The sequence below is a fragment of the Brevundimonas sp. SH203 genome, from assembly GCF_002157625.1.
Taxonomy (GTDB): domain Bacteria; phylum Pseudomonadota; class Alphaproteobacteria; order Caulobacterales; family Caulobacteraceae; genus Brevundimonas.
Map to the genome: position 1 here is coordinate 495,829 of NZ_BDMM01000002.1, position 115,343 is coordinate 611,171.

The following is a 115,343-nucleotide window of genomic DNA, read 5'->3' on the forward strand; positions in this document are numbered from 1 at the left end:
CGGCGCCGTCGCCGTCGCCACGCCCTTCGCCGCCGCAACGGCCAGACCGCCCGCGCCCTCGATATTGGACAGCACCAGCGCGACCTCATAGCCGCTGTCCGTCTGCTGCGCCGCATCGATCAGGGCGGCCATGTTCGATCCGGTCCCGGAAATCAGGACGGCGACGCGGACGGGTGTGACGGCTTGGGACGACATGGCCCCGCATTGGCCGGGCGGGCGACGCTTGGCAAGGCGAAACGCGAATGGCCCTTGTCGTCGGCTGCGCCGGGACGTTAGCGTGTAACGTCGATCGCGCGGCGAGGGGTTGCGGGTCGGCGCGTACAGGGGAGTATCGCATGAACAGACTGATCTGCCTCGCGGCCATCGCCGCGATGCTGGGTGCGCCCGTGGCGGCGCTGGCTCAGGACAGCGGCGCCAACAGCAGCAGCACCAACGGCGGGGGCGCGTCCATGCGCTCGGCGGCCGACCGTTTCCGCAACGCCAACGCCGAGGTCATCGAGAAGGACTGGGCCCGCGCCCCGGTGCAGGAAACCGAGGTCGTCACCGCCCATTCGGTCAACGCCCACGGCAAGACCCTGCGCTATCATGCGACGGCGGGGACGCTGACCATTCGCGACGATGCGGGAATGCCGACCGCCAGCCTGTTCTACACCGCCTATACGCTGGATGGTCAGCCCGTGGGGACGCGGCCTGTGACCTATTTGTACAACGGCGGGCCGGGCTCTCCGACCGTGTGGCTGCACATGGGGTCGTTCGGGCCGATGCGGGTCCAGACCGACGAGCCGACCGTGGTGCGGCCCGCCCCCTTCGCCTTCGGTCCCAACGACCAGACCTTGCTGGACCAGACGGACCTGGTCTTCATCGACATGGTGGGGGCGGGCTTCTCGCGCCCGCTGGGCGAGACGCCGGGTTCGACCTTCTGGGGCGTGGACGGCGACGCCGACGCCTTCGCCCGCGCCATCATGCGCTACACGACCAAGTTCAGCCGCTGGTCCAGCCCGAAATACATCATCGGCGAATCCTACGGCACCCTGCGGACCGGCGCTGTGGCCTTCCAGCTGGAAGACCGGGGGATGTCGCTGAACGGGGTGGTGCTGCTGTCCTCGATCATGAACTACGGCGTGCGCCAGCCGGGCTATCCTCAGAACTATGTGACCCTGCTGCCGACCTATGCGGCGACCGCCTGGTATCACCGCAAGCTGGCCAATCCCGCCGCGACCGTGGAGGAGCAGGTCCAGCGGGCGCGCGACTTCGCCCTGGGCCCCTACGCCTCGGCACTGGCCAAGGGGCATATGATCTCGGACGCCGAACGCGCCCAGATCGTGCGCCAGATGAGTGAGCTGACCGGCCTGTCGACCACCTTCATCGACAACGCCAATATGCGGGTGGACCTGAGCGCCTTCCGCAAGGAGCTTCTGCGCGACCGGCGCCAGACCATCGGCCGTCTGGACACCCGCTATCTGGGTCTGGACGAGGACGCCTCGGGCGGCGAGCCGGAGGACGATCCGTCCAGCTCGGCGGTCACGGGGGCCTATTTCGGCATCTTCCGCGACTATGTGGCCAATCAGCTGAACTACAAGACCGACGTGGAATATCGGATGTCGGCGCGGGGCCTGCCCGGTTTCAACTGGAACTGGAGCCACCGTCCGCCGGTCGGCGGGCCGCAGACGACGCCGAACACGGCCATCGATCTGGCCACGGCGATGCGGCGGAATCCGTATCTGAAAGTGATGTCGCTGAACGGCTATTACGACGCCGCCACGCCCTTCTTCTCGACCGAGTTCGACCTGGCGCAGATGATGCTGGAGCCCAGCCTGCGGCCGAATCTGGCGTTCACCTACTACGAGGGCGGGCACATGATGTACCTGAGCCACGACGCCCTGGTGAAGCTGCACACGGACCTGTCCCGCTTCTACGCCGAGACGGCGAACGGCGGGGTTCGGTAAGGCAACCCAACCTTCCGTCACCCTCGGGCTTGTCCCGAGGGCCCACGGTGGATGCAGATAATAGCCTTTGGAGTGTCTGACAGTTGCTTGCCCCATTACCCATCGTTCCGCAGGAACGGTGGGCCCTCGGGACAAGCCCGAGGGTGACGAGGTGATGTTTAGGCCGCTTCCAGCTGGCCGCAGACGAAGGCGACTTCGCCGGCGTTGAGGAGGGCGGCGAGGACCGGCTCTGCGTTTTCGGGCGCGACGATCAGGATGAAGCCGACGCCGCAGTTGAAGGTGCGGCGCATCTCGTGGTCGCTGATGCCGCCGGTTTCCGCCAGCCACTGGAAGACGGCCGGCATGGGCCAGGCGTTCCAGTCGAAGCGGGCCTGAAGCCCCTCGGCGATGCAGCGGGGCGGGTTCTCGATCAGGCCGCCGCCGGTGATGTGGGCCGCGCCCTTGACCAGACCCGCCTTCATGATCGGCAGGACCGGCTTCACATAGATGCGGGTCGGCTCCATCAGGGCCTGGGCCAGCGAGCGGTCCTTGGCGAACGGCGCGTCATCGCCCCAGGCCAGGCCGGACTTCTCGACCACCTTGCGGACCAGCGAATAGCCGTTCGAGTGCGGGCCGGTGGAGGCCAGGCCGATGATCACGTCGCCCGCCGCCTGACGATCCAGATAGGGCAGGGCGTGGCCGCGCTCGACCGCGCCCAGGCTGAACCCGGCCAGATCATAGTCGCCTTCGGTGTACATGCCCGGCATTTCGGCGGTCTCGCCGCCGACCAGGGCGCAGCCGGCCTGACGGCAGCCCTCGGCGATGCCGGCGACGACGCGGCGGGCGGCGTCGATCTCAAGCCGGCCGGTCGCGTAATAGTCGAGGAACAGCAGCGGCTCGGCCCCTTGGGCCAGCAGGTCGTTGACGCACATGGCGACCAGATCGACGCCGACGCCGTCGTGGCGGCCGGTCTCGATGGCGATCTTCAGCTTGGTGCCCACGCCGTCGGTGGTGGTGACGATCAGCGGGTCCTCGAACCCGGCGGCCTTCAGGTCGAACAGGGCGCCGAAACCGCCCAGCGACGGCTCCGATCCCGGACGCGCCGTGGACTTCGCCAGGGGCTTGATATGTTCGACCAGCATTTCGCCGGCGTCGATGTCCACGCCCGCATCGGCGTAGGTCAGGCCGTTTTCGAGAGGCTTTTGGGTGTCGCTCATGGGTCTTGGGCCTGGAATCGGGGCGGAAATGCAGCGCGGGTCTTGCCACACATGGGTTGCGGGGGGCTATAGCATCGGAATGACGCCGATCACCACCACCGAGGCGCTGGCCGCGTTCTGCGCCCGCGTATCCTCCGCGCCCTTCATCACGGTCGATACCGAATTCATGCGGGAAACGACCTATTGGCCCCGGCTGTGCCTGATCCAGGCCGCCTCGGCCGATCACGCCGCCATCATCGATCCGATGGCCGAGGGACTGGACCTGACGCCGTTCCTGGACCTGCTGCGCGACGAGACGATCATCAAGGTCTTCCATGCCTGCCGACAGGACGTGGAGATCTTCGTGCGGCTGGGCGCCATGCCCAAACCCCTGTTCGACACCCAGGTCGCGGCTATGGCGGCGGGCTTCGGCGAGCAGGTGGCCTATGATTCGCTGGTCCGGCAGACGCTGCGGATCGAGGTGGACAAGGGCAGCCGCTTCACCGACTGGGCCCGCCGGCCGTTGTCGGAGAACCAACTGGTCTATGCGCTCGGCGACGTGACCCATCTGGCGGCGCTTTATCCCAAGCTGCGCGATCGGCTGCAGAAGGAAGGCCGTCTGGACTGGGTGATGTCGGAAATGGAGGGGCTGACTGATCCGGCCCTTTACGACACCAATCCAGAAAACGCCTGGAAGCGGCTGAAACCCAAGAAGTTCTCGGCCAAATACCTGGCCGCCTTCAAGGCCGTCGCCGTCTGGCGCGAGCGCGCGGCGCAGGAGCGCGACCAGCCGCGGGGTCGCATCCTGAAAGACGAGGGCGTGGACGAGATCGCCCAGCAGACCCCGACCGACCCGGACGCCTTCAACCGCCTGCGCTCCGTGCCCAAGGGCTTCGGCGGCTCGCGCCTGGGGTTGGAGCTGTCCGAGGAGCTGAAGCGCGTTCTGGCCGATCCCGAGGCGCATGCGCCGGAGATGGAACGCCCCGCCCATCGCCAGCCCGCCCCGCCGTCGGTGGTCGAACTGCTGAAGGTGCTGCTGAAGGCCAAGAGCGACAACGCCGGCGTGGCCTCCAAACTGATCGCCACGGTCGCCGATCTGGAGAAGATCGCCATCAGCGACGACGCCGACATCGACGCCATGAAGGGCTGGCGCCGCCAGATCTTCGGCGAAGATGCGCTGAAGCTGAAACGCGGCGAGATCGCCCTGGTCCTGAACGGCGCGCGCGTCGAGGTCGTCGAGATCGAATAGGGTCGTCCGTCTCCTCCCCATGTAATGGGGAGGGGGACCGCGAAGCGGTGGAGGGGCTTCTGAAGTCCCACGCGCGCCTGCGATGCGTTGAAGAACCCCTCCGTCACGGCGCTGAAGAAGCGCCGAGCCACCTCCCCGCGAAGCGGGGAGGAGACGGATTGTCTTATATTTTGAGCCCCAACTCCATCGCCTCGGCCAGGGCCTTGGCGCGCTTCTTCGTCTGTTCGCCCAAGAGGACGTCGGCATAGCCTTCGGCGGCGGTCAGGCGCAGGTCGCCGCCCTTCACCCTGGCCGTCGCATTGGCCAGCAGTTGGGGCGAGCGGCCGGACAGGTCGCAGGCCAGGCGGATGGCCAGGCCCAGGGCGCGGGCGCGTCGGGCCGCGTCGCCGCCCAGCAGCCGGTCGATCACCTCGGGCTGGGGTGTGGCGGGGCCGCCGCCGTAACGGGCGTTCAGGGCGCTGGCCAGGAAGGCGCGCTCGACGTGGCTGATGCCGGCGACCGGCGCGCGCAACACCTGGTCGAACACCAGTTCCAGCCGGTGATCGGGATGCAGGCGCGCACCCAGGTCGGCTAACCGGCAGGCGGCGGAGGTCAGAACCGCGTCGCGGTCCTGCCCGAAGGCCGGAGGCAGGGCGGCGACGATCTCGGAAATCCAGCCGTTCAGCGCGCCGGGCAGGGCCGGGGCCACGCCCTGGCGTCCGCCCAGCGCCTTGCAGCCCGCCAGCAGCGGATCGGCCGTGCGCGTCGCCTCGTCCAGCGTCTCGAACAGCAGGCCCTCGCGCACGCCCCAGGCCGACATCTCGATCTGTTTCAGGCCCAGGTGCCTGATCAGCGCCTCCAGCACCAGTCCGGCGTAAGGCAGGGTCTCGGCCCGCTTCTTTGACACGCCCGGCAGCTTGGCCAGACCCGCCGCCGACTGTTGCGCCACCAGCCGCGCGGTCTCCAGCGCGTCCTCGGCCGACATCTGATACTGATGCACGACCCGCAGCGGATAGGATTTCAGCGCCATCTGCACCTGGGCCAGGGTGCGCCAGGCGCCGCCCACGGCATAGAGGCGCTCGCTCTTGAACTGGGCCGCGACGGGTTTCAGGGCCTGGTCGATGCGGGCCTTGATACGGTCGGCGTCGAACCCCTTGCCGTCGGCCAGGGCGAACGGCCCCAGCGGCAGGGTCAGCCCATGTTCGACCCCGTCGCCGTTCAGCCGGGTCAGCTCCAGACTGGCGCCGCCCATGTCGGCCGAGACGCCTTGGGCCTGGGGGGCGCCGGCCAATACCCCCATGGCGGCGTATTTGGCCTCTTCCTCGCCCGACAGGACGCGGATGTTCAGCCCGGTCTCGGCGGCGACCCGCTCGCAGAACTCCGGCCCGTCCAGGGCCTCGCGCACGGCCGCGGTGGCGGCGATCAGGGTGGCGTCCGGGCGCACGCCCTCCAGCACGGCGGCGAAGCGGCGCAGCGCCGTCATCGCCATGACAACCCCCTCGGGCGACAGTTTGCGCGTCGTCGGCAGGTCGCGGCCCAGGCCGGCCAGCACCTTCTCGTTATAGACGGTCCAGATCGCCCGGCCCTCCAGCCGGTACAGCACCAGCCGCACCGAGTTGGAGCCGATGTCGATGGCCGCGATGTCGCGGTCGGTCAGCACGGGGTCGGGCATCAGCGGCCGGGACGCTCATAACGCAGGACGGCGGGCAGGCTCTTGGCCTTGCGGCCGCGCCCGGACAGGCTGGGGTTGGTCATGAAGTATTTGTGGGCCGAGAAGGGCCGTTCGGGATCGGCGGGCGGGACGCGGGTATAGCGCCCTTCGGCGTCCAGAACCCAGCTTTGCGCGTCGTCTTTCAGATTGGCGACCATGATCTGGTCCAGCACCTGGTCGTGGACGGTGGCGTTGCGGATCGGCGTCATCAGCTCGACCCGGCGATCCAGATTGCGCGTCATCCAGTCGGCCGAGGAGATGAAGACCTTGGCCTTGTCGTGCGGCAGGTCCTTGCCGTTGGCGAAACAGACGATGCGGCTGTGTTCCAGGAAGCGGCCGACGATGGACTTGACCCGGATATTCTCCGACAGGCCCGTCACGCCGGGCCGCAGGCAGCAGATGCCGCGCACCACCAGGTCGATCCGCACGCCCCACTGGCTGGCCCGGTAGAGGGCGTCGATGATCTCCACGTCCACCAGCGAGTTCAGCTTGACCCAGATGGCGGCGGGCTTGCCCATGGCGGCGGCCGACATCTCTTTGCCGATCAGTTCGATCAGGGTGGACTTCATGTTCAGCGGCGAGACCACCAGCGCCTCCAGATGGTCAGGCGTCGCATAGCCGGTGATGTAGTTGAACACCTTGGTCGCGTCGCGCCCCAGGACGGGATCGCAGCTGAACAGCGACAGGTCTGTGTAGATCTTGGCCGTGACCGGGTGATAGTTGCCGGTGCCGAAGTGGCAATAGGTGCGCAGGCCCTCGCCCTCGCGACGCACCACCACGCTCAGCTTGGCGTGGGTCTTGTATTCAACGAAGCCGAAGACGACGTGGACGCCCGCCCGCTCCATCGCCCGCGCCCAGCGCAGATTGGCCTCCTCGTCGAACCGCGCCTTCAGCTCGACCAAGGCGGTGACGTTCTTGCCGTTCTCGGCCGCCTCGATCAGGGCGGCGACGATGGGGCTGTCCTTGGAGGTGCGGTACAGCGTCTGTTTGATCGCGATGACGTTGGGGTCGCGCGCGGCCTGACGCAGGAACTGCACCACCACGTCGAAGCTCTCGAACGGGTGGTGGATCAGCATGTCCTTTTCGCGGATCGCCGCGAAGACGTCGCCGCCGTTATCGCGCACCCGCTCGGGATAGCGCGGCTCATAGCCCTTGAACTTCAGGTCGGGATGGCCGCCGCCGATCAGGTCCGACAGCTGGGCCAGACCCAGCATTCCGTCCACCAGAACCACGTCCTGGGGCGCGGCCTCCAGCTCGCCGACGATGAAGTCGCGCAGGTCGTCGGGCATGGCGGCCTCGATCTTGACCCGCACGACCGAGCCCAGGCGACGCTGCTTCAGCGCCTCCTCGAACTCCAGCACCAGGTCTTCGGCCTCTTCCTCGATCTCGATGTCGCTGTCGCGGATCAGGCGCAGCACGCCCTTTTCCTGGACCTCGCAGCCGGGGAACAGGTGGTCGATGAACAGCAGCAGCACGTTTTCCAGCGTGATGAACCGCTTGTGCCCCGGCGTCGACCGGCCGTCGGTCGGCAGGACCCAGAACCGGCGCACCTGGGTCGGCACGGGCACCAGGGCGTAGAAGGTCTTGGTCTCGCCCTTCCGCTTCAGCTTCAGCGCCAGGGAGAAGCCCAGGTTCGGCAGGAAGGGGAAGGGGTGCGCCGGGTCGATGGCCAGCGGCGTCAGCACCGCGAACAGCTGGTTCAGGAACTCGGGTTCCAGCCGGTCGCGCTCGGTCTTGGTGATCTTCTGACGATCGACGACCTCGATGCCGGCGACGGTCAGCTCCTTCTTCAGCTGACGCCAGCGCAGCTGCTGTTCGGCCATCAGCTCGCCGGCGGCGATGTTGATCCGCTCCAGCTGTTCGGCGGGCGTCAGGCCGTCGGCCGACAGCACCCGCACCCGCTCGCGCAACTGCCCCTTCAGGCCGGCCACGCGGGTCATGAAGAACTCGTCCAGATTGTTGGCCGAGATGGACAGGAACCGCAGGCGTTCCAGCAGCGGATGGTTCGGATTGGCCGCTTCTTCCAGCACCCGCTCGTTGAAGGCCAGCCAGGACGTCTCGCGATTGAAGAACCGGCTGGGCGAGGCCATCAACTCCTCGCTGAGGGCCAGCTGCGGGGCGCGAGAGGCGGGAACCTCCTCGCCTCGGGTGTCGTCATGGATCGCGGCGTCGGTCATGGTCCGGTTCTCGCGCGCGTCTGTGACGGCCGCAAGCGGGCGCGGCGAAAAACGTGAAGGGCCGGGACCACCCGCAGGGCGCCCCGGCCGTCCCGCTTATTGGACGATGGTGTTCGGCGCCGTGCCGGCCGGGCAGTCGCCCAGGCGTTTGGCGTCGACGGTCATCTTCATGTCGGCCATGGCGGCCGGCACATTGGGGCCGGTGGTCTTGGTGGTGATGTCCACCTTGTAGGCGGTGCGCATGTCGCCCGACACCTTGCCGTCGGACGTCACCGTCATGCCCTGAGCGTTGCAGACGGCGTGGAATTCGGCGCCGCCGGGGACCGACTTGACTGAGTTCTCGCTGCAGGTGACGCCGGCCTGCTGGGTGTTGAAGGGGTTGGAGCCGGGCGTCGCTTCGCCAATGCAGATCTTCATGGTCGTCGGTTGCGGCATATTGGCGCTGGACACCGTCTGTTGCCACAGACCGGGCTGCGGGGCCGGCATCGACGCCGGGGTCGGAGCCGCCGCCGTCTCTTCCTTCTTGGTCTTGGCCTCATTGCCGTTGGAACAGGCCGCGAGCAGGGCGACGGCGGAAATCATGACAAGCTGAACACGCATTTGGACGTTTCCCGTTTGTAGGAGCGCAAGACGGCTCCACGGTGCCTAACGAAAAGGCCAAGCTAAGCGTTCAAAATTAAGCTTCGCTTTTGTTCGGGAAGCTGTGGGTATCCCCGAACGGCGGCCGGTCAGGGGGCATCCATGCCGTCCAGCACCTGGCGGGCCAGAACCCGCGTCACCGGTCGGTGCAGGGCGTCCAGCCGTTCGACCACCTGGGCCGCCGCGTCCCCGGATCGGTCCAGCCGGCGCACCAGATAGTCGATCACCTCGTCGGCGGGGGCGATGCTGCGTTCCGAGAACCGGGCGCGCAATATGGCCGACAGCACGGCGTCGTCGGGCGGCTGGACCGCCGTCGTCCGCACCGCATCCAGCCGCGAACGCAGGTCGGGCAGGGCGACCGACCACTGGCGCGGCGCCAGGCGCGACACCAGCAGCAGCGCCCCGCCGCCGGAGCTGGCCAGGTTGATCAGGTGAAACAGGCTCTCGTCGTCGGCCCGGTCGGCGTCGTCCAGCAGGACCGGCCGGCCCTCCAGCTCCTGCGGATCGATCAGGGCCGCTTCCGCGCCGGTCAGGGGCGAGGCCCCGACCCGTTCGGCCCAGTCGGCGCCCAGACGGCTCTTGCCCGACCCCGCCGGGCCATGCAGCGCCAGCACCGCCCCGACCCCGTCGGGCCAGCGGGCCAGGGCGGCGGCGGCCTCGGCGTTGCTGTCCGACACGACGAAGGCCTCGCCCACGGCGTGGCGCTCCAGCGGCAGACGCAGCTGTTCGGTGGTCGGACGGGACGGGGCGCCGAGCGCGGTCATGCCCTCGTCTTAGCAGAGGTCGACATTAACCGCGTCGGCGCCCCTCTGTTGGTTCCGGGGAGGGAAGCTGCGTCGTTGTGGATGAAATCAGGCGAACGGGACCATGGCGGGGTTCAGCTTGCCCGCCTTGAACTCGGTGATCTTATAGTCGGCCAGATCGTGAACCATGAAGGGATCGTCCTTCAGCAGCGTCGCGAGTTCGTCCTTACTGATCCGGCTGGCGACCACCAGAATGCCGCCGGTGCGCGGAACCATGGGGCCGGCCGCCACGATCAGCCCGCTGGCCACGTGCTGGTCCAGCCATTCGCGATGTTCGACCGTCCGCGCCTCGATCGCTTCGATCGGCTGGGTGTAGGTGATGGTGACGATGAACATGGCGGCCTCGTATGGGAGATGCGGGTGGGTATGATGCGCGACACAGGCCTTTGCAACGGCTGAAACCTTGACTTTCCGGGGCGATGATGCGCCCTACGCCGCTTCGATTTCCGGCGCCGACGGCGACGGATTCCACCGCCAGAGTCTCCAGACGGTTCGTTCCATGCACGCCTATCGCTCTCACACCTGCGGCGCGCTTCGCGCCTCCGACGCCGGTTCCGCCGTCCGCCTGTCCGGCTGGGTGCATAGGAAGCGCGATCACGGCGGCCTGTTGTTCATCGACCTGCGCGACCACTACGGCCTGACGCAACTGGTGCTGCACCCCGAGACGCCGGGCTTCGCCGCCGTGGAGCGCCTGCGCGCCGAGAGCGTCATCAAGGTCGACGGCGAGGTCGTGGCCCGCGACGCCTCGGTGGTGAACCCGAACCTGCCGACCGGCGAGATCGAGGTCCGCGTCCAGGGCGTCGAGGTGCTGTCGGAAGCCGCCGAACTGCCGATGCCGGTCTTCGGCGATCAGGAATATCCCGAGGACATCCGCCTGGCCAACCGTTTCCTGGACCTGCGCCGCGAGCGTCTGCACAAGAACATCGTCCTGCGTTCGCGCGTGATCTCCTCGATCCGCCGCCGCATGGTCGATCAGGGCTTCCTGGAATATCAGACCCCGATCCTGACGGCCTCGTCGCCGGAAGGCGCGCGCGACTTCCTGGTGCCGTCGCGCCTGCATCCGGGCAAGTTCTATGCGCTGCCCCAGGCGCCGCAGCAGTTCAAACAGCTGCTGATGGTCTCGGGCTTCGACCGCTATTTCCAGATCGCGCCCTGCTTCCGCGACGAAGACCTGCGCGCCGACCGTTCGCTGGAGTTCTACCAGCTGGACGTCGAGATGAGCTTCGTGACCCAGGAAGACGTCTTCGCCGCCATCGAACCCCTGATGCACGGCGTGTTCGAGGAGTTCGGCGAGGGCAAGCCCGTCTCGGCCATCGACGGAACCCACGTCTTCACCAACGACTTCGGCGAGACGTTCGAACATAAGGGCTTCGAGCGCCTGACCTACGCCCAGTCGATGGCCTGGTACGGTTCGGACAAGCCGGACCTGCGTAACCCGATCAAGATGCAGGTGGTGTCCGACCATTTCCGCGACGGCGGTTTCGGCCTGTTCGCCAAGATTCTGGGCGCGGACGACAAGAACGCCGTCTGGGCCATCCCGGCCCCCACGGGCGGTTCGCGCGCCTTCTGCGACCGCATGAACAGCTGGGCGCAGGGCGAGGGCCAGCCGGGTCTGGGCTATATCTTCTGGTCCGAGGATCAGGGCGCCTGGGGCGGTCCCATCGCCAAGAATCTGGGGCAGGAGCCGACCGAGGCCCTGATGTCCTCGCTGGGCCTGGGGCAGGGCGACGCCGCCTTCTTCGTCGCCGGTCTGCCCGCCACCTTCGCCAAGTTCGCCGGCCTGGCCCGCACCCGCGTCGGGACCGAGCTGAAGCTGGTCGACGAAAACCAGTTCAAATTCTGCTGGATCGTCGACTTCCCCATGTTCGAATGGTCGGAGGAGGAGAAGAAGGTCGACTTCTCGCACAACCCCTTCTCGATGCCGCAGGGCGGTCTGGAGGCCCTGGAGGGCCAGGACCCGCTGACCATCCGCGCCTATCAGTACGACATCGTCTGCAATGGCTATGAGCTGTGCTCGGGCGCCATTCGGAACCACAAGGCCGAGATCATGCTGAAGGCCTTCCAGATCGCCGGCTACGACGCCTCGGTGGTCGAGGAGCAGTTCGGCGGGATGCTGAACGCCTTCCGCTTCGGCGCCCCGCCGCACGGCGGCCTGGCCCCCGGCATCGACCGGATCGTCATGCTGCTGGCGGGCGAGACGGCCATCCGCGAGGTCATCGCCTTCCCGCTGAACCAGCAGGGCGAGGACCTTCTGATGAACGCCCCGACCGAAGCCGAGGAGCGCCAGCTGAAGGACGTCCACATCCGCACCGCGCCGCCGATCAAGGTCTGATCGGCGCGGTCATCGCCAATATGAAGAAGGGGACGCCGCCGGGCGTCCCCTTTTTGCTGTTCAGTTCTCGCCGGGCGAGACGAGGTTCCTGATCCGGGGCGGCGTGGGCGGCGTCGGCGTTCGGATCACGCGGATCGAACTGCTGCGGCAGGCCTGGGCTGTCAGGCCGCCGGGCAGCCGGGTCGAGCCGTCGCCGCAGGCCGTTCGGATCTGCTCCTGCGTCAGGCCGCGCGCGCCCGACAGGTCGGCCCCGCGAATGTCGGTGCGGTGCATCGAGGCTTCGGAGAAGTCGGCCCTGTTGAAGCGGGCGCCGGTCAGGCGCGCCCCGTCCAGGGTGGCGGAGTTGAAGCGGGCGTTGCTGAAATCGCCGGACGACAGGTTGGAGGCCTGAACCTCGGCGCCGGTAAAGTCCGCGCCCACCGCCACCACATTGGCAAGGGTCGCGCCGAACAGCTCCGAGCCGACGAATTTGGTCCCCGACAGGGTGGCGCCGTTGAAGTTGACGCCGTGCATTTCCGCGCCCGACAGGTCCGCGCGGCCCAGATTGGCGCGCACGAAGCCCGCGCCCTGCGCCTCGGCCCCCGTCAGGACGGCGTTGGTGAAGTTGGTCGAACCGAAGTTGGCGCCCACGATCTGGACGCCCGTCAGATTGGCGCGGCTGAAGTCGCTGCCCGAGAAGTTGGAGCCCATCATCTCGGCCCCGCGCAGATTGGCGCCGACCAGGGTGGCGTTCATGAAGCTGGCGCCGGTGAAGGTGGCGCCGGTCAGGTTCCGGCCCGACAGCTCGCAGCGGTTGCACGATCCGCCCAGGGATACGGTGCGGGCCACGTCGCGGTCCTGCATCGACATCTCGACGCCGGCGCTGGCGGGGGCCGCGGTCAGCAGCGCGCCGGCCCCCAGGCCGAGGGCCAGAAGGATCAGGGGGCGTCGGGACCGGATATGTTCTGCGATCTGTTTCACGAGACTTGAATGCCCCGAAACCCCCGCGCCACCTACTTAAATCGAGGTAACTTCGTTAAATCGCGGCAAGGTCGGCGGCTGTCAGCAGGCGGGAATGCGAAGACCGCGCGGCAGGACGGTGGAGGCGTCGCCGCAGGCCCGGTTCAGCTGGCCCTGCGTCAGGCCGGTGGCCCGCGCCAGCTGGGCGCCCGACAGGTTCAGGCCCGACAGGGTTGCGCCCGAGAAGTTGGCCCCTTCCAGATAGGCGCCCACGAAACTGGCGTTGGTCAGGTTGGCGCGCGAGAAGTTGGAGCCGGAGAAGACCCCGCCATATCCCTCCACGTCGCGCATGTCGGCGCCCGAGAACCGGGTGCGGTTCATCACGCTCAGGCTCATGTCCGACTGGCGCAGGCGCGACCCGGCCAGGTTTAGCCCGCGCGCCTCAAGACCCGAGAAATCGCCCTGGAACAGGTTGCAGCCGGGGCAGGACGCGCCGCGCTTCACGCTGGCGATCTGGCCGGCGTTCTGGGCCAGGGCGGGCGCGGCGACGGCCAGCAGGGCCGTGGCGATCAGGCCGAGTGAGAGTGTGCGTTTCATGGACCGGGCTCCGACGTTTGATCGTCCTGAAGCAAACCCTAGGCCATAACCCTTAACCTAGCCCTGATCGCCGCCCTTCGATGCGGGGGCGGGGACGGGCGCCGCCCCGCAGGTGTCGCAGGTCCAGCCGCCGCCGCGCTGTTGCAGGGTGAAGTCGCCGCAGGCGGGGCAGGCGACCGCCTCGCCCCCCGTCGCCGCGCGGGCCTCCGGCTCGGCCTTCTTGCCGAACGGCAGGACCACCAGATTGTCGGGCGCCGAGCCCCGCGCGAACCCCTTGGAGATGAAGCGGGCGGCGGGCACGGCCTCGCCCTGCGGCGCGGCGCCCTCCAGCCCGTCGCCGTCCAGCGTCTCGGCCTCGCCATTGGCCAGTTCGTGCCGGTCCAGATAGGAGACGCCCAGCTCCCGGAAGATATAGTCCAGGATCGAGGTGGCCGAACGGATGGAGTCGTTGCCGGTCACGCGGCCCGCCGGCTCGAACCGGGTGAAGACGAAGGCGTCCACGAACTCGTCCAGCGGCACACCGTATTGCAGGCCGATGGAGATGGCGATGGCGAAATTGTTCATCAGGCTGCGGAAGGCGGCGCCTTCCTTGTGCATGTCGATGAAGATCTCGCCCAGTTCGCCGTCTTCGTATTCGCCGGTGTGGATATAGACCTTGTGGCCGCCCACCGCCGCCTTCTGGATATAGCCCTTGCGGCGGTCTGGCAGTTTGCGGCGGGCGCGTTCGCGCTCGACCACCCGCTCCACCACCCGTTCGGTCGGACGCGGCGCCTCGCGCGCGGCCGCGGGTTCCGGCCGCGCGGCCGTCTCGACGGCGGGCAGGGTCAGCAGGGGCCGGGCGGGCGGCTCGGCGCGTTGCAGGCGGACGGCGCGGCGGCCGTCAAGCGCCGCCTGACCCATCAGCCGCGCGGCCTGAGCCGCCGTGGTGCGCCAATGGGTGATCTCGGGGGCGATGTCGGCCAGGTCGCTGAACGGCGCGACGGCGCGGCGCAGATCGGCGGCGGCCCCCTCCGGGTCGGCCAGCAGGAGGGCGACGGCGGGGGGCGCGTCAGGCCAGGTCGCCAGTTCGCCGTGACCGAAGACCCAGCGCGCGGCGGCGGCCTCGGCCTCGTCCGACACGCCCAGCAGGGTCAGCAACAGGCCGTCGCCGTCCTCGATCCCCAGCACGTCGCGGATGAAGCCGGGGTCCAGCACGGGGGCGGAGAAGACCGCGTCGAAATCCTCGGCCCAGGCCAGGGCCTGTTCGATGGCCGCCAGTTCGATGTCGGTGAAGCCCAGGGCGCGCAACGCCGCATGATCCAGCCCCGGCGCCTCCGCCAGGGTGCGACGGCCGAAGACATGGCGTTCGGCCGCCTCGACGTCGCCGCCCGCCGCGCCCAGCGCCGCCGCCAGCGCGGGATGCAGCCGCCGCCCGATCTCCCCGTCCGCCGTCTGGAACACGTCGACGGCGGCGATCCGCCCCCGGCCCAGCCGCAGCCGCGCCTCCGCATCGTCCACGAACAGGCCGATGGCCGAATGCCGACGCGGCCGGGGCTTGGCGGTCAAGACCTTGAGAGCGGCGACCGCGACCGGGTCGGCGCTGTCCTTCAGCGCCGCGCGCCGTGCGGCCTGGGTGTCCTGCGCCGCGGCCCGAACGTCGTCCCAGTCGGGCGCCGCGCCTCGGACAGCCGCCAGATCGGCCGAGGTCTCGCCCGCCGTCGCCGCGACCAGCGCCGCCAGGGCTTGCGCCCGCGCCGTTCCCGCCTCGCCCAGCGGCGCTGCGGCCTCCAGCAGACCCTCAAGCCCCAGCGCCAGCACGCCGGGCGTCGGGCGTGTCAGGTCCAGCGCCGTGGTCAGCAGCCGCGTCAGGGCGGCCAGATCGTCCGCCGTCTCGCCGTCCAGCGCGCTCACGGCGGCCAGGTCGATGACCATGCGCGCGGTCGCCGGGGCCGTCGCCGCCTCCGCATCGCGCGGGTCGAAGGTCAGGATCAGCCCGCCGTCCAGCGCCGCCCTGGCCGCCAGCAGGGCCTCGGGCGCGCCCGCCGCGATCTGCGTTCGGTTCGCCAGGGCGACCAGAGGCGCGCTTTCGACGGCGGGGGCCAGGTCGGGCAGGGGACGTTCGCCGTCCACCGCCCTCAGAATATCGGCGTCCGAGGCGCCGCAGCGTCTGGCCAGCGCCGCCGCCCGCCCCAGCGCCGGATTGCGCGAAGGATCGCCGCAGTCGCCGCGCGGCCCCTCGCAGCGATCCATCGCATCGGCGACCCCGGCCAGGGCCTCGGCCAGGGCCTGGGCCGACTGGGCTCCCAGGCGCGCGGCGGAACGGCGTCCGCCGTGATCGGCCAGGATGGCGGCCGCGCCCGGATCGTTCAGATCGACCACCCCCGCCGCCGCCGCGCCCGACCGCGCGGGCGCCGCCAAACCCAGGATGACGACGGCCGACAGTTCTTCGGCGAACCGTGCGGCCTCGGCCGGGTCGAACACGCCCTCGGACACGCCGGTTTGCGCCAGCCCGGCGGCCCAGGCGTCCACGCCCCCGTCCAGTCCGTCGCCCGACGCCGCGTCCGACAGCCCCTCAGCCGCGATCCAGTCCAGCCAGGCCTCGATCTGGGCGTCCGACCAGCCGACGGGCGCCAGCACCGGCCGCACGCCGGCGGGCCGTTCCACGACACGATGCTCCATCGCGACTCGTTCGGCGCGAGGGGCGAAGCCGGATTGAAGGCGCATGGCGGTCCCTCCGATGGGTTGGCTTCAGCCTAGGTCGAACGCCGCCCTTCGCCAATACATCTGGTGTCGCAGCGGCGGTTTGCCCACAAGATATCGATTCGCCCTTCCGCCGCTTCGTCGCCGCCTGGACGCTGGACGAAGCGGGTCCGTGTTTCTATGATCCGCGCCAACCGTCGGACCTTCAGTCCGGCGACCCTTTACGGTTGGATTTCACGACGTGTTGAGCAAGATTTTCGGCTGGTGGGAGGGCGCCACGATCGGCACCCGTTTCACCATCGCCAAACGTGGTCGCTTTGTCGGTCAGGACGAGAACGGCAATCGCTATTACGAGAGCCGCGACAACGTCAGCTATGACGGCCGCAAGCGTCGCTGGGTGATCTACGACGGATACGCCGAGGCGTCCAAGGTCACGCCCGACTGGCACGGCTGGCTGCACTACACCTTCGAACAGCCGCCGACCGAGCAGCCGCTACCGCGTCGCGCCTGGGAGAAGGACCATCTGCCCAATCTGACCGGCACGCCTCTGGCCTGGCGTCCGCCCGGCTCGCTGGCCGCCGACGCCAAACGTCCGGCCGCGACCGGCGACTATCAGGCCTGGACGCCCGAGTGAAAATCCGCCGGACCCTGATGGGCGCCGGCGCCCTGATCGGCGTGCTGAGCGCGGGGGCCGTGACGGCCAGCGTGCTTCAGGATTCGCCGCGCGACGCGCGCCCGGTCCAGGACCCCATCGGCGACATCCTGCGCAAGACCCCGGCCCAGCCGGCCAACGCCGTGCCCACCGAAACCCCGCCCGCCGGCGCGCCCGCGCCGCGCGCGCCCGTCGCGGTGACGCCGCCCCCGGCCGTCATCGTCGCCGAGGACGCCGCCGTCGAGGAAAAGGCCGAGGACGAGGTCAAGGCTGAACGTCCCGTCGCCGAAAAGGCCATCGACCAGCCCGCCACGCCCGGCCGTCGCCAGCGGCGCAAGTTCGCGGTCATTCAGGCCATCGACAAGGTCACGGCCGAGACGATGAAGTTCGAGGTCGAGGTCGGCGGCCGCCCCGTGCGCTTCAACCGCAATCTGGTCTTCGCCGCCCGCGCCTGCGAGGTCACGACGCCCGACGAACTGACCGAGGACGCCATCGCCTATATGGACGTTTCGCTGCAGCCGCGCGGCCAGACCGCGTCGCGCCAGATCTTCCGGGGCTGGATGTTCGCCTCGTCCCCGGCGGTCAGCGGCGTTCAGAATCCCTATTACGACGCCTGGGTGGTCGGCTGTAAGAACTGACCGACGCGAGGAGGCCGGCATGGATCGCAACAGACCGTTGAAGAAGGACGAGACGGTGGAAGTCCGTCTGTCCCACGCCGCCAAGACCGCCTTCATGGCTCGGTGTCAGGCCGAGGGCCGCACGGCCAGCGAGGCCATCCGCCGCTTCATCGACGCCGAACTGAACCAGACGACCGCCGCGCGCCGCTCCGTCCCCGCCGGCTGGCGCCAACTGGCCGCCGCCGCCTTGGCCGGCCTGGCCCTGGGCGCCGTGGCCGTTCCGGCCCTGGCCCAATCCCATGCGGCCCCGCCCAGCCGCGCCGCCTTCGACCGCCTGGACCGCAATCACGACGGCGTGGTCAGCTTCGACGAATATCGGGCAGGCTAGGCCCAGCCTCCAACCCGCCGTCATTCCGGGGCCGCGCCCCGCGCGGAACCGGGACCCGGAGGACCGCTTCTATCGCACCCGCACCAGAAACCGATCCCATTGCAGGTTCAGCCAGGTCCAGGGCTTGAACAGGCCCGCGCCGGGCTTCCACGACGCCAGCACCATCTCGGCCCGCCCCACGATGTTCTCGGCCGGCAGCAGGCCCACCCCGATCTCGCGCGGCCAGCGGCTGTCCAGCGAGTTGTCGCGGTTGTCGCCCATCATCAGATACTGTCCCGCCGGCACGCGGCGCGGCGGCGTGTCGTCGCCCGGCAGGTTCGGCCCGCCGTCATAGGTGACATAGCTGCGGCCGTCGGCCAGGGTCTCGCGCACCCGCTGCACGGTGCGGCCCGGCGCATCGTGATCGGCGACGACGTCCAGCCGCGTCTGGCGGACGGCCGCGCCGTTGACGAAGACCGCCCCGCCGCGCACCTGAACCGTGTCGCCGGGCAGGCCCACGACCCGTTTGATCCACACCTGTTTCGGATCGCTGGGGCGGCGGAACACCACCACGTCCCCGCGTCGCGGCTGGCCCCCCATCAGCCGCCCCGGCCGGATCGGCGGGCTGAGCGGCAGGGACGCCGTACTCCAGCCATAAGCGAACTTGGACACGACGATATAGTCGCCGACCACCAGCCCCGGCTCCATCGACGACGAGGGGATGGTGAAGGGCTGGAACAGGACGATGCGGATCGCGAGCGCCAGGATCACGGCGAAGACCAGCGTCAGGGCGATCTCTCGCAACTCGCGAAGAACGGAAGGGTGGGACGGGGCTCTGGGCGGGGTCTGGGTCATGCCGCCATTGACCGTCAGGCCGAGCGAAGACGCCAATCCGAACGTGTCGGGACAGGCCCCAAATCGTGTCCGGACAAACTTGACGTCATTCCGGGGCGTCCGAAGGACGAACCCGGAACCCAGGAGAAGCGCATCAGTCGTCGAGTAGGGCCGGCATCGGACATGTAGCCCTGGGTTCCGGGTTCTTCGCTCCGCTCAGCCCCGGAATGACGAACTGAGAGACCTATGTTCTCGACTGTCGATTGGACCTAGGCGCTGGCTAAAGCGACCGCCTCGGCGCCGGTCAGGGGCGCGGTCAGGGCCGTCTGGTCGGGCGCGACCTTCAGGGCGGGCGCCAGGCGCTGCAGATAGGCCGCCTGGGGCGTCTCGACCGCCCCGAACTGGCTGAGATGTTCGGTCAGGAACTGGGCGTCAAGCAGCGTCCAGCCGCCCTTCCTCAACCGCGCGACCAGATGCACCAGCGCCACCTTGGAGGCGTCGCGTTCGCGGCTGAACATGCTCTCGCCGAAGAAGGCGCCGCCCAGCGACACCCCGTACAGCCCGCCGACCAGCCGCTCGTCCCGCCAGCATTCGATGGAGTGGACGAACCCCTGCGCGGACAGGGCCGCATACAGCCGCCGGATCGGCGCATTGATCCAGGTGTCCTCGCGATCCGGCCCCTGCGCCGCCGCACAGCCGTCCAGCACCGCCTCGAAGGCGGTGTCGACGCGGATGTCGAACGGCTCGCCCCGCACGGTGCGGCGCAGGCGGCCGGGAATGTGGAAGGCGTCCAGCGGTATGACGCCCCGCTGGTCCGGTTCGATGATGAAGACGCGCGGATCGTCGCGCGCCTCGGCCATCGGAAACACGCCCCGGGCGTAACAGGCCAGCAGATCCTCGGGGCCGAAACCGCCGAAAGGACCGCTGGCGCTGAAATCGGGGTCGGTCATCGCCAAAACCTCAAGTCCGTCATCCTCGCCCTTTTGGCGAGGACCCATATGCCCGGTGTCGAGCGTGATGCGCTCCACTGACGACGGTGTTCACGGATTCTCGGCACAAGGCCGAGAATGACGAAAAGAGGGTCAGGCGTCGCCCTTCTGACGGGCCGCCCACTTCTCCAGCCAGTGGATGTCGTAGTCGCCCGACAGGATGTCCGGTTCGGCCAGCAGCTTCTGGAACAGGGGGATGGTCGTGTCGACGCCGCCGATGACGACCTCGTTCAACGACCGCTTCAGGCGCGCGATGGCTTCTTCGCGGTCGCGGCCGTGGACGATCAGTTTGCCGATCAGGCTGTCGTAATAGGGCGGGATCGAATAGCCGGCGTAGATGGCGCTATCCAGACGCACGCCCAGGCCGCCCGGCGCGTGGAAGTCGGTGATCTTGCCCGGCGAGGGGGTGAAGGTTTCGGGGTTCTCGGCGTTGATCCGCACCTCGATGGCGTGGCCCTTGAACGCGATGTCGTCCTGGGTGAACGACAGCGGCAGACCGGCCGCGATCCGCACCTGTTCGCGCACCAGATCGACGCCCGTGATCATTTCCGTGACCGGGTGTTCGACCTGCAGGCGGGTGTTCATCTCGATGAAGAAGAACTCGCCGTCCTCCCACAGGAACTCGATGGTGCCGACGCCCAGATAGCCGATGGCGGCGATGGCCTTGTTGACCGTCTCGCCGATCTTGGCGCGTCCCTCGGCCGACAGGGCGGGCGAGGGGGCCTCTTCCAGCACCTTCTGGTGACGGCGTTGCAGCGAGCAGTCGCGTTCGCCCAGGTGGACGACATTGCCGTGGCTGTCGGCGATGACCTGAATCTCGATGTGGCGCGGCTTCTGGAGATAGCGCTCCATATAGACCGCGCCGTTGCCGAAGGCGGCCAGAGCTTCCGACTGAGCGGTCTGCACCGCCTCGACAAGATCGTCGGGCGTCAGGGCGACCTTCATGCCGCGTCCGCCGCCGCCCGCCGCCGCCTTGACGATCAGGGGGAAGCCGATGGATTTCGACGCTTCGATGGCGGCCTCGACCGTCTCGACCTCGCCGTCCGAGCCGGGAACCACGGGGATGCCCGCATCCTTGACCGTCTGTTTGGCGCTGATCTTGTCGCCCATGACCCGGATATGTTCGGGCTTTGGACCGATGAAGGTCATGCCGTGGGCTTCGACGATCTCTGCGAAGCGGGCGTTCTCGGACAGGAAGCCGTAGCCGGGGTGGATCGCCTGGGCGCCGGTGATTTCGGCCGCCGCGATGATCGAGGGGATGTTCAGATACGACTTGGCGGCCGAGGCGGGGCCGATGCAGACGCTCTCGTCCGCCAGCCGCACCCACATGGCGCCGCGGTCGGCCTCGGAATGCACGGCGACGGTGGAGATGCCCATCTCCTTGCAGGCCCGGTGGACCCGCAGCGCGATCTCGCCCCGGTTGGCGATCAGGACCTTGGTGAACATCAGGGCGCCTTAGGCTTCCAGCAGGACGAGGGCTTCGCCGAACTCGACCGGCTGGGCGTCGCCGACCAGGACGTCGGCCACCACGCCGTCGCGCGGCGCCTGGATCGGGTTCATCGTCTTCATCGCCTCGACGATCAGCAGGGTCTGGCCCTTCTTGACCTTGTCGCCCGGCTGGACGAACGGCGCGGCCTCGGGCGAGGGCTGCAGATAGGCGGTGCCGACCATCGGCGACTTCACCTCTTCACCGGCGCGGGCGACGATGGTGGCGGGATCGGACGGCATCGAAACCGGCGCGGCGGCCGCAGCGGCAGGGGCCGCGACCGGCGCCGGGGCGGCGGCGTACTGCACCGGGGCGGCGTTGACGGTGACTTCGCGAGCGACGCGGATACGCAGTTCGCCGCGCTCGACCTCGACCTCGGTCAGGTCGGTCTCGTTCAGGATTTCGGCCAGCTGGCGGACCAGGGCGGCGTCGATCTCGGCGTGTTTCTTGTCATCGGCCATTGGAATGCGCCTTGTCTTTCGTGTGTGTAAGCGAACGGGCGGCCTTCAGGGCCGTTCCCGGATCAGGTTGAGGGCCGCCTGGACGGCCAGTTCATAGCCGTTTGCGCCGAAACCGGCGATCACGCCGGTCGCCGCGGACGACACATAGGAGTGATGGCGAAACGCCTCGCGCGCCGCCGGATTGGACAGATGCAGCTCGATCACCGGGATCGACAGCGTCTTCAGCGCATCGTGCAGGGCCACCGACGTATGGCCATAGGCCGCCGGATTGAGGATCAGGGCATGGGCGCCTTCGCGGGCTTCCTGAATCCAGTCCACCAGAACGCCCTCGTGGTTGGTCTGGCGGAACACGATCTTGGCCCCGCCGCCCGCCTTCACGCACCGCTGCTCGATGTCCGCCAGCGTCTCGTGGCCATAGATGTGCGGCTCCCGAACCCCGAGCAGGTTCAGATTGGGGCCGTTCAGCACATGAATGACGGGCGTTTCAGCCATGGGTCCAGGAATCGTTCCGGCGCAGCGCAGCGCAAGAGGGGCCTTTTAGCGGACCCGGCTCGCGGGTCAAACGGTCGCCGTGTCGAAGTTTACGCGGGGGCAGTCGGCCCGGAAGCTCCGGCGCTCTGGCGAAGCGGCCCGTCGCCGTCTATCTGCCCCTTCAGGCCAGACGGAGACGTGCGATGACCCAGATCCAATTGAACGGCGAACCGCGCCTGGTCCAGGCCGTCACCATCCTGGCCCTGGTCGAGGAACTGGCGCTGGACCCGCGCAAGGTGGCGGTCGAGCGCAATCTGGAGATCGTGCCCCGTTCGCTGCACGCCTCCACCCCCGTCGCGCCCGGCGACCGGATCGAACTGGTCCAGTTCGTCGGCGGGGGCTGATCGCGATCAAATCCCGCAACGACGCCTTTCCCTGACGCGCCGGGGTGTTTAGGTCAGGCCCATGACCGATACAGCCTCCGAAACCTGGTCCGTCGCCGGCCGCACCTTCACCTCGCGCCTGATCGTGGGCACCGGCAAATACGCCGACTACGCCCAGAACGCCGCCGCCGCCGAGGCCGCGGGGGCCGAGATCGTGACCGTGGCCGTGCGCCGCGTGAACCTGTCGGACCCGACCCAGCCGATGTTGGTGGACTATGTGAAGCCCGACCGCTTCACCTTCCTGCCCAACACCGCCGGCTGTTTCACCGGCGAGGACGCGGTGCGGACCCTGCGCCTGGCGCGCGAGGCGGGGGGCTGGAGCCTGGTCAAGCTGGAGGTGCTGTCCAACACCGCCCACCTCTATCCCGACATGATCGAGACGCTGCGGGCGCTGGACCTGCTGATCAAGGACGGGTTCGACGTCATGGTCTATTGCACCGACGACGTGGTCATGGCCAAGCGGCTGGAGGACGCCGGCGCCGCCGCCATCATGCCCGCCGCGGCCCCCATCGGCTCGGGGCTGGGCTTGCAGAACCCCATCAACGTCCGTCTGATCGTGGAACAGGCCAAGGTGCCGGTTCTGGTGGATGCGGGCGTCGGCACGGCCTCGGACGCGACCTTGGCGATGGAGCTGGGCTGCGACGCCGTCCTGATGAACACCGCCATCGCCGGCGCCAAAGACCCCATCCGCATGGCCCGCGCCATGAAACACGCCGTCATCGCCGGCCGCGACGCCTATCTGGCCGGCCGGATGCCGAAACGGATGTACGCCGACCCGTCGTCGCCGCTGGCGGGACTGATCTGATTTCATTTCTTCTCCCCTCGCGGGAGAAGGATCGCGCGCCATCGTCTCGTTCCCACGTGTGGGGGAGGGGGACCGCGAAGCGGTGGAGGGGTTTTTGAAGCCCCACAGGCGCCCCCCTCTTTCGTCATTCTCCGGCGAGCGCAGCGAGACCGGGGAACCCAGCGGCGCGCGTGAGCGCGAACCTGTCGCGGAGTGGCTGGCGACGCATGCGGCGGAGACATCGCCTTCGGCGCCGCTGGGTCCCCCGGTCTGCGCCGCAAGCGGCTTGCCGGAGGATGACGAAAGAAAGGTGATCGGAACGTGCCCCTTTTGAAACCCGGAGAATTCCGGGTCGGGGATGTCTTCGCTAATCGTCCAGCAGGGCCTGCAGCAGCGGATGGGCCAGCACCGGCGCCGCCAGGCGCACCACGGCCTGTGGGTCTTCCAGACGAACCGCCGCCGTGGCGTCGGCGACGATGAAGTCGGCGTGGGTGCGCGACGGTTCGGTCAGCCGCTCGTGGCCCGGCCGGACGGTGGCCAGATATTGCGACACGACCGAATCCGCCGACCGGCCGCGCTCGGTCTGGTCGCGCAGCAGGCGGCGGATGAAGCGGATGTCGGCCGGCGTGTCCACGAACACCCGGATGTCGAACAAGGCGGTCAGGTCGGGGGTGCAAAGGACATGGGTGCCCTCCACGATCACCACCGGCGAGGCCGGGATCGGCTCGCCGCCCGGCTCGCGCCCGTGGTGGATGAAGGAATAGACCGGCGCCGTCACCGCGCGCCCGGCCTTCAGCGCCCTCAGGTCCGCGATCATCAGCGCATGGTCGCGCGCCGACACGTCGTCGAAGTCGAAGGTCGCCGCGTCGAAGCCGGGCAGGGCGGCCGCGTCCTTGTAATAGCTGTCCTCGCGCACCAGCACGGCAGCGCCCTCGGGCAGGGCCGAAACCAGCGCCTCCGCCAGGGTGCTCTTGCCCGAACCGGACCCGCCGGTAATCGCGATCAATATGGTCATGGGCCGCCTTCTAGAGCGGTCGCGCGGCCTGCGCCACGGGGGACGATCCGTCGCGCCGGGCTTACGTCGCGTCACGTTGCTTATCGGCGATAACCAATGTTAGCGTCGGGCCAAGCGTCGGATCAATCAGACGCACCCAAGGGACAGGAAACGATATGCTGGGCTTGATGCAGGACTGGCCGCTGACGGTCGACAAGATCATCGATCACGCCAAAAACTGGCACGGCGACCGCGAGGTCGTGACCCGTTCGGTCGAGGGGCCCGTGGTCCGCACGACCTATGGCCAGATCCACGAGCGTGCCAGGCGCGTCTCCAACGCCCTGAAGGACTGGGGGATCAAGCCGGGCGACCGCGTGGCCACCCTGGCCTGGAACACCGCCAACCATATCGAGGCCTGGTACGGCATCATGGGCATCGGGGCGGTCTGCCACACCCTGAACCCGCGCCTGTTCCCCGAACAGCTGATCTACATCATCAACCACGCCGAAGACCGGATCATCTTCGTCGACCTGACCTTCGTGCCGCTGCTGGACGCCATCCTGCCGCATATGCCCAAGGTGGAGCGCGTCGTGATCATGACCGACGCCGCCCATATGCCCCAGACCAAACTGCCCCGGGCCGTGGCCTATGAGGACGCCATCGCGGGCCAGTCCACGGACGTCGTCTGGGGCGACTTCGACGAACAGACCGCCTGCGGCCTGTGCTACACCTCGGGCACGACGGGCAATCCCAAGGGCGTGCTGTATTCGCACCGCTCCAACTTCCTGCACACCTTCATGGGGCTTCAGGCCACCGTCATGGGCGCGACGCCCAAGGAGGTGATCCTGCCGGTCGTGCCGATGTTCCACGCCAATGCCTGGGGCATCGCCTTCGCCGGCCCCGCCGCCGGGACCAAGCTGGTCATGCCGGGCGCCAGGATGGACGGCGCCGCGATCTACGAATTGATCGAGCAGGAGGGCGTCACCTTCTCGGCCGCCGTGCCGACCGTCTGGCAGGGGCTGTTCGCCCATATGAAACAGAACGGCCTGGGCTTCTCGACCCTGAAACGGGTTCTGATCGGCGGTTCGGCCTGTCCCGAAAGCCTGATCCGGGGCTTCCAGGAGGACTTCGGCGTGGAGGTCACGCACGCCTGGGGCATGACCGAGACCTCGCCCATCGGCACCATCGCCAACCTGCCGCCCGAAATCCTGAAGCTGCCCTATGACGAGCAGATGAAATACCGCCTGAAACAGGGCGTGCCGCCGCTGGGCATCGAGCTGAAGCTGAAGGACGAGGCCGGGACCGAACTGCCGCACGACGGCGAGACCTTCGGGCGGCTGATGGTCAAGGGGCCGACGATCAGCAAGGGCTATTTCAAGGAGGAAGGCTCCATCCTGGACGACGAGGGCTTCTTCGACACCGGCGACGTGGCCACGGTGGACGAGATCGGCTTCATGCAGATCACCGACCGCGCCAAGGACGTCATCAAGTCGGGCGGCGAATGGATCAGCTCCATCGAGATCGAGAACATCGCCGTCGGCCATCCCAAGGTCGAGATCGCCGCCGTGATCGGCGCGGCCCACCCCAAATGGGACGAACGCCCCGTGCTGATCCTGAAGCTGAAGCCGGACCAGACGTTGGACCGTCAGGAGCATCTGGACTTCCTGCAGGGCAAGATCGCCAAATGGTGGATGCCCGACGACGTGGTCGCGGTGGACGAAATCCCCCTGGGCGCCACGGGCAAGATCGACAAGAAGCTGTTGCGCGAACGGTTCAAGGACTACCGTCTGCCGACCGCCGCCTGAATCTCGCCCGGAGCCTGAATGCCGATTCGAAAGCCTGTCCCCGCCGTCCTGCCCTGGCTGACGGCGCTCGCGGCGGCGCCGGCGGTCCTGATGGTCGCGGCCGTCGCGGCGACCCGGTTCGGCGGCGTCGATCTGTCGGTCAGCTATGATCTGTTGACCTGGACCGTGGCGCGTATGCTGGGCTGGATCGGCCTGGCGGGCGCCTTGGTCGCGATGGTGCTGGCGCTGCGCGACATTCGGGGCAGGGGGCTTTACGCCCTGGCGGCCCTCGTGCTGGCGGGCGCCACGGTCGCGGGCTTCGTGGAGCGGCAGGGGCGGGACGCCGCGCCGACGCCGCGCGATGTCGCCACCAATGTCGAGGAGCCGCCGGCCTTCTCGCGCTCGGTCGCCGCCCTGCATCGCGGATCGATCCCCGCCGCCTGCGATGCGGTGGTCGCCATCCCCAGCCAGGTCCTGGCCCAGCAGGCGACGTCCGCCCTGGTCGACGCCGGATTCGTCGTCACTCGCGCCACGACCTTCGAGGTCGAGGCCGTGCATGAGGGCGCCTGGTTCGGCTTCGTCACCGACGCGGTCGTCCGCATCCGCCCCGGCCGCACCGACATTCGCGTCGCCGCCCGCGACCCTCGCCCCGACGGCGGCGCCACGTGCCGTCTCGCCGCCCGCATCGCGGGGGAACTGGCCGCCGCCCGCTGAAACTCAGATCAGAGAGGCTGGAACCGCGCCGCCAGACCGGGCGCCCCATCGCAACTCGCCCGCCCGTCCTCGACCAGCTTGATCAGATGGGCCAGCACCGACAGCGACGCCGCCGGCCACAGGCGCGGATCGACCGCGGCGTAAAGCGCCGGAACCATCTCGGCGATGGTCCGATCCCCCGCCGCCAGCCGCGCCGCGATCTGCGCCTCTCGATCCAGCCGGTGGGCGCGATAGGTCTCCAGAAACGGCCGAACCCTGGTGATCGGCGCCCCGTGCGTCGGCCACAGCACGTCGAAGTTCCGCTCGATCACCGCGTCCAGACTGGCCATATACTGGCGCATATTCCCGTCCGGCGGCGCCACGACGGTCGTGGACCAGCCCATGACATGATCGCCGCAGAACAGGCCGTTCTCCTCGCGCAGGACGAAGGCCATATGGTTCGACGCATGGCCGGGCGTGAACATCGCCTCCAGCGTCCAGCCGTCGCCGGCGATGATTTCGCCGCCGTCCAGAACGCCATCGGGCGCGAAATCGCCGTCCTCCTCCTCGTCCAGCGCGCCGGACGCATGGGTTTCGCGCAGCGGAGGACGCGCCGCCAGAATCGGCGCCCCCGTCGCCTCCGCGAACGGCCGCGCCAGCGGCGCATGATCCCGATGCGTATGCGTCACCAGCACATGGCTGACCCGCCGCCCCGCCGTCGCCGCCTTCAGCGCCTCCAGATGCGCCAGGTCCATCGGCCCCGGATCGATCACCGCCACCGCCGATCCCGCCTCGGCCCGCCCGACGATATAGGTCCCCGTGCCGGTGAAGGTGAACGGCCCCGGATTGTCCGCCACCACCCGCTGCACCAGGGGCGAGACCTGGTCCCGCCGCCCATAGGCGAAGTCGAACGCCCGAACGAAGGGGATCATGCGGGCGCCCCTTCACCGCTCTGGCGCGCCCCTTGCGTCCGCATTTCGGTCATCATTGCCGGAGCGCTCGCCATGGCCCGTTCGATCCTCGCCGCTGTATCAAATCGGCCCGCCCTCGTCGTCGCCGCCGTGCTGTGTCTCGCCGCGATCCAACTCGCCGCCTCCTGCACGCCAGAGCCTGCGCCGTATGCGTCGCGCGTGGCGATACAGCGATAAGGCCTATTCGCGTTTGACGCGGAATGCCGGGGTGTCCCCGACTTTCATCATATAACTGCCCAAGGCGGCGCGACGCACCGTCACAGGATACTGACGCCGCGCCGAGAACAAGACATCGACGCTATCGGTCTTACGCCATACCGACCCGTCGTCCAGCGTGATCAGCCACTCGCCCCGACCCAGATCGCGCGCGCTGGTCATCGTCGCCGAAATGGATTGAAGACTGTTTCCGCTGTCCGCTCCATCGAAGGGATTCAGCGCGGAAACGTTGAATCCAAACAGGCGGCGCTGATTCTGTTCAACGTCGCGCCGACTAACGACCGCTACCTCTCCTGCGGCCGCAAGCGATGCTGCAGCGGCGTCGAAACACGCTAGCCGGGCGGTGTCGTTTTGCACCTCCCTGCATTGTATCACGGGGCGGATCAGATCATCTGGACGTGGTGTGGAACTCTGCTGCGCGTAAGCGGTATGGCTTGAAAAAATGGTCGCCAGAATGACCGAAAGGCCCATTTTCGATCTCCTGAAATGCACGATATTGGTCATTCTGTTCTCGCAATGAAAAAGGCCGATTGCGAGTATATCACTAGATTTCGTGACTGACCCAATGTCGCGGTCGCGACTGTGGTGTGTCGTCTTTGCGACAGGCGTGTCTTCATTGTGTCGGAGGATCGCCTTCGCGCTAGACATGAGGACGGGCTTGGTATGGTCTCCCGGCCAACCGATCAGATGGTCGGTAAATGGCTATTGGACCGTGTCATCATTTCTTGACGACAGTGATCCAATCTCGGGAGAACAAGCTTTGAACAACATCAGATATCGCCGCAGCCTTCTGGCGACCACGATCATTGGCGGCGCTGCCCTGGCTATGGCCGCCACGCCGTCCTTCGCTCAGTCGACTGATCAGGCGACAGAAGTGGGCGAGATCGTCGTCACCGGTTCGCGCATCGCACGTCAGGACTATCGCTCCACCAGCCCGATAGTCACCGTCAGCGCGCAAGATTTCCAGGCGACCGGCGCCGTCACGATCGACAGCCTGATCAATGATCTGCCGCAGTTCACGCCTTCGATCTCCTCGACTTCGAACAACCCGTCGAACGGCGGCCAGGCTAACATCAACCTGCGCAACCTGGGTTCGAACCGCACGCTGGTTCTGATGAACGGCCGTCGCGTCGTTCCGTCGAACTCGGACGGCACCGTCGACGTCAACCTGATCCCGACCGCCCTGATCAAGAACATCGAAGTGATTTCGGGCGGCGCCTCGGCCGCCTATGGCTCCGACGCTCTGGCGGGCGTAGCCAACTTCATTCTGGACGAGAACTTCTCGGGCGTTCAGTTCGACGCCCAATACGGCGAAACCGATCGTAGCGACGGCAAGACCGAAAGCTATTCGATCACTGTCGGCGGCAACTTCGACGACGACCGCGGCAACATGGTGCTGTCGCTAGGCCGTTCCACGCGCGGAACGATCTACAATGCGGCTCGCGACTTTTCGAAGGTGTCGGGACCGTCGGGCACCTCGCCGCTTGGTTCGACGATTTTCGACAGCAACAACCTGCCCAGCCTCGCGGTCGTTCGCTCCTATTTCAACAACCAGACCCTGTCCAACACGGACGCCTTCGGTTTCAACGACGACAACACCCTGTTTGCCTATCCGGGCAAGCTGAACGTCAAGAACCCGGCTGGTGCTGGTCCTGAATATACTGCACCGGGCGCCAACTACACGTTCAATACTGGCCCGCTGAACTACCTTCAGTTGCCGCTTGATCGCTATAACGTCTATGGGGGCGGTCGCTACAAGATCAACGAGAACGCCGAAGTCTATGCCAACGCTCTGTTTACGCAGTATGTCGGCGATACCGAATTGGCGGCTAGCCCCGCGGCTAACGGTACCGGTTTCCGCGTTCCTGCGACCAACCCGTTCATCCCGGCGGATCTGCGCACCTTCCTGAACGCACGCGCCAATCCGAACGGCTCGTTCCTGTTGAACAAGCGCTTTACGTCGCTCGGCGGCCGCCACTCGACCGAAGAGTATAACATCTATCAGATCACGGCTGGCGTTCGTGGTCAGGTGCCGCAAAGCACTTGGACCTATGACGTGTACGGCACGTATGGCCGTGTCTCGAATACGACGACGCAAACCGGCAACGTGTCTCGTTCATCGGTGCAGCGCTTGCTCGACGCGGCCGACGGTGGTCGTAGCCTGTGCTCAGGCGGTTTCGATCCGTTCGGCGTCACTGATCTGTCTGCCGATTGCATCAGCTATATCGGTCGCTCGGCTCGTAACTCCACTGTCACCGAGCAGCGGGTTATCGAAGCCAGCCTTCAAGGCAAGGCCTTCGATCTGCCCGCTGGCGAAGTGCGCGTAGCTCTGGGCGCCCAGTACCGCCAGGATGACTTCGCCTTCGGCGCTGACTCGTCGTTGGCGCAATCGAACGCGGTCACGCCTCACTTGGGCGCCAACGGTCAACCTGACGGCGGTAACATCGGCGGATCCGAGATCGCTGGCTTCAATCCGACGCCTTCGCTAGCTGGCGGCACTCAGGCCTATCGTGCCGAACTGGACTGGACCATCGCGGGCGGTTTGCGCGCGCGCGGCGGTTACAGCCGGTCGGTCAGGGCGCCTTCGATCGGCGAACTGTTCGCCACGGCGAGTTCTGACTTCCCCAATATCGGCGCGCCTTCGGCTGGCGGTACGGGCGGTGATCCCTGCGACGTGCGCGGCAGCTTCCGTACGGGCGCCAATGCGGCGGCCGTTAAGGCGCTCTGCTTGGCTCAAGGCATCTCGCCGTTGGCCATCGACAACTATCAATATTCGAACAATCAGGTTGAGAGCCGTACGGGCGGCAACCCCAATCTGAAGGAAGAGACGTCGGACAGCTGGTCTGTCGGTTTGGTCTATCAATCGCAGCTTCAGTCGCCTTGGTTGTCTGGTTTCTCGGCTTCGATCGACTACTACAATATCGAAATCACCGATGCGATCGGCTCCATCAAGGCTGGTGACTCGTTGAAGGGTTGTTTCAACGTCACGGGCGAAAATCCGAACTTCGATGCCGGAAACGCTTATTGCCAGCTGTTCCGTCGGGACTCGCTGTCTGGCAACATCGTCGGCGCTATTGAAAACAAAGCCAATTTGGGCATGGTCAAGACTTCGGGCATCGACCTTCAAGCCGATTGGACCTTGAGCATGGCTGACATCGGTGCGGGCGACTGGGGCAGGTTGAAGTTCAATACTGTCATCAGCTGGCTGGAGAACTATGAAGACAACGTCGTCGCTGGCGGCGCCTTCACGGATCGCACGGGCACGATCGACAGCTCGTTCGGCAACACCTTCCCCGAATGGAAGGCGTTGACTTCGGTCACTTGGTCTGATGGCCCGTTCTCGATCGGCGCACGTTGGCGCCGGATCGGTGAAATCACGGTGATCAACACCACCGAGGTTCTGCCGTCGATCGACTATTTCGACCTCAACGGCTCGTGGGCGATCAACGATACTGTGTCTCTGCGCGGTGGCGTGAACAACCTGACCGACGAACAGCCGAACGTCTTTGTGCCGGGCGTTCAAGCCAACACTGACCCGTCGACCTATGACGTCCTGGGTCGTCGTTACTACGTCGGTCTGACCGCCAAGTTCTAAGGCCGGTCTTCGACACCAGAACTGAGGCGGCGGAGCAACGCTCCGCCGCCTTTTTCGTTTGAGCGTCGCCGTAGAAAAACCATCGGGGCGGGCGAGCGTTGGTGATCGGCGCTCGTGCGCGTCGCCTTGAAGGAAGATCATGCTGAAACTGCTCGCTCCCGCTCTCTCCATTCTGTCCGTGCTGGCCGTTGGGCCGGTCATGGCGCAATCGCAGGACGGTCCGATCGTCACGGGCAATCGCTCGGTGGAAAGCGCGGATGCGCTGAAGACGCGCGAGGCGATCGCCTATGCGCGTCCGCTGCCGCGTGGCGCGCCGAACGGGGACTATCCGCTGGTGGCGTGGTGCGACGCGCTGGTCAGCGGTCATGCCGATCTGGGCGACACCCTGCCGGCGCATGCGCCGGAGGACGTCGAACTGGTGCGGCTGGGACGGCTGGAGGCGCAGGACTTCCGCACGGCCCTGGCCGCTGCGGCTCCCCGTCAATCGGCCGCCAGCAAGGCCGAGGCGGATCGCGCCGTCGCTGCGGTCAAGGCCCAATGGGCTACGCTGATCGAAAACCCGGATGCGGAGGCGCGCAGCCAGTCGTTCGGTCTGTTCTTCGGTCTGCCGGGCCGTTGCGAACACGCCGCGCGCCGTATTCGCGAGAACATCACGACGCCGCCCGCCACTCTGGAAAGCGTCGGCATCAACTAAGCTGCGTCAACTCGGTCGAGTTGACGGCGGACGGCGAACGGCGGTCTGGCCTCGGTCAGGCCGCCGTTTCGCGTTTCAGGGCGTAGGGATCGTAGTTCAGGATCGGGGCCAGCCAGCGTTCGGCCTCGGCGACCGACATGGCCTTACGACGGGCGTAGTCCTCGACCTGATCGCGGTCGATCTTGCCGACGCCGAAATAGTGGCTGCCCGGATGGCCGAAATAGAGGCCCGAGACCGAGGCCGGAGGCGTCATGGCGTAGCTTTCGGTCAGGGCCATGCCGGCGTTTTCGCCCGCGTTCAGCAGGCGGAACAGCATGGCCTTTTCCGTGTGATCGGGCTGGGCCGGATAGCCGGGGGCAGGGCGGATGCCCTGATACTGTTCGGCGATCAGGTCGTCGACGCTGGTGGCCTCGTCCGGCGTGTAGCCCCAGAGCTGGGTGCGGACTTCCTTATGCAAGCGTTCGGCGAAGGCCTCGGCCAGGCGGTCGGCCAGGGCCGTGGCCATGATGGAGGAATAGTCGTCGCCCGAGTCCTTGAACCGTTTGGCGATCTCCAGTTCGCCATGACCGGCGGTGACGGCGAAGGCGCCGATATAGTCGTCGCCGTCCTCGGCGATGAAGTCGGACAGGGCCAGGTTCGGCTTGCCGTTCGACTTCTTGATCTGCTGGCGCAGGGTGTGGAAACGGGCGATTTCCTGAGCGCGGCTTTCGTCGCTGAAGACGGCGATGTCGTCGCCGACGGCGCGGGCAGGCCAGAAACCGACAACGCCTTTCGCCGTGAACCATTTTTCCTCGACGATGCGCTTCAGCATGGCCTGGGCGTCCTTGAACAGGTCGCGGGCGGCCTCGCCGACGATCTCGTCGTCCAGGATCAGCGGATAGCGGCCGATCAACTCCCAACTGGCGAAGAAGGGCGTCCAGTCGATGTGGTCAGCCAGATCCTGCAGATCCCAGGCGTCGAACGCCCTGACCCCGATGAAGGACGGGGCGCCGGACAGGGGCTGGGCGGGATCGGGCCGGAAGCGGTTGTCGCGCGCCTGTTGCAGGGTGGCGCGGACCTTGACCTCCTGGCCCCGGGCGTACTGTTCGCGGATGCGGATGTATTCGTCGCGGGTGGCGGCCTCGTTCCGGGCCTTTTCCGTGGGCGAAAGCAGACCGGACACCACGCCGACGGCGCGGCTGGCGTCGATGACATAGGTGGTCGAGCCGCGATGGTAGGCGGGTTCGATCTTCACCGCCGTGTGGGTGCGGCTGGTCGTGGCGCCCCCGATCAGCAGGGGAATGTCGAAGCCGCGCCGCTCCATCTCGGCGGCGACGAAGACCATTTCGTCCAGCGACGGGGTGATCAGGCCGGACAGGCCGATGATGTCGCAGTTGTTCGCCTTGGCCTCGTCCAGGATGCGGTCGGCCGGGACCATGACGCCCAGGTCAATGACCTCGTAATTGTTGCACTGGAGAACGACGCCGACGATGTTCTTGCCGATGTCGTGGACGTCGCCCTTGACCGTCGCCATCAGGATACGGCCGTTGGAGGTGCGTTCCTGACCGGCCTTTTCGGCCTCCATGAAGGGCTCCAGATAGGCGACGGCCTGTTTCATCACGCGGGCGGATTTCACCACCTGCGGCAGGAACATCTTGCCCGAACCGAACAGGTCGCCGACGACGTTCATCCCGTCCATCAGCGGGCCTTCGATGACGTGCAGCGGGCGTTCGGACTGGCTGCGGGCCTCTTCTGTGTCGGCCTCGATGAACTCGGTCACGCCGTTGACCAGGGCGTGGGTGATGCGTTCGCCGACCGTGCCCTGGCGCCAGGTCAGGTCGACCACCTTCGCCGCGCCCTTCTCGCCCTTGTAGGACGGGGCCATGTCCACCAGCCGCTCGGTGTTGGACACGTTCGTCCGCTGAGGCCGGTTCAGGATGACGTCCTCGACGGCTTCCCTCAACACCGGATCGATGTCGTCATAGACGGGCAGGTCGCCCGCGTTGACGATGCCCATGTCCATGCCGGCGTTGATGGCGTGGTACAGGAAGACGCTGTGGATCGCCCGGCGCACCGGTTCGTTGCCGCGGAAGCTGAACGAGACGTTGGACACCCCGCCCGAAATGCGGGCGTGGGGCAGGGTGGCCTTGATGACCCTGACCGCCTCGATGAAGTCGACGGCGTAGTTGTCATGCTCCTCGATCCCCGTCGCCACGGCGAAGATGTTGGGGTCGAAGATGATGTCCTCGGGCGGGAAGCCGACCTCGTTGACCAGGATGTCGTAGGCGCGGGTGCAGATTTCGATCTTGCGGGCGGCGGTGTCCGCCTGACCCGCCTCGTCAAAGGCCATGACCACGACGGCGGCGCCGTAACGCAGGCATTTGATCGCATGGTCGCGGAAGGCCCGTTCGCCCTCCTTCATGCTGATCGAGTTCACGATGGGCTTGCCCTGGACGCACTTCAGCCCCGCCTCGATCACCTCCCATTTGGAGCTGTCGATCATGATCGGGACGCGGGCGATGTCGGGTTCCGCCGCGATCAGGTTCAGGAAGGTCCGCATGGCGACGACGCCGTCCAGCAGGCCCTCGTCCATATTGATGTCGATGATCTGGGCGCCCGCCTCGACCTGCTGGCGGGCGACGTCCAAAGCGGCGGAATAGTTGCCCTCGACCACGAGTTTGCGGAATTTGGCCGAGCCGGTGACGTTGGTGCGTTCGCCGACGTTGATGAAGACGGGTCTCACGCAAAAACTCCGTTCATCCCGGCGAAAGCCGGGACCCAGTGCTTTTGTGAGGCACGGTGACTGGGATGACGGGCGACCACCACGCATCGGCGGCTATCGCTCAAAGAACTGGGTCCCGACTTTCGCCGGGATGAGCGGGGTAAGGGAGTCATCACGAAGCCAACTCGAAGGGTTCCAACCCGCTTAGGCGCAAGGCCACCGGTCGTTCCGGGATCGCGCGCGGCTTCAGCGGCGCGACTTCTTCCGCGACGTGGCGAATGTGGTCGGGCGTCGTGCCGCAGCAGCCGCCGACGATGTTGACCAGGCCGGATGCGGCCCATTCCTCGATGAAGTGGGCGGTTTCGTGCGGCTGTTCGTCGTACTGACCCATGGCGTTGGGCAGGCCGGCGTTGGGATAGGCGGCGACCAGGGTGTCGGCGACGCGGCTCAGTTCGGCGATGAAGGGGCGCATCAGGTCGGCGCCCAGGGCGCAGTTGAAGCCGACGGCGAAGGGTTTGGCGTGGCGCACGCTGTTCCAGAAACCCTCGGCCGTCTGGCCCGACAGGGTGCGGCCCGAACGGTCGGTGATGGTGCCGGAAATCCAGATGGGCAGCGGCTCCAGCCCCTCGTCTTCCAGATCCTTGATCGCCTTGATGCAGGCCTTGCAGTTCAGCGTGTCGGTGATGGTTTCGATCAGATACAGGTCCACGCCGCCTTCGTTCAGCGCCTTCACCTGATGCCGATAGGCCTCATAGACCTGATCGAAGGTCACGCTGCGGGCGCCGGGGTCGTTCACGTCGGACGACATGGACAGCATCTTGTTCAGCGGGCCGATGGAGCCGGCGGCGAAACGGGGCTTGTGCGGCTCCTTTTCCGTCCAGCTGTCGGCGGCGGCGCGGGCCAGTCTGGCGCCTTCCAGATTAATGTCCCGCACGGCCTGGGCGTCCAGGGCGTAGTCTTCCTGGGCGATGGTGGTGCCGGAGAAGGTGTTGGTCTCGGAGATGTCGGCGCCTGCCGCGTAATACTGGTTGTGCAGGTCGGCGATGACGTCGGGACGGGTGATGCAGAGGATGTCGTTATTCCCCTTCATCTGATGCTTTTCGTCATAGCCGTTGGCGGCGACGAAGCGGTCGGCGCGGAAATCGGCCTCGTCCAGCCCGCGACGCTGGATCATGACGCCCCACGATCCGTCGAGGACCAGGATGCGCTCCTTGGCCGCCTGATGCAGGGCGGCGATTCGTTCCGCGCGGGTCATTGCGCCGCCGCCGTTTCACGCACGCCCAGTACGCGACAGATCGCATAGACCAGATCGGCCCGGTTGAGGGTGTAGAAATGGAAGTCCGAGAACCCTTCTTCCTGAAGACGGGCGCAGGTCTCGGCGGCGACGGAGGCGGCCAACAGCTTGCGGGTTTCCGGGTCGTCGTCCAGCCCGTCGAAATGGGCCTTCAACCAGTCGGGGATGCTGGTCCCGCAGGCGCCGCACATCCGCTTCAGGCCGGCGAAGTTCGACACCGGCATGACGCCGGGGATCAGGGGAATGGTCACGCCCGCCGCCCGCACCCGGTCGCGGAACCGCAGGAAGGCGTCGATGTCGAAGAAGAACTGGCTGACGGCGCGGGTGGCGCCCGCATCCACCTTGGCTTTCAGCACCTCGATGTCGTGATCGATGGAGGGGCTTTCGGGGTGGCGTTCGGGATAGGCGCCGACCGTGACGTCGAAGCCGCCGATCCGCTTGATGGCGGCGGTCAATTCGGTGGCGTTGGCGTATCCGTCTGCGCGGGGGCGATAGGCGCCGCCGATGCCGGACGCGCCGGGCGGATCGCCGCGCAGGGCCACGATGTGATCGACGCCGATGGCCTTGTAGCCTTCGATGACCTCATCCACCTCTTCCCGGCTGGCCTCGACGCAGGTCAGGTGGGCGGCGGGGCGGAGCGAAGTTTCCGTGATGATGCGCTGAACGGTGCGGTGGGTCCGCTCGCGGGTCGAACCGCCGGCGCCGTAAGTGACGGAGACGAAGGCGGGATTCAGCGGCTCCAGACGGCGGATCGCCTTCCACAGATTGGCCTCGGCCTCATCCGTTTTAGGCGGGAAGAATTCGAATGACACGCGCACGTCGTCGCGGTTGGACCCGGCGCGGGCCACGGGGCCGAGCGGCGACAGCAGGAGGGCGCGAGCATCGGCCAGGTTCAGGGAGGCGGGGGAGGCCATCAGGCGGTCTTTCTGTTCTGGAGACGGCGCTCGCCGGTCCAGATGGTCACGGTCAGGCCCTCGGCGTCGTGCGGCAGGGCGATGGGGGCGGAGGGCGTCAGGCCGCCGTCCAGCAGCCAGCCGGTGATCTCGCTGTCGGCGAAGCCCAGGCGGCGATGCTGATGCGCCTCGCGCATATGTTCGAAGTCGTGCGGCGCGAAGTCGATGATGACCAGACGACCGTTCGGGCTGACCAGACGGGCGGCCTCGGCGACGGCGGCGGCCGGGTCGGACAGGTAGTGCAGCACCTGATGCACGATCACCAGATCGGCGCTGGCGGCGGGCAGGCGGGTGGCGAAGATGTCGCCGTGGCGCAGCTCGACCTGCTCCACGCCCGCCTTGGTGACGTTGGTGCGGGCGATGTTGAGCATGTTCTGGCTGAGATCCAGCCCGACTGACATCTTGGCCTTCTTGCCGAACAGGGTCAGCATCCGGCCCGAGCCGGTGCCCAGATCGACCACGCGCTCGAACGGGCCGGGGCCGACGGCCCGTTCGAGCGCGGCCTCGACGGCGCTTTCGCTGACATAGAGCGAACGCAGGCGGTCCCACTGGGGCGCGACCTGTTCGAAATAGCTGGCGGCGGCTTCCTCGCGATCCTTGCGGACCTCGTCCAGGCGGCGGTGATCGGCCTCGCCCGCATCCTCGGCCAGGATGTCCAGCACCGTGTCGATCAGGCGGCGGGCCTGGGCGTCATGCGACAGGCGGTAATAGACGCGGGCGCCGTCGGGGAAACGCTCGATCAGCCCGGCGTCGGTCATCAGCTTCAGATGGCGCGAGACGCGCGGCTGGCTCTGGTCCAGAATCCGCGACATCTCCATGACCGACAGTTCTTCCCCCGCCAGCAGCGACAGGATGCGCAGGCGCGTGGGTTCGCCAGCGGCGCGCAGGGCTTCGACGGTTTGATCAGCGGACAGGCTCATATAATCACATAAGGATATCCTTATGTGATTTGGCAAGCAAAATCCGACTAAGAAACCGGGGTCTTCAAGGCCTCTCCCGCGAAATGCGCCTGAAGGTTCTCGATCAGAAGCACCAACATGCCCTGAACCCCGGCGGTCGTGGCGCCGCCGGTGTGGGGCGTCAGCAGGGTGTTGGGCACGTCGGCCCAGCGCGCCGGATCGGTCGGCTCCTCGGTGAAGACATCCAGCGCAGCCTGACCCAGCGTCCCTGACTTCAGGGCGGCGATCAGGGCGTCCTCGTCCACCACCTGTCCGCGCGAGACATTGACCAAGAGGCCGTCCGGGCCGAGCGCGTCGAGAACCTCGCGCGAGATCAGGCCGCGATTGGTCTCGTCCGCCTTGCAGGCGACCACCAGAATATCGCTGGCCTTGGCGAGAGACAGAAGCGTATCCGCCCGCGGCCATTCGGCCTCATGCGGGCGCGGACCCCACCAGCTGACGGCCATGCGGAAGGCTTCGGCTCGCCGGGCGACGGCCTTGCCGATATGACCCAGACCGACGACGCCCAGCTTCTGGCCTCCGATGGAGGCGGTGATGGTGCGGGTCTCGATGGTCCAGTCGCCTGAGCGGACCTGACGGTCGCCGGTGACGATCTGGCGGCGGGCGGCCAGGATCAGACCCAGGGCGTGATCGGCGACGTCCTCGTGATTGACGCCGGGCGCATGGGTGACGGGCAGGCCGCGCGCGCGGCACCATTCGATGTCGATGCCGTCATAGCCGGAGGTGAAACAGGCGATCAGGCCGAGATTGGGCAGTTTCTCGATCAAGGCCTTGTCGAGCGGATATTCCCCGGCGACGACCAGAGCCCGGATGTCGTGGGCGGCCTCGACCGGCGGACCTTCCCACAAGCGATAGACATCATAGGCGCTCTCCAGAAAGTCGGAGAGCGGCGCCAGATGCCGCTGCATGATGAGAACGGCGGGGCGTTGGGTCATGCGCGCACCTCGATCAGATGAACGCCCTCGTTCAGACGATCCTGAATCAAGGGCCATTTGGGCGTGAGCCAGATCAACAGGGAACGGGTCGTCGCATTGCCGATGCGAAGCCAGACGACCTGCGGTCCCTCGCGCCGATCCGAGGCCCACAGGGCGAAATCACGGTCCTTGGTGACGATGATGCGGCGCTCCGTCCTGGCCAGCCGCCAGATGTCGTCGTCGGACGCATCCAGTGAAAGCAGGCTGGAGACATGGTCTGCGTCGAACCCTTGCGTCTTCAGCCAGTCGGCGAGCGATGGCGGCAACTGGGCGTCGACGACGAACTTCATGCGGCGATGACGGCCGTGTCGCCAATCGATGCGGCCGCATAGGCCAGGCTGGCGCGGATGTCGTCCGGCTCAAGATAGGGAAAGTCGGTCAGGATGTCTTCGTGACTGGCCCCGCCCGCAAGCATGTCCAGCACGTCCTGAACCCGGATGCGCATGCCGCGAATGCAGGGGCGGCCCCCGCACTGGTTCGTGTCGATAGTGATGCGGGACAGAAGATCGCTCATGTCCCGCATCCTATCATGGTTTGATCAGCGACCGAACTTCTGGTGCTGGATGCGTTTGGGGATGATGCTGTCGGCCCCCAGGCGGCGCATCTTGTCCTGTTCGTAGGCTTCGAAGTTGCCCTCGAACCATTCCACATGGCCGTCGCCTTCGAAGGCGAGGATGTGGGTGGCCAGACGGTCCAGGAACCAGCGGTCGTGGGAGATGACCACGGCGCAGCCCGCGAACTCCTCCAGCGCCTCTTCGAGGTTCTGCAAGGTCTCGATGTCCAGGTCGTTGGTCGGTTCGTCGAGCAGGATCAGATTGCCGCCCGAGGCCAGGGTCTTGGCCAGGTGGACGCGGTTGCGCTCACCGCCCGACAGCTGGCCGACCTTCTTCTGCTGGTCGCCGCCCTTGAAGTTGAAGCTGCCGACATAGGCGCGGGTGTTGATCTCGCGCTTGCCGACCATCATCACGTCGGTTCCGCCGCTGATGGCCTGCCAGATGGTTTCGTCCGGCTTCAGGTCGTCGCGCGACTGGTCGACATAGGCCAGTTTGACGGTTTCGCCGACGCGGATCGTGCCGCCGTCGGGCGTCTCCTGGCCGGTGATCAGCTTGAACATGGTCGACTTGCCGGCGCCGTTGGGGCCGATGACGCCGACGATGCCGTTGGGCGGAAGTTTGAAGGTCAGGTTGTCGAACAGAACCTTGTCGCCATAGGTCTTCTGCAGGCCCTCGACCTCCAGCACGACATTGCCCAGGCGCGGGCCGGGCGGGATCTGGATATGGGCGTGCGTCTGGGCGCCCCGCATCGATTCCTGTTCCTCGACCATCCGCTCGTAGGCGGCCAGACGGGCCTTGGACTTGGCCTGACGGGCCTTGGCGCCCGAACGGACCCATTCCAGTTCGCGGGTGAGGGCGCGCTGGCGGGCTTCGGATTCCGACTGCTCCTGCACGACGCGCTTGGTCTTGGCTTCCAGCCACGAGGAATAGTTGCCCTCGTGCGGGTGGCCCTTGCCGCGGTCCAGCTCCAGCGTCCACTTGGTGACGAGGTCCAGGAAGTAGCGGTCGTGGGTCACGAGGATGACGCAGCCGGGGAAATTCTCCAGGTGGTGCTGCAGCCAGGCGACGGATTCGGCGTCCAGGTGGTTGGTCGGTTCGTCGAGCAGCAGCATGTCGGGCTTGGACAGCAGCAGGCGGGCCAGGGCCACGCGGCGCTTCTCACCGCCGGACAGGTTGGTGACTTCCCAGTCGTCGGGCGGGCAGCGCAGGGCGCCCATGGCCTGATCGATGCGGCTGTCGATGTCCCAGACGTCGCCGGCGTCGATCTTTTCCTGAAGGGCGGTCATCTCCTCCATCAGTTCGTCGGTGTAGTTTTCGCCCAGTTCGGCGGCGACTTCGTTGAAGCGGTTGACCCACTGCTTCTCTTCGCACCAGGCCTCGACGTTCTGGCGGACGTTCAGGGCGGGATCGAGCTGGGGCTCCTGCTCCAGATAGCCGCGCTTGACGCCGTCGGCGGCGCGGGCCTCGCCGGAGAACTCGTTGTCCAGGCCGGCCATGATCTTCAGCAGGGTGGACTTACCCGAGCCGTTGACGCCGACGACGCCGATCTTGGCGTCGTTGTAGAAGCTGAGCCAGATGTTTTCGAAGATCTTGCGGCCGCCGGGGAAGGTCTTGGTCAGACCCTGCATCTGGAAAATATATTGCTGCGCCATGAGGTGCGGTTTCGCCCTTCGGGTTCGTCTTGACGTGGGAGGTTCGGGCGGATGTAGCGACCCAAAGCGCGAAGGGCAAATAGGGCGACGGTCGGGCAGGGCGCGGGCGGCCGCAATCGGCCCTGTGCGAAACCCGGGCGCGCGGGTAATGAGCCTGATCGAGACAGCCGGGACGCCGCCATGACCGCGATTTCAGACCGACGATTGAAGGCGGCCATCGGCTTCATCTTCGTGACGGCGGTGCTGGACATCGTGGCGATGGGCATCATCATTCCCGTCCTGCCGCAGCTGATCAAGGATTTCGTCGGCTCGAACGCCCAGGCCGGGATCATCAACGGCGTGTTCGTGGCCCTGTGGGCGGGAATGCAGTTCGTCGCCTCGCCGGTCATCGGATCGCTGTCGGACCAGTATGGGCGGCGGCCGGTCATCCTGCTCAGCTGCGCGGGTCTGGCCATCGACTATGTGCTTATGGCGGTGGCGCCGAACCTGTGGTGGTTGGCGGTCGGGCGGATCATAGCCGGCGTCACCTCGTCCAGCTTCACCACCATCTACGCCTATATGGCCGACGTCACCCCGGTCGAGGGGCGGGCCAAGGCCTATGGGCTTATCGGCGCGGCCTTTTCCGGCGGTTTCGTGCTGGGGCCGGTGATCGGCGGTTTCCTGGGCGAGATCAGCCCGCACGCGCCCTTTTGGGCCGCCGCCCTGATGTCGGGGATCGCCTTCCTCTATGGCCTGATCATCCTGCCTGAAAGCCTGGCGGTCGAGAAACGGATGAGGTTCAGCTGGCGGCGCGCAAATCCGGTCGGGGCGATGGTGCTTCTGGGCCGTCACCCGGAGTTGACGGGCTTGGCCGGCGTGACCTTCCTGCTGCACTTCGCCCATCACGTCTTCTCGGCCGTGTTCGTGCTGTACGCCCAGTATCGGTACGGCTGGGGGCCGCGCGAGGTGGGTCTGCTGCTGGCCATGGTCGGCGCGCTGGACATGACGGTGCAAGGGCTGGTCGTCGGACCCGTCACCAAGGCGCTGGGCGACCGCAAGACCATGCTGCTGGGGCTGGTCGGCGGAACCTGCGGCATCGCCATGATGGGCTGGGCGCCGACCGGCTGGATGTTCGTGGCGGCCATGCTGCCCAATGCGCTCTGGGGCCTGGCCATGCCGACGCTTCAGTCGCTGATGACCCGGCAGGTGTCCGAAAGCGAACAGGGCCAGCTTCAGGGCGCGACGATGAGCGTGGCCTCCATCGCGGGCGTCGCCTCGCCCCTGTTCTTCGGCTGGATCTATTCGCTGTCGGTCGGGGGCGGGTTCGCGCCCCTGACCACATGGCTGGACCGGCATGGGCTGGGCGTCATCGACGCGGTCGTCCATGCGCCGGGGCTCAGCTTCTATATCTCGGCCCTGGTCCTGGCGCTGGCCGGCGTGATCGCTTGGATCACCGCCCGCCGCGCCGAACGCGCCGAACGGGTTTCGGCCGGAGACGCCAGCCTGAGCTGATTCAAAGGGGCCGAGTTCGCCTTTCCGTCACGGCGCGACGGAAAGGCGATGACGGATCAGTCCTCGGTCTTGGGCTTGGCGGCCTTCTTCGCCGGCGTCTTCTTGGCGGCAGGCTTCTTCGCCGCGGCCTTTTTCGGGGCGGCGGTCTTCCTGGCCGCCGGAGCCTTCTTCTTGGGCGCGGCCCCGGCCTTGGCTGCCAGCAGGGGCAGGGCATCCTCCAGCGTCAGGTCTTCGGGCGCCGTTCCCTTGGGCAGGGTGGCGTTGATCTTGCCGGACTTGACGTAGGGGCCGAAGCGGCCGGCCATGACGTGGATCGGCTCGCCCGTTTTCGGGTGGGCGCCCAGGTCCTTCAGCGGGGCGGCGGCGGAACCGCGCCCGGCGCGCCCGGCGCGTTTTTCGGCTAGCAGGGCGACCGCGCGGTTCAGACCGACCTCGAACACCTCGTCGATGTCCGACACATTGGCGTAGGTGCCCGCGTGCAGGACGAAGGGTCCGTAACGGCCCAGACCCGCCGTGATCATCTTGCCGTCCTCGGGGTGGACCCCGACCTCGCGCGGCAGGGCCAGAAGGCGCAACGCCTGGTCCAGACTGAGCGAGGCGGGCGACCAGCCCTTGGGCAGGGACGAGCGTTTCGGCTTCTCCCCATCCGGCGGCGTGATTTCGACATAGGGACCGAACCGGCCGATCTTCAGCTGCACCGGCTGGCCGGTCGCCGGGTCGGTTCCCAGTTCGCGGTCGCCGCTTTCCGCCGATCCGTCCTCGGCCGAGGGGCTGGCGACGGGGCGGGTGTATTTACAGTCGGGATAGCGCGAGCAGCCAATGAAGGCGCCGAAGCGGCTGGTCTTCAGGCTGAGCTGGCCCTGATGGCACAGGGGGCATTCGCGCGGGTCGGAGCCGTCGCCCTTGTCCGGGAAGATGTGGGCGCCCAGGCTTTCGTTCAGGGCGTCCAGAATGGCGGTGGTGCGCAGTTCCCCGGCGGCCTGGGTCGCGGCGTGGAAATCCTGCCAGAATTCGCGCAGCAGCACCTTCCAGTTCAAATCGCCGGCCGACACCTCGTCCAGGCGCGTCTCCAGCGCGGCGGTGAAGTCGTATTCGACCCATTTGGCGAAGAACTGCTCCAGGAAGGCCGTGACCAGCCGTCCCTTGTCCTCGGGATAGAAGCGGTTCTTGTCGACGCGGACATATTCGCGGTCGCGCAGGGTCGACAGGGTCGAGGCGTAGGTCGACGGGCGGCCAATGCCCAGTTCTTCCAGCTTCTTGACCAGGGTGGCTTCCGAATAGCGCGGGGGCGGTTCAGTGAAATGCTGGTCGGTGCGGATGGCGTCGACCTTGGCCCTGGCGCCTTCCTTCAGGGCGGGCAGGCGGCTGGTGTCGTCCTCGCCCTCGTCGCCCTCAGCGCCCTTCTGCTTCTCGTCGCGGCCTTCCTCATAGACGGCCAGGAAGCCGTCGAAGGTGACGACCTGGCCGGTGGCGCGCAGGCCGGTCAGGCCGTCGGAGGTCTCGATCTCGACCGTGGTGCGGTCCAGACGCGCGGCCTCCATCTGGGAGGCGACCATCCGCTTCCAGATCAGTTCGTACAGACGCTGCAGATCGGAATCGAGGCGCACGGAATCGGGATGGCGCGCGATGTTGGTCGGGCGGATCGCTTCGTGCGCTTCCTGGGCGTTCTTGGCCTTGACCTTGTAGAAGCGTGGCTCGGACGGGACATAGGCGGGGCCGTATTCCTTGCCGATCACCTCGCGCGCCTGGGCCAGACCCTCGGGGCTGACCGAAACGCCGTCGGTCCGCATATAGGTGATCAGGCCGCCGGTCTCGTCGACGCCTTCATACAGTTTCTGGGCCGCCTGCATGGTGCGCTGGGCGGTGAAGCCCAGTTTGCGCGAGGCTTCCTGTTGCAGGGTCGAGGTGGTGAAGGGCGGCGCCGGATTCCGCCGAACCGGCTTCTTCTCGACCGAGTTGATGGTGAAGTCGCCGGCCTTGATCGCGGCGCGGGCGGCGTCGGCGGTCGCCTCGTCCTTGATGTCCAGACGCTGCACGCGCTTTCCGGCGTGCTTGACCAGACGGGCGGTGAAAGGCGGGCTATCGGCGTTCAGGTCGGCCTCGATGGACCAGTATTCCTGAGGCTTGAACTTCTCGATCTCCATTTCGCGATCAACGACGATGCGAAGGGCGACCGACTGCACACGTCCGGCCGAACGCGCGCCCGGCAGCTTGCGCCACAGGACCGGCGACAGGGTGAAGCCCACCAGATAGTCCAGCGCGCGGCGGGCCAGATAGGCCTCGACCAGCTCCATGTCGATCTGGCGCGGGTTGGCCATGGCGTCCAGCACGGCGGACTTGGTGATGGCGTTGAAGGTGACGCGCTCGACGTGCGCGGCCTTCAGCGCCTTCTTCTTGTTCAGGACTTCCAGAACGTGCCAGCTGATCGCTTCCCCTTCGCGGTCGGGGTCGGTCGCCAGGATGACGCGGTCGGCGCGCTTGGCGGCCTCGGCGATTTCGGACAGGCGTTTGGTGCCCTTGGCGTCGGCCTCCCAGTGCATGGAGAAGTCGTCGTCGGGCAGGACCGAGCCGTCCTTGGACGGCAGGTCGCGGACGTGGCCATACGAGGCCAGAACCTCATAGTCCGAGCCCAGATACTTATTGATGGTCTTGGCCTTTGCGGGGCTCTCGACGATGACGAGCTTCATATCGGTCCGGTCTCGGGAAGGGGCGCGAACGTGGTTGGAGCGGAGCCGGGAGTCAATCGGCCTCTTGGTCTTACACCTACAGGTAGTTGTGTTTTGTATCGGCTCGGTTAGATTGTGAGCGCTGCAGCGGAGACGATCATGGCCAGCGCAACGAACTCGGCGGCTGCGCCGAGCGATCAGAACGACATCGAGGCGGGGGCCTTTCCGACGCGAGAATATATCGGGGCCATGGCGCTGGAAATGGCGCGGATGGCGCGCGAGGAGGGCGACGGCCGCCTCGCGGGGCTGCTGGAGGATGCGGCGGGCGCGGCGGCGCTGCCGCCTCGTTAGGATTGCTGCGGCTTTAAATCGACGCCAGGCCGCCGGGCAGAAGTTCGGCGCGGCCGACGAGGCTGAGTTCCAGAAGAGCGGCGGCGACCTGGGCGGCCGGGGCGTTCAGGGCGCGGGCGATCTCGTCGCGCGGCGCGGGCGTGGGTGACAGCAGGGCGGCGACCCGCTCCAGGAAGGCCTGATCCAGTTCGTCGTCGAAGCGCAGGGGTTCGGCCGGCGGCTCGCGCAGGGTGCGCAGGGTGTTGAAGGCGCGCTCGATGTCTTCGATTCCCTCGCAAAGGATGGCGCCCTGACGCAGCAGTTCGTTGGGACCGCGTGCGCGCGGGTCGAGCGGCGAGCCGGGCACGGCGAAGACGTCGCGGCCCTGTTCGGCGGCCAGACGCGCGGTGATCAGGGAGCCGGAGCGGACTTCGGCCTCCACCACCACGACGCCGCGCGAGAGGCCCGAGATGATGCGGTTGCGACGCGGGAAGTCGCGTGCCTGGGCGCGGGCGCCGACCGGACTTTCGGAGACGATGCAGCCGTTTTCCGTCAGCCGGGCGTAAAGGTCGGCGTGTTCCGGCGGATAGATGTCGTTCACCCCGCCGCCCAGGACGGCGACGGTCCCGGTCGGCATGGCGCCTTCGTGAGCGGCCGCGTCGATGCCGCGCGCCATGCCGGAGATGACGACATAGCCGCTTTGTCCCAGCTGCTGGGCCAGGCCGCGCGCAATTCGCTGACCGCCCGCCGAGGCGATGCGAGCGCCGACGATGGCGACGGACGGGCGGTTCAGCAGTCCGGCGTCGCCGCGCGTCCACAGGATCGGCGGCGGCGGGTCGAGCGCGGCCAACATTTCGGGATAGTCGGCGTCGCCCAGCACCAGCAGGCGCGCGCCGAGGGCCTCGCCTGCGGTCAGTTCGCGCTCGACCGCCTCGACGGGCGGCGGCGTGGAAGTCGCGCCGGACTTGCGGACCAGACCGGGCAGGGCGTCGAGGGCGGCGACGGCCGAACCGTAACGTCCGACCAACTGGGTGAAGGCGACGGGGCCGATGCGGTCTGTGCGGGCGAGCCGCAGCCGGGCGAACCGTTCGGCCGGGGCCAGGCTCACGCCTTCTTGGCCCCGATGCGCGGTTCCTCGCCTTTCAGCAGCCGGGCGATGTTCTGATGGTGGCGCACCCAGATCAGCACGGCGGCGAAGACGGTGAGGATCAGGACGGGCGCACCGACCGGCAGGCCCACCGCCGTCAGGGGCAGCAGCGCCAGCAGCGGCGCGGTCGCCGAAGAGATGAGCGCCGCCAGCGAGGAGTATCGGAACAGGAAGGCCGACAGCAGCCAGACGGCGCCGGCCATCAAACCCAGCGGCCAGGCGGCGGCGAGCAGCAGCCCATAGAAGGTCGCGACGCCCTTTCCGCCCTTGAAGCCCAGCCAGACGGGAAACAGATGGCCCAGGAAGGCCGCGCCGCCGGCGATGGCGCCGGCCAGCTCGCTGTCGAACAGATGCCGCGCGATCAGCAGGGCGGCGGCGCCCTTTCCGGCGTCCAGCAACAGGGTGGCCAGGGCCAGATCCTTGCGGCCGGTGCGCAGCACGTTCGTCGCGCCGATGTTGCCCGAACCGATGTTTCGCACGTCGCCGGCCCCCGCCGCGCGGGTGATGACCACCCCGAACGGAATCGAGCCGAGCAGATAGCCGCCCAGGGCGACCAGCGCCAAGGTTCCCACCGCCGGGCCCGCCAGATCCTGCACTTTGATTCGCTCCCCGCGTGTCGTTGCGGCAAAATGCGTCGGCGGACGACGCGGAGCAAGGGCGATCCGACCTCTTGACCCGGCGATCTGCGCCGCGTCTGGTCCGCACCCTTGCCGGAGAGTTCGATGCGCCAAATCCCGACTGTCGCCGCCGTCGCCCTGCTGATGTCCACGGCCGCCTGCGTCGGGGCGCCCGCGCCGACTGCGCCGTCGACCGCAGAGCCGGCCATGGCCGCCTATTTCGACTGCGTGCGCGACGGCGGCGTGGCGATCTCGGCTCACCGTGCAGTCTCGGCGCCCGACCAGCCGGAGAACTCCATCGCCGCCATCGAGGCGACGGGACGGGCCATCCCCGATGCGATCCTGGAACTGGATGCGGTTCTGACGAAGGACGGCCATCTGGTGCTGATGCATGACGAGACCATGGATCGGACGACGACCGGGCGGGGACGGGTGGCGGACCTGACCCTGGCCCAGGTGAAACGCGCGCGGCTGAGGGCGTCGAACGGCGCCCTGACGCGCGCGGCGCCGCCGACCCTGGGCGAGGCGCTGGACGCCGCCGGTCGCGTGGGCGCCATCGCCAGCATCGACCTGAAACCGGCGGAGGGCGGCACGACGGTCGATCTGGCGCGGGCGGTGATCGATCAGGTGCGGCGGTCGGGCGCCGGCGCCCGCGTCATCCTGATCACCTATAACGACGCCGACGCGCGGGCCGTGGCGGCGATGGCGCCGGAGATGATGATTTCGGCGGGTCTGAGCAGCGTGGCGGACCTGAGCGGGCTTAACGCGCCGCAAATCCTGGCCTGGACCGGCACGCGGGAGGAGCGACCGGCGCTGTGGCGCGCCTTGCGTCAGGCCGGGGTGGAGGTTCAGTTCGGCACCCTGGGCGCCGAAGGCGTGCGGCGCGACGACCGTTATGCGGCCGACGGCGACGTGTCGGAATATCGCGACTTGGTGCGTCAGGGCGTGACGGTGATCGCCACCGACACCCCGCTGGCGGTCAAGTCAGTGCTGGGCGCCGAGGTCGCCAAGGCCGCGACCTGTCCGCGTCCGCGCTGACGTCGGCTGGGTTTGCGCTGAATCAAGGGCGGCGGCCATGAGATCGGGCAGGAGCGCACGCATGAGCCAGGAACTGACGTTCGATATCGCCGTCGTGGGCGCGGGGCCGGCGGGCCTGGCCTTCGTCCGGTCGCTGGCGGGGGCCGGTCTGTCCGTCGCCCTGATCGAGGGGCAGGCCGAGGCTGACCTGCGCGATCCGGCGTTCGACGGGCGAGAGATCGCCCTGACGCATCATTCGATGCGCCTGTTGAAGACGATGGGTGTCTGGGACCGGATACCGGCGGATCACATCTCGGACCTGCGTCAGGCGCGGGTGCTGGACGGCGGCTCGCCCTTCGCCCTGACCTTCGGCGCGGAGGATGCGGATCGGCTGGGCGTTCTGATCCCCAATCACCTGATCCGCCGCGCCCTGTTCGATGTGGTCGAGGGGCAGGCGGGCGTCGAACTGATGGCCGGACGACGGGTGGCCGACTGTCGGATTGCGCCTGAAAAGCTGCGCGGGCGGCTGACGCTGGATGACGGGACGACGATCCGGGCGGATCTGATCGTGGCGGCCGATTCCCGCTTCTCCCTCATGCGCGACCGACTGGGCGTGGGGGCCGAGGTCAATCGGCTGGGGCGCTCCATGATGGTGTGCCGGATGCGGCACGATCAGGCGCACGGTCATGTTGCGACCGAATGGTTCGACCACGGCCAGACTATCGCCCTGTTGCCCGTCTCGGACCCTGACGAGCGGATGTCCTCGGTGGTCATGACCCTGGCGACGCCGGCCATCGCGGACCTGATGGCGCTGTCGCCGTCGGCCTTTGCGACGGCCATGGCGCGACGGTTGAAGGGGCGGCTGAGCGGATTGGAGCTGGTCGGGACGCGCCATGCCTATCCGCTGGCGACGACGTGGAGCCATCGGTTCGCAGGCGAGGGCTTCGCCCTGATCGGCGATGCGGCGGTGGGGATGCACCCGGTCACCGCCCACGGCTTCAACCTGGGTCTGCGCGGGCAGGATACCCTGGCCGGGGTGGTGCGCGGGGCGCGAGGCGCGGATATTGGGTCGGAACGGCTTCTGGCGCGCTATCAGCACACACACCGACTGGCCTGCTGGCCGCTGTATCAGGGTACGAACGCTCTCGTGCGGCTGTTCACCCAGGAAACTCCGCCAGCGCGGTTGGCGCGTGGCGCCATGCTGCGCGCCGGTCAGGCCACGGTCCCGTTCAAGGCGGTGGTGAAGCGGATGCTGACGGCCTGACGGTTGAAGGTCAGTGAACCTTGCGGCCCGCGACCCATGTGCCGACGACCTTGCCCTGCAAGCGGCGACCGTCGAAGGGTGAGTTCTTCGATTTGGAGTGCAGGGCGTCGGCGTCGATGACGACGGGCGCGCCGGGATCGAACAGGATCAGGTCGGCGGGCGCGCCCTCGCTCAGCACGCCGGCGTCCAGCCCCAGCAGGGCGGCGGGGCCCTGGGTCAGGGGACGCAGCACGTCCAGCAGGTCCAGACCATAGTCGTGGTGCAGGGTCAGGGCGGCGGGCAGCAGGGTTTCCAGACCGACGGCGCCGGGCGCGGCCTCGGCGAACGGACGGCGCTTGTCCTCGGCGGGGGCGGGGGCGTGGGCCGAGGTGATGACGTCGATCAGGCCGTCGCGCACGGCCTCGATCAGGGCCTGACGGTCGGCCTCTGAACGCAGCGGCGGGTCCAGCCGGTAGAAGGTGCGGTAGTCGCCGATGTCCACCTCGTTGAAGCACAGGTGGTTGATCGAGACGCTGGCGGCGACCTCCAGCCCCTTGGCGCGGGCGCGGGCCAGGGTCTCCAGCGCGCCTTCGGTCGAAATCTGATCGACCAGGAAACGGGCGCCCGTCTGTTCGACCAGGGCCAGGTCGCGCTCCAGCCCGATGCGCTCGGCGATGGCCGGACTGCCCGACAGACCCAGGCGGGTGGCCAGTTCGCCGGAGGCGGCGACGGCGCCCTCGGTCAGCCAGGGATCGGACGGACGGCAGGCGATCAGGGCGTTGAAGGCGGCGGCGTAGCTCATCACCCGTTGCAGGGTGCGGCTGTTGACGATGACCTTGTCGACGTCGGTGAAATAGAGGGCGCCCGCCTCGTCCATCAGGCCGATCTCGGCCATGCGTTCGCCGCCCAGACCCTTGGTCGCCGCGCCCGCCGCGCGCACGTTGACGAGGTTCAGGGCTGCGCCGCGTCGCTGGACGAATTCGATCACCGCCGGGTCGTCGACGGCGGGGTCGGTGTCGGGCTGGACGACGATGGTTGTCACGCCCCCGGCGGCGGCGGCCAGACTGGCGGACTTCAACGTCTCGCGCGGTTCGGCGCCGGGCTCGCCGGTCTTGACACGAATGTCGATCAGGCCGGGCGACAGGCACAGGCCGTCGGCGTCGATGATCTGGTCGGCGTCGAGGTCGGGGGCGGGGCCGTGGACCACGCGGACGATGCGGCCGTCGCGAACCAGAACGGCGCCCGGACCGTCATAGTCGCAGGCGGGGTCCAGAAGGCGGGCGTTGGCGATGGCGAATGTGGTCATCGGGCGTCTCCCCAACGGGCGGAGAGGGAGGCCAGGACGGCCATACGGGCGGCGACGCCCATTTCGACCTGATCCTGGATCAGCGAGACGGACAGGTCGTCGGCGACATCGGAATCGATCTCGACGCCCCGGTTCATCGGGCCGGGGTGCATGACCTTGGCGCCGGGTTTGGCCCAGGCCAGCTTCTCGCGGTCCAGACCCCAGAAACGGAAATACTCGCGCGTGGAGGGGACCAGGGCCCCGGCCATCCGCTCCAGCTGGAGGCGCAGCATCATAACCACGTCGCAGCCCTGAAGCCCCTCGCGCATGTCGTGGAAGACCTCGCAGCCCCAGCGGTCGGCGTCGCCCGGCACCAAGGTCGGCGGGCCGATCAGGCGCACCCGCGCGCCCATCATCTGCAACAGGGCGACGTTGGAACGGGCCACGCGGCTGTGGGTGATGTCGCCGCAGATGGCGACGGTCAGACTGGTCACATCGCCGAAGGCGCGGTGCAGCGACAACAGGTCCAGCAGGGCCTGGGTCGGGTGTTCGTGGCGGCCGTCGCCCGCATTGACCACGGCGCAGCCGACCTTCTGGCTGAGCAGTTCCGCCGCGCCCGAGGCCGAGTGTCGGATGACCAGAATGTCCGGCTTCATGGCGTTCAGCGTGACCGCCGTGTCGATCAGGGTCTCGCCCTTCTTCACCGAGGACGCGGCGACCGGCATGGTCACGACATCCGCGCCCAGACGCTTGGCCGCGATCTCGAACGATGAACTGGTGCGGGTCGAGTTCTCGAAGAACAGGTTCACCACGGTTCGGCCGTGCAGCACTTCCAGCGCCTTGGACGACTGGCGATTGAAGTCGACGAAGGCGTCGCCCAAGTCCAGCAGTTGCGGCGTCACGAACGGATTCAGGTCCGACGCGGCCAGGAAGTGGGATTTCGGGAACGGGACCAGCCGGTCGCGGATGGTCCGATCGGTGACTTGAGCGGGCTGGGTCATCGAGACGCGGCTATAGGCGTGACTCGGCCCCAATTCCAGTGTCGGGCGCCAGTCAGGTGAAGTGGAACAGGGCCAGCAGAACGGGAATGACCACGGCGCTGCCCACGGTGGTCAGGGCGATGACGCCCGCGATCAGGGGCGCGTCGCCGCCCATCTGACGCGCCAGTATATAGGAGGCGGCGGAACCGGGCGCCGCGCCGCAGATCAGGGCGATGCCTTGCGCCAGACTGTCGCCGCCCAGGGCCCAGGCGATGACCCACATCAGGGGCGGCATGACCCCCAGCTTGACCAGGGCGACGGCGGCGATGGTGGTGCGGCGGCGTTTGACCTCGGCGAAGGACAGTCCCGCGCCGGCGACGATCAGCCCCAGCGGCAGAGCGGCGGCGCCCAGCAGGTCCATGGCTTCCGACAGGCCGGGGATCAGCGGAACGCGCAGCAGGTTCAGCGCCAGTCCGATCAGACAGGCCAGCAGGATCGGATTGGCCAGCATCGACTTGATCAGGCCGACGACCGAAGGCTCGCGACGTAGCGCGCCCCATTTGGCCAGGACGGCGACGCAGGTGATGTTGGTGACGGGAATGATGAAGGCGATGGCCACGGCGGCCAGGGCCGTGCCTTCCGAGCCATAGACCGACTGGATCACCGGCACGAAGACGAAGCTGTTCCAGCGGATCACGCCCTGAAAGACGCTGGTGTAGGCCGGGCCGTCCAGAGTGATCAGAGGCTTGGCCGCCAGCGTCGCCGCCGCCACGATCAAAGTCGCTCCCACCGCCGCCGCGCCCGCCACGGTCGCTCCGCCGCCCGCCAGATCGGCGTGCCAGATCGCGGGGATCAGGAAGCTGGGATAGAAGATGTTGATCGACAGCTTCTCGATCGGTCGCCACGCCTCGTCGGGCAGGAAGCCGGATTTTCGCAGGCCATAGCCCAGGGCGATCATCAGAAAGACCGGCAGGACGCCGGCGACCAAGGCCGTCAAATCCAGCTCGCCTGATCCCGCACCCGATCCAGCGCCCCCTGCAGAATCCAGGCGGCGGCGGTGCGGTCCACGACCTGGGCGCGGCGCTTGCGGTTCAGGTCCAGGTCCTCGATCAGGAAGCGTTCGACGGCGCTGGTCGACAGGCGCTCGTCCCAGAAGGCGACGTTGACGGGCCGCAGCCGCTCAAGATTACGGGCGAAGGCGCGGCAGGACTGGGCGCGCGGGCCTTCCGTGCCGTCCATATTGACCGGCAGGCCGATGACCAGAGCCGACACCTTGCGGTGCGCCATCAGCTTGAACAGCTGCTCGGCCTCCAGCGTGAACTTGGACTTGCGGATCAACTCCAGCGGCGAGGCGATCAGGCGCGTGGCGTCCGACACCGCCACCCCGATGGTCTTCTCGCCCAGATCCAGCCCCATCCACGGCGTGTCGGGCGGGCAGGCGGCGGGCAGGTCGAGAAGGTCGAGAACGGGCACGGCCGGGCGGTAGGCCGCAAACCGGCGGAAGTCAAAGGCGTCGCCTTGTGAATCCGAAGTCGGAAGGCTATCCCGCCGATACATTCCCTATCGACGTGCATTGGAGGGCCGCATGGCCATCGACGCTGCGACGGTGCGCAAGGTGGCGCATCTCGCCCGCATCAAGACCCCCGAGGATCGGCTGGAGCCGCTGGCGCAGGAGCTGAACGGCATCCTGGCCTGGATCGAGCAGCTGGATCAGGTCGATGTCGACGGCGTCGACCCCATGACCTCGAACGTGGCCCAACCCTTGCGTCTGCGCGACGACGTGGTGACGGACGGCGACAAGATCGCCGACGTCCTGTCCAACGCTCCGAAATCCGCCGACGGCTTCTTCGTCGTGCCCAAGGTGGTCGACTGATCATGAGCGACCTGACCAAATTGACCCTGAAGGCGGCCGTCGACGGGCTGAAGGCCAAGGAGTTTTCCTCGGCGGAAATCACCCAGGCTTTCCTGAGCAATATCGAAGCCTCGAACCCGACGCTGAACGCCTATGTCGAGGTGACGGCGGACAAGGCGATAGACATGGCCAAGGCGTCCGACGCCCGTCTGGCGGCGGGCGATGGCGGCGTGCTGGAAGGCGCGCCTCTGGGGATCAAGGACCTGTTCTGCACCGAGGGCGTACAGACGACCGCCGGCTCCAACATGCTGCGCGGCTTCGTGCCGCCCTATGAATCGACCGTGACCGCCAATCTGTGGCGCGACGGGGCGGTCATGCTGGGCAAGCTGAACATGGACGAATTCGCCATGGGTTCGTCCAACGAAACCTCGGCCTTCGGGCCGGTGAAGAACCCGTGGAAGTCCAGCGGCTCCAACGCCGATCTGACGCCGGGCGGTTCGTCGGGCGGTTCGGCTTCGGCCGTGGCCGCCGACCTGTGCCTGGCGGCGACCGCATCGGACACCGGCGGCTCGATCCGCCAGCCCGCCGCCTTCACCGGCACCGTCGGGATCAAGCCGACCTATGGCCGCGCCAGCCGGTTCGGCATGGTGGCCTTCGCCTCGTCGCTGGATCAGGCAGGCCCGATCACCAAGACGGTCGAGGATGCGGCCCTGCTGCTGCAATCCATGTGCTCGTTCGACGCCAAGGATTCGACCAGCCTGGACATCGCGACGCCCGACTGGACCCAATCGGTCGGCCAATCGGTCAAGGGGCTGCGCATCGGCGTGCCGCGCGAATATGTCGTGGACGGGATGCCGGCCGAGATTCAGGCCCTGTGGGATCAGGGCGTGGCCTGGCTGAAGGATGCGGGTTGCGAGATCGTCGAGATCAGCCTGCCGCACACCAAATATGCCCTGCCGACCTATTATATCGTCGCGCCGGCCGAGGCGTCGTCGAACCTGGCCCGTTACGACGGGATGCGGTTCGGGCATCGGGCGGACGAGTTCAAGTCGCTGGACGACCTGTACGCCACCTCTCGCGCGGAAGGTTTCGGCAAGGAGGTCCAGCGTCGCCTGACCATCGGCGCCTATGTGCTGTCGGCCGGCTTCTACGACGCCTATTACGTCAAGGCGCTGAAGGTGCGTCGGCGCATCGCCGAGGACTTCGACAACGTCTGGGGTCAGGTGGACGCCATCCTGACGCCGTCGACGCCGTCGGCCGCCTTCGCGCTGGGCGACAAGCAGATCGACCCGCTGACCATGTATCTGAACGACGTCTTCACGGTGACGACCAATCTGGCCGGTCTGCCGGGCATTTCGGTGCCGGCGGGCGTGGATTCCGGCGGTCTGCCGCTGGGGCTTCAGGTCATCGGCAAGGCGTTGGACGAGGCGACGGTGTTCCAGGTCGGCGGGGCGCTGGAACGCGCGGCGGGCTTCATGGCCAAGCCGGGCCGCTGGTGGTAGGCCGTCCAGCGTAGGAAGGTCGCATTGACGCCCGCGCCCGGCGGGCGTCTGATGGCTCCCGACGACGAGGCCGTTGGGAGCCGAGCATGGGCGAGCGCGCAGGAAACGACCACCGCAGCCTGATCAAACAGGTGCTGGACGACGGGGCCGGGCCGGCCCGGTCGGCGCTGGCGGCGTCGTGGCGCCGGTCGATGACCCTGTATGGGCTGGACCCTGAAAGCCAGGGTCAGGTCGCCACCCTGACGGAGGGCCAGCTTCGCGCCGCGCGCGAGGCGATGGAGCCGGTGACGCAGGCGGCGCAGGGCGTGCTGGACCGGCTGTTTCTCGCCGTGGGCGACGCGGGGTGCTGCGTCCTGCTGTGCGACGCCTCGGGCGTGCCGGTCGAGCGTCGGGGTATGGCCAGCGACGACGACACCTTCCATCGCTGGGGACTGTGGCCCGGCGCCGTCTGGTCCGAAGCGGTGGAAGGCACCAACGGCATCGGCACGGCCCTGGCCGAAAAACGGGCCGTGACCATCCATCGCGACCAGCATTTTCACGCGCGCAACATCGGCCTGAGCTGTTCCAGCCATCCCATCTACGACCATCTGGGGCGGCTGGCCGGGGCGCTGGACGTGTCGTCGTGCCGGGCGGACCAGACCGAGGCCATGCTGGGCCTGATCACTGCCGCCGTCGCGGATGCGGCGCGCGCCATCGAATCCCAGGCCTTCCGCAAGGCCTTTTCCGAGGCGCGGATCGTGCTGGCCGGCGACGTGGCCGAGCGTAATACGGCGGCCCTCTTGGCCGTTGACCGCGACGATCTGGTGGTCGGGGCCACGCGGGCGGCGCGACTGGCCCTGTCGATCACGGACGAGCGGATCGCGGGCCAACTGGCGGCGTCCGAGGTTCTGGGCGGCGGCTCCATCGAGGCGGACCTGCTGGAGGCCGAGCGCGGGGCGGTTCGGCGGGCGCTGGCGCTGAACAACGGCAATGTGTCGGCGGCGGCGCGGGGGCTGGGCGTCAGTCGCGCGACCCTGCATCGCAAACTGCACCGGCTGGGACTGGCGGGCGCCGCCCACTGAACCGACCTGTCGCAAACCTGCGACAGGTTTGCAGCGCACCATGAACCGCCGGTCTGGCGCGCGCGGCCGGCGAGGACGAGCTTCCGGTCCCAACGACGTCGACAAGCGACGCCCGAGGAACACGTCAGGAAGCCATCATGACCAAGCCCGAATTCACCCGCGCCGCCACCCCCAAGTTCAAGGCGCGCTATGACAACTTCATCGGCGGACAGTGGGTCCCGCCGGTGAACGGCCGCTATTTCGAGAACACCTCCCCGGTGAACGGCCGCGTCCTGTGCGAGGTCGCACGTTCGGACGCGGCCGACGTCGAAAAGGCGCTGGACGCCGCCCATGCCGCCAAGGACGCCTGGGGCCAGACCAGCGTGGCGGAGCGCGCTCTGCTGCTAAACCGCATCGCCGACCGGATCGAACAGAACCTTCAGGCCGTCGCCGAGGCCGAGACCTGGGACAACGGCAAGCCGGTGCGGGAGACGCTGGCGGCCGACATCCCGCTGGCCATCGACCATTTCCGCTATTTCGCCGGCTGCATCCGCGCGCAGGAAGGCGGGATTTCCGAGCTGGATCACAACACCGTCGCCTATCACTTCCACGAGCCGCTGGGCGTGGTGGGACAGATCATTCCCTGGAACTTCCCGATCCTGATGGCGGCGTGGAAGATCGCCCCGGCCCTGGCGGCGGGCAATTGCATCGTGCTGAAGCCGGCCGAACAGACCCCGGCCTCCATCCTCATGGTGGTCGAACTGATCCAGGACCTGCTGCCGGCGGGCGTGCTGAACATCGTGTCGGGCACCGGCGTCGAGGTCGGCGAACCGTTGGCCACCAATCCGCGCATCGCCAAGATCGCCTTCACCGGCTCGACCGCCGTCGGTCAGAAGATCATGGAATATGCGACCAGGAACATCATTCCGGTGACGCTGGAGCTGGGCGGCAAGTCGCCCAACATCTTCTTCAAGGACGTGATGGATCACGACGACGCCTTCCTGGACAAGGCGCTGGAAGGCTTCGCCATGTTCGCTCTGAACCAGGGCGAGGTCTGCACCTGCCCCAGCCGTGCGCTGGTGCATGAGGACATCTACGAGGCCTTCATCGAGAAGGCGATCGCGCGGGTGAAGGCGATCAAACAGGGCGATCCGCTCGATCCCGCAACCCAGGTCGGCGCCCAGGCGTCGGACCAGCAGCTCAAGAAAATCCTGGGTTATCTGAAGATCGGCACGGACGAAGGCGCCGAGGTCCTGACCGGCGGCCATCAGGCGGTGCTGAAAGACGATCTGTCGGGCGGCTTCTACGTCGAGCCGACCGTGTTCAAGGGCACCAACAACATGCGGATCTTCCAGGAGGAAATCTTCGGCCCCGTCCTGGCCGTGACCACTTTCAAGACGCTGGAAGAGGCCATCGCCATCGCCAACGACACCGAATACGGCCTGGGCGCCGGGGTGTGGTCGCGCGACATGAACACCGCCTATCGCGCCGGCCGCGCCATTCAGGCCGGACGGGTGTGGACCAACTGCTATCACCAGTATCCCGCCCACGCGGCCTTCGGCGGCTACAAGAAGTCGGGCATCGGGCGCGAGAACCACCGGATGATGCTGGACCACTATCAGCAGACCAAGAACCTGCTGGTCAGCTACAGCCCCGACAAACTGGGCTTCTTCTGATCTGAATCAAGGATGGCCGGTTTCGGATCGGCCATCCTTCGCCTTGCACGCCGAACCACTCCCACGGCGCGCGAAACTCCCCGGCGGACGGGTCGATCTCCTGCTTTCGGCCCGTCCGTCGCCTTCCCTTGAAATCGAGGAGACGTTCCATGACCAAGACCATGAAGGCCGCCGTCGTGCGCGCGTTCGGCAAACCGTTGACCATTGAGGAAGTCGCCGTGCCCGAGCCGGGCCCCGGCCAGATCCAGGTCAAGATCGAAGCCTCCGGCGTTTGCCACACCGACCTGCACGCCGCCGAGGGCGACTGGCCCGTCAAGCCCAACCCGCCCTTCATTCCCGGCCATGAGGGCGTCGGCTACGTCTCGGCCGTGGGGGCGGGGGTCAAGCTGGTCAAGGAAGGCGACCGGGTCGGCGTGCCGTGGCTCTATTCGTCCTGCGGCCACTGCAAACACTGTCTCGGCGGCTGGGAGACCCTGTGCCACGAGCAGGAGAACACCGGCTATTCCGTCAATGGCGGGTTCGCGGAATACGCCATCGCCGATCCGAACTATGTCGGACACCTGCCGGCCAACGTCAGCTTCACCGACATCGCCCCGATCCTGTGCGCCGGGGTCACGGTCTATAAGGGGCTGAAGATGACGGACACCAAGCCGGGCGACTGGGTGGTCATTTCGGGCATCGGCGGCTTGGGCCACGTCGCGGTTCAATACGCCAAGGCCATGGGCATGAACGTCGCCGCCGTGGACGTGGACGACGCCAAGCTGGACCTGGCGCGACGGCTGGGTGCCACCGTGACGGTCAACGCCAAGACCTCCAACGATCCCGCCGCCGACATCAAGGTCCAGACGGACGGCGGCGCTCAGGGCGTGCTGGTCACGGCCGTCTCGCCCAAGGCGTTCGAACAGGCGGTCAACATGACCTCGCGCGGGGCGACCATCGCCCTGAACGGCCTGCCGCCCGGCGACTTCCCGCTGTCGATCTTCGACATGGTGCTGAACGGGACGACGGTGCGCGGCTCCATCGTGGGCACGCGGCTGGACCTGCAGGAAGCGCTTCAATTCGCCGCCGACGAAAAGGTCAAGGCGACGGTTGCGGTCGAGCCGCTGGAGAACATCAACGACATCTTCCAGCGGATGCACAAGGGCCAGATCGAGGGCCGGGTGGTGATGACCATCAACTGATCCGACATGGATCAGGCAGGAAAAGGGGCGGCCGGACGATCCGGCCGCCCCTTATCTTTGCGTAGTCGCCGCGATCAGGCGGCCGGCAGGGCCTTCAGATCGGCGTCGATGGCCGCGATCTTCTCATCGGTGATGTGGCCCTGAGAGAAGGGCGCGACCTGACGCAGGGTCATGCCCTTGAACTGGGCGTAGGCGGGATGACGGTCGATGCCGGGCAGATGCTTGTCCAGCACAGCCTTGGTCGCCGGGTCGGCCACCAGCGCCTCGATGGTGCTGTCGATGGTGGGGCGGGCGGCGTGATGGTCGGCGTGATGCTCATGCCCGGTCGCGGGAGCGGGGGCGGGCGTCGTCTGGGCCGAGGCGGCGCCAACGGCCAGAAGCGAGGCCGCGGCGGCGGCGAACAGGGTCTTGGTCATGGAAATCTCCGTTGAGAGACGGAAGTTGAGCGCCTTTCGCGACATCATCAAGACAGCCCCCTTTCTCGTCGCCGACGAGGGCGCTAGGACGGGCGCATGACCGACACTGTTTCGAACGCGAAAACCATCAAGGGCCGCACCGGCGATTGGGAAATCGTCATGGGGCTGGAAATCCACGCCCAGGTGGCGTCCAGGGCCAAGCTGTTTTCCGGCGCCGCCGTCGGCTTCGGCGCGGGGCCGAACGAGCAGGTGTCGCTGGTGGACGCGGGCTTTCCCGGCATGCTGCCGACGCTGAACAAACACTGTGTCGAACAGGCGGTGAAGACCGGCCTGGGCCTGCGTGCGCAGATCAACAAACGCAGCCAGTTCGACCGCAAGAACTACTTCTATCCCGACCTGCCGACCGGCTATCAGATCAGCCAGCTCTACTACCCCATCGTGGGCGAGGGCGTGGTCGAGGTGGAGGCCGAGGACGGCAGCTTCTTCAACGTCGGCATCGAGCGGCTGCACCTTGAGCAGGATGCGGGCAAGCTGATCCACGACCTGTCGCCGACCGAATCCTATGTCGACCTGAACCGGGCCGGTACGGCGCTGATGGAGATCGTTTCGCGTCCCGACCTGCGCACGCCGGAAGAGGCGGTGGCCTATGTGAAGAAGATCAGGACCATCCTGATCTATCTGGGCACCTGCGACGGCGACATGGAGAAGGGCAATCTGCGTGCCGACGTGAACGTGTCGGTGTGCCGCGCCGGAAACTACGACAAGTTCAAGCAGACGGGCGACTTCGGCTATCTGGGGACGCGCTGCGAGATCAAGAACGTCAACAGCTTCCGCTTCATTTCCCAGGCGATCCAGTATGAGGCGCGTCGCCAGATCGAGATTCTGGAGGACGGTGGTTCGATCGTTCAGGAGACGCGGCTGTTCGACCCGACCAAAGGCGAAACCCGGTCAATGCGCTCCAAGGAAGAGGCGCAGGACTATCGCTACTTCCCCGATCCCGACCTGCTGCCGCTGGATCTGGAACAGGCCTGGATCGACGACATCAAGGCGTCGCTGCCCGAACTGCCGGACGACAAGCGCAAGCGGTTGATGGCCGATTACGGCCTGTCGCAATACGACGCCATCGTGCTGATCTCGGAACAGGCCAAGGCCGACTATTTCGAGGCGGCCGCCAAGGGCCGGGACGCCAAGCTGGTGTCGAACTGGGTCACGAACGAGGTTTCGGCGCGTTTGGCCGCCGAGGGCAAGGACTTCGCAGAAAACCCGCTGCCGGCGGCCCATGTGGCGCAACTGGTCGAACTGATCGAGACGAACGTCATCTCATCCAAGATCGCGAAGGAAGTCTTCGACCACGTCTGGAACGGCGAGGGTTCGCCGGCCGAGGTTGTCGAGAAGCACGGCCTGAAACAAGTCACCGACACCGGCGCCATCGAAAAGGCCGTGGACGAGATCATCGCCGCCAACCCGGACAAGGCGGCGGCGGTGGCCGAAAAGCCGCAGGCCATCGGCTGGTTCGTCGGTCAGGTGATGAAGGCGACCGGCGGCAAGGCCAATCCGGCCGCCGTCAACGACATCCTGAAGTCCAAGCTGGGCCTCTGACGGCCAAGGCCGCGCCAAAGTCAAAGGCCCCGCAGATCGCTCTGCGGGGCCTTTTCGCTGGTTGATCAGGCCGAAACCGGCTCGATCTTGCCCGCGATCACCAGCGCCAGGCGTCGCGAACGATGTCGATGATGTAACCGTCGTCATCGTCGATCAGATACAGGGTGTTGTCGACCGACACCCAGCGGGTTCCGGGCGGCGGATAGCCCAGTCCATAGGTGCGCCAGTCCTGAAGCTGATAGCGCCAGAAGGCCTCCGGCAGATATTGGCCGACGGACCAGTCGCGCCCCCAGTAGGAGCGGGGAACGCTGTAGTAGCCCCAGCCCGGCGCGAAGTAGAAGCCGGACCGGAAGCCGTCATAGCCCCTGAACCGATAGTCGTTGCGCCACCAGTCGGCGCGATGATCGCGGTAGAAGTCGCGCCGCCAGCGTTCGGCGTCGAACCTCTGACGAAACTCGCGGCGCAGACGTTCGCGCTCGCGTTCGTTGTTCCAGTCCGGGCGCGGCCGATCCGGCCGGTCCCATCCGCCCGGTCTGTCGGGTCGGTTCCAGCCGCCGTCGGGACGTTCGGGACGCGGCCCGCCGGGATGCGGTCTGTCGGGCCGGTTCCATCCACCCTCGGGACGATCCGGGCGCGGGCCGCCGGGATGCGGTCTGTCGGGCCGGTTCCAGCCGCCGTCGGGACGTTCGGGGCGTGGGCCGCCGGGGTTCGGTCTGTCGGGCCGGTTCCATCCACCCTCGGGACGATCCGGGCGTGGACCGCCGGGATTCGGGCGGTCGGGGCGGTTCCATCCGCCTTCGGGGCGGTCGGGGCGCGGAGCGTCGGGGGTGGGTCGATCAGGCCGGTTCCAACCGCCTTCAGGACGATCAGGACGCGAGGGACCGCCTTCGGGGCGTTCGGGACGGGTCCAGCCATTGGGACGCTCGGGCCTTGGCGCATCGGCGTCGCGACGCATGGGCCGTTCGAAGCGGGGTTGCTCTTCCCTCATCATCGTCGGGCGGTCAGGGCCGCGCGTCGGACGTTCGCGATGCGGTGCGGGCTGGTCCGGCGTCTCCTGGGCCAGGGCCTGTAGAGGGGCGGAGACGGCGGCGACGGCCGTGAAAGCCATCAGGAGACGTTTCATGATCTTCTCGTTCCTGCACGCCGGTTGTCCGGCGGCTTGGGATGGACGATGCGATCCTGGCGATGAACCCAGACTGAACATGGTTTTCAGCGGGGTGGGCGCAAGAAAAAGGCCCCGCAGAGGTCTGCGGGGCCTTTCCATGGCGGGTTCAGTCCGGGCTCAATAGACGCCGGACATGACGCTGGCGATCAGGCCCGTCGCGACCGCGATCATCAGGATGTCATTGCCGGCGTGGACGTAGCGATAACCGCGCGGGGCCTCGCGCAGGCCGTAAACATACGGGTCGCGGACGTAGTAGGTGCGGTACTGGGACGGCAGATATCCGCCCGTGCGCCAGCGGTAGTCGTAGTAGCGCGGCTCGACCCGGTAATAGCCATAGCTGGGCGCGTACCAATAGCCTGCGCGCGGCCCGTTATAGCCGCGGAAGTCCGCCCGTCCGCGCCACCAGTCGCGATTGTTGCGGTCCCAGCGGTCGTTTCGCCAGTCGCGGCGGTCTTCGCGACGCTCGACCCAATAGTCGCGGCGGTCGTCGCGTCGGTCACGCCAGTATTCGCCGCGATCAGCGTAACGACCATCGCGCCAGTCGCGACGATCATCGCGGCGTTCGAGGCGGAAGTCCCGGCGGTCGTCGCGACGGTCATGACGATGTTCGCGGCGGTCGCGCTCCTGGGCCTGGACGAGCATGGGCAGGGCCGTGGTCGACAGGGCGAGGGCGACGACGGCGGCCTTGGTGAGGCGGTTCATCTGATTGCTCCCATTCTTGGGCGGCCGACAGAGGCGCCGGATCGACCCGTTAATGACGATCAGGGTCGCGCCGGGCGGCTGAATGCCCGCTGAATGGCGCGGTCAGGTTTTCGGACCCGTTCGCAACGGGGTTTTCGATGGGTGAATCGACGGTTCAGTATTCATTTCTGCTTTACTCAAAAGGTCGGCTGGCCCCTTTCGCCGTTAACTTTAACTTCAAACCACCGGTATTTGATTGGGTCTCGTAAGGCGGGCCCAGAACGGCGCCCGTTCAGGAGATACGGTGATGAACGCGCAAGAATTGGCGCACGACCTGCAGGCCCAGGACGAGGGACTGCCGCTGCCGACGCCGGATATGTCCGGCGACGACCTGTTCAAACTGGGCATGATGTATTCGGCCGGATCGGGCGGCTGTCCGATGGACCGGGTTTCGGCCCATATGATCTTCAATCTGGCGGCCATGAAGGGCTCGGTCGAGGCGCGCGTCTATCGCCGCGAGATGAGCATGGAGATGGAGCGCGAGGAGATCGCCGAGGCCCAGAAGGCCGCGCGGCGCTACATCGATCAGGGCGTGGTGCAACTGGTCGCCTGACCGACGTTCCGGCGGCCCGTCAGAACTGGGCGAAGCCGTTGCCGCGCGTTCCGTTGATCGAATAGCTGAAGCCGATGGGCAGGGCGGCGCGGACCTGGGTGAAGAAGGCCGCCAGTTCGCCCAGGGTCGAGCGGGGCACGAACAGGATGTCGCCGCGTCTCAACGGAACGACCTCGCCGCGACGCGGCCGCAGGTCGACGACCCGCATCATGCGCGATCCGCCCGGACCGCGACGGATCAGGGCCACCTGATCCGGCCGCGAGGTGGGGGCGAAGCCGCCGGCCTGAATGATCGCCTGATAGGCCTCCAGATCGCCCCCCATCTCGAAGACGCCCGGCGTCCTGACCTCGCCGTCGACCCAGACGCGGATGGGTCCGGCCTGACGCAGGGCGACCTCGACCACGGGGCGGATCAGCTGGGACGCATAGGCGCCGGAAAGGGTCTGTTGCAGTTGCGGCAGGGTCTGATCCGCCGCCATCACCGACCCGATCAGCGGCAGGGCGATGCGGCCATCCGGCCCGATCTTGACCGTGCGCGTCAACTCCGCCGCCGTCGGCGTGGCCACCTCGATCTCGTCGCCCGGATACAGCAGATATTCCGGCTCTCGATCCGTCCATTGCGCGAAGGGGACGCCGGGGAGATCGTCGTCCTGACGGCGCGGCCCATCGAATGAGGAACGCGGCGCGCCCATGCCGCCGCCGCATGCCGCCAGCGAGGCCGCGAGGGAGGCTGAACCCAGGGTCAGCAGGAACAGGCGGCGATCAGACAGCATGGGAATCGTTCGGCCCTTGAACGGCGGTTGGATGCAGCCTCGTCGGTTATGGGTAATCATCGGTTAACGCCGGTGGGCGAAGGGTGACGACAACAGGGTTTCAAGGGATTCGGGTCGCCCGATGCGTTCCACGGCATACGTCACGGCAAGACCGCGCTACGGCGTGCTGGACGTGATCGCCCTGTTATTCCGCGAACTGCTACTGATGTTGCTGGTCTTCGTGGTGATCCTGGGACTGGGCTTTGCGGCCGCGATGACGCTGAAGAAAAGCTACACCGCCACCGGATCGGTCTTCGCGGGCGTGGGCCAGGAATATGTCTATCAGCCGCGTGTCGGCACGGCGGAACGCGGGCAGGCGCCGCAGGGCGACGAGGTGGCCAATTCCGAAGCCGCCATTCTGGGGTCCAGCGCCGTGCGTCAGAAGGTGGTCCAGGCCCTGGGCCCGGCCGCCATCCTGGGCGAGGCCCCCAAGGGCGGGCCGGAACAGGCCCAGGCCGCCGCGATCAAGACGCTGGGAAGCAGCCTGGGCGTCGCCACGGCGCCGGGCAGCGCGGTGATCCATCTGACCTACAAGGCCGACGAAGCCGAGCGCGCGGCGCGGGTGCTGAACGCCATCATCGAACAGTATCTGATCTATCGACGCGAAGTGTTCCAGGACAAGACGCCGGCCATCGCCAGCCAGCGCGTCGCCTTCGAGGACGAACTGGGTCAGGCGGACCGGGCCTATGAGAACTTCCTGACCTCGAATCAGATCGGCGACTTCGCGGCGGCCAAGGCCACCCTGGCGGCGACCTATCAGACGGTGTTCACCGACCGGATGTCGACCCAGAGCCAACTGAACCAGACCAGCCAGCGGCTGAACACCCTGACGGCGCAGCAGGCGGGCACGCCGGCCGAGGTGGCGTTGCAGCAGGATCTGAACATCTCGGCGCAGGATCAGGTGCTGCAACTGCGCACCGAGCGCGAGCAACTGCTGTCGCGCTATCAGCCCGACGCCCAGCCGGTGAAGGACATCGAGGCGCGGATCAATCAGCTTCAGGCCTATGTCTCGACCGGGACGGCGGTGGGGGCCAAGGAGGTCCGCACCGGCCCGAACCCCGTCTGGACCGAGCTGGAGACGAACCGCATCAACATGCGGGCCGAGCGGGATTCGCTGGCGGCGCGTCTGTCGGTGCTGGATCGCCAGCTGAACGACATTCGCGGCCGCCAGGCGCGGCTGACCGCGCTGGAATCCGAGAACACGACCCTGGCCGGCAACCGGGAGGTGCTGAGCGCCTCGATCCGCGAGTTCCAGCAGCGCGAGACCCAGAGCCGGGCCGACAACGCCCTGGTCGCCGCCGGCGCCGACAATGTCACCGTGATCGAACGCGCCCAGCCCCCGGCGACGGGCAAGAGCCTGAAGATCCCGCTGCTGGCCGCCGTCTTCCTGTTCGCCGCCTTCACCGCCCTGTGCGTCGGCCTGTTGCGGGTGTTCACGCGGCGCGGTTTCACCACGCCGGCCTCGGTCAGCCGGACGCTGGACATGCCCGTCCTCGCCGTCGCTCCGGCGAAGGCGGCCTGACCTCAGCCGTGCTAGGCTAGGGGTTCGAGGGAGCGCCTTGGCGATTCGATGGTCGATCTGACTTCAGAAATGGCGGGTTTGTGGGCCGCGCTGGGACCGGCGCCGGCGCACCGTGCGCGCGTCATCCAGTTCGCCGCCGCCGCGACAGGCGAGGGGGCCTCCACCGTGGCGCGAGAGTTCGCCCGTCTGGCGGCCGTGCGGGCCAGAAAGCCCGTCTGGCTGATCGACGGCGACCTGGCGCAACAGGGCCAGCTGGAGGCCGTGTCGGCCGAGCCGGATCGGTTCGGCCAGATCGGCAAGGCGGCCCAGGCCTCGCCCGACGGTTCCAGCTTCTACGCCGTGACGCCGCGGGTGACGGGGCGCGACGGCAAGCCGGTGCCGGATGCGCGCCTTCTGACCGCCCGGTCCTGCCTGGGCGGGCGGCTTTGGGTGACGCACTTCCATATGGAGGCGCTGCGTTCCGGCCACCGGGTCGAGGCGCTGGGCGATCCCCGCTACTGGGAGGCGCTGCGTCCCCATGCGGACACCATCGTCATCGACGCCCCGGCGGCCGACCGCAACGACATGGCCATCATCCTGGCCCCCTTCGTCGACACGACCGTTCTGGTGGTCGCGGCCGAAAGCACCGCCGCCAGCGCGCCGGTGATCCTTCGCGACGAGATCGAGGCGGTGGGCGGACGGATCGCCGGCGTGGTGATGAACCGCTCGACCTATAGCGCGCCCGGTTTCCTTCAGCGCCTGACGGGCTGAAGCCGGATCAGTCGGCGCGCGCCAGCATGGCCGCGCCATAGAGTTTGGGCTCCAAACCCTTGGTCCAGAAGACCTTGCCGAGCCCTCGGGCGCAGCGGTCATAGGTTTCTGCGCGGTCGGGTCGGCGCAGTATGGCGAACAGCAGCGACAGGGCGCCCCAGACCCCGGTCTGGATCAGGCCGACCAGCATCCATTTGACGACCCTGGCCCAGTCGCCCCGGTCGGCCGCCATCTGACTGGGGCTCTGGCCATAGGCGAAGGCGCGGGTCAGGGCGTAGCGCAGGGTGGCGCGGTGCGGCGGGGCGTACTCGTCCACCCAGGCCCCAGCGGCCCAGCCGAAACGGCCGCCACGCATCATCAGGGCCGTGAACAGCCGGTCGTCCTCGCCGCCGGTCTCGTTCATCGCCACATCGAACGGCGCATCGCCGGGCAGGGCGGCGGCGCGCACCATCAGACTGTTGCCGCAGCCGTGGATGTCGTCGGTCAGGCCGATGACATCCGGTCCGTCGCGGCCGAAGAACCGCTCCAGATAGGCGGTGGTCCAGCCAGTGTTTTCCGGCACACGACCCCGGATCGGGCCGAACAGGACATCGGCGCCGGTCTGGGCCTGAGCGTGCAGCAAGGCCGCCAGCCAGCCGGGCGAGGCCGCCTCGTCATCGTCCAGAAAGGCGATCAGGGGCGCATCGGTCGCGGCCAGACCGATATTGCGCGCGGTCGCCACGCCTGGAACCGGCGCATGGGCGTAGATCAGCGGGACCGGCGTCTGGGCGCCCAGTCTTTCGACAAGGGACGCGGCCGAGCCGTCGGGATCGTTGTCGGCGACGACGACGGCGGCGATCCGGTCCAGCGACCCGACCTGGGCGAAGACCGACCGCAGGGCGCGCTCCAGACCCTCGGGCCGGCGCAGTGTGGGGATGATGACGGCGACGTCGGGGGACATCAGATCGCATCCGCATAGACGGCGGCGCGATAGAGCCTCAGCGCAAAGGCCCGCGCCTTGACCGGCAGCGCCGTCGTCAAGGCGGCCTGTTTCATCAGCCGTCGGGCGAGGGGCAGCAGAGGCAGGCGCTTCAGCGTCCGCGCGGCGCGATAGCTGGGATAGGTCTGAACGATCGCGGGGTGCAGGGCGACGACGCGCGAGAAATTGGCCGCGCCCTGATCGAACTTGCGCGCCAGGTCCTGAACCGTGTCCAGCCCCATGTGCGTCGCCGGATTATCGATGTGGACGACGGAGAAGCGACGGGACACGCGCATGGCCCATTCCACGTCCTCCCACCCCCAGCCTGTGAAGGCGGGATCGAAGGATTCGGCGGCGAAGACGTCGCGGCGAACCAGAAGGTTGGAGGTATAGACGTATTTCTCGGGCGTCAGGGCGCGGGTCGCGGCGGGCACGCACTCGGACGCCGCCGACAGGGCGCGGTGAACGGCGAAACGCGCGTCGGACGGGGCCTGGTCCAGCGAAAAGCCGCCAAAGGCCGCCGCCGGATCGCTCTCGACGACCAGGGCGCGCCAGGTCTGCAGAAACTGCGGCGTGTCGGGCCGCATGTCGCTGTCCAGAAACAGATAGGCGTGTCCGCGTGCGGCCAGGGTCAGGCGGTTTCGGCCACGCGCCCGGCCCTCGTTGGAGGACAGGGTGATCAGACGGACGGGCAGGCGCAGGGCATCCGCCGTGGCCCGAAGCCGGTCGGTCAAGGCCGCGTCCGCCGTGCCGTCGTCCAGCAGGATCACCTCGACCGCGCCGTCTAACGCCTCGGCCTCTCGATCCAGCAGTTCCATCAGTGTCTGCGGATCGTCGCGCAGGAAGGGAATCAGCACCGAAATCGTCGGCCGGGCGACCGCCCAGGCGGCGTTGTCGTGCGTGTCGGCTCCGGTCATGCGGTCACGCCGCGTCGGGCCTGGATCAGGCGGTTCAACACGTCTCGCACCCCGGCGGCGTTCAGCGTCAGCGCGGCGGCGGCATAGACCAGGCCGCCGACGCCGGCATCCATGATCAGCTCGATCAGCCCTCCCAACGGCGGCAAGACCAACACCACGGCCGCCATGACGGCCGACGCCAATCCACAGCGGATCAGAGCCTCCCACGGCACGGGCAGGGCGATGGCGCGGCGGCTGAGCAGCAGGCAGGCGATCAGGCCGATGGCGAAGCTGGCGGCCGTGGATATGGCGGCCCCGACCACGCCCAGTCGCGGGATCAGCACGAGGTTCAGCACTACATTGCTCAACGCCGGGATGGCCATCGTGACCAGCAGCAGCCCGGTCTTCTTGCCCAGGGTGAAGCCGAATCCGAAATAATAGGCGATCAGGCCGGACAGGAAGGACGAGGCCGCGATCCACGGGGTGACCAGGGCGGCGGCGTCCCTCAGATCGCGCCCGATCATCAGTTCGGCCATCGGCCGCGCCACCAGCGACAGGCCGACGGCGGCCGGCAGGCCGATCAGGATCAGCGTCGATCCCTGCTCCAGCGCCGTCTTTCGCAACGCCTCGCGCCCGCCGCGCTCCAGCGCCATGACCATGGCCGGCGCGCCCGCCGCGCCCAGCCAGATGAAGATGACGTCCAGCGTCCGGTTCGCCAGACTATAGCTGGCGTGATAGGCGCCCACCGCCGCCGCATCCATGAAGGCGGCCAGCAGGAAACGGTCGGTCGAGGCCAGCACCAGCGCCAGGGTCAGGGACGCCGCGATCGGATAGCCATAGGCGGCATAGGCCCGCAGCCGCGTGCGATCCACGGTCCCGCCCGTCGTCTGACGCAATTCGCCCGGCAGGATGAAGGGCAGGGCGAAAAGAGGGGCGATGGCCAGGCCCAGCATCGGGGAGGCGGCGCCCGCGCCCGCCACGGCGAACGCGGCCCCGACCAGGAAGCCCAGAACGGCGACCAGAATATCGACCCCGGCGGCCTTGGACACCTCGCCCGCCGCGCGGAACCGTTCCTGCGCCAGTTTGGCCAGGTTGCGCACGGGCGCGCCCGCCAGGCCGAAGGCGACCGCGACCTTGAACGCCGGCGTCAACGGCGCCAGCCACACGATCAGGGCCGCGACGGGGATGAAGGCGGCGATGATGGCGAAGGAGGTGCGATACAGGCTGGCGAAATGAGCGGCCAGGCCTTCGGGCGTCCGCTCCGCCGCCCAGAACCGCGCCATCGACGCCTCCAGCCAGCTGAACGTCACCGTATGGGCCAGGGTCGTCACCGAAAACGCCAGGGCGTAATGGCCGAAATCGGCGGGGCTGAGCAGGCGCGTGAAGACGTAGAGGGTCAGGAAGCCGACCACGCCCTGGACGATCTGGGCCGGCAGATAGCCCCAGACGCCGCGCCAGAACATACGCTGCTCGCTCAACGCACGGCCGCCCGGTCGCCCAGCAGGACGGGGATGGTCACGGCGATGATCCACAGATCCAGCCAGAAGGACTGGCGCTCGACATATTCGATGTCCAGCTGGACGCGCTCTCGCACCTGGGCCTCGGTGTCCACCGGGCCGCGTGACCCCTTGATGGCGGCCCAGCCGGTCATGCCGGGCTTGATGCGGCAACGATGGGCGTATTCGGCGACCAGCAGGGCGGATTCGGTCTCGCCCGTCTTCATGCCGATGGCGTGGGGCCGCGGCCCCACCAGCGACATCTCGCCCGACAGGACGTTGAAGATCTGGGGCAGTTCATCCAGGCTGGTGGCGCGGATGAAGCGGCCCACGCGGGTTACACGGTCGTCGTCGGCGCAGACCTGACGCGAGGCCGTGGCGTCGGCGGCCGCGTGGCGCATGGAGCGGAATTTCCACACCACGATGCTCTCGTGATTGAAGCCGTGACGACGTTGGCGGAAGAGGATGGGCCCCGGGCTGTCCAGACGTACGGCCAGGGCGACCAGGGCCATGATCGGCGCCGCCGCGATCAGGGCCAGCGATCCGATCAACAGATCCTGTATCCGCTTGTTGAAGGCGCGCCGGTCGCGATCGGCGGGGCCGTCCAGCGCGGCCAGGGGCGCATTCGCCAGACGGTTCAACACCCCGTCGCGGCCCAGCTCCGAATCGACCAGCACCGTCAGCGGATTGGGCAGGGTCTGCAGCCGCTGGGTCAGGTCGCGCACCCTCTGGCCGGCCTCGGGGTCGATGGCCAGAACGATTCGGTCGATATAGGGCATGATCCGGTGCGTCATCAGGGCGTTGGCGTCCCCCAGCACCGGGACGCCGGCGACGCTGCGCGGGGCGCGGGCCAGCCGGTCGTCGAACACGCCCAGCACATTCATGTCGCGCCGCTCCAGCGCCTGTTCGATCAGGGTCTGGGCGTTTCGGGTCGCGCCGACCACGACGATATTGGGCGACAGGGCGCCCTGCCGACGCCAGCGGGCGATCAACCCCAGCCAAACGCCATGAAGACCGATCAGGCCGACGGCGACCGTCGCCGCCCAGACGCCGACGCGGCCCAGGTCGTCTGCATCCACCGCCAGACACGCCAGCAAGGCGGCGCAGCCGGCGATCAGCCCGCACGCGGCGACGCCGACCAGATGCAGGGGCCAGGTCGTGTCGCGCGCAAAACGATAAAGCTGAAACGCCCGCAATGCGGTCAGCGCCGAGGCCGCGCCCAGCACCAGGGGCGCGACATCGACTATCATCAGGGCGCCCAGGGCGACCGGCCGGTTCGCGAAAACCACGACCAGGGTCACGCCGATCACCGCCAGCACGTCGATCAGCCGGAAATAGTGTGCCGAAAGCCGAACCGCCGAGCGCTGACGCGCGTTCAGCCAGACCTCGGGCCGGAACGGTCCCCGCGCGGCGCGCCCCCCGGCCTGCACGGCGCCGCCCTGGCCCGGCGCGTGGGCGGCGAGAGTGTCGGTGTGGTCGAGCATCAGAGTCCGGGGCCGTTTGACGAAACGCCATTCTGCCGCTTCGGCCTCTATGTCGCGTTAACATGACCGCTTTCGCGCGAACCGCATTGCGCGACGCATCAGCCTCCGCTATCGACGCCCTCGCAGGAGACGTGGCCGAGTGGCTGAAGGCAACGGTTTGCTAAATCGTCGTACCGGGTAACCGGTACCGAGGGTTCGAATCCCTCCGTCTCCGCCATTCCCTTTTCGGGCTTGGAAAAACCAGCAAATCAAGGGCTTGTCGCGAGTGCGTGTTGCATCTGGATCAGATGTAGCACCAATGCCGACCTATCTTGCCAAACGCGGCGCTGACTGCTGAGAGCCATCGCGGCGAGTTAGATGAGGGCTGCGGAAGGTCTGGGCTGTAAGGCGAACTCGCCAGACATGAGTGGAACCATCAAAGATGGGTCTCTGAGCCAGCGCTTCTCCCTATCCACTTCTGAAAAAATGGTTGTGCGTTTGTGTGCTACTTAACGGTGAAGGCGCGGCAGCTTTGCCTGTCGTCGATTTGGGAACACCTCAGCCATCTGCATCTTCTGATGTTCGGAAGATGCTCAACTTTGTTGATCTGTGGTCGAAGCGTGGAGGGCGTCGGTCCACTTTAAAAGCTCGATATTCAGGAGCGAACTGCCAGCCTTTTCATTGCGTAATGATGACTTCCGTATTTCGAAAATAACCAGCGCCAACTACTGCGCTGGCTATCTTTCTGTACTGGCGGCGCAGGTGAAGTTGGTTTCATCTGTAGTCGATCCTTCCCCCTTCCAGCGGGCCACGGCGGGGTAGGCGCATAGGGGGCGGGTGCTGAGGGTTGGGCCGGTCGGCATGTTCAGCAGGGGCGCCAGATCGTTGGCGTATTTGCTGGCGACGATTCGGTTCGGCGCTGAGCCGTCATCGACCCAGGCGTCGAGGATGGCCAGGCTGTCGAAGGCGTTTGGTCCCGGTCCGCCGAAGCAATGGCCCATTCCCGGGACCATGAAGAGGCGCGCGAACTGGTCCGTCTCATCGGCGCCCATGACGTCGCGAATCTTCTCGAAATACTGGATCGTGCCCTCGGCGGGCAGGGCCGGGTCATTCCAGCCGTGATACATCAACAGCTTGCCGCCCGACGCCTTAAAGGCCGCCATGTCCGGGTTGTCCGAGTCGGTGATCTGGGCCATCCGCGCGCGCGCCATGTCGAAGCTCTTGTCGAAATCGAACTGGTCCAGGGTCCAATCGGCGTCGTTGAAGACGAAGTTGGCGAAGAAAGAACGGGCGAAATCGGGGTGCTGGGCCGCATCGCCGGTGATCCACAGATCCCAGCCCGCGCGCTGGGCCTCGCCGCCCGGCGCGAAGCCGGGATAGAGGGCGGCGCCGGTCAGTCCCCGTCGCGGGCCGCCGTAAAGGCTCTGCACCGCTGAGAGCTGTTCGGGGGTCAGGCAGCCCTGCGCCGCATCACGGCTGCACAGGATCGAGGCGGGGTCGAAGCGGCACTGACGCGGGTCTTCGATCACGCCGTCCTTGACGCCGTCCAGGGCGTCGCAGCTTTCGAGAGCGGCGGACTGAAGGCGGTTCAGGTTGGCGGCGTTCAATCGGCTGGCCGGGTTCTGATGCGCAACCTTCCAGGACCAGGCGAAGCTGGTCATCAGACGTGTCCAGGCCGCGCCCGGCGCGCCGGCCACAATCCCATCGAAGTCGTCGGGATAGCGTTGGGCCGCCATCAGCGCCTCGCGTCCGCCGTCCGAACAGCCCTGGAAATACGAAAGGCGAGGCGCGTGACCATAGTAGGCGGCGATGATGGTCTTGGCGGCGGCGGCTGTGACGTGGTTGGCGCGATAGCCGAAGTCGATGATGCGTTCCGGCTGGTTCAGCGCCCAGGCGGCGGTCTTGCCGTCCGCTCCTGGCTCGACATGGCCCATGTCGGTGGCCGCAACGGCGTAGCCCCGCGCGAGGGCGGGACGCATCGACAGCCGGGGCGGGCCGAGCGATCCCCCGAAGCCCGCGTTGCCCATGGCTGCAAACTTGCCGTTCCAGCCTTCGGCCGCAGGCAGCCAGACCTCGGAGTGAATCTCCGACCCCGCAACAGGCGTCAGGGTGAGCGAGACCCGACAGTAGGGCGTCGAAACGGGCAGGGCCGGAAGACCGAAGGCGTCGATCGGCTGACGGTCGCCTGGCTTCATCGTCATCGCGGCGTCGATCCGCACATGGGGCGACCGAAGACCCAGCAGGGCCGCGCAGCGCGGATCGACGGCGGACGCGGCCGGGGCGGACGGCGTGCTCGTCTGGGCCTGAGCGGCGCAGGCGAAGGCGAGAACGGCAAGGGCGGCGGCGCCGGCGAGGCGGGTTCGGGTCATCATCGGCTGATCTTTCAGCGAGAGGGATGAGGAGGAAGGGCGCGGGCGGCGATGTCGGCGACCATCCGGGCATGGGCGCGTCGATCGATGGGATAGAGGGCGATCAGCCCGGCCGAGATCAGGGTTCCGGCCAGGGGCGCCCAGAACATCAGGTTCTTGATGCTCTGCAGGGTTTCCGGGCTCTGGGCGACATTGGGGGTATAGCCGAAATGGGTCAGGGCCAGACCAAGGGCCCCCGCGCCCAGTCCCAAGGCCACCTTCTGCCCCAGAACCGTCAGGCCGAAGACCAGGGACTCGGTTCGCACGTCGGTTCGCCATTCGCCGTATTCGACGGTGTCGGGCAGCATGGACCAGAAACAGACCACATAGGCCGCCGCTCCGATCGCCTGCAGCACCAGCGCGCTGAACAGCAGCGCCAGCGACTGACCGTCGGCGGCGTGCCACAGCACCAGGCCTGTGACGGTCGGCGCCGCACCGACCAGCCAGCTGTTGCGCTTTCCAATCAGACGCAGGGCGACCGCCCACAGAGGCGTGGCCAGCACGATGGTCAGGGCCATGACGCCCAGGGCCATGCTGCCAAGCTCGGCGTTTCCGACGATATATTTGAAATAATACAGTAGGTTCTTGGAGAACATGGTGGTGGAGAAGGCGCTGATGACGATGGCCGCCAGCAGAAGGTGAAGCGCCCGATTGGCGGAAAGACTGCGCCAGGCCTCCTTGAAGGGACGTTGAGGCGGGTCTGCCTGATCCGCGACGTCCAGACCCCGGCTGCCCCAGGCCGCCGTCAGAAGACAGGCCGTCGCAACCACGCCATAGGCGGCGCCGAGGATGAGCCATCCCTGTCGACCGCCGACGCCGTCCCCCATCGCTGAGGCCAGGGGCAGGGTGAGCGTGGCGACGATGATGGCGGCCAATGCGCCGCAGACCATGCGGAAGCCGGTCAGATCCCCGCGCTGGGCGCTATCGGTCGTGACGCGCGCGAAAAGCGAGGCGTAGGGAATGGCGACGACCGCATAGAGTGTGCGGAAGACAAGCTGACTGAACAGGGCGAAGGCGACCGCCCCCGCTGTCTGGGCGCCGGGGCCGGCAAACAGGACCACGAAGGCCGGCGCCAGCACAGGACCGCCCAGCACCAGATAGGGGCGGTAGCGTCCCCAGCGGCTGCGCGTGCGGTCGGCGACAAGCCCCACGATCGGGTCCATCGCCGCATCCCAGATCAGCGCGATCATATAGATGAGGCCCGCCGTCTGCGCCGGCAGACCCACGACGTCCGTGTAGAAGAACAGCAGGTAAAGCTGCGTCATCTGCCAATACAGATTGCAGCCGCAATCCCCGATGCCGATCGCCAGCTTGCGGCCTGTCGATATCCGCCCTGGCGTCGTCGCGATGTTTCCCATTCTCAGCAACCCCTTACAGACCCAAGTTTTTTAGCTGGACATGCGTCCGCCTGATTTTTTATTGTGCAAGTGTATAACGAGTTTTGCGCAAGGTCGATAGACGAATGCAGCACCTGATGTTTGACATTGACGGCCCCCGGTTTGTCGACGCCCAAGGGCGGCACGCCATTCTGCGCGGCGTCAACCTTGGCGGCGACACCAAGGTCCCTCTCAGCCATGCGGGACTGAACCCGCCACGCGACTTTTCAGACCATCGCGACGTCAGTTTCATCGGCCGACCCTTTCCTCTCGAAGAGGCGGACGAGCATCTGGGCCGCATCCGGCGGTGGGGGTTCAATGTCCTGCGTCTGCTGACCACCTGGGAGGCGGTGGAGCATGCCGGGCCGGGTCAGTATGACGAGGCCTATCTGGACTATCTGACCGCCGTCTGCGCCAAGGCCGCCGAACACGAACTGGCTGTCTTCATCGATTTTCACCAGGATGTCTGGAGCCGGATGAGCGGCGGCGATGGCGCGCCGGGCTGGGTGTTCGAGGCCGTGGGCCTGAACCTGGAAGCCTTTGACGCGGCCGACGCGGTGCATGTGATGCAGCAGCGTTACGACTACGCCTCGCCTGAGCGCCGCCAAGAAGACCGCTATCCGATGATGAGCTGGCCTCGGAACTATCAGATGCCGGTCAACGGGATCATGTGGACCGCCTTCTTCGCCGGCGCGGCCCTGACGCCGGATTGGCGGGCAGGCGGGCGCAATGTGCAGGATTTGCTGCAGGAAACCTATCTGGGCGCGGTGCGGGCGGTGGCGGAACGCCTGCGTGATCTGCCCAACGTCCTGGGCTTCGACAGTCTGAACGAGCCGAGCCTGGGCTGGGTCGGTCAGCCCCTGTCGCGGCGACGGACCGGGCCGGACGCGGATTGCGCCATGCCCGTCTGGCCCGGCCCGTCATGGACGCCTCTGGATGGATTGAAGGTCGCGCGCGGTCTGTCGGCAAGCGTGCCGATCATGGCGCGCGGCGAGGGGCGTGAGATGCAGGTGGCGGGCGAAAGCCTCGTCAATCCCGATGGGGTCTCGATCTGGCTGGAAAACGCAGCTGATCCCTTCGAGGCGGCGGGAGCTTGGTCTGTTGTCGATGGCGAGGCGATGGCGAGGGACGAGGATTTCTTCCGCGTCAAGGACGGCCGCGTGCTGGATCACGAACGGGATTTCATGGCGCCCTTCTTCGCGCGGGTAGCGGCGACGATCCGCAGCGTTCGGCCTGACTGGCTGTTGTTCGGTGAGATGTGCCCCTACCTGATGTTGCAGGGAAAGACCTTCCCTCGGCCGATGCCGGAGCGCACCGTCAACGCAAGTCACTGGTACGACATCGAAATTCTGGGGACCAAGCTGTACGACCCGGATCAGGATCATGGCGGAGACCGCCAGAGGTACGAGTTCCAACTGGGCTTCATTCGCGCCATGGGCCTGTCCATGCGCGACGGCGGCGCGCCGACCCTGATCGGCGAGTTCGGCATTCCCTATGACCTGAACCACGGTCAGGCCTTCGAACGCTGGGCGGATGGCGAGCGCGGGGCCGGCGTCTGGCGTGCGCACTCCCAGGCTCTGGGCGTCATGTATGATGCGATGGACGGGCTGCTGCTGTCCTCGACGCAGTGGAACTATTCCGCCGGCAACCGGAACGATCTTCGTATCGGCGACGGCTGGAACCAGGAGGATCTGTCGATCTTCTCGCGTGACCAGACCACAACGGCCGACGATCCGGCGTCCGGCGCGCGGGCGCTGGAAGGTTTCTCACGCCCCTACGTTCAACGTGGGCAGGGGGTGATCACGGCGATGACGTTCGAAGGCGGCGCCGACACGCTCACGGCGATGATCGATGTCGATCCCGGCATCGACGCCGCGACCGAAATCTTTGCGCCCCACTGGCGCTATCCCGACGGCGTGTGCGTCGCGACCTCTGGCGTCGAGGCGGAGTGGAGCCATGATTCGCTTCGACAAGTCGTCGTCGTGAAGGCGCTTGCTGCGGGCCGACTGAAGATTGTCGTGAGCCCGGTCGCGGACTGAACGAAAGCGGGATCAGACGGCTTTCCCGCCTGATCCCGTCGTCGTCATCGTCCAGAGGCCTGCGCGTCACGCAGCCGGGTCAGGGCGTCCAGCCGCTCGACCTGCGGCAAGGCCCCGGCCCTGACGCCCTGGTTCTCGATCAGAAGAACACGATCGGACCGAACCTCATAGCGCGGCCAGGCGGGTCTGTCGGCGGCGTCGGGGCGGCCGTCGCGGGCGAAGGCGATCCAGTAGTCGGCCATGGTGTCGGCGATCCGCTGATCCGCCTCGGTGAAGTCTCCCTTCATCCGGCCCAGGGTGTCGAAGCTGAAGGGCACGTCGGTGGCGTGGCCCGCGCCCGCCGTGTCGCGGCGTTTGGCCTCTGGCACATAACGGAAGCTGTAGAGCCAGACCGGGCGATCCTTCGCTGAGTCCAGCGCTGCAAGACGACGCGCCGGTTCGATGAAGGTCAGTTCGGAGGGCATGTTGGCGTTCAGTCGGTCACGATCGCCATAGACGGCCATCAGGGCGTCCCGCGACACGCCGACGTCCGCTATCGTTCGATCCGCCAGCATCCCCCGGAACAGGGCCGGGATGACGCCCAGCTCCATGTCGGTGGCGCCGATGACCATAGGCACGTCGGCCTGGGCGCCGCGTGCAAAGGCGTCCATCACCTGCGATGCGACAAGGCGGCCGTCGATCATGGGGCCGGAGTAGGTGTCCTTCTCAGGCGTCAGCAAATCCAGCCGTCCCTTGACCTTGTCCGCCGGAATGGCGCGCAGGTCGGCGACGGTCGCGTCCCGCAGATTTTGCGACGCGGCGAAGGCGACGCCCACGCTTTCGGCCGAGCGGGCGCCGTCGGCGGCCTGCAGCGTCGGCCATTGGTCGCGGCCCCCGCCGGACTGGACGATGGCGCGATGGAACAGGCCGCGCGCCTGCGGAATGTTCATCAGCTGCAACACCGATCCGCCCCCCGCCGACTGACCCATCAGGGTCACGCGGTTCGGGTCGCCGCCCAGGGCCGCGATATTGTCGTGAACCCATTTCAGAGCCGCGACCTGGTCCATCAGGCCGTAGTTGCCGGTGGGTTCGGCGCCGGCTTCGGCCGTCAGGGCGGGGTGGGCGAAGAAGCCGAAGCGGCCCAGACGATAGTTGAAGGTGACGACCACGGCGCCGCGCGCAGCCAGCCGGGCGCCGTCGAAGATGGGCTGGCTGCCAGAGCCCATCACGAAGCCGCCGCCGTGAATCCAGACGATCACCGGCGCCGGCCCGCCCGTGTGCGCCTTGGGCGTCCAGATGTTCAGGGTCAGGCAGTCCTCGCTGACGGGCAGCCGGGTCTGGGTGTCGTCCCACATCGGGCGCGACTGGATGCAGTCGTCGCCATAGGCCGCGGCGTCGCGCACGTCCGTCCAGCGGGGCGCGGGGCGGGGCGCGCGCCAGCGCAGGTCGCCTGTGGGAGGCGCGGCGTAGGGAATGTTCTTGAATGACAGGACCGCGCCTTCGTCGACCCCGCGAACCGGCCCCTGGGCGATGCGCATGTCAACGGATGGTCCGGCGGTCGCCACGGCGGCGACTGGACCCTGAGCGCAAGCGCCGACAGCGGCGAGGGTCAGGCCGAGGCCAAGGGCGATCAAGCCGAGACGACTTCCGGGGTGTCTTGTGGGCGAGGTCATAGAAGGTGGTTCTCCCGATCGATGCGGCGCGCAGGGCGCGTCGCTTGCAAATTACGCTATGCAGATGCATAATGAATGTCGAGCGGGTTTTGACACTGCGGCGAATGTCGTTCGGAATGGCGCGCTGGATTAACGATTTCGAGCAGGCGTTTTGGTCAAGGTGAACCTTAGAGTCCAACAGCGGGAAGCCACGCAGGCCAGTCTGTTGCAGGCCGCGTTGGAAGTTTTCTCCGAAAAGGGGTTCGACGGCGCTTCGACGCGCGAGATCGCGGCCCTGGCCGGGGCGCATAACGCACTGATAAAATATCACTTCTCCAGCAAGGACGCCCTTTGGCGCGCCGCCGTGGCCTTTCTGTTCGAGCGACAGGCCAGGGAACTGGCCATGCCGCGCCACGACGATCCGGCCTATCCCGACTTCAGGGCCTATGCCCGGGCCGTGATCCGCGCCGTCGTCCTCTATTACGCCAAACACCCCGAGCACGCCCGTCTGATGGTGCAGGAGAGCATGCGCGAGAACGAGCGTCTGAACTGGGCCGTGGATGCCTTCATTTCGGACATCAGCCGCGTGTCGGGCCGGTTCATCGAGATGTGCAAGCGCGAGGGCATCCTGCCGGACGTCTCGACGCCGGCGCTCGTCTATATCTTCGTGGGGGCGGCCCAGACCTTCTATGCGCTGGCGCCGGAGGTGCGGCGCGTCTGGAACATCGACCCTGCCGACCCTGCCGTCATCGAGGCCCACGCCGACGCCTTGATCAAGGTGCTGGTGCGCTGAGGCGCGCCGCCGACATCATTCAAAATAACCAACGAAGGAAACGACCATGATCCGCAACATCGCCCTCGCCACCGCCCTGGTCCTGACCGTCGGCGCGACGTCCGCCCTGGCGCAAGCAACCGCCCCGGCGACGGCCGCGCCTGCCGCCGAAGCCACGGCCGCGCCCCGCTTCACGGTCGACACCACCATGGCCGAGCTGATCGCCGATCCTCAGGCCAAGGTCGTCGTCGGAGCCTTCTTCGAGAAGCGCCGGATCGCCGCAGGCGCGCCTGCGATGACGCCGGAGGAGTCCGCCGGTCTGGCCGAGATGATCGGCGGCCTGTCGCCCCGTCAGTTGGCGGAGTTCCCGCAGGCCAATCTGGACGACGCAGCGGTCGCCGAGCTGGACGCCTTGCTGCGCGCCATCCCGGCGCAGCCCGCCCACTGAAGACTTCGTTTCAGGCCGGGCCTCATCGCCTGGCCTTGCCGAGACCATCGGCCGTTCAGACAGCGGAGAGGACCCCGCCATGTCGATGCTCAAGCTTGTCTTGGCGGGGTTCGCCTGTCTTGCCGTCGCAGGAACGGCGCAAGCCGGGACGATCGACCGTCCTTCGGCCCTGGCGGTCGACGGCGCGGTCAATCCCATCGGAATCGATGCGTCTCGGCCGCGCCTGTCCTGGCGTCCCCCAGCGGGTCGGACCCAAGGCGCCTATCAGCTGCGTGTCGGGGTTTCCGAACAGGCGCTCCTGGCGGGCCAGGTCGTCTGGGACACCGGCCGGACGACTTCAAGCGACGCCGTGGCGGTCGTCTATCAGGGGCCTGTTCTGTCCTCGCGTGAGCGTCGCGTCTGGCAGGTGCGGACCTGGGACGGCCGGGGCCGCGCCTCGCCCTGGAGCGATGTCGCTTCGTGGGAAATGGGGCTCTTAGGTCCGTCGGACTGGACGGGGGCCTGGATTCAGCGAAACGCCGAGGCGCCCAAGGGATGGTCGGACGCCACGGTGAGCGTCGATTTCACCCTCAAGGGCCGCCAGTTCGACATTCTGTTCCGCGCCTCGCCGGAAGGAAAGACCTATGGCGAGGCCTATGTCTGGCGGATTGGCGAGGGGGACGGGGGAGGGGCCGTATTGAACGCCCAGGTCCGTCGATACCCAGGGGGAACGCGGGCCTCGGTCAATCAGACGACGCTAAGGACCATCGACCTGGGCATGACGGCCGACGATCTGCGCCAGCGCCGTCACAGCCTGAGCATCGAGGCCGTGGGCGACCGCATCCTTACGCGGCTGGATGGCCGCACGATCGATGAAATGCATGACGGGTCGCAAAAGCAGGGCACGGTGGGCCTGCTGTCCGCCGCTCCCGACGCGGCCGTCATTCACCGTCTGGCGGTGGCGCCCGTGGACGGCGAACCGTGGGCGACCGACTTCGCCGATGGCGACAATCCTTTGTCGGGCGGAAGCCTTGGACCCGATGGGCTGATCCTGGCGTCAGGCGTGCCGACCAAGGACATCGTGATTCCGCTGTCTCATCCCGCCCCGCTGTTGCGCCGATCCTTCCAGCTCGGCGCCGACCAGATCGCTTCGGCGCGCCTCTACGTCGCCGCGGGCGGATGGGCGGATCTGACCGTGAACAATCGGGCGGTCTCCGAACTGCCCATGGCGCCCGGCTGGACCGACTACGGCAAGCGGGTGCTCTATCAGACCTATGACGTGACCAGCCTGTTGCAGGCGGGCGAGAACGTCCTGGCCGCCGAACTGGGACGCGGATGGTACGGCGTGACCGAGCCGAACGAATGGTATTTCCACAAGGCCCCCTGGCATGCCGAGCCGTCGCTGCGCGCCCAACTGGAGATCGTGTTCGTCGACGGCCGGCGCCAGGTCGTGACGACCGGACGCGATTGGGTTACGGCCGATGGGCCGACGCTGCACGACTCCATCTATGCGGGCGAGCGTTATGACGCTCGTCGGGCGCCTGCCGGATGGCGGTCGTCGGGCTTCGTCGGCGAGGGATGGACGCCCGCGCTTGAGACGGCCGGCCCCGCAGGCGCGCTGGCGGCGTCATCGGCCGAACCCATTCGACCCGTGGAGACCGTCTCGCCCGTCGGCCGCGTGGAGATCAGGCCGGGCGTCTGGGTGTTCGACTTCGGGCGCATCCTGACCGGCCGGCCTGTTCTGCGCTGGAAGGGCGCCGCCGGGCGGACCGCCACCTTGGTCCTGACGGAAAAGAAGAACGCGGACGGCTCGGCCCAGACGACCAGCGGCCTGATCGATGCGCAACTCCAGACCTATCGCTACACCTTCGCGGGGCGGGATGTGGAGACCTGGGCGCCGCGTTTCAGCTATGCGGGCTTCCGCTATGTGCAGGTCGAGGGCTTGGATCGTGCGCCGGACGAGGGGATGCTTTCGGCCGAAATCATCCATTCCGACGTGCCCTTCATCGGCGCCTTCGAAAGCGGCGAGCCGCTTTTGAACCGCATCCAGCAGGCGTCCCGGAACGCCTTGCTGAACAATATGCACGGACTGATGAGCGATACGCCCAGTCTGGAGAAGAACGGCTGGACCGGGGATGGCCAGGCCTCGGCCGGAGCGGCCGGCGTCAACTTCGACATGGCGCGGGTCTGGACGAAGTGGCTGGCCGATTTCCGGGACGCCCAGGCCGTCAGCGGCGAACTGCCCGAGATCGTGCCGTCGACGCCCTATTACGGGTTCGACCAAACGCCGGGCTGGTCCTACATCTGGGGGCCGACCCCCGCCTGGGATGCGGCCCTGTTCGTCATCTCGGACGATCTGGTGCGCTACTATGGCGACGAGCGGGTCGTCGCTGATCTGTACGAGGTGCAGAAGCGGTTGGTCGACTACACCTCGACCTTCATCAAGTCGCCGGATTTCACCTATTCGCGGGGGCTGGGGGACTATGCCGGGATAGGGCCGTTCGGCCCGACGGACGCGACCTCCAGCGCCTATTATTTCCATATGGTCTCCACCCTGGCGCGGAACGCGGCGCGTCTGGGGCGAACGGAGGACGCCGCGCATTATCAGGCCCTGGCCGCCGATGTGCGTGACGCCTACAACCGAAAATACTGGGATGCGCAGACCCATCGCTATGTGACCCCGGCCGTCGCGGGCGGTCCGACGCCTCCGTTCAGCCAGACCCAGAACATCCTGCCGCTGGCGTTCGGCATGGCGCCGTCGGGCGAGGCGCAGAACATAGCGGACGCCGTGGCGGCCGATCTTGAGGCGCGCGATTACGCCCTGACCATGGGCGTCTATCCCCTGCGCCATGCGCTGACGCTTTTGACGGACTATGGACACGTCGACACCGTTTATCGCGTCGTGACGCGCACGGATCAGCCGAGTTGGGGCTTCTGGCTGGCCAACGACATCTCGACGATGCTGGAGGGCTGGGGGCTGAATTCGCGATCCTGGAACCACCACTATTTCGCCTCGGTCAGCGACTGGTTCTACAAGGGGTTGGCGGGCATACGGCCGGGATCGCCGGGCTATGCCGATGTGGTCATCCGTCCCGCCATGCCCCAGGCGCTGGACCACGCCTCGGGACGGATCGAGACCCGGAGAGGCGAGGTGCGTTCCGCCTGGCGCAAGGCGGGCGACGCCGTCGTGCTGGATGTGACCATCCCCGGCGCGACCCGGGCCGAGGTCTGGCTGCCTAACGGAGGCGAACGTCTGAAGCGCGCCCCGCGCGGGTCACGCTTCCTGCGTGTCGAACAGGGACATGCCGTGTATTCGGCGCCGCCCGGCGCCGCCACCTTCACGTTCGCGTTGAAATAAGGGCCGACCATGACCCCCGCGTCTCTATCGGAAGCGATCACGGACCATGCGCAGAAGGCCGGGGATCGGCCTGCGCTGATCGAGGGCGGGGTCTCTCTGACCTATGCCGGGCTGGACCTGTTGCTGAACAGGGCTGCGGCCGCTCTGCGAAGAGATGGGCTTTCCGCCGGTGATCGCGTCGCCCTGCTGGGTGAGCCGAGCATCCAATATGTCGCGGCCTTCCTTGCCGCAGTCAGGGCCGGGATCACGCCGGTTCCGCTGGCGCCAAGCGTCACGGACGAAACCCTGGCGTCCATGCTGGAGGACGCAGGGCCGCGGCTGGTCTTCTCCGACGCCAGTCAATCCGCGCGGCTCGGCGCCGAGGCGACACGCGGTGCTGTCGTCACCCTCGATGGGTCGCACGGCGGCGCGCCCTGGGCGGAGTGGCTGGAAGGCGAGGGGACGGCGTTCGTTCTCGATCCGGTCGCTCCGAGTGCGCCCTTCAACATCATCTATTCGTCCGGCACGACGGGCGTGCCGAAAGGCATCGTCCATTCGCACGCGATGCGTGAAGGCCAGATGGCGGCGCTTGGCGGGCTTTTCGCGCCTGAATCCGTGACGCTTTTGACCACGCCCCTCTATTCGAACACGACCTTGGTGATGCTGCTGCCCGCGCTGCGAACAGGCGGTTCGGTCGTCATCATGCGCAAGTTCGACACAGCCGTTTTCCTGAACATGGCCCAGAAGCACCGCGTCACCCACGCCATGCTGGTGCCGGTCCAGTATCAGCGCCTGATGGCCGAGCCCGCCTTCGACGACGCCGATCTCTCCGCCTTTCAGATCAAGTTCTGCACCAGCGCGCCCTTCTCGGCGGAGCTGAAGTCCGAGGTTCTGCGGCGGTGGCCGGGCGGGCTGCTGGAGATTTTTGGAATGACCGAAGGGGGCGGAACCTGTTTCCTGCCCGCCCATCTGTTTCCCCACAAGCTGCACACGGTCGGCATGCCCGCGCCGGGTTCGGACATGCGCATAATCGACGAGGCCGGGGTCGAGCAGCCGATCGGCGAGATCGGCGAGATCGTCAGCCGCTCTGACATGATGATGGCCGGTTACAACAATCGCCCGGAAGCCACGGCGGCCGGTCTTTGGACCGCGCCGGACGGCCGCGCTTTCATTCGTACCGGTGATCTGGGGCGCTTCGACGCCGAGGGCTTCCTTCAAATCGTGGGCCGCAAGAAGGACATGATCATTTCGGGCGGCTTCAACATCTATCCGATCGACCTTGAGGTTCAGATCGACGCGCATCCTGACGTGGCCGAGTCCGCAGTCATCGGCGTGCCGGACGCCAGATGGGGCGAGACGCCGATGGCCTTCGTTGTGCGAAGAGAGGGGGCCGTGATCGAGGCCGAAGCCCTGCGCGTCTGGGTCAACGAACGGCTGAGCGCGGTGCAGCGGATTTCAAGGATCGCCTTTCTGGACGCCTTGCCGCGAAACGGCCTGGGCAAGGTGCTGAAGACCGCGCTGGCGGAGACCGTCGCCCCCTGAAAAGGGGGCTCAGTCCTGCGGCCGGGCCAGACCCTGGACTTCGAGCCAGTTCAGCAGGTCTTTGATCCAGAAGTCGCTGCTCTTGCCCTGTCGGTTCATGCCGAACCCGTGTCCGCCGTCGGCATAGACGTGCAGTTCGGGCCGGGTGCCGCCTTCCGCTGCGGCCTGATAGAATCGCAGCACAGTGGGTTCGGCCAGTTTGTCGTCGCCGGCCACCGCCAGGAAGACGGGCGGCAGATGAGAGGGCAGGGGATCGTCATTGAAGGCGGCGCCGTAGATCAGACCGCCGAAGGCGGGACGGGCGGCGGGCTCAGGCGAGAGCAAGGCGCCTGCTGTGACGCGCGCACCGGCGGAAAAGCCGATCATCCCGACCTTGGTCCGATCGACGCCCCATTCGGCCGCCCTTTCACGCACCAGGTTCAAGGCCTGAAGGCCGTCGGCGACCGCTGGTCCTGCGGCCTCGTCGAGGTTGAGCCGTCCCCCGGAGCGCGCCGCCTCGGCCATGAACAGAAAGAACTGGTGCCAGTGCGCTCCATCGTCGACTGGCGTCTCCAGGGTGCGGTATTTGAGAACGAAAGCCGTCACGCCATGCTGGGCCAGGGTTCGGGCGACGGCGCGCCCCTCCGCCTCGATCGTCAGATAACGGAAGCCGCCGCCAGGCGCGATGACGACGGCGGCCCCCGTCGCTGTTCCCGGTTCCGGTCGAAACACCTCCAGGGTCGGCCGGGTGACATTGCGAACGACCTCGAACCCGCCGCCCGGAAAACGGCTGACGACTTCGTTCTGTCGCGCGTTTTCCGCGCCCGGCGCGACGCCGCGCCAGACAGCGACGGTCTGAGCCGAGACGGGAAAGGCCAGTACGAGAGCGGCCAGGGCGCTGATTCCCAGGCGCGGGAAGAGGGACGGCATGAGCGAGGCCTCTGAAAAATCGAGTGTGGATCAGTGCGCAAACTATCGCTTCGATTTTTCGTTATGCAAACGCTCAAATTAATCTTGACGGATTTTTCGGAATGTCAGAACCTCGGTCCACAATCTGGGACGACGGATCAACCGTCGCCGGGAGTGCGTGGCGGCCGGAAGAACCGGCCGACTGTCCAGGAACACCCGCGTGAAGGCGGGGACGGGCCTATCAGGCCCTGGGGAAACGAAATGCGAAATGCATCCTTGAATGCAAAGCTGCTGGCGACCACGGCGTTGGTCTTTTTCAGCTTGTCGGCAGCCCATGCCGCATCCGCCCAAACGCGGGCTCCGAAGGCTGAGGCCGAGGCGGAGTCTGCAGCGCAGGTGGACGATGTGGTGGTGACGGGCACGCTGCTGCGCGGCGTGGCGCCGACGGGCACGAACGTCGTCAGCCTGGCGCGCGAGGACGTGATCGCGACCGGCGCGGCTTCGTCAAACGACCTGCTGGCGCGCATTCCGCAGATTTCCAACGCCTTCAACAGCGCGCCGCAGCCGGGCGGGACCATCGCGCTTCCGATCAATCGCCCGAATATCCGCAATCTCGGCGCTTCCGGCGGCTCGACCACCCTGGTGCTGTTGAACGGTCATCGCATGGTCGGTGCGGGGATTTTGCAGACCTCGCCCGATCCCTCGGTCATTCCCCCGGCCGTGCTGGAGCGCGTCGAGGTGATCCCCGATGGCGGCTCGTCCATCTATGGTTCGGACGCCATCGGCGGCGTGGTCAACTTCATCACGCGCAAGGCGTTCGATGGCGTTGAAGCGGCCGGTCGATACGGCTTCGCCGATGGTTACGACCAGTTCGACCTGAACCTGACGGCCGGCAGGACCTGGCGCGGCGGCTCGGCCATCGTGGCCTACACCTATGCCGAACACAGCAATATCGCCGGGGCGGATCGCGATTACTTCATCCAGGATCTGCGCGCGCGTGGCGGGAGCGACTTCCGCTCCAAGGCCTGCTCGCCGGGCACGATCACCACGCCTAATCCGTTTTCCCCCCTGTTGCCGGGCGTCGACTATGCGCTGCCGGGGCGCACGCCCGGAACCAACCTGTGCGATGAAGCCAAGGCCATCGACCTCTATCCCGAAGAGACGCGCCACAGCCTTTTCGCCACGGTTTCCCACGATCTGAACGAGCGCCTGGCCTTCGACGTCACGGCCTATTACGCGCAGCGGGAGACGGGCCGACGGGGCATCTCTGCGGCGGAGGGAACGGGTATTCGCGGAGGCGGGTTGATCGCCATCACGAACCCCTATTTCCGGCCCATCGGAACCGAACTCGGCCACAACGTCACCTTCAACTACGCCGACGCCTGGGGCGCGGCGGCCCCCAAGAACACCAGTCGGTTCACGTCCGCCGGGGTCACGCCTTCGCTGACCTACCAGATCAACGACGACTGGCGGCTGAAGGGTGCGCTCAACTGGGGACGCAGCACGAACCTGGTCCGCACATGGCAGATCAACACGGCCGCCGAGGCGGCGGCCTTGGCCGGAACGACGACGGCGACCGCGCTCAACCCCTATGATGTCGGTGCGACCAATGCCGATGTTCTGCGCAAGATCATCGACTTCCAGAGCTATGGCCATTCGACGCAGGAAATCCGCGAGGCGCGCGCCGTCGCCGACGGCGGCCTGTTCGCCCTGCCGGCCGGGGAGGTGAAGCTGGCGGTCGGCGTCGAATATCATGAGGAGACCATCAAGGCCCAGCAGGGAACGGGCGCCCCCTCCGCGCTGAACCTGGCGAGCAGTTCCGCCAAGCGTGACGTGACTTCGGTCTTCGCCGAAATCCTCGCGCCTGTGTTCGACAGCCCGGCCTATGGCGCCTTGGATCTGTCGGCTTCGGTTCGCTACGACAGCTACAGCGATGTGGGCGACACCACCAATCCCAAGATCGGCTTCAACTATCGGCCCACGGCCAGCCTGACCGTGCGGGGCAACTGGGGCACATCGTTCCACGCGCCTAGCCTTTCCGATATGGGCGACGGCGTGGACACGCGGGTCCAGGTCATCAACGCCAGTCCCTGGCTGCCCGCAGGCGCGCCCTTCACCGACCTGTTCCGGCCGACGCTGATCCTGGCGGGCGGCAACGCCAATCTGAAGCCCGAGACGGCCGACACCTGGTCGCTGGGCGTCGATTGGCGGCCCCAGGGCGCTCTGGAAGGGGTGAAGGCCAGCCTGACCTACTTCAACGTCGCCTTTGAGGATGCGATCGGCCTGGCGCCCTTCCTGCGGGGCGCGCCCTTCTACGCCGATCCCGCCTATGCGCCCTATTATGTCTTGAACCCGACCCTGGCCCAGGCGACCGCACGGACGGCGGGGCTGGCCGTGGACGGCGCCCCCAGCATCGCTTCGCTCTATGCCGGGTTCCTGACGCCCGCCGTGCTCATCGACGCGCGTCGCAACAATCTGGGCGTCCTGGATGTGGATGGTCTGGACTTCAACTTCGAATATGCGCGGCCGGCGTCGTTCGGCCTGTGGCATGTCGGTCTGGCCGGGACCTACAACCTGAACCGTGAAAGCCGCGCCATCGCCGGGGCGCCCAAGACCAACGAGTTCGACAACGGCGCCAGCCGCTACTCTCTGGTCGGATCGGCGGGGGTGGTCGCGGGCCCTGTCATGGGAGAACTGACGGTCAACCACAGTGCGTCCGCCGACATGGCCAACGGGGTCGGCCAGACCCGGATCGGCAGCTTCACGACGGTCAACCTGTTCGCCGCCTATGATCTGAATCTGGGGGGCGCGTTCAGCGACACGTCCGTGACCTTGAATGTCGACAACCTCTTCGACGAGGAGCCGCCGTTCTACAACGCAGCGGGAGGCACGGCGAACGGCTCCACCCTGGGCCGTCTGGTCTCGATCGGCGTGCGCAAGGCCTTCTGAACCTCCTGAGCCTGCGGTTCCTTCTGACCGTCTGCTCACTGACTGGCCGGTGCGGATCAGCGTCCGCATCGGCCTTCTTTTTTTGAGGCGTCTTCATGCGACCAACCCTTCTTCAACGCCTTCTCGTCGGCGTGGCCGTCGTCGCCCTGACCACAACCTCGGCCGTGTCCGCCCCGACATCGGAGGCGGCTCCCACTGTTGCATCCGTCGCGTCTCCAGAGGCGCGCGCCGAGGCTCTGATCGCGCGAATGACGGTCGAGGAGAAGGTGGGCCAGGTCAGTCAGCAGTTCGTTCTGGGCAGCGCGGGGCCGGTCGAGGCTCGCGTGCGCGCCGGTCAGTTGGGGTCTCTGCTGTTCGTGCGCGACCCGGTGGTCGCCAACCGCCTGCAGAGGATGGCGGTGGAGGACACCCGCCTGGGGATTCCGCTGCTGTTCGGATATGATGTCGTCCACGGCTTGCGCACCGTGTTCCCGGTTCCGCTGGGGATGGCCGCGACCTGGAACCCGACCCTGGTGGAGCAGTCCCAGAGCGTCGCGGCGACAGAGGCGCGCGCGGTCGGCATCCACTGGACCTTCGCCCCCGCCCTGGATATGACCCGTGATCCGCGATGGGGCCGCATCGTCGAAGGGCCGGGCGAAGATCCCTATCTGGCTTCGGTTCTTGCGCGCGCCCAGGTGCGCGGTTTCCAAGGCGAGCGCCTGGGCCAGCCGGGCCGCATAATCGCCGGACCCAAGCACTTCCTCGGGTATGGCGCGTCCGAAGGCGGGCGGGACTACGACAGCGTCAACCTGTCGGACAACCAGATCCACAACCTCTATTTGCCGCCGTTCAGGGCGGCCGTCGACGCGGGCGCGGCCAATATCATGAGCGCCTACATGGAGTTCAACGATGTGCCGGCCGTGGCCAATCGCGGCCTGCTGAACGACTTGCTGCGGCGGGAGCTTGGCTTCGACGGCTTCGTCGTTTCCGACGCCAATGCGGTGCGCAGTCTGATTCCACAGCATTTCGCGACCGACGCGACCAACGCCGCCATTCGTTCGATCCGCGCCGGCAACGACATGGAGATGGCCATGGGGGCGGGGGCCTATGACAATCTGGCCGCCGCCGTTCGGGACGGAAAACTGGATGAGGCGGTCCTTGATCGCGCCGTCCGCCGTATTCTGATCGCCAAGTTCAGGATGGGTTTGTTTGAAAATCCCTATGTCGATGCGTCGCAGGCGGAATCGGTTCTTCAGGCGCCCGACCATCGGCGGGTGGCGCGACAGGCGGCTGAACAGGCCATGGTTCTGTTGCAGAACAGGGACGGGCTTCTTCCCTTGCAGCGCGGCGCGCATCAGCGGGTCGCCGTCATCGGACCCATGTCGGATTCGCTCGTCGATACAGTCGGGCCATGGTCCTTTGCCGACAGGCCGGAGGACACGATCACCCTCTTCAAGGGCCTCAAGGCCAAGCTGGAAGGCGTCGCCCAGGTCGAGACCGCGCCGGGGGTGCAACTGCGGCGAGGAACGACCTCCATGTTCGCGATCATGCGCCCTATGCCGCCGCGTTGGGACGCCGCCCGAGCGGAGGCGGAATACGCCCGCGCGCTGGACCTGGCGCGGCGCTCGGATCTGGTCATCCTGACCATAGGCGAGGACTTCTACATGAGCGGCGAGCAGGCCTCGCGCGCCTCCCTGTCACTGCCGGGCGACCAGCAAAGGCTGATCGACGCCGTGACCGCCTTGGGCAAGCCAGTGGTCATGGTGATGATCAACGGCCGTCCGCTGGACATCAGCAAGGCCTCGCAGCAGGTCCCGGCGATCCTGGAGGCCTGGCATCCCGGTTCCGAAGGCGGGGCGGCGATCGCCAATGTGCTGTATGGCGACGTGAATCCCGGCGGCAAGCTGCCGATCACCTGGCCTCGCGACGTCGGCCAGATTCCGATCTACTACGCCCATAATCGAACCAAGGACCCGGCGACCATCGACACCCGCTACTGGGATCAGACGTCGACGCCGCTTTTCCCGTTCGGCTTCGGGCTCAGCTATACGGACTTCCAGTTTTCGGACATCACGGTGGACCGGCCGGTCGTTCGCGCCGACGGCGCCGTTGTCGTCTCAGTCGTGGTCGCCAATACGGGCGCACGGGCCGGTGATGAAACGGTCCAACTCTACATCCACCAGCGCGCGGGCCGCGCGACCCGCCCGGTTCGCGAGTTGAAGGGCTTTCAACGTATCTCTCTGGCCGCCGGAGAACGCCGCACCCTAAGCTTCACACTTGGCGAGGCCGAACTGAAGTATTGGAGCGCGACGGAGCGGGCCTGGGTGGTTGATCCGGGCGTGTTCGACGTCTGGGTCGGCGGGGACTCCCGTGCGGAGTTGCATACGACCTTCGAACTTCAGTAATCGAACGACACGCCATGCGAGAAAGCCCGGACGTCTGCGACGCCCGGGCTTTTTCCTTGTGACGCATTGCAGGCTCAGGCGGCCGTGTTGGGCCGTCCCAGCGATGAACCCTTCCAGCCGTACCAGGCGACGACCGCGAAACAGAGGGCGGGCAGGAGGAAGGCGTAGTTCGCGCCGTAGAGATCGGCGATCCGCCCCATGGGCCAGGGCAGCAGCACGCCGCCGCCGATGGCCATCACCATCAGGGACGAGGCTTTCTTGGCGCGGGCGCCCAGTCCGGCGGTGCCCAGGGCGAAGATGGTGGCGAACATGGTCGACATGAAGAAGAAGGTGGCGATCAGGGCGACGGCGGAAACCTTGTCTATGCCTGCGACGACGACAAGCGTCAGCGCCACATTGATCAGGCCATAGATCGTCAGAAGCTTGCGGGGCGAAACGCGCAGCAGAAGCGCCGTCGCGGCGAAACGGCCGACCAGATAGCCGATGGCCCCCAGGGACAGCATGAAGGCGCCCTCCTGCGAGGTCAGGCCCTGCCATTTGTGCGTCACCAGGTTGATGAAATAGGCGCCGATGCCGACCTGGGCGCCGATGTAGAGCGCCTGTGTGATCACGCCTGCGATGAAGTGCGGCTGGCGGGACAGGGGGCGGTCCCGGCCGTCGTCCAGGTCGCTTTCGCCGTGGTCGGACAATCCGGTTTCAGGCAGGCGCGCACGCCAGACCACGGCCGCGAAGACCAGAACCGCCAAGGCGATCAAACCGTACACGATCTGGATCGAACGGGTGGTTCCGCCCAGAGCGGCCGTTGTCGCCGGACTGAAGAATACGGCGCCGCCGATGAGCGGTCCCATGAAGACGCCCAGCGCATTGAACGACTGCGCCAGGTTCAGGCGCTGGGCCGCCTTGGCCGGGTCGCCCAGGACGTTGACATAGGTGTCGGCGGAGGTCTCCAGCACGCACAGGCCCGCCGCCAGAACGAACATCGAGCCCACAAACGGCAGGAAGGTCCCCGCGGCGGCGGCCGGAATGAAAAGCAAAGCCCCGATCGCCGTCAGGCAAAGGCCGGACACGATGCCGAACCGATAGCCTCGGGCATGCAGCAGGGCGCCTGCGGGAAGGCTGAGCAAGAGATAGGCGCCGAAATAGGCGATCTGCAGCCACGAGCTGTCCGCCTGGCTGATGCTCAGCGTCTCCTGGAAATGCTTGTTCAGCACATCCAGCAGACCGTAAGCCAACCCCCAGATCAGAAAACAGCCGATAGCGAACGCCAGCGGGCCACGAAGACTTCCTGCAGGCGGCGTCGCGCCTTCGGGCGTGGAGCCCGCGTCGAATTCAGTAGTCATGTCGTCCTTCCTGTTCCCCCAGAGCCGTCCTCGACTTGATGCGGGCGTGGACGAATGGAGCAGGTGCGGGCCGTCCTCCAACCGTCCCATCCCTGTCCTTCAGCGCCCCATTGATTTGCCCAAGCGCGAAGCGGCATCTGCGCGACACACACTGTCACAGACGTCTCGACGACAAAACTAAATTTCTACATGTTGTATATGTAATCTATAAAATGGGATTTTGATGTTAGGCTGCTATGTCTTGGCGGGAGCGGCGTTCATGTAGATTGACCGTCTGATGGTGGAGAAGACGCGCTGGACCAGGGGTTCGAAGGCGGTCAGGGGCAGGGTGTCGTAGGCGGGGGCGAAGGCGGTCTGGTCATAGCGTTCGCAGAATTCGGCGGTCATCGTGAAGCTGGGGTGGCCGCGGAACGCCTCGCGCATATTCTTGTCCAGGCCCAGATGCTCGAAGAAATAGTAGCCCTGGAAAATCCCGTGGTTCTCGACCATCCAGTGCAGGTCTTCGCTGACGTAGGGTTTCAGTATGGCGGCGGCGATGTCGGGGTGGTTGGCCGAGGCCAGGGTGTCGCCGATGTCGTGCAGTAAAGCGCAGACGACATAGTCTTCGTCGCGACCGTCGCGCATCGCGCGCGTGGCGGTCTGCAGGCTGTGCTGAAATCGGTCGATGGGAAAGCCGCCGTGGTCGCCTTCCAGAAGGCGCAGGTGGGCCAGGACGCGGTTGGCCAGATTGTTCTGATAGGGGCCGTGGGCGGCGGCGATGATGCGCCAGTCGTCCAGGGTGGCGTTCTCCATCGCGGTGAAGGCGGCGCGGGGTTCGTTCTGCATGACAGGCTCCGTCACTGGACGCGGGCGGGAATGGCGAGGCGGTCGAACAGCGCGTCCAGAACCTCGGGCCGAAAATCGTTTTCAGGGCCCAGGGCGACGATGCGCGTGCGCGCTCGTGCTTTCGGAGGCGCCGGGCTGACGTTGATGCGTTTGCCGACCGCCTGGATCAGCCAAGAGGCGCCGTCCGATCCCAGCACCACCCCCTTGATGCGCAGCGCGCCGGTCGCGGCGCCGCGAAGGGCCTCGACGAGGGCGGGGATGGGGTAGGCGGCGTCGATGTCGCGGCTCCAACCCGCGAAACGGGCGTGCGGTCGGGCGGGGTGGCTTGTCTGCGGGCTGGCGCGGCGCGGGGCGGGCGTCAGCGCCCAGTCGGTGGCGACCGCCGCGTGATTGGCGGATCGGATTTCGGCGGAAGGGGCGATGCCGGACGCCCAGGCCATGACGAGGTCCAGCGCCGCCGACTGGTCGGCCTTGTTGATCACAAGGCGGTCGGCGACGGCGATCTGGTTCAACACGTCGCGCCCGACGTAGGGATCGGCCGACTGCTCCAGGGCCTGAGCGGCATCGACCACCACGACGACGCCGGTGGGCGCCAGGTCGCGTTCCGCCCGGGCGAAGTCGGCGATCCGATCCGGGTCGGCCACGCCCGAGGTTTCGACGATCAGATGATCCACCTGGGAGCGGCGGCGCAGAACCGCGTCGAACGCCCCCGAAAGATCGCCGCCGATGGAGCAGCAGGCGCAGCCGTTGGCGAGCGTCAGAACCCCCTCCGCCTCGCCCGCAATCAGGTCCGCATCGATGGGAATAGCCCCGAAATCATTGACCAGGATGGTCAGCCGACGTCCCCCTGCGTTGTGCAGCAGATGGTTGACCAGGGTCGTCTTTCCCGCGCCCAGAAAGCCGCCAATGACCGTGGTCGGCAGGGGCGCCGTCATCGGGCGCCCTGCGCGGTCGATATACCGCCCAGCGCAGTGTCGGTCACGGCGATGTCGCGAATATCCTCTGGGGGGACGTGGAAGGGGTCGTCGTTCAGGGCGACCATGTCGGCGCGCTTGCCGGGCGTCAGAGAGCCGATCTCATGATCCAGCTTCAAACTGCGCGCCGCGCCCAGGGTTACGGCTTCAAGCGCTTCCGCGACCGTCAAGGCCCGCTCGCCTCCCAGAATCCGACCGCTCTCGGTGCGGCGGTTCACGGCGCACCATGCCGTGACGAGGGGCGCCAGCGGCGTGACCGGCGCATCGGAATGGAGCGACAGCGGCACGCCGGCGTCGAGCGCGGCGCGGCCGTCGTTCAGCCGGGCGGCCCGCTGGGGGCCTATGGTCAGGTCGTGGTGCTGATCGCCGAAATAATACAGATGGTTGGCGAAAAGATTGGCCGAGACGCCCAGTCTGGCCATGCGTTCGAACTGGGCCGTGTCGGCCATCTGCGCGTGCTGGATGACATGGCGGTGATCGCGACGCGGCTGCGCCGAAACCGCCGCCTCGAAGGCGTCCAGGGCGGCGTCCGTAGCCAGGTCGCCATTGGCGTGAACGTGGATCTGCAAGCCTGCGGCGTGCAGCGCTTCGACGGTCTGGATCAGCTGCTGCGGCGCCATGTTCCAGATGCCGTGATCCTCGCCGCGATGATAGCCGGGCGGCCGAAGCTTGGCGGTGTAGCCCTGGATCGAGCCGTCGATCATCAGTTTGACGCCGCAGAAATGCAGCTTGTCGTGGGCGAACGACGCCAGGCGCTCGACCCTGGCGATGATGTCCGCGACGGGGCTGAACATGCCCATGGTCACGACGGCGAGGCGCACGGGATAGTCGGCGGTCGATGTCGTGGCGGCGGTTTCGCGGGCGTCGTCCTCGTCCACCATTCGCCCCATGTCGGCGATGGTGGTGACGCCGGCCCGGCGCGCCAGGCTGGCGAAGCGGCGCAGCGCATCCTCGCCGCGTCCGATGTCGGCGAGATCGACGCCCAGGCGGCGCAGGACCGGCATCATGGCGGCGAACTCGCGCAGTTCGCCCGTGGGCTCGCCCTTGGCGTCCATAGCGACGCCCGTGACGCGCGTGGTCGAATCATAGCCCGCCAGCGCCAGGGCGGCCGAGTTCACCGTGATCAGATGGCCGTTGGAATGATGCAGAACGACGGGCCGGGTGGTCGAAACGGCGTCCAGCAGGCCGCGATCCGCAACGGCCCCCTCGACGAACAGCGGATCGAAGCCCCAGCCGATCAGGGGGGCGCCGGGCGCAAGCGCGGGCTCGGCGGCCTTCAGCCGATCCAGCACCGCATCCATGCTGCGCGTCGCAGGCCACAGACGGCCCTGATCGTCCATCCGATCGGCCGGCCCCACATAGGGATAGCGCCAGATCGGTCCGGCCATGACATGGGCGTGGGCCTCGACGAAGCCGGGCAGGAGAAACTGATCGGCATAGCGATCGTCCCGCACACCCTGCCAGCCTTGGGCCTGGTCCGCATCGCCGACGGCGACGATCCGGCCGTCCTTGACCGCGACGTGGGTGACGGCGGGGTTCGCCGCGTCCATCGTCCATATGCGGCGTGCGCGAAAGATCGTCAGCGGCGCCATTGAGCCTCCAGTCAAGCGACAGCCAATCATCTTGGCCAGGATCGACGCTTGGTCCAGCACGATGCAAACCGGGGAGCCAGAAGCGGCGCCCGTTGCCTGCCCGAAAGCTTCGCCTAAGGTCGTCGCAAGGCGGCGTCACGACCGCATGGAAACAGGGGAGGGCGCGATGTCCGGCGGTGGAAAGAGGTTCTCGGGCTGGTCCGTGGTCGGGGGGGTTCTGGTCGCCCTGACCCTGTGCGGCACCAGTCTGGCGGCCTCGACCTTCGGAGTGCTGACCGCCCGGTGGTCCGCGGTGTTCGGCTGGGATCAGGCGGACATGTCGGGTGCGCTTTCGACCTTTCTGGTCTGCGCCTTGTTGGCCGTGCCGTTCGCCGGGCGGGCGGTGGATCGGTTCGGATCGCGCCGGGTGGCGACGGTCGGGATCGTCGCCTTCGCCGTTCTGATCGCGTCCGGCGCCCTGATCCGGCATTCGGTCGCCCAGGTCTATGTCTTCTACGGCGCCATGGGACTGGTGGGCGCCTTCACCAATCCGATCGTCTATCTGCGGGCCCTGTCATTGTGGTTCGACCGGCGCAGGGGGCTGGCCCTTGGCATAGCCGTGTCCGGGCAGGGGATCGGCGCCGCCGTCCTGCCCTGGCTGACGCAGCGGCTCATTCAGACGCTGGACTGGCGGCTGACGCTGCTGGTGCTGGCGGGCGTGCTGGTGGTCGTCATCCTGCCCGCCGTCTTTTTGCTGGTGCGCGACGATCCGGCCGAGGTCGGTCAGTTCGCGGACGGCGACGCCTCGCCGGATGCGACGATGGCGGCGGATCGCGCGACCCTGGGCCTGACCATGGGCGAGGCCCTGCGAAATCGCGCCTTCTGGCTCATTCTGGCGATCTTCGCCCTGGTCGGCTTCACCAACTATGCGGTGCTGGGCAACATCATCCATCTGCTGACCAAGGCGTCGTCCCTGACCATCGCCCAGGCCGCGATGATCCAGTCGATCTCGGGCCTGTCGCTGCTGGCGGCGCGCGTCATCTTCGGCATGCTGATGGACCGCTATCATGCGCCCTACGTCGGGGCGGCGGGCATACTGATGGCGGTCGCAGGGTCGTGGCTGCTGCTGGACCTGCCGGGGATGGGACTGGTCGCCGTTCTCGCGGCGGTGCTGCTGGGCGCGGCGGCGGGAGCGGAGACGGACCTGCTGACCTTCCTGGTCGGCCGCTACTTCGGCCCGCGCGCCCTGTCGCAGATCTACAGCTGGCACAATGTCGCCTTCCTGCTGGGCGCGGCCCTGGGACCGCCGGTGTTCGCCCTGGCGCTGGCCGGCGCCGGCGGCGCCCTGGTTCCGATCATCGGCCTGATGGTCGCCAATGTGGTCGCGGCGGCCCTGCTGGTGGTGCTGGGCCCCTATCCGACGTGGACCAAGTCGACCGATTGAAACTGGCGCCACGATCCGCACGAGGCTGGACCAATACGCAAGGGAAGGCGTGCGGCGAACATCGTCATCGGCAGAGTTGGCGCTCGACAGCCAGCCGCCTTTCCTGGGGAGGAAACATCTTGAACTATCGCCACAGCCTCGTTCTGTCCGCATCGGTCGCCGCGCTGGTCCTGTCGGCCGGCGTCGTGCAGGCGCAGGACAAGACGCCGGACGCCGCCGCTGCGTCTCAGCCCGCGACCAATCTGGAGGAGATCGTCGTCACCGCGCAGAAGCGGGCCGAGAACCTTCAGGACGTGCCGGTGTCGATCCAGACCCTGTCCGCCCAGAGCCTGGAGCAGATCGGCGCTGTCCGCTTGCAGGACATCGAACGCGCCGTGCCGGCCGTCAGCTTCGGCGACGGCAGCGAACAGGGGCGTTACGGCATTCGCGGCATCGTCGATTATTCGCGCAACGCCGGCTATGACGCCCGCGTCGGCGTCTATGTGGACGGGGTGTTCCTGGGGCGCTCCTGGATGAACAACCAGACCCTTTTGGGCACCCAGCAGGTGGACGTCCTGCGCGGCCCGCAAGGCACCTTGTTCGGCAAGAACACCAATGCCGGCGTGATCGCCATCACCACCAAACGCCCTTCCGCGACGCCCGAGGCCGAACTGGTGGCCGAGGCGGGGAACTTCGGTCACTACCGGCTGGCCGGACGGGCCAATATGCCGCTGAACGAGGCCTGGTCGCTTCAGGCCTCGATCGCCAAGGTCAAGAGCGACGGCTATTACGAGAACACCCTGCTGGGCCATCGCAACATGGGCGTCGATTCGCTGGCGGGGCGGCTGCAACTGCGGTTCCATCCCAATAACGACACCGACGTCAATCTGAGCATCGACGGGGTTCGCGACCGCAACTCGACCCTGCACTACACCGCCCGACCCGCCGCAGGGGCCGATCCCTATCAGTTCCGTTCCTACGCCGACGACCGCGCGGATCGGGACACGGGCGGAGCGTCCCTGACGGTGGACCAGAAGCTGGGCGACCTGACGCTGACGTCGATCACCGCCTATCGCTCGGGCGAGCAGGTTCTCTATTTCAACAACGAAACCGGCGCCGCCAACTTCCTGACCGTCGATCTGTCGCAGAAGTCGCGTCAGTTTTCGCAGGAGCTGCGCCTGGCCTCGTCGAAGGCCGGGGCCTTCGACTGGGTCGCGGGCCTCTATTACTTCGATCAGAACAACGAGGATCGCGGCCTGCAGCTGGCCGGCCCGGCCTTCGCCGTCCTGCCCGCGCCTTTCCCGGCCTACGCCAACCGCCAGGTGCCGTATGGCGGCAAGGTCCACACTCAGTCGCTGGGCGCCTTCGCCAACGCCAACTACCGCCCGACCGAGGCGTTGGAGATCGGTCTGGGTCTGCGATACACGCGCGAGCGCAAGAGCCTGAGCGACTATTTCGTCTCCGATCCGCTGGGGATCATCAACGGCCAGATCCCGGATTACGACGACTCCTTCTCCGACGGCTTCCTGACGCCCAAGGCCAACGTCAACTATCACCTGACCGACCGGACGATGCTGTTCGCCTCGGTGGCGCGCGGCTTCAAGAGCGGCGGCTGGAACGTGGAGGCGATGAGCCAGGCGCAGTTCAACGCCGGCATTCGCGTCGGCTCCGAAACCGTCACCAGCTATGAGGCGGGCCTGAAGAGCGACCTTCTGGATCGCCGCCTGCGGGTCAACGCCACGGTCTTCCTGCAGCAGTTCAAGGATTTCCAGGTCTTCAGCTTCGCCTCGCGGACGATCAACAACACCACCGTCCTGGTCTCCAGCCTGAGCAATGCGGGCGAGGTGGAATCGCGCGGTCTGGAGCTGGATCTGACGGCCGTGCCGATCCAGGGCCTGACCCTCAGCGCCAACTACGTCTATAACGACAGCGAATATACGCGCTTCCCCGGCGGCGGCGGTCTGGTCGCGGGCGTGCCGCTGGACGCCAACGGGGTGCAGACGCCCTATGCGCCGCGCAACAAGGCCTATCTGGCCGCCGACTGGCGCGGGCCGCTGACGTCCTGGGCCGACCTGTTCGCCCATGCGGGCTATTCCGTGCAGTCCAGCCAGAACTTCGATCCCAAGGTCATCCATCCGACCTTCGGCCCGGCCTATTACATCCCCGGCTACGAGTTGTTCGACGCCCGCATCGGGCTGGAGGCGCAGGACGGGCGGTGGGAGGTTTCGATCTGGGGCCAGAACCTCACGGACAGCGAACACATCAAGTTCGCTAACCGCACGGCGGTCATCGGCGTGAACGCGGTCCTCTACGATGCGCCGCGAACCTATGGAGCGACCGTCCGACTGCGCTTCTGAAGCCCGGTTATCAGTTCGCGCCCGACATGCTACGCCCAGCGTCATAGATGGAGTGACGGCAGGCGTGGCGAGTTCGAACCTGACGCCGCCGGTGTCCTGGACCCGGCAGATGTTTCTACAGGAGGCCGGATCGCTTCAATCCGGCCTCCGCCAGGCGATCATCGACGCCATCGCGCGCGGTCGGCTGTCGCCAGGTCAGCGCATGCCCTCGTCCCGGGCGCTCGCCGTCGAACTGGGCATCGCGCGCAACACCGTCATCGCCGTCTATGAGGAACTCAGCACGCGCGGCATCCTGAACGCCACGGCCCGGCGCGGCTGTTTCGTCGCCGACGCCCCGGCCCTGCCCGAAGGGCCTGCAGCCGCCTCGCCGGATAGCGCCGGCTCTCCCAGAGGCGAGGCGGGGGTGGATTGGCGCGCCCGCATGACCAGTCGGATCGCCGACTGGCGCCAGATTTCCAAGCCCAAGGACTGGCGCAGCTATCCCTATCCCTTCCTGTACGGTCAGGTGGACCAGAAGCTGTTTCCGCTGCCCGCCTGGCGGCTGGCGTCCAGAAACGCGCTTGGGCGCGCGGCCGTCGACTGGTGGTCGGCCGACAATGTGATCGAGGACGATCCGCTGCTGATCGACCAGATTCGACGGATCATCCTGCCCCGACGCGGGGTTCTGGCCCGCCCGGACGAGATTCTGATCACCCTGGGCGCGCAGGAGGGGCTTTATCTCCTGTCGCGGCTGCTGGTGAGGTCCGGCGATGTCGTGGGGGTGGAGAACCCCGGCTATACGGACGCGCGCCACATCTTTTCGCTGGGCGCCTGCGAGGTTCGCGACCTGCCGCTGGATCACGAGGGGGTGGTGGTCGGCGCCGCCTTGGACGGGGTGAATGTCGCCGTGGTGACGCCCGGACGGCAATGTCCGACAGGCGTGTCGATGGGGCTGGATCGCCGCCGCGCGCTACTGGACTGGGCGACGCGACAGGACGCCCTGCTGATCGAGGACGACTACGAGGGCGAACTGGCGGTCGACGCCGCCGCGCCGCCGTTGAAAAGCGGCGATGACGGCGGGCGGGTCATCTACCTCGGCACCTTCTCCAAGGTTCTCGCGCCCGGCGTGAGGCTCGGCTACATGGTCGGGCCGTCCGAACTGATCGCCGAGGCGCGCGCCCTGCGCCGGCTGATCCATCGCACCCCGCCGCTGAACAATCAGCGGCTGGCCGCCATCTTCATGGTCGAGGGCCATTACAACGGCCTGGTCCGGCGGCTGCGCTCCGAGACCGACCGGCGCTGGACCACGGCGCGCGACGCCCTCGTCCGCGATCTGCCCGAGGTGGAGATCACGGGCGGCAAGGGATCGTCGCTGTGGCTGACCTTCCCCGCCGGTCTGGAGGAAGAGCCGCTGGTGCGAGAGGCGGCGGCGCGGGGCGTTCTGCTGGAAAGCGGACGGCCCTTCTTCTCGGAGCCGCCTGAACGTCTTCACATGCGCATGGGCCTGTCGACCATCGACGCCTCCCGGATCGATGCGGGCGTCGGCCGTTTGGCGGAGGCGGTCCGGTCCCTCATGCCCTGAAGCCGGGATCGATCCGATCCAGCTTACGCAGCAAGGCGGGCCATGCCAGGTGATTGGCGGCCATGTCCAGCCCCTTCGAGCCCTGCTCGGCGGTCTTGGCGATCACGGCCTGTGGCGGCGACGTCAGCCCGCCCGAACCGCCGGTTCCCGCCATCACCTGCGCCTCGCAGGCGCGTTCCAGGAAATAGAGCCTCAGGAATGCCTCGGCGACGGTGCGGCCCATGGTCAGGGTTCCGTGGTTGCGCAGGATCATGGAGGACCGATCCCTCAGGTCCGCGACCAGCCGCGCCCGCTCCTCTAGGTCCGTCGCGACGCCTTCGTAGGCGTGATAGGCGACATCGTCGCGCACCAGCATGGCCGTTTGCGTCAGGGGCTCCAGACCCCCGGCCATGGCCGACACGGCCTGACCCTGGGGGGTGTGCAGATGCATCACTGCGTGGGCGTCCTCTCGCGCCATGTGGATGGCCGAATGGATCACGAAACCCGCCGGATGGGTCGGGGGCGATCCAGGGTCCAGCGGGCGACCCTCCACGTCGATCTTGACCAGGGACGAGGCGGTGATCTCCTCGAACATCAGGTGTTGGGGATTGATCAGAAAGGCGTGGTCGGGTCCGGGGATACGCACGGACAGATGGGTGAAGATCAGATCGTCCCAGCCATAAAGCGCGACCAGCCGATAGGCCGCCGCCAGATCGATCCTCAACGCGCGTTCGATGTCGTCCATGTCGCCGTCTCCCCCTCCGCGCCGATCCGTCCGGCGGGTCTGGTTCCACCTTGCGCCAATCGGGGGAGCCACACTGTCGCGCGCTTTACACTTGGTCGCGCGCTTGCCTTGATCGGGGGGTGAAGACGCCAGAAACCCTGCTCGACGGCGACCCGTGGTTCGCCGCTCTGAACGCCGTGCAACGCGCCGCCGTGTTGCGCGAGGCGACGACGATGACGGCCCGCAGCGGCCGACGGATCTATCGCTGCGGCGACGCGGGAAACGGCCTCTACGCCGTGCTGGACGGCGGCGTGCGGCTGGTCGCGCCGTCGGCTGACGGACGAGACGTCACCAATCTGGTGCTGGGAAAGGGCGACTGGTTCGGTGAACTGTCGCTGCTGGACGGTCAGCCCCGTCCCCATGACGCCGTCGCCGAGGGCGATTGCCGCCTGCTGTTCGTGTCTCAACGCCGATGGATGCGCCTGACCGGCGAGGACGGTCATCTGTGGCCCGCCTTGGCCAGGTTGACGGCGCGTCGGCATCGTCAGGCCCTGACGCACCTGGGTCGGCTTCTGGCGCAATCGCCCTTCGCGCGCCTGGCCGGGGTGCTGCTCGAACTCGCCGCGCCGGACGGGGCGGTCAGGTTGAGCCAGGACGCGCTGGCGACCCTGGTGGGCGTGACGCGCCAGACCCTGAACCCGCTCCTTCGGCGGATGGAGGAGGGGCGGCTGATCGAGCGGCGCTACGGCTGCGTGTCGGTGCGGGACAGGCAGGGGCTGATGCAGCTTTCGAGGGACAGGGCATGACTGACGACGACCTCTTTTCCGACGCCGCGATCTCGGACGAGACGCGCATGGTCAACGCCGCCATCGTCGCGGCGGCCAGCCAGCTGCCCGATTGGTGGGACGTGGGCGCTCCGGCCTTTCGCGCCCTGCGCGCCGCCGGCGGCGCGCCGTTTCCGCCTCTGGTTCGCTCGGCCCGCGCCCGCACCCTGACCATTCCCGGACCCGACGGCCCGCTGGCGTTGCGGATCATCCCGGCGGAAAGGCCGCACGGGCTGTTTCTGCACGTTCACGGCGGCGGCTGGGTTCTGGGCGCGGTGGATCAGCAGGACCCCTTGCTGGAGCGTCTGGCCGACGCCACGGGGCTGACCGTCGTCAGCGTCGACTATCGCCTGGCCCCCGAACATCCGTTCCCCGCCGGCCCCGATGACTGCGAGGCGGCGGCGGTCTGGCTGGCGACCGAGGGCGAGCAGGCGCTGGGCGCGCCCTTGAAGGCCATCGGCGGCGAATCCGCCGGCGCGCATCTGGCGGCCCTGACCGTCATCCGCCTGCGGGACCGTCATGGACTGACGCCCTTCCGTTGCGCCAATCTGGGTTTCGGCTGTTACGACCTGCGCCTGACGCCCAGCGCCCGCGCCTTTGGCGACGAGCGTCTGGTTCTCAGAACCCGCGACATGGCGGCCTTCATCGACGCCTTCGCGCCCGAACCGCTCGACCGGGCCGCGCCGGACCTGTCGCCGCTGTTCGCCGATCTGTCCGGCCTGTGTCCGGCCCTGTTCACCGTCGGGACGCGCGACGCCCTGCTGGACGACACGCTGTTCATGCACGCCCGCTGGCGCGCGGCGGGCAATCGCGCCGAACTGTCCATCGCGCCAGGCGGCGCACACGGCTTCGTGGCCTTCCCATGCGGAATCGCCGCCTCGGCGCTGGAGCGGATGTTCGCCTTCCTGGCCGAAACCGTGAAGGACTGAGCGATTGATAGGGGGCGTGGACGATCCCGAAGCCCATCCGGCTTCGTCGGGCGTATGGCCGCTTGCGGTCCTGATCGTCAGCGCCTGCGTGCTGGGTCTGGCGCCGATCCTGGTTCGTCTGACCGAGACGGGACCGGCGGCGGCGGGCTTCTGGCGTTTCGCCTTCGCCCTGCCTCTGCTGGCGATGCTGTGCCTGCGACGGGGCGGGGAGGGCGTCGGCGCGCCGGATCGGTGGATGGCGCTGGCGGGCGTCTTTCTCGCGCTCGACCTGGCCTTCTGGCATTACGGCATCGCCCTGACGTCGGTCGTCAACGCCACCGTGCTGTGCAACCTGACGCCCGTGGTCGTGACGCTGTTCGGGTGGATCGTCCTCAAGGAACCGCCGCGTCGGCTGTTCCTTCTGGCCCTCGTTCTCGCGCTTGGCGGCGCCTTCGGCATGGCGGCGGGATCGGACCCCGCCCAGGTGTCGCAGCCCGCGCTCGGCGACCTGTTCAGCCTGTCCGTGGCGGTCTGGTATGCGGGCTATTTCTTGGCGGTTAAGGCGGCGCGACAGGCGGCGGGCGCCCTGCGGATCACCCTGTGGGCCAGTCTGATCGGGGCCCCCCTGATGCTGCTCGCCGCGTTGGCCATGCGCGAAACCCTGCTGCCCGCGACCCTGAGCGGCTGGGCCGCCTGCGCGGGCATGGGGCTCGTTCATGTCGTGGGGCAGGGCGGGGTCGCCTGGGCGCTGGGTCGTCTGCCGACATCGACCACCGCCGTCACCATTCTGATCCAGCCCATCGTCGCCGGCGCCCTGGGCTGGTTCGTGTTCGGCGAATCGCTGACGCCGATTCAGGCCGCCGGCGCCGTCATCGTCCTGATCGGCGTCGCTCTGGCGCAGAGGGCCAACCTGCGACCCCGCGCCGTCGACGACCGTTCAAGGCTTGGACGGGCGGATCGTTAGTAGGACATCAGGTCGGCCGAATTGACGCCGCGTCCTCGGCGCAGCTTCGCCCACATCCCGCCGTTCTTGATGGATATGCGGCCAAATGACGCGGGATCGGCCGCGTGGGGTTGGGCTTGGCTGGGATGAATTCTGACGCTTCTAAACCGCATGGCGACGGGCCGGCGGTGTTTCTGGACGCGACCGGGCGTCGGGCGCGGCGGATGCGGATCGCCGCGATGGCGGCCGCGATCGTGGCGGGCGTCGTCCTGGCGGGCTTCGTGGCCAGTCTGATGATCCTGCCCAACCTGACGGGACTGTCCGTCGTGTCGCCGGCGGCCTCGGTGGTCGCGCGGCGCACCCACGGCGCCGAACGGGCCCTGCTGAACTATATCGCCCATCGGGAGCGGCGGCCCGCGCGCGCCATCTCGACCAGCGGCGCCCCCATCGCCGGCGCCTGGTTCGCCCCGTGGGAGGACGGCGCGCTGGATTCGTTCACGCGCCATGCGGGCGACCTGACCCATGTCTATCCGACCTGGATCGAGCTTCGCGACGACGGCGGCGACATCCTGACCAAGGACTGGGACCCGACGCGCAACCCGACCACCAAGCCCCTGATCGCGGCGGCGCGGGCGCATGGGGTCAAGATCGTGCCCGTGGTCGGCAACGCCACCGAGGGTCACTTCGACGCCGGGCGGATTGATCGGATGCTGGCCCCGGCCAACGCCCAGACCGTCATGAACCACCTGCTAGACTTCGTGCGCGTGAACGGCTTCGCCGGTCTTCAGATCGACTTCGAACAGGTGACGCCGGAACAGATCGAACGGCTGACGCCGTGGCTGGCCCAACTGCGTCAGCGCCTGCACGCCCAGGGTGGCGAACTGTCCATCGCCCTGGAAGTGGGGCTGAGCGACCACGACATTCGCGTCCTGTCCGATGTCGTCGATTACGCCGCCATCATGGCCTATGACGAACACGGGGAAGACAGCCTGCCGGGGCCGATCTCGTCTGCCCTGTTCGTGGACAAGGCGTTGACGCGGTTCACGCGCCTGGTTCCGGCGGACAAGCTGATCCTGGGCATCGGAGCCTATTCCTACGACTGGCGCGACGGGGATCGTTCGGCCGAATCGCTGACCACCACGGCGGCGCTGGCGACGGCGCGCGGTTATCGGCCCGAGGACAATCCGGCCAATGTGGTCGATTTCGATCCCCAGGCGCTGCAGCCCACCTTCCGCTACACCGACGATCAGGGCCACGCGCACGAGGTCTGGATGCAGGACGCCGCCTCGGTCGCCAACGCCATGACGATGGGGCGCCAGAGGGGACTGCGCGGCGCATCGCTGTGGGCGCTGGGCGAGGAAGATCCCGCCAGCTGGAAGGTGTTCGGTCGTCAGGCCGCGCCCGCGATCACCGTCATCCCCGCGCTGGAGCATGTCGCCCTGACCCAGCAGATCGCCTTCACCGGCCAGGGCGAGTTGCTGAACGTGATCGACACCCCCCATCCGGGCGAGCGGCGCATCGCCGTCGATCCGGTCAGCGGCCTGATCAGCGACGAGGTCTGGACGCGCTGGCCCTCGGCCTGGACCGTGCGGCGCACCGGCGCGCCGGATCGCACCCTGGCCCTGACGTTCGACGACGGCCCGGACCCCGAATGGACGCCCGAAATCCTCGACGTGCTGAAGGCCAAGGGCGTGAAGGCCACCTTCTTCATGATCGGCGGATCGGCGGCGGCCAATCCCGCCCTGGTCCGGCGCGTGCGTGACGAGGGCCACGAGATCGGCAACCACTCCTTCACCCACCCCAACATGGCCCATGTGGACGAGGAGCGGGTGCGGCTGGAACTGACCGCCACCGACCGGGCGCTGGAGAGCATTCTGGGGCGCCAGGTCACGCTGTTCCGTCCGCCCTACAACGCCGATTCAGAACCGGAATCCTATGGCGAAATCCTGCCGATCGCGGTGGCGTCCAAGCTGGGCTATACGACCGCAGGGGAATCCATCGACCCGAACGACTGGAACCTGAACCGTCCAAACCCGGATGGGGGAACCCATCGTCTGCGCCCCGACGAGATCGTGGCCGACGTTCTGGCCCAGGCCGATGCGGGCCACGCCGTCCTGCTGCACGACGCTGGCGGCGACCGTTCGGCGACGGTCAAGGCCCTGCCGGTGCTGATCGACGCCCTGAGGGCGCGGGGCTACACCCTGACCACCATCGGCGGTCTGGTCGGACGCACGCCGGATCAGACCATGCCGGCTCTGCCGAAGGGCGAGCGGTCGCTGATCGCGGCGGATTCGGCAGCCTTCGGCTTCTCCCACGCCGTCGGTGTGGTCCTGTTCGTCGGCTTCAACCTGGCCATCGGCCTGGGTCTGGCGCGGATCGTTCTGATGCTGGCGCTGGCGTCGCGGCGCAGGCGTCGGGCCGAGCCGCTGGACCCGGCGGCGCCCAAGCCGCGCGTGGACGTGCTGGTCGCGGCCTATAACGAGGCGACCGTGATCCGGCGAACGCTGGACAGTCTGTTGGCCAGTCGGGACGTGGATGTCTCGGTTCTGGTGGTGGACGACGGGTCGACGGACGGCACCTATGACGTCGTGGCGGCCGCCTTCGCCGATGATCCGCGCGTGCGGCTGACGCGCAAGGCGAACGGCGGCAAGGCTTCGGCCTTGAACCTGGCCCTCAAGGAGGCGACGGCCCCCGTGGTCGTGGGCGTGGACGCCGACACCCAGTTGTCGGGCGACGCCCTGGCGATTCTGGCCGCCTGGTTCGCCGATCCCAAGGTCGGGGCGGTGGCGGGCAATGTGAAGGTCGGCAATCGCAGCAATCTGGTCACGCGCTGGCAGTCCATCGAATATATCACCAGCCAGAACATCGACCGGCGGGCGCTGGCCCTGCTGAATGCGGTGACGGTGGTGCCGGGCGCCATCGGGGCCTGGCGCACCGAGGCGTTGCGAAACCTGGGCGGTTATCGCTCCGACACCCTGGCCGAGGACATGGACCTGACCTGGCGGGTGCGCGAAGCGGGCTGGGTCATCGCCAACGAGCCGATGGCCCTGGCCTTCACCGAGGCGCCGTCGTCGCTGGGCGGTCTGTTGAAACAGCGCTTCCGCTGGAGCTTTGGAACCCTGCAATGCCTGTGGAAGCACCGTCGCTCCACCTTCCGGCACGGCTGGTTCGGCGGCCTGGCCCTGCCCAGCCTGTGGCTGTTCCAGATCGTGGGTCAGGTGCTGGCGCCGCTGATCGATCTGCAACTGGCGGCCGCGATCCTGATGCAGGGGTTGGCCTGGTTGGCGGCGGCGCAGCACGCCGATGTGGATGCGGCGCCGAACCCGACGTTGTGGTTCACGCTGGGCGTCTATGTCGCCTTCACCCTGCTGGAGCTGGCGGCGGGCTGGATCGCCTATGGGTTTGATCGTGAGAAGCGCGGCGACCTGTGGCTGCTGCCCACCCAGCGGTTCGTCTATCGCCAGATCATGTATGTGGTCGTCTGGCGCGCGCTGGAGCGGGCCTTGTCGGGCCTGGGTCAGACCTGGGGCAAGCTGAAGCGCACCGGAGACGTCCAGGCGCCTGCCGGCTGAGGCGCCTAGCGGAAGACGGCCGGCTTCAGGCCGTGGCGGGCCAGCTTGTCGTACAGGGTCTTTCGCGGGACGCGCATCTCGGCCAGAACGGCCGCGATGTCGCCCCGGTGGGCCTGAAGGGCGTCGCGCAGCAGTTCCGCCTCGAACCGATTGAGACGGTCAGGCAGGCTCAGGCCGTCGTCGGCCGGGCGGGCGGCGTCATCCAGCGACAGGGCGACCCGTTCGGCGAAGTGCGCCAGTTCGCGGATGTTGCCGGGCCAGTCGGCCTCAACCAGGCGACGACGCACGCTGTCCGAGATCGCGGGTGGCTCGATCCCGTGGCGATCGGCGGCGCGGCGCAGGAAGTGGGCGAACAGCAGGGGAATGTCCTCGCGCCGCTCGCGCAGCGGCGGCACGCGCAGCCGCACCACGTTCAGCCGATAATAGAGGTCTTCGCGAAACGCCCCAGCACGTGCGGCCGCCTCCAGATCGATCTTGGACGAGGCCAGAATGCGCAGATCGAGCGCGCGCGGCTCGTTGGCGCCGATGGGATGAACCTCCCGTTCCTCCAGCACCCGCAGCATCTTGACCTGAACGGCCAGGGGCATGCTCTCGACCTCGTCCAGGAACAGCGAACCGTTGTGGGCGCGCTCGACATGGCCGACGCGACGGCGCAGCGCGCCGGCGAAGGCGCCCAACTCATGCCCGAACAGTTCGCTTTCGATCAGACCGTCGGGCAGGGCGCCGCAGTTGACCGCGACGAAGGGCGCCAGCCGACGCCGGCCGCCGTTATGCAGGGCGCGGGCGACCGCCTCCTTGCCCGTTCCGGTCTCGCCTTCGATCAGCACGTCCATGCGAGCGTCGGCGATCTGGGCGATGGTGGCGCGCAGGGCGACGATGGCGCGCGAGGCGCCGGCCAGCGGCAGTTCCTGGCCGCTGTCGGAAGCCATGGCCAGCAGGCGACGGTTCTCCAGCACCAGACCCCGCTTTTCCAGCGCCCGGTTAAGACTGTCCTGCAACCGCTCAAACGGAAAGGGTTTCGCCACGAAGTCATAGGCCCCCGTCTGCATGGCCGCGACCGCATCGGCGACGTCGCCGTGGCCGGTGATCATGATAACCGGCAGGGTCGCATCCAGCGCCTGCAGCCGGTCCAGCAACTGGCGTCCGTCGAAGCCCGGCATCCTGAGGTCGGTGACGACCACGCCGGGAAAGTCCGCGTCGATGGCCTTCAGCGCGGCGTCGGCGGCGGCGAAGGCGCGCACGTCTAGTCCCTCCAGCGCCAGCCGCTCGACCAGGGCCTGGCGGAAATCGGCGTCGTCCTCGACCAGGGCGACGGCGGTCAGGCGGGCGAACTGCATCAGGCGGTCCTCAGTGTGGCGACGAAGGTCGCGCCTTCGTTCGTTTCGATCAGATCCAACTCGCCGCCGAACCCGGCCACCAGATCGCGACAGATCACCAGACCCAGCCCCAGGCCGTTGGCGCGGGTGGTGACGAAGGGGGTGAACAGTTGGGCGCGAACCGGGTCCGGCACGCCCGGCCCGTTGTCGGCGACGATCAGGCGAACCCGGTCCGCCGACCGCTCGACCCGCAACGTCAGCCGGGCGCCGGGACGGCCCTCCAGCGCCTCGGCGGCGTTCTTGACCAGATTGACGATCACCTGTTCCAGACGGAAACGGTCGGCGCGAACGGCTACGTCGGCGTCGCCCTCGCGGATCAGGGCGACGCCGCCCTCGTCCAGACGCCCGCGCGTGAGCAAGAGGGCGCCGTGGATGGCGTTCTCCAGCCGCACCACGCCGATCTTGGGATCGGTCTTGCGCGAGAAGGTGCGCAAGCCCTCGGTGATGGCGCCGATCCGTTGCGTCAGGTCGCCGATGCGCGACAAGGCGGTGCGCGCCGTCGCGGCGTCCTGGCGATCCAGCAGGACGGCGGCGGTTTCGGCCTGGGTCTGGATGGCGGCGACGGGCTGGTTGATCTCGTGGGCCACGCTGGCCACGATCTGACCCAGCGCGGCCAGTTTGCTGGCCTGGACCAGTTCGTCGCGCAGCCTTTCGCGGGCCGCCTCGGCGCGCCGCCGCTCCTCGATCTGGTTGCTGAGTTCGCGGGTGCGCTCGTCGATGCGGCGCTCCAGTTCGTGCCGGGCGTCCTCCTCGGCGCGGGCGCGGATCAAGGCCTGTTGGCGGCGGCGCAGCAGGACCGCCGCCAGCCCCGCCAGCAGGGTCACGATCAGGGCCGCCAGGGCGCGGGCGCTGGCCACGGCGGCCTCCACGGCGCCCCGGCTGGGCGACAGCAGGTGCAGCGTCCAGCCCGGCGTGTCGGTCGTGACGGCGGCGTGCATCCACCGTTGTTCGCCGCCGATGGGCGAGGTCTGGATCAGGCGAGGCCGGTCGTTCGCGGGCGTGTCGAAGGGCAGGGGACGCAGGGCTTCGGGCCGCAGCGTCTGGCCGTTCAGGGTCAGGCGACGGCGCGTCTCATCCAGTGGATCAAGCGTTCTGAACCGCCAATCGGGGACGCTGGTGATCAGGACCACGCCGGTCGGATCGACGACATAGGCCGGCTCGCCCGACGCCCGCCATTCCGCCTCAAGCGCGTCGAACTCCACCTTGACCACGACGACGCCAAGCGGCGCGCCATCGGCGGCGTCGACGCGACGCGCCAGATAAAGGCCCGGCCGACCGGACACGGTGCCGAGGGCGAAGAATTCGGCCTGAGCGCTTCGCATCGCATTGATGAAATAGGGGCGGAAACCGTAATCGGCCCCGACGAAACTGGTCGGCAGGCGCCAGTTGCTGGCGGCGCGCGTGCGGCCACCGGCGTCGATGACATAGATGGCCGCCGCTCGCGTCTGACGCGCCAAACCTTCCAGCTTCGCATTGACCGCGTCGGCGGCCGTCGCGCGCGATTTCAGCAGGCTCGCGATGTCGGGATCGCCGGACAGCGCCAGGGGCAGGGAGCGGTGCTTCTCCAACTCGCTGCGCAGGACGGCGGCGTGAAGGGCGGCCGCAGCCTGGGCCTGACGGGCCAGTTCCGCCTCCGCGTCGCGTCGCGCCACTTCGCCCGCCGTCACGGCGGCGAGGACGGCGACGACGATACAGACGGCCAGACCCAGCCACAGATTCGTCCGTGCGGGTTTCTGGCGAGCAGGGTCCGATGAAGATAGCCACGACATGGCGTAATTGTGCGGATTATCACACGCGAATGCTAGTCGTCTGCGCGAAATACCGCACTGACGCGGCGCGTAGGAGTGATGAATGGCGAATATAATTCAGAAAATACAATGAAATGGCCGACTGTCCGTGTCCCGCTTTGCGTCGCTGGCGGAGTGCGGGATGGTCGTCTGGAACGGAGCGTGGCGAAGATCGCGCCCATCGAGGAGACTGCGGCCTCGCCGCAAATCAGGAGCCTTTCGTGATCCCAGTTCCGTCAGAAGCCGCGCCGGTGGTGCGTCGTCCTTTCTATCGGCACCTGTATTTCCAGGTGTTGATCGCCATCGCCCTGGGCGCGCTGATCGGTCATTTCTGGCCCGACTTCGGCGAGAGCCTGAAGCCGTTGGGCGACGGCTTCATCAAGCTGGTGAAGATGGTGATCGCGCCGGTGATCTTCCTGACCATCGTGACCGGCATCGCCGGAATGCGCGACCTGGGCAGCGTCGGGCGGGTGGCGGCCAAGGCCTTCGCCTATTTCCTGGTCTTCTCGACCCTGGCCCTGATCGTCGGACTGATCATCGCCAACATCGTGCGTCCCGGCCACGGGCTGAACATCGACCCGGCCAGCCTGAACGCCGGCGCCGTCGAGCAATATGCCGCCGCCGCGCATGAAAGCACCATCGTCGGCTTCCTGATGGGCGTCATTCCCGACACCCTGGTCAGCGCCTTCTCGACCGGCAACATCCTGCAGGTGCTGTTCGTCTCCATCCTGTTCGGCGTCTCCCTGGCGCTGATCGGCGACCGCGCCCAGCCGGTGCTCGACCTGTTCGAGACGCTGAGCGTGGCGGTGTTCAAACTGGTGGCCATCGTCATGAAGGCGGCGCCCATCGGGGCGTTCGGCGCCTTCGCCTTCACCATCGGCGCCTATGGCATCGCCTCGATCGCCAATCTGGCGGCGCTGATCGTCACCTTCTACGCCACGGCCATCATCTTCGTCGTCGGCGTGCTGGGCCTGGTGGGCATCGCCAACGGCTTCTCGATCCTGAAGCTGATCCGGTATCTGAAGGAAGAACTGCTGCTGGTGCTGGGCACCTCCAGCTCCGAGGCCGCCCTGCCCAGCCTGATCTCCAAGATGGAGCGGGCGGGCGCCGCAAAGTCTGTGGTCGGACTGGTCGTGCCGACCGGTTATTCGTTCAATCTGGACGGCACCAACATCTATATGACGATGGCGGCCCTGTTCATCGCCCAGGCGCTGAACATCGAGCTGACGCTGTGGCAGCAGATCACCCTGTTGCTGGTGGCGATGCTCAGCTCAAAGGGCGCGGCGGGCATCACCGGCGCGGGCTTCATCACCCTGGCGGCGACCCTGTCGGTCGTGCCGGACGTGCCGGTCGCCGGCATGGCGCTGATCCTGGGTATCGACCGCTTCATGAGCGAGTGCCGGGCCCTGACCAACTTCATCGGCAACGCCGTGGCGACCATCGTGGTGGCCCGCTGGGAGAACGCGCTGGATCGCGACGCCCTGACCGCCGCGCTGAACGGACAACCGCAACCGATCGCCGTCGGACCCGATCCGGCGGCCGGCCCCGGAGACGATCTGGTCCTCGCCAAGGACTGAGGCGCGAGCACGACAAACAACAGCAGACGGGACCGCCGGCACAACGGCGGCCCGGGAGGAGGAAACCATGAAGACCCAATTCAAGTTCGCCCTGATGGCGAGCGCGGCCTCGGCCGTGCTGACGATCTCGACCGCCGCCGCCGCGCAGCAGTCGGCGCCCCCGCCGTCGCCGACCGAGGACGACGCGCAGACGACCCAGGTCGAGGACATCGTCGTCGTCGGCTCCCAGATCCGCGGCGCCTCGACCACGGCGGCCCTGCCGGTGACGGTCGTCACCCAGGAAGAGATCGTCGCCACGGGCGCGGTCAGCGGCGACGACCTGCTGCGCTCCATTCCCCAGATGGGCGACGTGCTGTTCTCCAGCGCCAACAATCCCCAGACGTCGAATGCGGCGCGCGGCGACGTCAACTCCGTCAACCTGCGCTCGCTGGGCGTCGGCAACACCCTAGTCCTGCTGAACGGACGCCGCGTCGTTCAACACCCCACCAGTCAGGGCACGTCGGACACGGGCACGGTGCCGGTGCTGAGCTACAATTCCAACGCCATTCCGGTGTCGGGGCTGGAACGGCTGGAGGTGCTGCTGGACGGGGCCGCCGCCATCTACGGCGCGGACGCCGTCGCCGGCGTGGTCAATACGGTGCTGCGCGAGGACTTCGACGGGCTGCAGATGAAGGCCCAGTACGGCGGCGCCGAGGGCACCCATCGTCGGGAGTTCACCTTGGGCCTGTTCGCCGGCAAGGACTTCGAGCGCGGCAATCTGTCGGGTTTCCTGGACTACACCAACCGCACGGCCCAGCTGGCCAGCGACGAGCCCTATACCGCTAGCGACGACCGGCGCAGCCTGTTCGCCAATGTGCCGGGCTATGAGAATTCGACCGACGCGGACGGGCGGTCGTCCTACACCCCGTGGGCGAACTTCCTGGCGCCGTTCCAGGTGAAGCGCGGATCGACCAATCTGACGACCGGCGCCGGCGCCTTCCATAATCAGCCGTCCAGTTATGGCTGCACGGCGCCCGTGGGCGGCGACGTCTGTCTGGCCAGCGGCAACGTCAACTACACCAACGCGCGCGAGCTGCGTTACGATGGCGCGCGCGGCACGACCCAGTCCCCGGACATCGAACGGTTGAACCTGTTCGTTTCGGGCCATTACGACCTGGACAACGGCGTCACCGCCTTCGGCGAGCTGGGCTATTACACGGCGACCACCCAGAATATTCAGCCGCCGACCATCCTGCTGAACCAACTGTGGATTCCGGCCAGCAACTACTGGAACCCGTTCGGTCCGGTGACTTTCGCCGACGGCACGCGCAACCCCAATCGCCTGTCGGGATTGACCAATGTTCCCGTCGCCGGGACGCCGGTGAAGCTGGTCCGCTATCGGTTCAACGATCTGGGCGCCCAGGTCGTGGACGTCGACAACTGGCAGTCCCGGTTCCTGGGCGGCCTGCGCGGCGAATGGCGCGGCTTCGACTGGGAAAGCGCGCTGCTGTATTCGGAGGCCGAGGCCACCGACACCTCCAACGCCGTCAACCTGACCGCCCTGCAGGCCAATCTGGCCCTGTCGACGCCGGACGCCTACAATCCGTTCAGCGGCGGCTGCGTGAACGACACCAACTATGGCGACTGCACGCCCAGCTCCCAGGCCGCCATCGACGCCATCACAACCGATCTGACGCGGACGTCCAAGACGACCCTGGCGCTGTGGGACTTCAAGGTCAGCCGGGCGGACATCTTCACCCTGCCGGGCGGGCCTGTCGGCATGGCCCTGGGCGTCGAGGCGCGCAGGGAGACCCAGCGTGACGACCGCGACGCCGATCTGGACGGAACCAACGTCTTCCGCGACAGCGTGTCTGGCGACGTCAGCCAGTCCAACATCGCGGCCGTCAGCTCCAACCCCGACACCTATGGCAAGCGCGAGGTCTATTCGGCCTATGTCGAGTTCGCCGTGCCGGTCGTCTCGCCCGAGATGAACATCCCGCTGGTTCGCAGCCTGGATCTGCAACTGGCCGGTCGTTACGAGCACTATTCCGACTTCGGCGACGTGGCCAAACCCAAGATCGCCATGGCGTGGGACGTGATCGAGGGGGT

Annotated in this window: 93 protein-coding genes and 1 tRNA gene (2 of these 94 only partly in view); 42 read left to right on the forward strand and 52 right to left on the reverse strand. The window is 67.4% G+C overall.

The window, feature by feature from the left end:
• Window positions 1–195, reverse strand: partial view of a phosphoribosylglycinamide formyltransferase gene (gene purN / locus SH203_RS06425; protein WP_087120011.1) — the start only. 408 nt of this gene lie to the left of the window's left edge; only the first 195 of its 603 coding nucleotides appear in the window; it begins with the start codon at window positions 193–195; its stop codon lies beyond the left edge, outside the window.
• A gap of 140 nt (window positions 196–335) precedes the next feature.
• On the opposite strand from purN, the gene SH203_RS06430 reads away from it, so the two are divergent.
• Entirely contained in the window at window positions 336–1,946 is a 1,611-nt protein-coding gene (locus SH203_RS06430; protein WP_087120012.1) for a S10 family peptidase, read from the forward strand.
• Window positions 1,947–2,104: 158 nt separating this feature from the next.
• Here SH203_RS06430 and purM read toward each other — a convergent pair whose 3' ends face one another.
• A complete protein-coding gene (purM, locus tag SH203_RS06435; protein ID WP_087120013.1) occupies window positions 2,105–3,142 on the reverse strand; it encodes a phosphoribosylformylglycinamidine cyclo-ligase in 1,038 nt (345 codons plus the stop codon).
• Window positions 3,143–3,221: 79 nt separating this feature from the next.
• Here purM and rnd point away from each other — a divergent pair, with 79 nt between their 5' ends.
• A complete protein-coding gene (rnd, locus tag SH203_RS06440; protein ID WP_087120014.1) occupies window positions 3,222–4,370 on the forward strand; it encodes a ribonuclease D in 1,149 nt (382 codons plus the stop codon).
• Between the two features lie 163 nt (window positions 4,371–4,533).
• Here the strand turns inward: rnd and SH203_RS06445 are convergent, their stop codons facing one another.
• The 5 genes from SH203_RS06445 to SH203_RS06465 all read right to left on the reverse strand — a co-directional run bounded on the left by SH203_RS06445 (window position 4,534) and on the right by SH203_RS06465 (window position 10,015).
• Window positions 4,534–6,021, reverse strand: coding sequence for a Ppx/GppA phosphatase family protein (locus SH203_RS06445; protein ID WP_087120015.1), 1,488 nt, complete (start codon window positions 6,019–6,021; stop codon window positions 4,534–4,536).
• A complete protein-coding gene (locus tag SH203_RS06450) occupies window positions 6,021–8,237 on the reverse strand; it encodes an RNA degradosome polyphosphate kinase (protein WP_087120016.1) in 2,217 nt (738 codons plus the stop codon). Before SH203_RS06450 ends, SH203_RS06445 begins: the two co-directional genes overlap by 1 nt.
• Before the next feature lie 96 nt (window positions 8,238–8,333).
• Window positions 8,334–8,837, reverse strand: coding sequence for a DUF3617 family protein (locus SH203_RS06455; RefSeq protein ID WP_087120017.1), 504 nt, complete (start codon window positions 8,835–8,837; stop codon window positions 8,334–8,336).
• A 128-nt stretch (window positions 8,838–8,965) separates the two neighbouring features.
• On the reverse strand, window positions 8,966–9,640 hold the full coding sequence (locus SH203_RS06460) for a DnaA ATPase domain-containing protein (protein WP_087120018.1): 675 nt from the start codon (window positions 9,638–9,640) through the stop codon (window positions 8,966–8,968).
• 87 nt (window positions 9,641–9,727) lie between these two features.
• A complete protein-coding gene (locus tag SH203_RS06465) occupies window positions 9,728–10,015 on the reverse strand; it encodes a YciI family protein (protein ID WP_087120019.1) in 288 nt (95 codons plus the stop codon).
• Between the two features lie 163 nt (window positions 10,016–10,178).
• On the opposite strand from SH203_RS06465, the gene aspS reads away from it, so the two are divergent.
• The gene (gene aspS / locus SH203_RS06470) at window positions 10,179–12,011 is read left to right on the forward strand and encodes an aspartate--tRNA ligase (protein ID WP_087120199.1); all 1,833 of its coding nucleotides are present in this window, start codon (window positions 10,179–10,181) and stop codon (window positions 12,009–12,011) included.
• A gap of 60 nt (window positions 12,012–12,071) precedes the next feature.
• Here the strand turns inward: aspS and SH203_RS06475 are convergent, their stop codons facing one another.
• The 3 genes from SH203_RS06475 to SH203_RS06485 all read right to left on the reverse strand — a co-directional run bounded on the left by SH203_RS06475 (window position 12,072) and on the right by SH203_RS06485 (window position 16,250).
• On the reverse strand, window positions 12,072–12,971 hold the full coding sequence (locus tag SH203_RS06475; RefSeq protein ID WP_087120020.1) for a pentapeptide repeat-containing protein: 900 nt from the start codon (window positions 12,969–12,971) through the stop codon (window positions 12,072–12,074).
• Between the two features lie 81 nt (window positions 12,972–13,052).
• Window positions 13,053–13,547: a pentapeptide repeat-containing protein gene (locus SH203_RS06480; RefSeq protein ID WP_087120021.1), complete on the reverse strand. Its 495-nt coding sequence runs from the start codon at window positions 13,545–13,547 to the stop codon at window positions 13,053–13,055.
• A 57-nt stretch (window positions 13,548–13,604) separates the two neighbouring features.
• Window positions 13,605–16,250, reverse strand: coding sequence for a TSCPD domain-containing protein (locus SH203_RS06485; RefSeq protein ID WP_087120022.1), 2,646 nt, complete (start codon window positions 16,248–16,250; stop codon window positions 13,605–13,607).
• Window positions 16,251–16,467: 217 nt separating this feature from the next.
• Here SH203_RS06485 and SH203_RS06490 point away from each other — a divergent pair, with 217 nt between their 5' ends.
• Genes SH203_RS06490 through SH203_RS06500 form a run of 3 tightly spaced genes read left to right on the forward strand, consistent with a single transcriptional unit; the run spans window position 16,468 to window position 17,883 of the window.
• The gene (locus tag SH203_RS06490) at window positions 16,468–16,860 is read left to right on the forward strand and encodes an NADH:ubiquinone oxidoreductase subunit NDUFA12 (RefSeq protein ID WP_087120023.1); all 393 of its coding nucleotides are present in this window, start codon (window positions 16,468–16,470) and stop codon (window positions 16,858–16,860) included.
• On the forward strand, window positions 16,857–17,516 hold the full coding sequence (locus SH203_RS06495) for a DUF2155 domain-containing protein (RefSeq protein WP_087120024.1): 660 nt from the start codon (window positions 16,857–16,859) through the stop codon (window positions 17,514–17,516). Before SH203_RS06490 ends, SH203_RS06495 begins: the two co-directional genes overlap by 4 nt.
• 19 nt (window positions 17,517–17,535) lie before the next feature.
• Window positions 17,536–17,883: an EF-hand domain-containing protein gene (locus tag SH203_RS06500; protein WP_087120025.1), complete on the forward strand. Its 348-nt coding sequence runs from the start codon at window positions 17,536–17,538 to the stop codon at window positions 17,881–17,883.
• Between the two features lie 69 nt (window positions 17,884–17,952).
• On the opposite strand, the gene lepB is transcribed toward SH203_RS06500, so the two are convergent.
• The 5 genes from lepB to aroQ form a co-directional block, all read right to left on the reverse strand.
• Window positions 17,953–18,717: a signal peptidase I gene (gene lepB / locus SH203_RS06505; protein ID WP_087120200.1), complete on the reverse strand. Its 765-nt coding sequence runs from the start codon at window positions 18,715–18,717 to the stop codon at window positions 17,953–17,955.
• Between the two features lie 248 nt (window positions 18,718–18,965).
• Window positions 18,966–19,646: a leucyl/phenylalanyl-tRNA--protein transferase gene (gene aat / locus SH203_RS06510; protein WP_087120026.1), complete on the reverse strand. Its 681-nt coding sequence runs from the start codon at window positions 19,644–19,646 to the stop codon at window positions 18,966–18,968.
• 132 nt (window positions 19,647–19,778) lie between these two features.
• A complete protein-coding gene (gene accC, locus SH203_RS06515) occupies window positions 19,779–21,131 on the reverse strand; it encodes an acetyl-CoA carboxylase biotin carboxylase subunit (protein WP_087120027.1) in 1,353 nt (450 codons plus the stop codon).
• Between the two features lie 9 nt (window positions 21,132–21,140).
• The gene (gene accB / locus SH203_RS06520) at window positions 21,141–21,632 is read right to left on the reverse strand and encodes an acetyl-CoA carboxylase biotin carboxyl carrier protein (RefSeq protein ID WP_087120028.1); all 492 of its coding nucleotides are present in this window, start codon (window positions 21,630–21,632) and stop codon (window positions 21,141–21,143) included.
• Window positions 21,633–21,677: 45 nt separating this feature from the next.
• The gene (gene aroQ / locus SH203_RS06525) at window positions 21,678–22,124 is read right to left on the reverse strand and encodes a type II 3-dehydroquinate dehydratase (protein WP_087120029.1); all 447 of its coding nucleotides are present in this window, start codon (window positions 22,122–22,124) and stop codon (window positions 21,678–21,680) included.
• 182 nt (window positions 22,125–22,306) lie between these two features.
• On the opposite strand from aroQ, the gene thiS reads away from it, so the two are divergent.
• Together thiS and SH203_RS06535 are read left to right on the forward strand one after the other, a co-directional pair.
• Complete coding sequence (gene thiS, locus SH203_RS06530) at window positions 22,307–22,507, forward strand: sulfur carrier protein ThiS (RefSeq protein WP_087120030.1); 201 nt, start codon at window positions 22,307–22,309, stop codon at window positions 22,505–22,507.
• Window positions 22,508–22,568: 61 nt separating this feature from the next.
• Window positions 22,569–23,351 carry a thiazole synthase gene (locus SH203_RS06535; protein WP_087120031.1) on the forward strand — a complete coding sequence of 261 codons (783 nt, stop codon included), beginning with the start codon at window positions 22,569–22,571 and terminating at the stop codon, window positions 23,349–23,351.
• 346 nt (window positions 23,352–23,697) lie between these two features.
• Here SH203_RS06535 and udk read toward each other — a convergent pair whose 3' ends face one another.
• Complete coding sequence (udk, locus tag SH203_RS06540) at window positions 23,698–24,345, reverse strand: uridine kinase (RefSeq protein ID WP_087120032.1); 648 nt, start codon at window positions 24,343–24,345, stop codon at window positions 23,698–23,700.
• Window positions 24,346–24,500: 155 nt separating this feature from the next.
• Between udk and SH203_RS06545 the strand changes: the two genes are divergently transcribed.
• Together SH203_RS06545 and SH203_RS06550 are read left to right on the forward strand one after the other, a co-directional pair.
• On the forward strand, window positions 24,501–26,129 hold the full coding sequence (locus SH203_RS06545) for a long-chain-fatty-acid--CoA ligase (RefSeq protein ID WP_087120033.1): 1,629 nt from the start codon (window positions 24,501–24,503) through the stop codon (window positions 26,127–26,129).
• A gap of 18 nt (window positions 26,130–26,147) precedes the next feature.
• Window positions 26,148–26,822 (forward strand): DUF1499 domain-containing protein, encoded by a 675-nt coding sequence (locus SH203_RS06550; RefSeq protein WP_087120034.1) that lies wholly within the window; start codon window positions 26,148–26,150, stop codon window positions 26,820–26,822.
• An 8-nt stretch (window positions 26,823–26,830) separates the two neighbouring features.
• On the opposite strand, the gene SH203_RS06555 is transcribed toward SH203_RS06550, so the two are convergent.
• Entirely contained in the window at window positions 26,831–27,733 is a 903-nt protein-coding gene (locus tag SH203_RS06555) for an MBL fold metallo-hydrolase (RefSeq protein WP_087120035.1), read from the reverse strand.
• Window positions 27,734–27,952: 219 nt separating this feature from the next.
• A complete protein-coding gene (locus tag SH203_RS15270; protein WP_143275691.1) occupies window positions 27,953–28,492 on the reverse strand; it encodes a hypothetical protein in 540 nt (179 codons plus the stop codon).
• A gap of 256 nt (window positions 28,493–28,748) precedes the next feature.
• Here SH203_RS15270 and SH203_RS06565 point away from each other — a divergent pair, with 256 nt between their 5' ends.
• Entirely contained in the window at window positions 28,749–31,583 is a 2,835-nt protein-coding gene (locus tag SH203_RS06565; protein WP_087120037.1) for a TonB-dependent receptor domain-containing protein, read from the forward strand.
• Window positions 31,584–31,722: 139 nt separating this feature from the next.
• Window positions 31,723–32,277, forward strand: coding sequence for a hypothetical protein (locus SH203_RS06570; RefSeq protein ID WP_087120038.1), 555 nt, complete (start codon window positions 31,723–31,725; stop codon window positions 32,275–32,277).
• Between the two features lie 55 nt (window positions 32,278–32,332).
• Here the strand turns inward: SH203_RS06570 and metH are convergent, their stop codons facing one another.
• The 8 genes from metH to ettA all read right to left on the reverse strand — a co-directional run bounded on the left by metH (window position 32,333) and on the right by ettA (window position 41,364).
• The gene (metH, locus tag SH203_RS06575; RefSeq protein WP_234989405.1) at window positions 32,333–34,999 is read right to left on the reverse strand and encodes a methionine synthase; all 2,667 of its coding nucleotides are present in this window, start codon (window positions 34,997–34,999) and stop codon (window positions 32,333–32,335) included.
• 151 nt (window positions 35,000–35,150) lie between these two features.
• Complete coding sequence (locus SH203_RS06580) at window positions 35,151–36,233, reverse strand: homocysteine S-methyltransferase family protein (protein ID WP_087120040.1); 1,083 nt, start codon at window positions 36,231–36,233, stop codon at window positions 35,151–35,153.
• Window positions 36,230–37,186, reverse strand: a complete 957-nt coding sequence (metF, locus tag SH203_RS06585; protein ID WP_087120041.1) for a methylenetetrahydrofolate reductase [NAD(P)H] — start codon at window positions 37,184–37,186, stop codon at window positions 36,230–36,232. Before metF ends, SH203_RS06580 begins: the two co-directional genes overlap by 4 nt.
• Complete coding sequence (locus SH203_RS06590) at window positions 37,186–38,145, reverse strand: metalloregulator ArsR/SmtB family transcription factor (RefSeq protein WP_087120042.1); 960 nt, start codon at window positions 38,143–38,145, stop codon at window positions 37,186–37,188. Before SH203_RS06590 ends, metF begins: the two co-directional genes overlap by 1 nt.
• 47 nt (window positions 38,146–38,192) lie before the next feature.
• The gene (locus tag SH203_RS06595) at window positions 38,193–39,119 is read right to left on the reverse strand and encodes a 2-hydroxyacid dehydrogenase (RefSeq protein ID WP_087120043.1); all 927 of its coding nucleotides are present in this window, start codon (window positions 39,117–39,119) and stop codon (window positions 38,193–38,195) included.
• Entirely contained in the window at window positions 39,116–39,448 is a 333-nt protein-coding gene (locus SH203_RS06600) for a DUF5615 family PIN-like protein (RefSeq protein ID WP_087120044.1), read from the reverse strand. Before SH203_RS06600 ends, SH203_RS06595 begins: the two co-directional genes overlap by 4 nt.
• Window positions 39,445–39,672 carry a DUF433 domain-containing protein gene (locus SH203_RS06605; protein WP_087120045.1) on the reverse strand — a complete coding sequence of 76 codons (228 nt, stop codon included), beginning with the start codon at window positions 39,670–39,672 and terminating at the stop codon, window positions 39,445–39,447. The genes SH203_RS06600 and SH203_RS06605 overlap by 4 nt, the downstream gene beginning before the upstream one ends.
• 24 nt (window positions 39,673–39,696) lie before the next feature.
• Complete coding sequence (ettA, locus tag SH203_RS06610) at window positions 39,697–41,364, reverse strand: energy-dependent translational throttle protein EttA (RefSeq protein WP_087120046.1); 1,668 nt, start codon at window positions 41,362–41,364, stop codon at window positions 39,697–39,699.
• Window positions 41,365–41,544: 180 nt separating this feature from the next.
• On the opposite strand from ettA, the gene SH203_RS06615 reads away from it, so the two are divergent.
• Entirely contained in the window at window positions 41,545–42,855 is a 1,311-nt protein-coding gene (locus SH203_RS06615; protein ID WP_087120047.1) for a TCR/Tet family MFS transporter, read from the forward strand.
• 56 nt (window positions 42,856–42,911) lie between these two features.
• On the opposite strand, the gene topA is transcribed toward SH203_RS06615, so the two are convergent.
• Complete coding sequence (topA, locus tag SH203_RS06620) at window positions 42,912–45,542, reverse strand: type I DNA topoisomerase (protein WP_087120048.1); 2,631 nt, start codon at window positions 45,540–45,542, stop codon at window positions 42,912–42,914.
• 138 nt (window positions 45,543–45,680) lie between these two features.
• Between topA and SH203_RS06625 the strand changes: the two genes are divergently transcribed.
• Complete coding sequence (locus SH203_RS06625) at window positions 45,681–45,872, forward strand: hypothetical protein (RefSeq protein ID WP_087120049.1); 192 nt, start codon at window positions 45,681–45,683, stop codon at window positions 45,870–45,872.
• A 13-nt stretch (window positions 45,873–45,885) separates the two neighbouring features.
• Here the strand turns inward: SH203_RS06625 and dprA are convergent, their stop codons facing one another.
• Together dprA and plsY are read right to left on the reverse strand one after the other, a co-directional pair.
• Window positions 45,886–46,959 carry a DNA-processing protein DprA gene (gene dprA / locus SH203_RS06630; RefSeq protein WP_087120050.1) on the reverse strand — a complete coding sequence of 358 codons (1,074 nt, stop codon included), beginning with the start codon at window positions 46,957–46,959 and terminating at the stop codon, window positions 45,886–45,888.
• Window positions 46,956–47,594 (reverse strand): glycerol-3-phosphate 1-O-acyltransferase PlsY, encoded by a 639-nt coding sequence (gene plsY / locus SH203_RS06635; RefSeq protein ID WP_087120051.1) that lies wholly within the window; start codon window positions 47,592–47,594, stop codon window positions 46,956–46,958. The genes dprA and plsY overlap by 4 nt, the downstream gene beginning before the upstream one ends.
• A gap of 126 nt (window positions 47,595–47,720) precedes the next feature.
• Between plsY and SH203_RS06640 the strand changes: the two genes are divergently transcribed.
• Both SH203_RS06640 and ubiM read left to right on the forward strand, forming a co-directional pair.
• Window positions 47,721–48,653 (forward strand): glycerophosphodiester phosphodiesterase family protein, encoded by a 933-nt coding sequence (locus tag SH203_RS06640; RefSeq protein WP_087120052.1) that lies wholly within the window; start codon window positions 47,721–47,723, stop codon window positions 48,651–48,653.
• A gap of 61 nt (window positions 48,654–48,714) precedes the next feature.
• Window positions 48,715–49,896: a 5-demethoxyubiquinol-8 5-hydroxylase UbiM gene (gene ubiM, locus SH203_RS06645; RefSeq protein ID WP_087120053.1), complete on the forward strand. Its 1,182-nt coding sequence runs from the start codon at window positions 48,715–48,717 to the stop codon at window positions 49,894–49,896.
• A gap of 10 nt (window positions 49,897–49,906) precedes the next feature.
• Here ubiM and pyrC read toward each other — a convergent pair whose 3' ends face one another.
• The 4 genes from pyrC to ruvX are packed head-to-tail and all read right to left on the reverse strand — an operon-like array spanning window position 49,907 to window position 53,613.
• A complete protein-coding gene (gene pyrC / locus SH203_RS06650) occupies window positions 49,907–51,181 on the reverse strand; it encodes a dihydroorotase (RefSeq protein WP_087120054.1) in 1,275 nt (424 codons plus the stop codon).
• Window positions 51,178–52,161, reverse strand: coding sequence for an aspartate carbamoyltransferase catalytic subunit (locus SH203_RS06655; RefSeq protein ID WP_087120055.1), 984 nt, complete (start codon window positions 52,159–52,161; stop codon window positions 51,178–51,180). The genes pyrC and SH203_RS06655 overlap by 4 nt, the downstream gene beginning before the upstream one ends.
• A 52-nt stretch (window positions 52,162–52,213) precedes the next feature.
• Window positions 52,214–53,137 carry an AEC family transporter gene (locus SH203_RS06660; RefSeq protein ID WP_087120056.1) on the reverse strand — a complete coding sequence of 308 codons (924 nt, stop codon included), beginning with the start codon at window positions 53,135–53,137 and terminating at the stop codon, window positions 52,214–52,216.
• The gene (ruvX, locus tag SH203_RS06665; protein ID WP_087120201.1) at window positions 53,134–53,613 is read right to left on the reverse strand and encodes a Holliday junction resolvase RuvX; all 480 of its coding nucleotides are present in this window, start codon (window positions 53,611–53,613) and stop codon (window positions 53,134–53,136) included. Before ruvX ends, SH203_RS06660 begins: the two co-directional genes overlap by 4 nt.
• Before the next feature lie 112 nt (window positions 53,614–53,725).
• On the opposite strand from ruvX, the gene gatC reads away from it, so the two are divergent.
• The 5 genes from gatC to adhP all read left to right on the forward strand — a co-directional run bounded on the left by gatC (window position 53,726) and on the right by adhP (window position 59,391).
• Window positions 53,726–54,013 (forward strand): Asp-tRNA(Asn)/Glu-tRNA(Gln) amidotransferase subunit GatC, encoded by a 288-nt coding sequence (gene gatC, locus SH203_RS06670; protein WP_087120202.1) that lies wholly within the window; start codon window positions 53,726–53,728, stop codon window positions 54,011–54,013.
• A 2-nt stretch (window positions 54,014–54,015) separates the two neighbouring features.
• Complete coding sequence (gene gatA, locus SH203_RS06675; protein WP_087120057.1) at window positions 54,016–55,494, forward strand: Asp-tRNA(Asn)/Glu-tRNA(Gln) amidotransferase subunit GatA; 1,479 nt, start codon at window positions 54,016–54,018, stop codon at window positions 55,492–55,494.
• Window positions 55,495–55,580: 86 nt separating this feature from the next.
• The gene (locus SH203_RS06680) at window positions 55,581–56,555 is read left to right on the forward strand and encodes a GAF domain-containing protein (protein WP_087120058.1); all 975 of its coding nucleotides are present in this window, start codon (window positions 55,581–55,583) and stop codon (window positions 56,553–56,555) included.
• A gap of 137 nt (window positions 56,556–56,692) precedes the next feature.
• Window positions 56,693–58,210, forward strand: coding sequence for an aldehyde dehydrogenase family protein (locus SH203_RS06685; protein ID WP_087120059.1), 1,518 nt, complete (start codon window positions 56,693–56,695; stop codon window positions 58,208–58,210).
• A 149-nt stretch (window positions 58,211–58,359) separates the two neighbouring features.
• Window positions 58,360–59,391 (forward strand): alcohol dehydrogenase AdhP, encoded by a 1,032-nt coding sequence (adhP, locus tag SH203_RS06690; RefSeq protein WP_087120060.1) that lies wholly within the window; start codon window positions 58,360–58,362, stop codon window positions 59,389–59,391.
• Between the two features lie 74 nt (window positions 59,392–59,465).
• Here the strand turns inward: adhP and SH203_RS06695 are convergent, their stop codons facing one another.
• The gene (locus SH203_RS06695; RefSeq protein ID WP_087120061.1) at window positions 59,466–59,807 is read right to left on the reverse strand and encodes a hypothetical protein; all 342 of its coding nucleotides are present in this window, start codon (window positions 59,805–59,807) and stop codon (window positions 59,466–59,468) included.
• Between the two features lie 96 nt (window positions 59,808–59,903).
• On the opposite strand from SH203_RS06695, the gene gatB reads away from it, so the two are divergent.
• Window positions 59,904–61,406: an Asp-tRNA(Asn)/Glu-tRNA(Gln) amidotransferase subunit GatB gene (gene gatB, locus SH203_RS06700; RefSeq protein WP_087120062.1), complete on the forward strand. Its 1,503-nt coding sequence runs from the start codon at window positions 59,904–59,906 to the stop codon at window positions 61,404–61,406.
• Between the two features lie 97 nt (window positions 61,407–61,503).
• Here gatB and SH203_RS15750 read toward each other — a convergent pair whose 3' ends face one another.
• Entirely contained in the window at window positions 61,504–62,529 is a 1,026-nt protein-coding gene (locus SH203_RS15750; RefSeq protein WP_234989406.1) for an RcnB family protein, read from the reverse strand.
• A 159-nt stretch (window positions 62,530–62,688) separates the two neighbouring features.
• A complete protein-coding gene (locus SH203_RS06710; RefSeq protein WP_087120063.1) occupies window positions 62,689–63,273 on the reverse strand; it encodes an RcnB family protein in 585 nt (194 codons plus the stop codon).
• Window positions 63,274–63,559: 286 nt separating this feature from the next.
• Here SH203_RS06710 and SH203_RS06715 point away from each other — a divergent pair, with 286 nt between their 5' ends.
• Entirely contained in the window at window positions 63,560–63,865 is a 306-nt protein-coding gene (locus SH203_RS06715) for a hypothetical protein (protein WP_087120064.1), read from the forward strand.
• A 19-nt stretch (window positions 63,866–63,884) separates the two neighbouring features.
• On the opposite strand, the gene SH203_RS06720 is transcribed toward SH203_RS06715, so the two are convergent.
• Complete coding sequence (locus SH203_RS06720) at window positions 63,885–64,637, reverse strand: polysaccharide biosynthesis/export family protein (RefSeq protein ID WP_087120065.1); 753 nt, start codon at window positions 64,635–64,637, stop codon at window positions 63,885–63,887.
• 121 nt (window positions 64,638–64,758) lie between these two features.
• On the opposite strand from SH203_RS06720, the gene SH203_RS06725 reads away from it, so the two are divergent.
• A complete protein-coding gene (locus SH203_RS06725) occupies window positions 64,759–66,198 on the forward strand; it encodes a chain-length determining protein (protein WP_087120066.1) in 1,440 nt (479 codons plus the stop codon).
• A gap of 48 nt (window positions 66,199–66,246) precedes the next feature.
• Entirely contained in the window at window positions 66,247–66,948 is a 702-nt protein-coding gene (locus tag SH203_RS06730) for a hfsB (protein ID WP_087120067.1), read from the forward strand.
• Window positions 66,949–66,955: 7 nt separating this feature from the next.
• Here the strand turns inward: SH203_RS06730 and SH203_RS06735 are convergent, their stop codons facing one another.
• The 4 genes from SH203_RS06735 to SH203_RS06750 are packed head-to-tail and all read right to left on the reverse strand — an operon-like array spanning window position 66,956 to window position 71,782.
• On the reverse strand, window positions 66,956–67,888 hold the full coding sequence (locus tag SH203_RS06735) for a glycosyltransferase family 2 protein (protein ID WP_087120068.1): 933 nt from the start codon (window positions 67,886–67,888) through the stop codon (window positions 66,956–66,958).
• On the reverse strand, window positions 67,888–68,823 hold the full coding sequence (locus SH203_RS06740) for a glycosyltransferase family A protein (RefSeq protein ID WP_087120069.1): 936 nt from the start codon (window positions 68,821–68,823) through the stop codon (window positions 67,888–67,890). The genes SH203_RS06735 and SH203_RS06740 overlap by 1 nt, the downstream gene beginning before the upstream one ends.
• Window positions 68,820–70,280, reverse strand: coding sequence for a lipopolysaccharide biosynthesis protein (locus SH203_RS06745; protein WP_307190375.1), 1,461 nt, complete (start codon window positions 70,278–70,280; stop codon window positions 68,820–68,822). The genes SH203_RS06740 and SH203_RS06745 overlap by 4 nt, the downstream gene beginning before the upstream one ends.
• On the reverse strand, window positions 70,277–71,782 hold the full coding sequence (locus tag SH203_RS06750; RefSeq protein WP_087120071.1) for an exopolysaccharide biosynthesis polyprenyl glycosylphosphotransferase: 1,506 nt from the start codon (window positions 71,780–71,782) through the stop codon (window positions 70,277–70,279). The genes SH203_RS06745 and SH203_RS06750 overlap by 4 nt, the downstream gene beginning before the upstream one ends.
• Window positions 71,783–71,907: 125 nt before the next feature.
• Between SH203_RS06750 and SH203_RS06755 the strand changes: the two genes are divergently transcribed.
• Window positions 71,908–71,999: transfer RNA gene (locus tag SH203_RS06755), tRNA-Ser, on the forward strand.
• Window positions 72,000–72,498: 499 nt separating this feature from the next.
• Here SH203_RS06755 and SH203_RS15500 read toward each other — a convergent pair.
• Together SH203_RS15500 and SH203_RS06765 are read right to left on the reverse strand one after the other, a co-directional pair.
• The gene (locus SH203_RS15500) at window positions 72,499–74,133 is read right to left on the reverse strand and encodes a tannase/feruloyl esterase family alpha/beta hydrolase (RefSeq protein WP_087120072.1); all 1,635 of its coding nucleotides are present in this window, start codon (window positions 74,131–74,133) and stop codon (window positions 72,499–72,501) included.
• An 11-nt stretch (window positions 74,134–74,144) separates the two neighbouring features.
• Window positions 74,145–75,527, reverse strand: coding sequence for an MFS transporter (locus SH203_RS06765; protein ID WP_087120073.1), 1,383 nt, complete (start codon window positions 75,525–75,527; stop codon window positions 74,145–74,147).
• Window positions 75,528–75,643: 116 nt separating this feature from the next.
• Here SH203_RS06765 and SH203_RS06770 point away from each other — a divergent pair, with 116 nt between their 5' ends.
• Window positions 75,644–77,584 (forward strand): cellulase family glycosylhydrolase, encoded by a 1,941-nt coding sequence (locus SH203_RS06770; protein WP_234989407.1) that lies wholly within the window; start codon window positions 75,644–75,646, stop codon window positions 77,582–77,584.
• A 44-nt stretch (window positions 77,585–77,628) separates the two neighbouring features.
• Here SH203_RS06770 and SH203_RS06775 read toward each other — a convergent pair whose 3' ends face one another.
• Window positions 77,629–79,101 carry a carboxylesterase/lipase family protein gene (locus SH203_RS06775; protein WP_159457543.1) on the reverse strand — a complete coding sequence of 491 codons (1,473 nt, stop codon included), beginning with the start codon at window positions 79,099–79,101 and terminating at the stop codon, window positions 77,629–77,631.
• A 295-nt stretch (window positions 79,102–79,396) separates the two neighbouring features.
• Here SH203_RS06775 and SH203_RS06780 point away from each other — a divergent pair, with 295 nt between their 5' ends.
• The 4 genes from SH203_RS06780 to SH203_RS06795 all read left to right on the forward strand — a co-directional run bounded on the left by SH203_RS06780 (window position 79,397) and on the right by SH203_RS06795 (window position 85,293).
• Entirely contained in the window at window positions 79,397–80,008 is a 612-nt protein-coding gene (locus SH203_RS06780) for a TetR/AcrR family transcriptional regulator (protein ID WP_087120203.1), read from the forward strand.
• Window positions 80,009–80,054: 46 nt separating this feature from the next.
• Entirely contained in the window at window positions 80,055–80,435 is a 381-nt protein-coding gene (locus SH203_RS06785; RefSeq protein WP_087120076.1) for a hypothetical protein, read from the forward strand.
• Window positions 80,436–80,514: 79 nt separating this feature from the next.
• On the forward strand, window positions 80,515–83,772 hold the full coding sequence (locus tag SH203_RS06790; RefSeq protein WP_087120077.1) for a family 78 glycoside hydrolase catalytic domain: 3,258 nt from the start codon (window positions 80,515–80,517) through the stop codon (window positions 83,770–83,772).
• A 9-nt stretch (window positions 83,773–83,781) separates the two neighbouring features.
• Window positions 83,782–85,293: a class I adenylate-forming enzyme family protein gene (locus SH203_RS06795; RefSeq protein WP_087120078.1), complete on the forward strand. Its 1,512-nt coding sequence runs from the start codon at window positions 83,782–83,784 to the stop codon at window positions 85,291–85,293.
• A gap of 9 nt (window positions 85,294–85,302) precedes the next feature.
• On the opposite strand, the gene SH203_RS06800 is transcribed toward SH203_RS06795, so the two are convergent.
• Window positions 85,303–86,202, reverse strand: a complete 900-nt coding sequence (locus tag SH203_RS06800) for an alpha/beta hydrolase (RefSeq protein WP_087120079.1) — start codon at window positions 86,200–86,202, stop codon at window positions 85,303–85,305.
• Window positions 86,203–86,442: 240 nt separating this feature from the next.
• Here SH203_RS06800 and SH203_RS06805 point away from each other — a divergent pair, with 240 nt between their 5' ends.
• The gene (locus SH203_RS06805; protein WP_159457544.1) at window positions 86,443–89,130 is read left to right on the forward strand and encodes a TonB-dependent receptor domain-containing protein; all 2,688 of its coding nucleotides are present in this window, start codon (window positions 86,443–86,445) and stop codon (window positions 89,128–89,130) included.
• 95 nt (window positions 89,131–89,225) lie between these two features.
• Window positions 89,226–91,514 (forward strand): beta-glucosidase BglX, encoded by a 2,289-nt coding sequence (gene bglX / locus SH203_RS06810; RefSeq protein WP_087120081.1) that lies wholly within the window; start codon window positions 89,226–89,228, stop codon window positions 91,512–91,514.
• Window positions 91,515–91,588: 74 nt separating this feature from the next.
• On the opposite strand, the gene SH203_RS06815 is transcribed toward bglX, so the two are convergent.
• From SH203_RS06815 to SH203_RS06830, 4 genes are all read right to left on the reverse strand, one after another.
• Window positions 91,589–92,854, reverse strand: coding sequence for a sugar MFS transporter (locus SH203_RS06815; protein WP_087120082.1), 1,266 nt, complete (start codon window positions 92,852–92,854; stop codon window positions 91,589–91,591).
• Window positions 92,855–93,088: 234 nt separating this feature from the next.
• A complete protein-coding gene (locus SH203_RS06820) occupies window positions 93,089–93,679 on the reverse strand; it encodes an HD domain-containing protein (protein ID WP_087120083.1) in 591 nt (196 codons plus the stop codon).
• A gap of 11 nt (window positions 93,680–93,690) precedes the next feature.
• Entirely contained in the window at window positions 93,691–94,614 is a 924-nt protein-coding gene (locus tag SH203_RS06825) for a GTP-binding protein (protein WP_087120084.1), read from the reverse strand.
• Window positions 94,611–96,245: an amidohydrolase gene (locus SH203_RS06830; protein ID WP_087120085.1), complete on the reverse strand. Its 1,635-nt coding sequence runs from the start codon at window positions 96,243–96,245 to the stop codon at window positions 94,611–94,613. Before SH203_RS06830 ends, SH203_RS06825 begins: the two co-directional genes overlap by 4 nt.
• Window positions 96,246–96,411: 166 nt before the next feature.
• Between SH203_RS06830 and SH203_RS06835 the strand changes: the two genes are divergently transcribed.
• The 3 genes from SH203_RS06835 (at window position 96,412) to SH203_RS06845 (ending at window position 101,565) form a co-directional block, all read left to right on the forward strand.
• A complete protein-coding gene (locus SH203_RS06835; protein WP_087120204.1) occupies window positions 96,412–97,668 on the forward strand; it encodes an MFS transporter in 1,257 nt (418 codons plus the stop codon).
• 119 nt (window positions 97,669–97,787) lie between these two features.
• Window positions 97,788–100,004, forward strand: a complete 2,217-nt coding sequence (locus SH203_RS06840) for a TonB-dependent receptor (RefSeq protein WP_200808828.1) — start codon at window positions 97,788–97,790, stop codon at window positions 100,002–100,004.
• A gap of 64 nt (window positions 100,005–100,068) precedes the next feature.
• Complete coding sequence (locus SH203_RS06845; RefSeq protein WP_200808829.1) at window positions 100,069–101,565, forward strand: PLP-dependent aminotransferase family protein; 1,497 nt, start codon at window positions 100,069–100,071, stop codon at window positions 101,563–101,565.
• On the opposite strand, the gene SH203_RS06850 is transcribed toward SH203_RS06845, so the two are convergent.
• On the reverse strand, window positions 101,555–102,289 hold the full coding sequence (locus SH203_RS06850) for a class II aldolase/adducin family protein (protein ID WP_087120086.1): 735 nt from the start codon (window positions 102,287–102,289) through the stop codon (window positions 101,555–101,557). The genes SH203_RS06845 and SH203_RS06850 overlap by 11 nt on opposite strands.
• A 119-nt stretch (window positions 102,290–102,408) precedes the next feature.
• Here SH203_RS06850 and SH203_RS06855 point away from each other — a divergent pair, with 119 nt between their 5' ends.
• From SH203_RS06855 to SH203_RS06870, 4 genes are all read left to right on the forward strand, one after another.
• On the forward strand, window positions 102,409–103,074 hold the full coding sequence (locus tag SH203_RS06855) for a Crp/Fnr family transcriptional regulator (protein ID WP_087120087.1): 666 nt from the start codon (window positions 102,409–102,411) through the stop codon (window positions 103,072–103,074).
• Window positions 103,071–104,021: an alpha/beta hydrolase gene (locus SH203_RS06860; RefSeq protein ID WP_087120088.1), complete on the forward strand. Its 951-nt coding sequence runs from the start codon at window positions 103,071–103,073 to the stop codon at window positions 104,019–104,021. Before SH203_RS06855 ends, SH203_RS06860 begins: the two co-directional genes overlap by 4 nt.
• Window positions 104,022–104,037: 16 nt before the next feature.
• A complete protein-coding gene (locus SH203_RS06865) occupies window positions 104,038–104,964 on the forward strand; it encodes a DMT family transporter (protein WP_087120089.1) in 927 nt (308 codons plus the stop codon).
• A gap of 125 nt (window positions 104,965–105,089) precedes the next feature.
• Window positions 105,090–108,515 (forward strand): polysaccharide deacetylase family protein, encoded by a 3,426-nt coding sequence (locus SH203_RS06870; protein WP_087120090.1) that lies wholly within the window; start codon window positions 105,090–105,092, stop codon window positions 108,513–108,515.
• A gap of 5 nt (window positions 108,516–108,520) precedes the next feature.
• Here the strand turns inward: SH203_RS06870 and SH203_RS06875 are convergent, their stop codons facing one another.
• Both SH203_RS06875 and SH203_RS06880 read right to left on the reverse strand, forming a co-directional pair.
• The gene (locus tag SH203_RS06875; protein ID WP_087120091.1) at window positions 108,521–109,852 is read right to left on the reverse strand and encodes a sigma-54 dependent transcriptional regulator; all 1,332 of its coding nucleotides are present in this window, start codon (window positions 109,850–109,852) and stop codon (window positions 108,521–108,523) included.
• On the reverse strand, window positions 109,852–111,660 hold the full coding sequence (locus SH203_RS06880) for an ATP-binding protein (RefSeq protein ID WP_087120092.1): 1,809 nt from the start codon (window positions 111,658–111,660) through the stop codon (window positions 109,852–109,854). The genes SH203_RS06875 and SH203_RS06880 overlap by 1 nt, the downstream gene beginning before the upstream one ends.
• Before the next feature lie 239 nt (window positions 111,661–111,899).
• Between SH203_RS06880 and SH203_RS06885 the strand changes: the two genes are divergently transcribed.
• Window positions 111,900–113,255, forward strand: a complete 1,356-nt coding sequence (locus SH203_RS06885; protein WP_304528650.1) for a dicarboxylate/amino acid:cation symporter — start codon at window positions 111,900–111,902, stop codon at window positions 113,253–113,255.
• Between the two features lie 67 nt (window positions 113,256–113,322).
• On the forward strand, window positions 113,323–115,343 hold the 5' portion of the coding sequence (locus tag SH203_RS06890; RefSeq protein ID WP_087120094.1) for a TonB-dependent receptor domain-containing protein. It continues 1,048 nt past the right edge of the window; 2,021 of the gene's 3,069 nt are visible here — the first part of the coding sequence; the start codon lies at window positions 113,323–113,325; its stop codon lies beyond the right edge, outside the window.

Excerpts from the sequence above, each read along its gene's own strand:
- SH203_RS06480 (WP_087120021.1), bottom strand. The coding sequence starts at position 13,547 with ATGAAACGCACACTCTCACTCGGCCTGATCGCCACGGCCCTGCTGGCC.
- SH203_RS06570 (WP_087120038.1), top strand. The coding sequence starts at position 31,723 with ATGCTGAAACTGCTCGCTCCCGCTCTCTCCATTCTGTCCGTGCTGGCC.
- SH203_RS06825 (WP_087120084.1), bottom strand. The coding sequence starts at position 94,614 with ATGACGGCGCCCCTGCCGACCACGGTCATTGGCGGCTTTCTGGGCGCG.
- SH203_RS06815 (WP_087120082.1), bottom strand. The coding sequence starts at position 92,854 with ATGACTACTGAATTCGACGCGGGCTCCACGCCCGAAGGCGCGACGCCG.
- SH203_RS06785 (WP_087120076.1), top strand. The coding sequence starts at position 80,055 with ATGATCCGCAACATCGCCCTCGCCACCGCCCTGGTCCTGACCGTCGGC.
- SH203_RS06450 (WP_087120016.1), bottom strand. The coding sequence starts at position 8,237 with ATGACCGACGCCGCGATCCATGACGACACCCGAGGCGAGGAGGTTCCC.
- adhP (WP_087120060.1), top strand. The coding sequence starts at position 58,360 with ATGACCAAGACCATGAAGGCCGCCGTCGTGCGCGCGTTCGGCAAACCG.
- aat (WP_087120026.1), bottom strand. The coding sequence starts at position 19,646 with ATGACCGACCCCGATTTCAGCGCCAGCGGTCCTTTCGGCGGTTTCGGC.
- SH203_RS06550 (WP_087120034.1), top strand. The coding sequence starts at position 26,148 with ATGCCGATTCGAAAGCCTGTCCCCGCCGTCCTGCCCTGGCTGACGGCG.
- SH203_RS06445 (WP_087120015.1), bottom strand. The coding sequence starts at position 6,021 with ATGCCCGACCCCGTGCTGACCGACCGCGACATCGCGGCCATCGACATC.
- SH203_RS06720 (WP_087120065.1), bottom strand. The coding sequence starts at position 64,637 with ATGCTGTCTGATCGCCGCCTGTTCCTGCTGACCCTGGGTTCAGCCTCC.
- SH203_RS06800 (WP_087120079.1), bottom strand. The coding sequence starts at position 86,202 with ATGCCGTCCCTCTTCCCGCGCCTGGGAATCAGCGCCCTGGCCGCTCTC.
- SH203_RS06655 (WP_087120055.1), bottom strand. The coding sequence starts at position 52,161 with ATGACCCAGCCCGCTCAAGTCACCGATCGGACCATCCGCGACCGGCTG.
- SH203_RS15750 (WP_234989406.1), bottom strand. The coding sequence starts at position 62,529 with ATGAAACGTCTCCTGATGGCTTTCACGGCCGTCGCCGCCGTCTCCGCC.
- gatA (WP_087120057.1), top strand. The coding sequence starts at position 54,016 with ATGAGCGACCTGACCAAATTGACCCTGAAGGCGGCCGTCGACGGGCTG.
- SH203_RS06775 (WP_159457543.1), bottom strand. The coding sequence starts at position 79,101 with ATGCGCATCGCCCAGGGGCCGGTTCGCGGGGTCGACGAAGGCGCGGTC.
- SH203_RS06820 (WP_087120083.1), bottom strand. The coding sequence starts at position 93,679 with ATGCAGAACGAACCCCGCGCCGCCTTCACCGCGATGGAGAACGCCACC.
- SH203_RS06455 (WP_087120017.1), bottom strand. The coding sequence starts at position 8,837 with ATGCGTGTTCAGCTTGTCATGATTTCCGCCGTCGCCCTGCTCGCGGCC.
- gatC (WP_087120202.1), top strand. The coding sequence starts at position 53,726 with ATGGCCATCGACGCTGCGACGGTGCGCAAGGTGGCGCATCTCGCCCGC.
- SH203_RS06485 (WP_087120022.1), bottom strand. The coding sequence starts at position 16,250 with ATGCGCCTTCAATCCGGCTTCGCCCCTCGCGCCGAACGAGTCGCGATG.
- SH203_RS06750 (WP_087120071.1), bottom strand. The coding sequence starts at position 71,782 with ATGCTCGACCACACCGACACTCTCGCCGCCCACGCGCCGGGCCAGGGC.
- accB (WP_087120028.1), bottom strand. The coding sequence starts at position 21,632 with ATGGCCGATGACAAGAAACACGCCGAGATCGACGCCGCCCTGGTCCGC.
- SH203_RS06875 (WP_087120091.1), bottom strand. The coding sequence starts at position 109,852 with ATGCAGTTCGCCCGCCTGACCGCCGTCGCCCTGGTCGAGGACGACGCC.
- SH203_RS06765 (WP_087120073.1), bottom strand. The coding sequence starts at position 75,527 with ATGGGAAACATCGCGACGACGCCAGGGCGGATATCGACAGGCCGCAAG.
- SH203_RS06545 (WP_087120033.1), top strand. The coding sequence starts at position 24,501 with ATGCTGGGCTTGATGCAGGACTGGCCGCTGACGGTCGACAAGATCATC.
- accC (WP_087120027.1), bottom strand. The coding sequence starts at position 21,131 with ATGTTCACCAAGGTCCTGATCGCCAACCGGGGCGAGATCGCGCTGCGG.
- SH203_RS06715 (WP_087120064.1), top strand. The coding sequence starts at position 63,560 with ATGAACGCGCAAGAATTGGCGCACGACCTGCAGGCCCAGGACGAGGGA.
- SH203_RS06860 (WP_087120088.1), top strand. The coding sequence starts at position 103,071 with ATGACTGACGACGACCTCTTTTCCGACGCCGCGATCTCGGACGAGACG.
- SH203_RS06805 (WP_159457544.1), top strand. The coding sequence starts at position 86,443 with ATGCGAAATGCATCCTTGAATGCAAAGCTGCTGGCGACCACGGCGTTG.
- SH203_RS06830 (WP_087120085.1), bottom strand. The coding sequence starts at position 96,245 with ATGGCGCCGCTGACGATCTTTCGCGCACGCCGCATATGGACGATGGAC.
- topA (WP_087120048.1), bottom strand. The coding sequence starts at position 45,542 with ATGAAGCTCGTCATCGTCGAGAGCCCCGCAAAGGCCAAGACCATCAAT.
- SH203_RS06535 (WP_087120031.1), top strand. The coding sequence starts at position 22,569 with ATGACCGATACAGCCTCCGAAACCTGGTCCGTCGCCGGCCGCACCTTC.
- SH203_RS06790 (WP_087120077.1), top strand. The coding sequence starts at position 80,515 with ATGTCGATGCTCAAGCTTGTCTTGGCGGGGTTCGCCTGTCTTGCCGTC.
- SH203_RS06730 (WP_087120067.1), top strand. The coding sequence starts at position 66,247 with ATGGTCGATCTGACTTCAGAAATGGCGGGTTTGTGGGCCGCGCTGGGA.
- SH203_RS06735 (WP_087120068.1), bottom strand. The coding sequence starts at position 67,888 with ATGTCCCCCGACGTCGCCGTCATCATCCCCACACTGCGCCGGCCCGAG.
- SH203_RS06625 (WP_087120049.1), top strand. The coding sequence starts at position 45,681 with ATGGCCAGCGCAACGAACTCGGCGGCTGCGCCGAGCGATCAGAACGAC.
- metF (WP_087120041.1), bottom strand. The coding sequence starts at position 37,186 with ATGGCCTCCCCCGCCTCCCTGAACCTGGCCGATGCTCGCGCCCTCCTG.
- udk (WP_087120032.1), bottom strand. The coding sequence starts at position 24,345 with ATGACCATATTGATCGCGATTACCGGCGGGTCCGGTTCGGGCAAGAGC.
- SH203_RS06710 (WP_087120063.1), bottom strand. The coding sequence starts at position 63,273 with ATGAACCGCCTCACCAAGGCCGCCGTCGTCGCCCTCGCCCTGTCGACC.
- SH203_RS06725 (WP_087120066.1), top strand. The coding sequence starts at position 64,759 with ATGCGTTCCACGGCATACGTCACGGCAAGACCGCGCTACGGCGTGCTG.
- SH203_RS06770 (WP_234989407.1), top strand. The coding sequence starts at position 75,644 with ATGTTTGACATTGACGGCCCCCGGTTTGTCGACGCCCAAGGGCGGCAC.
- SH203_RS06580 (WP_087120040.1), bottom strand. The coding sequence starts at position 36,233 with ATGACCCGCGCGGAACGAATCGCCGCCCTGCATCAGGCGGCCAAGGAG.
- SH203_RS06740 (WP_087120069.1), bottom strand. The coding sequence starts at position 68,823 with ATGACCGGAGCCGACACGCACGACAACGCCGCCTGGGCGGTCGCCCGG.
- bglX (WP_087120081.1), top strand. The coding sequence starts at position 89,226 with ATGCGACCAACCCTTCTTCAACGCCTTCTCGTCGGCGTGGCCGTCGTC.
- SH203_RS06500 (WP_087120025.1), top strand. The coding sequence starts at position 17,536 with ATGGATCGCAACAGACCGTTGAAGAAGGACGAGACGGTGGAAGTCCGT.
- aroQ (WP_087120029.1), bottom strand. The coding sequence starts at position 22,124 with ATGGCTGAAACGCCCGTCATTCATGTGCTGAACGGCCCCAATCTGAAC.
- SH203_RS15500 (WP_087120072.1), bottom strand. The coding sequence starts at position 74,133 with ATGATGACCCGAACCCGCCTCGCCGGCGCCGCCGCCCTTGCCGTTCTC.
- SH203_RS06595 (WP_087120043.1), bottom strand. The coding sequence starts at position 39,119 with ATGACCCAACGCCCCGCCGTTCTCATCATGCAGCGGCATCTGGCGCCG.
- ubiM (WP_087120053.1), top strand. The coding sequence starts at position 48,715 with ATGAGCCAGGAACTGACGTTCGATATCGCCGTCGTGGGCGCGGGGCCG.
- SH203_RS06795 (WP_087120078.1), top strand. The coding sequence starts at position 83,782 with ATGACCCCCGCGTCTCTATCGGAAGCGATCACGGACCATGCGCAGAAG.
- SH203_RS06605 (WP_087120045.1), bottom strand. The coding sequence starts at position 39,672 with ATGAGCGATCTTCTGTCCCGCATCACTATCGACACGAACCAGTGCGGG.
- rnd (WP_087120014.1), top strand. The coding sequence starts at position 3,222 with ATGACGCCGATCACCACCACCGAGGCGCTGGCCGCGTTCTGCGCCCGC.
- SH203_RS06835 (WP_087120204.1), top strand. The coding sequence starts at position 96,412 with ATGTCCGGCGGTGGAAAGAGGTTCTCGGGCTGGTCCGTGGTCGGGGGG.
- SH203_RS06870 (WP_087120090.1), top strand. The coding sequence starts at position 105,090 with ATGAATTCTGACGCTTCTAAACCGCATGGCGACGGGCCGGCGGTGTTT.
- ettA (WP_087120046.1), bottom strand. The coding sequence starts at position 41,364 with ATGGCGCAGCAATATATTTTCCAGATGCAGGGTCTGACCAAGACCTTC.
- aspS (WP_087120199.1), top strand. The coding sequence starts at position 10,179 with ATGCACGCCTATCGCTCTCACACCTGCGGCGCGCTTCGCGCCTCCGAC.
- gatB (WP_087120062.1), top strand. The coding sequence starts at position 59,904 with ATGACCGACACTGTTTCGAACGCGAAAACCATCAAGGGCCGCACCGGC.
- pyrC (WP_087120054.1), bottom strand. The coding sequence starts at position 51,181 with ATGACCACATTCGCCATCGCCAACGCCCGCCTTCTGGACCCCGCCTGC.
- thiS (WP_087120030.1), top strand. The coding sequence starts at position 22,307 with ATGACCCAGATCCAATTGAACGGCGAACCGCGCCTGGTCCAGGCCGTC.
- SH203_RS06640 (WP_087120052.1), top strand. The coding sequence starts at position 47,721 with ATGCGCCAAATCCCGACTGTCGCCGCCGTCGCCCTGCTGATGTCCACG.
- SH203_RS06615 (WP_087120047.1), top strand. The coding sequence starts at position 41,545 with ATGACCGCGATTTCAGACCGACGATTGAAGGCGGCCATCGGCTTCATC.
- lepB (WP_087120200.1), bottom strand. The coding sequence starts at position 18,717 with ATGACCCAGACCCCGCCCAGAGCCCCGTCCCACCCTTCCGTTCTTCGC.
- SH203_RS06465 (WP_087120019.1), bottom strand. The coding sequence starts at position 10,015 with ATGTTCATCGTCACCATCACCTACACCCAGCCGATCGAAGCGATCGAG.
- purM (WP_087120013.1), bottom strand. The coding sequence starts at position 3,142 with ATGAGCGACACCCAAAAGCCTCTCGAAAACGGCCTGACCTACGCCGAT.
- SH203_RS06430 (WP_087120012.1), top strand. The coding sequence starts at position 336 with ATGAACAGACTGATCTGCCTCGCGGCCATCGCCGCGATGCTGGGTGCG.
- SH203_RS06680 (WP_087120058.1), top strand. The coding sequence starts at position 55,581 with ATGGGCGAGCGCGCAGGAAACGACCACCGCAGCCTGATCAAACAGGTG.
- SH203_RS06880 (WP_087120092.1), bottom strand. The coding sequence starts at position 111,660 with ATGTCGTGGCTATCTTCATCGGACCCTGCTCGCCAGAAACCCGCACGG.
- SH203_RS06600 (WP_087120044.1), bottom strand. The coding sequence starts at position 39,448 with ATGAAGTTCGTCGTCGACGCCCAGTTGCCGCCATCGCTCGCCGACTGG.
- SH203_RS06590 (WP_087120042.1), bottom strand. The coding sequence starts at position 38,145 with ATGAGCCTGTCCGCTGATCAAACCGTCGAAGCCCTGCGCGCCGCTGGC.
- SH203_RS06460 (WP_087120018.1), bottom strand. The coding sequence starts at position 9,640 with ATGACCGCGCTCGGCGCCCCGTCCCGTCCGACCACCGAACAGCTGCGT.
- SH203_RS15270 (WP_143275691.1), bottom strand. The coding sequence starts at position 28,492 with ATGACCAATATCGTGCATTTCAGGAGATCGAAAATGGGCCTTTCGGTC.
- SH203_RS06695 (WP_087120061.1), bottom strand. The coding sequence starts at position 59,807 with ATGACCAAGACCCTGTTCGCCGCCGCCGCGGCCTCGCTTCTGGCCGTT.
- SH203_RS06685 (WP_087120059.1), top strand. The coding sequence starts at position 56,693 with ATGACCAAGCCCGAATTCACCCGCGCCGCCACCCCCAAGTTCAAGGCG.
- SH203_RS06850 (WP_087120086.1), bottom strand. The coding sequence starts at position 102,289 with ATGGACGACATCGAACGCGCGTTGAGGATCGATCTGGCGGCGGCCTAT.
- SH203_RS06555 (WP_087120035.1), bottom strand. The coding sequence starts at position 27,733 with ATGATCCCCTTCGTTCGGGCGTTCGACTTCGCCTATGGGCGGCGGGAC.